Origin of the sequence: Limosilactobacillus reuteri subsp. reuteri (genome assembly GCF_000016825.1) — a bacterium.
GTDB classification, from domain to species: Bacteria; Bacillota; Bacilli; order Lactobacillales; family Lactobacillaceae; genus Limosilactobacillus; species Limosilactobacillus reuteri.
On record NC_009513.1, the window covers coordinates 1,077,501 to 1,192,843 of the forward strand.

At 38.4% G+C, this 115,343-nt stretch carries 113 protein-coding genes, 2 rRNA genes, 4 pseudogenes and 1 other annotated feature (2 of these 120 cut by a window edge); of the genes and pseudogenes, 17 read left to right on the forward strand and 102 right to left on the reverse strand.

The genetic code is table 11. The annotated features are described in order from the left end of the window. The 6 genes from LREU_RS05380 to LREU_RS05405 all read right to left on the reverse strand — a co-directional run. Positions 1-56 (reverse strand): 23S ribosomal RNA (locus tag LREU_RS05380) (it extends 2,866 nt beyond the left edge of the window). A gap of 203 nt (positions 57-259) precedes the next feature. Next, positions 260-1,835: ribosomal RNA gene (locus LREU_RS05385) — 16S ribosomal RNA — on the reverse strand. Together the 16S and 23S rRNA genes form the textbook arrangement of a ribosomal RNA operon. A gap of 432 nt (positions 1,836-2,267) precedes the next feature. Then, positions 2,268-2,756, reverse strand: a complete 489-nt coding sequence (locus tag LREU_RS05390; protein ID WP_003667086.1) for a lipocalin/fatty acid-binding family protein — start codon at positions 2,754-2,756, stop codon at positions 2,268-2,270. Positions 2,757-2,786: 30 nt separating this feature from the next. Beyond that, on the reverse strand, positions 2,787-3,794 hold the full coding sequence (locus LREU_RS05395) for a hypothetical protein (RefSeq protein ID WP_003667085.1): 1,008 nt from the start codon (positions 3,792-3,794) through the stop codon (positions 2,787-2,789). Between the two features lie 186 nt (positions 3,795-3,980). Next, a complete protein-coding gene (locus LREU_RS05400) occupies positions 3,981-4,262 on the reverse strand; it encodes a hypothetical protein (protein WP_003667084.1) in 282 nt (93 codons plus the stop codon). A gap of 114 nt (positions 4,263-4,376) precedes the next feature. Then, positions 4,377-5,213: a histidine phosphatase family protein gene (locus tag LREU_RS05405; protein ID WP_003667083.1), complete on the reverse strand. Its 837-nt coding sequence runs from the start codon at positions 5,211-5,213 to the stop codon at positions 4,377-4,379. 163 nt (positions 5,214-5,376) lie between these two features. On the opposite strand from LREU_RS05405, the gene LREU_RS05410 reads away from it, so the two are divergent. Next, a complete protein-coding gene (locus LREU_RS05410; RefSeq protein ID WP_003673269.1) occupies positions 5,377-6,081 on the forward strand; it encodes a glucosamine-6-phosphate deaminase in 705 nt (234 codons plus the stop codon). Here the strand turns inward: LREU_RS05410 and LREU_RS05415 are convergent. The 3 genes from LREU_RS05415 to LREU_RS05425 form a co-directional block, all read right to left on the reverse strand. Then, complete coding sequence (locus LREU_RS05415; protein WP_011953477.1) at positions 6,078-6,638, reverse strand: Fic/DOC family protein; 561 nt, start codon at positions 6,636-6,638, stop codon at positions 6,078-6,080. The genes LREU_RS05410 and LREU_RS05415 overlap by 4 nt on opposite strands. Position 6,639: 1 nt before the next feature. Next, positions 6,640-7,053, reverse strand: coding sequence for a helix-turn-helix domain-containing protein (locus LREU_RS05420; protein ID WP_003667079.1), 414 nt, complete (start codon positions 7,051-7,053; stop codon positions 6,640-6,642). 109 nt (positions 7,054-7,162) lie between these two features. Then, the gene (locus LREU_RS05425) at positions 7,163-9,421 is read right to left on the reverse strand and encodes a bifunctional metallophosphatase/5'-nucleotidase (RefSeq protein ID WP_003667077.1); all 2,259 of its coding nucleotides are present in this window, start codon (positions 9,419-9,421) and stop codon (positions 7,163-7,165) included. Between the two features lie 205 nt (positions 9,422-9,626). Here LREU_RS05425 and LREU_RS05430 point away from each other — a divergent pair, with 205 nt between their 5' ends. Beyond that, the gene (locus tag LREU_RS05430) at positions 9,627-10,304 is read left to right on the forward strand and encodes a sunset domain-containing protein (protein ID WP_011953478.1); all 678 of its coding nucleotides are present in this window, start codon (positions 9,627-9,629) and stop codon (positions 10,302-10,304) included. 639 nt (positions 10,305-10,943) lie between these two features. Here the strand turns inward: LREU_RS05430 and LREU_RS05435 are convergent. The 13 genes and pseudogenes from LREU_RS05435 to LREU_RS05490 all read right to left on the reverse strand — a co-directional run bounded on the left by LREU_RS05435 (position 10,944) and on the right by LREU_RS05490 (position 27,478). Then, positions 10,944-14,045 carry an AAA family ATPase gene (locus tag LREU_RS05435; protein WP_003667074.1) on the reverse strand — a complete coding sequence of 1,034 codons (3,102 nt, stop codon included), beginning with the start codon at positions 14,043-14,045 and terminating at the stop codon, positions 10,944-10,946. Position 14,046: 1 nt separating this feature from the next. Next, the gene (locus tag LREU_RS05440; protein WP_003667073.1) at positions 14,047-15,165 is read right to left on the reverse strand and encodes an exonuclease SbcCD subunit D; all 1,119 of its coding nucleotides are present in this window, start codon (positions 15,163-15,165) and stop codon (positions 14,047-14,049) included. Between the two features lie 152 nt (positions 15,166-15,317). Beyond that, entirely contained in the window at positions 15,318-15,494 is a 177-nt protein-coding gene (locus LREU_RS10465; RefSeq protein WP_003667071.1) for a hypothetical protein, read from the reverse strand. A gap of 18 nt (positions 15,495-15,512) precedes the next feature. Then, on the reverse strand, positions 15,513-16,289 hold the full coding sequence (locus LREU_RS05445; RefSeq protein ID WP_003667070.1) for a tyrosine-protein phosphatase: 777 nt from the start codon (positions 16,287-16,289) through the stop codon (positions 15,513-15,515). Between the two features lie 96 nt (positions 16,290-16,385). Next, complete coding sequence (locus LREU_RS10535; protein WP_258411342.1) at positions 16,386-16,925, reverse strand: DEAD/DEAH box helicase; 540 nt, start codon at positions 16,923-16,925, stop codon at positions 16,386-16,388. A gap of 9 nt (positions 16,926-16,934) precedes the next feature. Continuing rightward, positions 16,935-19,871: pseudogene (locus LREU_RS05455) on the reverse strand (SNF2-related protein); the annotation flags it as partial. Positions 19,872-19,935: 64 nt separating this feature from the next. After that, on the reverse strand, positions 19,936-21,828 hold the full coding sequence (locus LREU_RS05460) for a hypothetical protein (protein ID WP_003667066.1): 1,893 nt from the start codon (positions 21,826-21,828) through the stop codon (positions 19,936-19,938). A 309-nt stretch (positions 21,829-22,137) separates the two neighbouring features. Beyond that, entirely contained in the window at positions 22,138-22,929 is a 792-nt protein-coding gene (locus LREU_RS05465) for a DUF3800 domain-containing protein (protein WP_003667064.1), read from the reverse strand. A 20-nt stretch (positions 22,930-22,949) separates the two neighbouring features. Then, entirely contained in the window at positions 22,950-23,744 is a 795-nt protein-coding gene (locus LREU_RS05470) for a helix-turn-helix domain-containing protein (protein WP_011953480.1), read from the reverse strand. A gap of 199 nt (positions 23,745-23,943) precedes the next feature. Then, on the reverse strand, positions 23,944-24,201 hold the full coding sequence (locus LREU_RS05475; RefSeq protein WP_003667061.1) for a hypothetical protein: 258 nt from the start codon (positions 24,199-24,201) through the stop codon (positions 23,944-23,946). A gap of 78 nt (positions 24,202-24,279) precedes the next feature. Continuing rightward, a complete protein-coding gene (locus LREU_RS05480) occupies positions 24,280-25,683 on the reverse strand; it encodes an amino acid permease (protein WP_003667060.1) in 1,404 nt (467 codons plus the stop codon). Further along, positions 25,676-26,608, reverse strand: coding sequence for a homocysteine S-methyltransferase (gene mmuM, locus LREU_RS05485; RefSeq protein ID WP_003667059.1), 933 nt, complete (start codon positions 26,606-26,608; stop codon positions 25,676-25,678). The genes LREU_RS05480 and mmuM overlap by 8 nt, the downstream gene beginning before the upstream one ends. Before the next feature lie 51 nt (positions 26,609-26,659). Further along, positions 26,660-26,903 (reverse strand) — a binding site (T-box leader). 149 nt (positions 26,904-27,052) lie between these two features. Then, on the reverse strand, positions 27,053-27,478 hold the full coding sequence (locus LREU_RS05490; protein ID WP_003667058.1) for a protein-export chaperone SecB: 426 nt from the start codon (positions 27,476-27,478) through the stop codon (positions 27,053-27,055). 291 nt (positions 27,479-27,769) lie between these two features. On the opposite strand from LREU_RS05490, the gene LREU_RS05495 reads away from it, so the two are divergent. Further along, positions 27,770-28,738, forward strand: a complete 969-nt coding sequence (locus tag LREU_RS05495) for an IS30 family transposase (protein ID WP_003667057.1) — start codon at positions 27,770-27,772, stop codon at positions 28,736-28,738. Position 28,739: 1 nt separating this feature from the next. On the opposite strand, the gene LREU_RS05500 is transcribed toward LREU_RS05495, so the two are convergent. The 16 genes and pseudogenes from LREU_RS05500 to LREU_RS05580 form a co-directional block, all read right to left on the reverse strand. Beyond that, entirely contained in the window at positions 28,740-29,657 is a 918-nt protein-coding gene (locus LREU_RS05500) for a hypothetical protein (RefSeq protein WP_003667055.1), read from the reverse strand. 88 nt (positions 29,658-29,745) lie between these two features. Continuing rightward, a complete protein-coding gene (gene istB, locus LREU_RS05505; RefSeq protein ID WP_003667054.1) occupies positions 29,746-30,504 on the reverse strand; it encodes an IS21-like element helper ATPase IstB in 759 nt (252 codons plus the stop codon). Between the two features lie 4 nt (positions 30,505-30,508). Beyond that, entirely contained in the window at positions 30,509-31,720 is a 1,212-nt protein-coding gene (gene istA, locus LREU_RS05510) for an IS21 family transposase (protein WP_011953482.1), read from the reverse strand. 176 nt (positions 31,721-31,896) lie between these two features. Further along, the gene (locus LREU_RS05515) at positions 31,897-32,988 is read right to left on the reverse strand and encodes a UvrD-helicase domain-containing protein (RefSeq protein WP_003667051.1); all 1,092 of its coding nucleotides are present in this window, start codon (positions 32,986-32,988) and stop codon (positions 31,897-31,899) included. Next, positions 32,973-34,586 carry an ATP-dependent nuclease gene (locus LREU_RS05520; RefSeq protein WP_003667049.1) on the reverse strand — a complete coding sequence of 538 codons (1,614 nt, stop codon included), beginning with the start codon at positions 34,584-34,586 and terminating at the stop codon, positions 32,973-32,975. Before LREU_RS05520 ends, LREU_RS05515 begins: the two co-directional genes overlap by 16 nt. 1,241 nt (positions 34,587-35,827) lie before the next feature. Then, positions 35,828-37,510, reverse strand: a complete 1,683-nt coding sequence (locus LREU_RS05530) for a KAP family P-loop NTPase fold protein (protein WP_223659261.1) — start codon at positions 37,508-37,510, stop codon at positions 35,828-35,830. A gap of 1,746 nt (positions 37,511-39,256) precedes the next feature. Then, on the reverse strand, positions 39,257-40,840 hold the full coding sequence (locus LREU_RS05535) for a DUF2971 domain-containing protein (RefSeq protein WP_011953483.1): 1,584 nt from the start codon (positions 40,838-40,840) through the stop codon (positions 39,257-39,259). A gap of 99 nt (positions 40,841-40,939) precedes the next feature. After that, on the reverse strand, positions 40,940-41,785 hold the full coding sequence (gene rfbD, locus LREU_RS05540; protein WP_003667041.1) for a dTDP-4-dehydrorhamnose reductase: 846 nt from the start codon (positions 41,783-41,785) through the stop codon (positions 40,940-40,942). 146 nt (positions 41,786-41,931) lie between these two features. After that, positions 41,932-42,927 (reverse strand): annotated as a pseudogene (rfbB, locus tag LREU_RS05545) (dTDP-glucose 4,6-dehydratase); the annotation flags it as partial. Next, entirely contained in the window at positions 42,861-43,046 is a 186-nt protein-coding gene (locus LREU_RS10540; protein ID WP_309299635.1) for a Wzz/FepE/Etk N-terminal domain-containing protein, read from the reverse strand. The pseudogene rfbB and the gene LREU_RS10540, both read right to left, overlap by 67 nt. A gap of 70 nt (positions 43,047-43,116) precedes the next feature. Beyond that, on the reverse strand, positions 43,117-44,118 hold the full coding sequence (locus LREU_RS05555; protein ID WP_003667039.1) for an LCP family protein: 1,002 nt from the start codon (positions 44,116-44,118) through the stop codon (positions 43,117-43,119). Positions 44,119-44,514: 396 nt separating this feature from the next. Next, complete coding sequence (locus LREU_RS05560; protein WP_003667038.1) at positions 44,515-44,913, reverse strand: winged helix-turn-helix transcriptional regulator; 399 nt, start codon at positions 44,911-44,913, stop codon at positions 44,515-44,517. Between the two features lie 105 nt (positions 44,914-45,018). Then, complete coding sequence (locus tag LREU_RS05565; RefSeq protein ID WP_035164375.1) at positions 45,019-45,519, reverse strand: hypothetical protein; 501 nt, start codon at positions 45,517-45,519, stop codon at positions 45,019-45,021. A 158-nt stretch (positions 45,520-45,677) separates the two neighbouring features. Then, positions 45,678-46,852 (reverse strand): annotated as a pseudogene (locus tag LREU_RS05570) (RNA-guided endonuclease TnpB family protein). Next, positions 46,852-47,250 (reverse strand): IS200/IS605 family transposase, encoded by a 399-nt coding sequence (tnpA, locus tag LREU_RS05575; RefSeq protein WP_035167525.1) that lies wholly within the window; start codon positions 47,248-47,250, stop codon positions 46,852-46,854. Before tnpA (LREU_RS05575) ends, LREU_RS05570 begins: the two are co-directional and overlap by 1 nt. A gap of 115 nt (positions 47,251-47,365) precedes the next feature. Beyond that, on the reverse strand, positions 47,366-47,584 hold the full coding sequence (locus tag LREU_RS05580; RefSeq protein WP_223659262.1) for a hypothetical protein: 219 nt from the start codon (positions 47,582-47,584) through the stop codon (positions 47,366-47,368). Positions 47,585-47,800: 216 nt separating this feature from the next. Here LREU_RS05580 and LREU_RS05585 point away from each other — a divergent pair, with 216 nt between their 5' ends. Beyond that, positions 47,801-48,376, forward strand: a complete 576-nt coding sequence (locus tag LREU_RS05585; RefSeq protein ID WP_003667032.1) for a helix-turn-helix domain-containing protein — start codon at positions 47,801-47,803, stop codon at positions 48,374-48,376. Positions 48,377-48,385: 9 nt separating this feature from the next. Then, positions 48,386-48,622, forward strand: coding sequence for a hypothetical protein (locus LREU_RS05590; protein WP_003667031.1), 237 nt, complete (start codon positions 48,386-48,388; stop codon positions 48,620-48,622). A 41-nt stretch (positions 48,623-48,663) separates the two neighbouring features. Here LREU_RS05590 and LREU_RS05595 read toward each other — a convergent pair whose 3' ends face one another. The 4 genes from LREU_RS05595 to LREU_RS05610 form a co-directional block, all read right to left on the reverse strand. After that, on the reverse strand, positions 48,664-49,176 hold the full coding sequence (locus tag LREU_RS05595; protein WP_003667030.1) for a hypothetical protein: 513 nt from the start codon (positions 49,174-49,176) through the stop codon (positions 48,664-48,666). A gap of 46 nt (positions 49,177-49,222) precedes the next feature. Further along, positions 49,223-50,725 (reverse strand): glycerol kinase GlpK, encoded by a 1,503-nt coding sequence (glpK, locus tag LREU_RS05600; protein ID WP_003667028.1) that lies wholly within the window; start codon positions 50,723-50,725, stop codon positions 49,223-49,225. 134 nt (positions 50,726-50,859) lie between these two features. Beyond that, a complete protein-coding gene (locus tag LREU_RS05605; protein WP_003663508.1) occupies positions 50,860-51,045 on the reverse strand; it encodes a 2-hydroxymuconate tautomerase in 186 nt (61 codons plus the stop codon). A gap of 82 nt (positions 51,046-51,127) precedes the next feature. Then, entirely contained in the window at positions 51,128-52,957 is a 1,830-nt protein-coding gene (locus LREU_RS05610) for a cation:proton antiporter domain-containing protein (protein WP_003676754.1), read from the reverse strand. Between the two features lie 138 nt (positions 52,958-53,095). Between LREU_RS05610 and LREU_RS05615 the strand changes: the two genes are divergently transcribed. The 3 genes and pseudogenes from LREU_RS05615 to LREU_RS05625 form a co-directional block, all read left to right on the forward strand. Continuing rightward, complete coding sequence (locus tag LREU_RS05615; protein ID WP_003667025.1) at positions 53,096-54,499, forward strand: C69 family dipeptidase; 1,404 nt, start codon at positions 53,096-53,098, stop codon at positions 54,497-54,499. A gap of 151 nt (positions 54,500-54,650) precedes the next feature. After that, on the forward strand, positions 54,651-55,364 hold the full coding sequence (locus LREU_RS05620) for a helix-turn-helix domain-containing protein (RefSeq protein ID WP_003667023.1): 714 nt from the start codon (positions 54,651-54,653) through the stop codon (positions 55,362-55,364). Beyond that, a pseudogene (locus tag LREU_RS05625) lies at positions 55,349-56,212 on the forward strand (IS3 family transposase); the annotation flags it as partial. The gene LREU_RS05620 and the pseudogene LREU_RS05625, both read left to right, overlap by 16 nt. A 537-nt stretch (positions 56,213-56,749) precedes the next feature. On the opposite strand, the gene LREU_RS05630 reads toward LREU_RS05625, so the two are convergent. The 8 genes from LREU_RS05630 to LREU_RS05665 form a co-directional block, all read right to left on the reverse strand. After that, positions 56,750-58,417, reverse strand: a complete 1,668-nt coding sequence (locus LREU_RS05630; RefSeq protein WP_003667018.1) for an FAD-dependent oxidoreductase — start codon at positions 58,415-58,417, stop codon at positions 56,750-56,752. Positions 58,418-58,430: 13 nt separating this feature from the next. Next, entirely contained in the window at positions 58,431-58,994 is a 564-nt protein-coding gene (gene ahpC / locus LREU_RS05635) for an alkyl hydroperoxide reductase subunit C (protein WP_003667015.1), read from the reverse strand. A 100-nt stretch (positions 58,995-59,094) separates the two neighbouring features. Then, positions 59,095-59,976: an L-serine ammonia-lyase, iron-sulfur-dependent, subunit alpha gene (gene sdaAA / locus LREU_RS05640; protein ID WP_003673283.1), complete on the reverse strand. Its 882-nt coding sequence runs from the start codon at positions 59,974-59,976 to the stop codon at positions 59,095-59,097. 11 nt (positions 59,977-59,987) lie between these two features. Then, positions 59,988-60,650, reverse strand: a complete 663-nt coding sequence (locus LREU_RS05645) for a serine dehydratase beta chain (protein ID WP_003667012.1) — start codon at positions 60,648-60,650, stop codon at positions 59,988-59,990. A 71-nt stretch (positions 60,651-60,721) separates the two neighbouring features. Next, entirely contained in the window at positions 60,722-60,949 is a 228-nt protein-coding gene (locus LREU_RS05650; RefSeq protein ID WP_003667009.1) for a hypothetical protein, read from the reverse strand. Next, the gene (locus LREU_RS05655; protein ID WP_003667008.1) at positions 60,949-61,413 is read right to left on the reverse strand and encodes a hypothetical protein; all 465 of its coding nucleotides are present in this window, start codon (positions 61,411-61,413) and stop codon (positions 60,949-60,951) included. The genes LREU_RS05650 and LREU_RS05655 overlap by 1 nt, the downstream gene beginning before the upstream one ends. A 368-nt stretch (positions 61,414-61,781) precedes the next feature. Continuing rightward, positions 61,782-62,051, reverse strand: coding sequence for a 30S ribosomal protein S14 (gene rpsN, locus LREU_RS05660; RefSeq protein WP_003667006.1), 270 nt, complete (start codon positions 62,049-62,051; stop codon positions 61,782-61,784). 145 nt (positions 62,052-62,196) lie between these two features. Beyond that, positions 62,197-63,075 carry a metallophosphoesterase family protein gene (locus tag LREU_RS05665; RefSeq protein ID WP_003667005.1) on the reverse strand — a complete coding sequence of 293 codons (879 nt, stop codon included), beginning with the start codon at positions 63,073-63,075 and terminating at the stop codon, positions 62,197-62,199. A 118-nt stretch (positions 63,076-63,193) separates the two neighbouring features. Here LREU_RS05665 and LREU_RS05670 point away from each other — a divergent pair, with 118 nt between their 5' ends. The 4 genes from LREU_RS05670 to LREU_RS05685 all read left to right on the forward strand — a co-directional run bounded on the left by LREU_RS05670 (position 63,194) and on the right by LREU_RS05685 (position 67,476). After that, complete coding sequence (locus LREU_RS05670) at positions 63,194-64,429, forward strand: MFS transporter (protein ID WP_003667003.1); 1,236 nt, start codon at positions 63,194-63,196, stop codon at positions 64,427-64,429. A 20-nt stretch (positions 64,430-64,449) separates the two neighbouring features. Continuing rightward, positions 64,450-65,151 (forward strand): bifunctional demethylmenaquinone methyltransferase/2-methoxy-6-polyprenyl-1,4-benzoquinol methylase UbiE, encoded by a 702-nt coding sequence (gene ubiE / locus LREU_RS05675; protein ID WP_003667001.1) that lies wholly within the window; start codon positions 64,450-64,452, stop codon positions 65,149-65,151. 424 nt (positions 65,152-65,575) lie between these two features. Continuing rightward, complete coding sequence (locus LREU_RS05680) at positions 65,576-66,715, forward strand: 5-methyltetrahydropteroyltriglutamate--homocysteine S-methyltransferase (protein WP_003666999.1); 1,140 nt, start codon at positions 65,576-65,578, stop codon at positions 66,713-66,715. 17 nt (positions 66,716-66,732) lie between these two features. After that, a complete protein-coding gene (locus tag LREU_RS05685; RefSeq protein WP_011953487.1) occupies positions 66,733-67,476 on the forward strand; it encodes a cyclase family protein in 744 nt (247 codons plus the stop codon). Between the two features lie 61 nt (positions 67,477-67,537). On the opposite strand, the gene LREU_RS05690 is transcribed toward LREU_RS05685, so the two are convergent. Continuing rightward, a complete protein-coding gene (locus LREU_RS05690; RefSeq protein ID WP_003666995.1) occupies positions 67,538-68,437 on the reverse strand; it encodes a prenyltransferase in 900 nt (299 codons plus the stop codon). An 80-nt stretch (positions 68,438-68,517) separates the two neighbouring features. On the opposite strand from LREU_RS05690, the gene LREU_RS05695 reads away from it, so the two are divergent. After that, positions 68,518-69,498: a polyprenyl synthetase family protein gene (locus tag LREU_RS05695; RefSeq protein WP_003666994.1), complete on the forward strand. Its 981-nt coding sequence runs from the start codon at positions 68,518-68,520 to the stop codon at positions 69,496-69,498. Positions 69,499-69,544: 46 nt separating this feature from the next. Here the strand turns inward: LREU_RS05695 and LREU_RS05700 are convergent, their stop codons facing one another. The 3 genes from LREU_RS05700 to LREU_RS05710 all read right to left on the reverse strand — a co-directional run bounded on the left by LREU_RS05700 (position 69,545) and on the right by LREU_RS05710 (position 74,675). Further along, positions 69,545-71,563 carry a beta-galactosidase gene (locus tag LREU_RS05700; RefSeq protein ID WP_003666991.1) on the reverse strand — a complete coding sequence of 673 codons (2,019 nt, stop codon included), beginning with the start codon at positions 71,561-71,563 and terminating at the stop codon, positions 69,545-69,547. Between the two features lie 9 nt (positions 71,564-71,572). Next, positions 71,573-73,495 (reverse strand): sugar MFS transporter, encoded by a 1,923-nt coding sequence (locus tag LREU_RS05705; RefSeq protein WP_003666989.1) that lies wholly within the window; start codon positions 73,493-73,495, stop codon positions 71,573-71,575. A gap of 160 nt (positions 73,496-73,655) precedes the next feature. Next, the gene (locus LREU_RS05710; RefSeq protein ID WP_011953488.1) at positions 73,656-74,675 is read right to left on the reverse strand and encodes a LacI family DNA-binding transcriptional regulator; all 1,020 of its coding nucleotides are present in this window, start codon (positions 74,673-74,675) and stop codon (positions 73,656-73,658) included. Positions 74,676-74,843: 168 nt separating this feature from the next. On the opposite strand from LREU_RS05710, the gene LREU_RS05715 reads away from it, so the two are divergent. Further along, entirely contained in the window at positions 74,844-75,323 is a 480-nt protein-coding gene (locus LREU_RS05715; RefSeq protein WP_011953489.1) for a hypothetical protein, read from the forward strand. Between the two features lie 83 nt (positions 75,324-75,406). Here LREU_RS05715 and ltrA read toward each other — a convergent pair whose 3' ends face one another. The 3 genes from ltrA to LREU_RS05730 form a co-directional block, all read right to left on the reverse strand. After that, on the reverse strand, positions 75,407-76,789 hold the full coding sequence (gene ltrA, locus LREU_RS05720) for a group II intron reverse transcriptase/maturase (RefSeq protein WP_003666987.1): 1,383 nt from the start codon (positions 76,787-76,789) through the stop codon (positions 75,407-75,409). A 495-nt stretch (positions 76,790-77,284) separates the two neighbouring features. After that, positions 77,285-78,112 (reverse strand): exodeoxyribonuclease III, encoded by an 828-nt coding sequence (locus tag LREU_RS05725; protein ID WP_003666986.1) that lies wholly within the window; start codon positions 78,110-78,112, stop codon positions 77,285-77,287. Between the two features lie 2 nt (positions 78,113-78,114). After that, on the reverse strand, positions 78,115-78,447 hold the full coding sequence (locus tag LREU_RS05730) for a MazG-like family protein (RefSeq protein ID WP_003666985.1): 333 nt from the start codon (positions 78,445-78,447) through the stop codon (positions 78,115-78,117). Between the two features lie 149 nt (positions 78,448-78,596). Between LREU_RS05730 and LREU_RS05735 the strand changes: the two genes are divergently transcribed. After that, entirely contained in the window at positions 78,597-78,821 is a 225-nt protein-coding gene (locus LREU_RS05735) for a hypothetical protein (RefSeq protein ID WP_003666984.1), read from the forward strand. A gap of 462 nt (positions 78,822-79,283) precedes the next feature. Here LREU_RS05735 and tnpA (LREU_RS05740) read toward each other — a convergent pair whose 3' ends face one another. From tnpA (LREU_RS05740) to LREU_RS05860, 28 genes are all read right to left on the reverse strand, one after another. Then, a complete protein-coding gene (tnpA, locus tag LREU_RS05740; protein WP_003664118.1) occupies positions 79,284-79,742 on the reverse strand; it encodes an IS200/IS605 family transposase in 459 nt (152 codons plus the stop codon). A gap of 1,236 nt (positions 79,743-80,978) precedes the next feature. Continuing rightward, positions 80,979-82,178: a peptidoglycan recognition protein family protein gene (locus LREU_RS05745; RefSeq protein WP_003666953.1), complete on the reverse strand. Its 1,200-nt coding sequence runs from the start codon at positions 82,176-82,178 to the stop codon at positions 80,979-80,981. Next, on the reverse strand, positions 82,168-82,539 hold the full coding sequence (locus tag LREU_RS05750; protein WP_003666952.1) for a hypothetical protein: 372 nt from the start codon (positions 82,537-82,539) through the stop codon (positions 82,168-82,170). Before LREU_RS05750 ends, LREU_RS05745 begins: the two co-directional genes overlap by 11 nt. Next, the gene (locus LREU_RS05755; protein WP_003666951.1) at positions 82,536-82,862 is read right to left on the reverse strand and encodes a hypothetical protein; all 327 of its coding nucleotides are present in this window, start codon (positions 82,860-82,862) and stop codon (positions 82,536-82,538) included. Before LREU_RS05755 ends, LREU_RS05750 begins: the two co-directional genes overlap by 4 nt. Positions 82,863-82,876: 14 nt before the next feature. Then, the gene (locus LREU_RS05760; RefSeq protein WP_003666949.1) at positions 82,877-83,965 is read right to left on the reverse strand and encodes a hypothetical protein; all 1,089 of its coding nucleotides are present in this window, start codon (positions 83,963-83,965) and stop codon (positions 82,877-82,879) included. Positions 83,966-84,003: 38 nt separating this feature from the next. Then, complete coding sequence (locus LREU_RS05765; protein WP_011953491.1) at positions 84,004-84,450, reverse strand: hypothetical protein; 447 nt, start codon at positions 84,448-84,450, stop codon at positions 84,004-84,006. A 143-nt stretch (positions 84,451-84,593) separates the two neighbouring features. Next, a complete protein-coding gene (locus LREU_RS10245) occupies positions 84,594-84,713 on the reverse strand; it encodes an XkdX family protein (RefSeq protein ID WP_003666947.1) in 120 nt (39 codons plus the stop codon). Beyond that, positions 84,706-85,110 (reverse strand): hypothetical protein, encoded by a 405-nt coding sequence (locus LREU_RS05770; protein WP_003666945.1) that lies wholly within the window; start codon positions 85,108-85,110, stop codon positions 84,706-84,708. The genes LREU_RS10245 and LREU_RS05770 overlap by 8 nt, the downstream gene beginning before the upstream one ends. A gap of 11 nt (positions 85,111-85,121) precedes the next feature. Then, entirely contained in the window at positions 85,122-86,231 is a 1,110-nt protein-coding gene (locus LREU_RS05775; RefSeq protein ID WP_011953452.1) for a BppU family phage baseplate upper protein, read from the reverse strand. Between the two features lie 2 nt (positions 86,232-86,233). Further along, positions 86,234-87,379, reverse strand: coding sequence for an SGNH/GDSL hydrolase family protein (locus LREU_RS05780; protein WP_003666943.1), 1,146 nt, complete (start codon positions 87,377-87,379; stop codon positions 86,234-86,236). A 12-nt stretch (positions 87,380-87,391) separates the two neighbouring features. Continuing rightward, a complete protein-coding gene (locus LREU_RS05785; RefSeq protein ID WP_003666942.1) occupies positions 87,392-87,661 on the reverse strand; it encodes a hypothetical protein in 270 nt (89 codons plus the stop codon). Positions 87,662-87,703: 42 nt separating this feature from the next. Next, positions 87,704-87,946, reverse strand: coding sequence for a hypothetical protein (locus LREU_RS05790; RefSeq protein WP_003666941.1), 243 nt, complete (start codon positions 87,944-87,946; stop codon positions 87,704-87,706). Beyond that, complete coding sequence (locus tag LREU_RS05795; protein ID WP_003666940.1) at positions 87,939-92,018, reverse strand: hypothetical protein; 4,080 nt, start codon at positions 92,016-92,018, stop codon at positions 87,939-87,941. Before LREU_RS05795 ends, LREU_RS05790 begins: the two co-directional genes overlap by 8 nt. Further along, positions 91,966-93,711, reverse strand: coding sequence for a phage tail protein (locus LREU_RS05800; protein WP_011953492.1), 1,746 nt, complete (start codon positions 93,709-93,711; stop codon positions 91,966-91,968). The genes LREU_RS05795 and LREU_RS05800 overlap by 53 nt, the downstream gene beginning before the upstream one ends. A gap of 13 nt (positions 93,712-93,724) precedes the next feature. Beyond that, complete coding sequence (locus LREU_RS05805) at positions 93,725-94,570, reverse strand: phage tail family protein (protein ID WP_003666938.1); 846 nt, start codon at positions 94,568-94,570, stop codon at positions 93,725-93,727. 14 nt (positions 94,571-94,584) lie between these two features. Continuing rightward, on the reverse strand, positions 94,585-98,424 hold the full coding sequence (locus LREU_RS05810; RefSeq protein ID WP_003666937.1) for a tape measure protein: 3,840 nt from the start codon (positions 98,422-98,424) through the stop codon (positions 94,585-94,587). Further along, the gene (locus tag LREU_RS10635) at positions 98,417-98,551 is read right to left on the reverse strand and encodes a hypothetical protein (protein ID WP_255505072.1); all 135 of its coding nucleotides are present in this window, start codon (positions 98,549-98,551) and stop codon (positions 98,417-98,419) included. The genes LREU_RS05810 and LREU_RS10635 overlap by 8 nt, the downstream gene beginning before the upstream one ends. A gap of 89 nt (positions 98,552-98,640) precedes the next feature. Then, positions 98,641-99,027: a phage tail tube assembly chaperone gene (locus LREU_RS05815; protein WP_011953494.1), complete on the reverse strand. Its 387-nt coding sequence runs from the start codon at positions 99,025-99,027 to the stop codon at positions 98,641-98,643. Positions 99,028-99,088: 61 nt separating this feature from the next. Beyond that, a complete protein-coding gene (locus LREU_RS05820; protein ID WP_003666934.1) occupies positions 99,089-99,799 on the reverse strand; it encodes a phage tail protein in 711 nt (236 codons plus the stop codon). A gap of 4 nt (positions 99,800-99,803) precedes the next feature. Further along, complete coding sequence (locus LREU_RS05825) at positions 99,804-100,187, reverse strand: DUF806 family protein (RefSeq protein WP_003666933.1); 384 nt, start codon at positions 100,185-100,187, stop codon at positions 99,804-99,806. Then, positions 100,184-100,609, reverse strand: coding sequence for an HK97-gp10 family putative phage morphogenesis protein (locus LREU_RS05830; protein ID WP_003666932.1), 426 nt, complete (start codon positions 100,607-100,609; stop codon positions 100,184-100,186). The genes LREU_RS05825 and LREU_RS05830 overlap by 4 nt, the downstream gene beginning before the upstream one ends. Beyond that, positions 100,602-100,952: a phage head closure protein gene (locus LREU_RS05835; RefSeq protein WP_003666931.1), complete on the reverse strand. Its 351-nt coding sequence runs from the start codon at positions 100,950-100,952 to the stop codon at positions 100,602-100,604. The genes LREU_RS05830 and LREU_RS05835 overlap by 8 nt, the downstream gene beginning before the upstream one ends. After that, entirely contained in the window at positions 100,921-101,289 is a 369-nt protein-coding gene (locus LREU_RS05840) for a head-tail connector protein (RefSeq protein WP_003666930.1), read from the reverse strand. The genes LREU_RS05835 and LREU_RS05840 overlap by 32 nt, the downstream gene beginning before the upstream one ends. A gap of 19 nt (positions 101,290-101,308) precedes the next feature. Next, positions 101,309-102,484, reverse strand: a complete 1,176-nt coding sequence (locus tag LREU_RS05845) for a phage major capsid protein (RefSeq protein ID WP_011953496.1) — start codon at positions 102,482-102,484, stop codon at positions 101,309-101,311. Then, on the reverse strand, positions 102,474-103,208 hold the full coding sequence (locus LREU_RS05850) for a head maturation protease, ClpP-related (protein WP_003666928.1): 735 nt from the start codon (positions 103,206-103,208) through the stop codon (positions 102,474-102,476). The genes LREU_RS05845 and LREU_RS05850 overlap by 11 nt, the downstream gene beginning before the upstream one ends. Continuing rightward, positions 103,192-104,382, reverse strand: coding sequence for a phage portal protein (locus LREU_RS05855; RefSeq protein ID WP_003666926.1), 1,191 nt, complete (start codon positions 104,380-104,382; stop codon positions 103,192-103,194). Before LREU_RS05855 ends, LREU_RS05850 begins: the two co-directional genes overlap by 17 nt. 17 nt (positions 104,383-104,399) lie before the next feature. Continuing rightward, positions 104,400-104,588 (reverse strand): DUF1056 family protein, encoded by a 189-nt coding sequence (locus tag LREU_RS10250; RefSeq protein ID WP_225349827.1) that lies wholly within the window; start codon positions 104,586-104,588, stop codon positions 104,400-104,402. Then, the gene (locus LREU_RS05860) at positions 104,569-106,458 is read right to left on the reverse strand and encodes a terminase large subunit (protein WP_003666925.1); all 1,890 of its coding nucleotides are present in this window, start codon (positions 106,456-106,458) and stop codon (positions 104,569-104,571) included. The genes LREU_RS10250 and LREU_RS05860 overlap by 20 nt, the downstream gene beginning before the upstream one ends. A gap of 65 nt (positions 106,459-106,523) precedes the next feature. Between LREU_RS05860 and LREU_RS05865 the strand changes: the two genes are divergently transcribed. Beyond that, positions 106,524-106,697, forward strand: coding sequence for a hypothetical protein (locus LREU_RS05865; protein ID WP_011953498.1), 174 nt, complete (start codon positions 106,524-106,526; stop codon positions 106,695-106,697). After that, complete coding sequence (locus tag LREU_RS05870; RefSeq protein ID WP_003666923.1) at positions 106,694-107,131, forward strand: hypothetical protein; 438 nt, start codon at positions 106,694-106,696, stop codon at positions 107,129-107,131. Before LREU_RS05865 ends, LREU_RS05870 begins: the two co-directional genes overlap by 4 nt. 22 nt (positions 107,132-107,153) lie before the next feature. Here the strand turns inward: LREU_RS05870 and LREU_RS05875 are convergent, their stop codons facing one another. From LREU_RS05875 to LREU_RS05960, 17 genes are all read right to left on the reverse strand, one after another. After that, complete coding sequence (locus LREU_RS05875; protein WP_011953499.1) at positions 107,154-107,627, reverse strand: phage terminase small subunit P27 family; 474 nt, start codon at positions 107,625-107,627, stop codon at positions 107,154-107,156. Between the two features lie 144 nt (positions 107,628-107,771). Next, complete coding sequence (locus tag LREU_RS05880; protein ID WP_003666921.1) at positions 107,772-108,308, reverse strand: HNH endonuclease; 537 nt, start codon at positions 108,306-108,308, stop codon at positions 107,772-107,774. Positions 108,309-108,375: 67 nt separating this feature from the next. Further along, complete coding sequence (locus tag LREU_RS05885; RefSeq protein ID WP_003666920.1) at positions 108,376-108,555, reverse strand: hypothetical protein; 180 nt, start codon at positions 108,553-108,555, stop codon at positions 108,376-108,378. Between the two features lie 659 nt (positions 108,556-109,214). Further along, positions 109,215-109,673 (reverse strand): IS200/IS605 family transposase, encoded by a 459-nt coding sequence (gene tnpA, locus LREU_RS05895; RefSeq protein ID WP_003664118.1) that lies wholly within the window; start codon positions 109,671-109,673, stop codon positions 109,215-109,217. A gap of 272 nt (positions 109,674-109,945) precedes the next feature. Continuing rightward, positions 109,946-110,788: a hypothetical protein gene (locus tag LREU_RS05900; RefSeq protein ID WP_003666918.1), complete on the reverse strand. Its 843-nt coding sequence runs from the start codon at positions 110,786-110,788 to the stop codon at positions 109,946-109,948. Between the two features lie 905 nt (positions 110,789-111,693). Continuing rightward, positions 111,694-112,116 carry a hypothetical protein gene (locus LREU_RS05910; RefSeq protein WP_003666916.1) on the reverse strand — a complete coding sequence of 141 codons (423 nt, stop codon included), beginning with the start codon at positions 112,114-112,116 and terminating at the stop codon, positions 111,694-111,696. Positions 112,117-112,197: 81 nt separating this feature from the next. Next, complete coding sequence (locus LREU_RS10470; RefSeq protein ID WP_003666915.1) at positions 112,198-112,341, reverse strand: hypothetical protein; 144 nt, start codon at positions 112,339-112,341, stop codon at positions 112,198-112,200. Between the two features lie 62 nt (positions 112,342-112,403). Then, positions 112,404-112,715: a hypothetical protein gene (locus tag LREU_RS05915; protein ID WP_003666914.1), complete on the reverse strand. Its 312-nt coding sequence runs from the start codon at positions 112,713-112,715 to the stop codon at positions 112,404-112,406. Beyond that, a complete protein-coding gene (locus LREU_RS05920; protein WP_003666913.1) occupies positions 112,715-112,975 on the reverse strand; it encodes a hypothetical protein in 261 nt (86 codons plus the stop codon). The genes LREU_RS05915 and LREU_RS05920 overlap by 1 nt, the downstream gene beginning before the upstream one ends. 7 nt (positions 112,976-112,982) lie before the next feature. Continuing rightward, complete coding sequence (locus tag LREU_RS05925) at positions 112,983-113,171, reverse strand: hypothetical protein (RefSeq protein WP_003666912.1); 189 nt, start codon at positions 113,169-113,171, stop codon at positions 112,983-112,985. After that, positions 113,171-113,512 (reverse strand): crAss001_48 related protein, encoded by a 342-nt coding sequence (locus tag LREU_RS05930; RefSeq protein WP_003666911.1) that lies wholly within the window; start codon positions 113,510-113,512, stop codon positions 113,171-113,173. Before LREU_RS05930 ends, LREU_RS05925 begins: the two co-directional genes overlap by 1 nt. Next, positions 113,512-113,772 carry a hypothetical protein gene (locus tag LREU_RS05935; RefSeq protein ID WP_003666909.1) on the reverse strand — a complete coding sequence of 87 codons (261 nt, stop codon included), beginning with the start codon at positions 113,770-113,772 and terminating at the stop codon, positions 113,512-113,514. The genes LREU_RS05930 and LREU_RS05935 overlap by 1 nt, the downstream gene beginning before the upstream one ends. Next, positions 113,772-113,966, reverse strand: a complete 195-nt coding sequence (locus LREU_RS05940; RefSeq protein WP_003666908.1) for a hypothetical protein — start codon at positions 113,964-113,966, stop codon at positions 113,772-113,774. The genes LREU_RS05935 and LREU_RS05940 overlap by 1 nt, the downstream gene beginning before the upstream one ends. Positions 113,967-114,009: 43 nt before the next feature. Next, positions 114,010-114,162 (reverse strand): hypothetical protein, encoded by a 153-nt coding sequence (locus tag LREU_RS10475; RefSeq protein WP_003666907.1) that lies wholly within the window; start codon positions 114,160-114,162, stop codon positions 114,010-114,012. A gap of 184 nt (positions 114,163-114,346) precedes the next feature. Beyond that, positions 114,347-114,625 (reverse strand): hypothetical protein, encoded by a 279-nt coding sequence (locus LREU_RS05950; protein ID WP_003666905.1) that lies wholly within the window; start codon positions 114,623-114,625, stop codon positions 114,347-114,349. Between the two features lie 75 nt (positions 114,626-114,700). Beyond that, complete coding sequence (locus tag LREU_RS05955) at positions 114,701-115,072, reverse strand: hypothetical protein (protein ID WP_003666903.1); 372 nt, start codon at positions 115,070-115,072, stop codon at positions 114,701-114,703. Next, positions 115,069-115,343, reverse strand: the 3' portion of a protein-coding gene (locus LREU_RS05960) for a hypothetical protein (RefSeq protein WP_003666901.1). The gene runs 55 nt beyond the window's last position; 275 of the gene's 330 nt are visible here — the last part of the coding sequence; its start codon lies beyond the right edge, outside the window — the gene reads right to left on this strand; the stop codon is at positions 115,069-115,071. The genes LREU_RS05955 and LREU_RS05960 overlap by 4 nt, the downstream gene beginning before the upstream one ends.

The following is a 115,343-nucleotide window of genomic DNA, read 5'->3' on the forward strand; positions in this document are numbered from 1 at the left end:
TCCTTCATCGGCTCCTAGTACCAAGGCATTCACCATGCGCCCTTCATAACTTAACCTAAACAATCAAAGATTGTCTGATTAATTGAGTTAGCGATTATAATTCGTTAATTAAAACTCAAATAACGCGGTGTTCTCGGTTTATTGTTTTGTTAATAAAGAAATTAGATAGTATTTAGTTTTCAAAGTACAAGCTCTGAGGGTAAACCCCTCAAAACTAAACAAAGTTTCTTCGATGTGTAGGTTCCGTTTTATTCCTTAGAAAGGAGGTGATCCAGCCGCAGGTTCTCCTACGGCTACCTTGTTACGACTTCACCCCAGTCATCTGTCCCGCCTTAGGCGGCTCCCTCCATAAAGGTTAGGCCACCGACTTTGGGCGTTACAAACTCCCATGGTGTGACGGGCGGTGTGTACAAGGCCCGGGAACGTATTCACCGCGGCATGCTGATCCGCGATTACTAGCGATTCCGACTTCGTGTAGGCGAGTTGCAGCCTACAGTCCGAACTGAGAACGGCTTTAAGAGATTAGCTTACTCTCGCGAGTTTGCGACTCGTTGTACCGTCCATTGTAGCACGTGTGTAGCCCAGGTCATAAGGGGCATGATGATCTGACGTCGTCCCCACCTTCCTCCGGTTTGTCACCGGCAGTCTCACTAGAGTGCCCAACTTAATGCTGGCAACTAGTAACAAGGGTTGCGCTCGTTGCGGGACTTAACCCAACATCTCACGACACGAGCTGACGACGACCATGCACCACCTGTCATTGCGTCCCCGAAGGGAACGCCTTATCTCTAAGGTTAGCGCAAGATGTCAAGACCTGGTAAGGTTCTTCGCGTAGCTTCGAATTAAACCACATGCTCCACCGCTTGTGCGGGCCCCCGTCAATTCCTTTGAGTTTCAACCTTGCGGTCGTACTCCCCAGGCGGAGTGCTTAATGCGTTAGCTCCGGCACTGAAGGGCGGAAACCCTCCAACACCTAGCACTCATCGTTTACGGCATGGACTACCAGGGTATCTAATCCTGTTCGCTACCCATGCTTTCGAGCCTCAGCGTCAGTTGCAGACCAGACAGCCGCCTTCGCCACTGGTGTTCTTCCATATATCTACGCATTCCACCGCTACACATGGAGTTCCACTGTCCTCTTCTGCACTCAAGTCGCCCGGTTTCCGATGCACTTCTTCGGTTAAGCCGAAGGCTTTCACATCAGACCTAAGCAACCGCCTGCGCTCGCTTTACGCCCAATAAATCCGGATAACGCTTGCCACCTACGTATTACCGCGGCTGCTGGCACGTAGTTAGCCGTGACTTTCTGGTTGGATACCGTCACTGCGTGAACAGTTACTCTCACGCACGTTCTTCTCCAACAACAGAGCTTTACGAGCCGAAACCCTTCTTCACTCACGCGGTGTTGCTCCATCAGGCTTGCGCCCATTGTGGAAGATTCCCTACTGCTGCCTCCCGTAGGAGTATGGACCGTGTCTCAGTTCCATTGTGGCCGATCAGTCTCTCAACTCGGCTATGCATCATCGCCTTGGTAAGCCTTTACCTTACCAACTAGCTAATGCACCGCAGGTCCATCCCAGAGTGATAGCCAAAGCCATCTTTCAAACAAAAGCCATGCGGCTTTTGTTGTTATGCGGTATTATCATCTGTTTCCAAATGTTATCCCCCGCTCCGGGGCAGGTTACCTACGTGTTACTCACCCGTCCGCCACTCACTGGTGATCCATCGTCAATCAGATGCAAGCACCATCAATCAGTTGGGCCAGTGCGTACGACTTGCATGTATTAGGCACACCGCCGGCGTTTATCCTGAGCCAGGATCAAACTCTCATATAAAATATATAAGAACTTGAATAGCTCTCAATTATCTTTGTTATTAAGCGAATTGACTTCGCAAATGTTTTGCTTCAAATCACATCGTGATTGAAGACCCTACACATTTGATTCGTCGAAACTTTGTTCAGTTTTCAAGGGTCTACCTGTTGGCCAATCAAGCAGCCAGTCAACATATTCATTATAACATACATCAGATTAGCTTGTCAAGAAGAAATTTTAATCAATTTTGAATTTCTTTTGATTGATAACTCAATCAGCAACTTTATTAATATATCATATCGTCAATGGGATGTCAACAATATTTTTCAAATTATTATTGAGACTTTGCAGCTAAGTTAAATAAATCTAAGAAGCTACAAGCGATCATCCATCTCCCATCGCTGACAGGAATTTTATTATATCCTATCTCTAAATCCTTTGCAAGCATTTATTTTATTTTTTATGCATATCATTCAAAAATTGTTGAAGGTTTAACTCTTCATTAACTTTTTGGAACGTTTCGGTATTCCAACCATTACTACCTGTAACAATTAATTTATTATTATCAAGCGTTGCAGTAAGGGGATTAGTTACGTCACGATCTTCCAAATTTATAAGGTAGTGTTCTCCTTCTTTACGCCAAGTTAAGCTATCATTTGTATCCGGATTATTCTTATCTGCATAAACATACCGACCTGTTCCGTTTTCATTTAAGACAATAGCTGCACCGTCTTGATCATCTCGATACGATCCAACAACTTTTTCAGTCTTTGTTATTTTAGGCGAATCCTTCTTTACTACTTTATTATCACGAACTGGGTTAAGTTGCTTACTAGCAAACCGTTTATAATTTACCCCTAAAACTCCTAACAAGATTACCAGTAATATAGTAAATATAATTAACCCAATATGGGATCGTTTCTTTTTAGTACTTTTCACCATTATCACCCCATCCCTCCTAGTATTATCTCATCATTTCAGTAAATCTGTCACATCTTTTTTAGCTGATCTTTTCTTTTCTTCAAGTTGAATAAATTCTCGAAGGTATTTAAATGGAAAAGGAATTACTGTTAATTGATGGAATCGTACAAAATTCACCATCATCAGTTGAAGAAACTTCAAGATGTTTTCGGCCTCAATCGTAGCGAAACCACGCTCATTTAATTTAATGTTAGGCTGAAGTTGCCAGATGTGTGATGTCTTTGCAATTGACATATTCATATTTTTACTAATGGTTCCTACATTATAGTAAATAACATCCTGATCGTCGTTATCAACGAAATAATTAATATCGGTTAACCCAGAGAGATACTTTTGAACATGGGATTTTATTTTTGGTTTCACTTTCAAAACTAGTCCATATTGTTCATATAATTCATCCAATAATAAATTAATTGCAATTGGACTTAGTATTTTATTCTTCTTCATAAAATCAAATTCATTTTTTAAGTCATTGATGTTAAATGAATCTAGCTCTCTTTTATTAATGATAGAAATAAGATTTTGGTATTTAGTTCTGTAATTAGGGTAACTTTTACTTAAATCATTCAAAGTCCGTTTAAGTTCCGCTTTTGTTACTGATGAACAATTTTGATGACTAATCATCTCGTTGATATCGCTAAAAAGCTCAGCATTAGGCAAGGTAAAGATATTTTTCCTATTTAAATTGTAGAAAGTATTGGCAGGAGTTTTAATTAGGTACTGAAGATCTGCATCATCGGAATTAACAAATTTTGAGCTTTCTTGTAAATCTAACCGTCTCACCTCGAATTCATCACTATTAATCATTTTAAATAGATAGACTGCTTGGGTACCATAAGCTCCCTTTGCAACTTGATAAAACTCCCATCCCACCATTGAATCTGGTGAATGATACAGACTTAAGCTTCTTTCTTTCAAATCTTTCTTTATTATCAACTCTTTTAATGAATTAATTAACGTACTTCTTAGAGCACCCTTCCTAAAGGTATCAATTGTCAAATGTTGTACTATTGCCTGCTATAGTCTCTCGCATAATTATCTTTAACATCTTCATGAGTTTAGAAATACCGCTTATCATTAATCACCACTAGATTATATCCAAATTTATCTTCAACGGTCGGTCTAATATTGACTTTAACGGTTGGCAAAAGCTGAACCAACGCGGCCTTGATATCTTCTATCCGTTCATCCCTTGCAATCCGATTGTCGATTAAGTTTAACTGATTCGTCGCAAAGAATTCTTCGATATGCTTGTCTAACCAATCCCTGCCATGCTTCGTCTCGATTCTGTCTGCTAGGAGTTATGTAGATAATGACATCGGAGTTCTTACTTTTCATTAGCATGTCCGTTACCCACTGCAGACCACCCGTTGTTTTTCCAGAACCAGTTCGATTTTCAAATAATGCTAAACCTGGAAGCTGCTTTTCAGCAATTTCATTAAACAGCTTAACCGTTAAATTTTCCATTGGCACTATCTCCCTTCTAAAAAAGCAAAAAGGGCTCCTTGCTGATCAAAGAGTCCCCAAATAATAATTCAATAATTGCAATAAATCATATATGTTGCTGAAAGATAATTCATTTTACTTATTTGCTGCTATTTTCTTTCCCTTATTTACATAGTGAAGTGTACCAATCGGACCATCAACGTGAAGTTTGCCATTCTTATAAACAAGTTTGGTTACTGCCGCATTCTGCATTGGCTTTCCATCATATTTTTTAGAAATAGTTGAAAGATATTCATTAATTGACATTCCAGAACTAACAACTAAGACATTGCCGCCACCCTGTTCTTGAGTCGTTTTTGCAATGTGAAGCAATTCGGAATTCATCCGTTTTTGAACCTGAGCTGAACTTTCTGCCCGATCACTTTTAGCCAACTTGGTATTTTGCGAATTGTCCATATCAAGTTTGTGGTAGGCATCTTGGAGCTTATTCCAGTAATCTTTGCCTGTTGCTTGCTGGAACTGCTTGCCATCTTGATAACCATAAACATTAGCAATCTTCTGGTTATCAGCTTCAATACTATCTCCTTCAAAGCTGCCGTATCCGCCTTCACGTAACATTGGTGTGGTCGTAATCTTTGTATTTGGATTGGCAGAATACTTTAATGCTTGCTGTGCAGTAACTTCTTGCCGGGTTAAGTTACCCGTGTAAGCATGCTTAAATTTAATTCCCTTTAATCCATAGCCCAAATCATTAGCAACAGTAATTCCATTTTTGGTTAATGGAAAATCACTCGATCCTTGCACCCGTTGCATCACATTACCAGTAGTTTCCCCGTGACGTGTAAGATAGATTGTCACCTGCTTATCATTAGAGGCTGCATAGGTAGTAGCTGGAACCACCGTCATCGCAGAGCTCCCTAATAGTAAACCTGATAAAACAGCACACATTACTGTTAATTTTTTGAATTTCATTAAACTTTCCCCAATTCTTATCAGATTCTTTCAGCAACACCCTCATTTTACACATTTTTGTGAGCGCGTTCAATAACATTTTTGTCAAATTTTAAGAATAAGCATTTGCAATTGCTCTTTTCTTTTTCCTTAAAAGAATTACAATAGTCGTGAGGTGATGAGGATGAAAATTCTTGTAACGAAAAATAAAGAAGTAGCAAGCCAAAACGCCTTTGAACTTCTCCAAACAGATATTATTAACGGTGCTCAGGTACTTGGCCTTGCAACAGGGAGTTCTCCACTAGGTCTTTATCAAAAGATGACTAGTAGTTCAGCTGATTATTCCAACCTTATTTCTATTAACCTTGATGAATATGTCGGCCTCAAACCAACTGATCCGCAAAGTTACCATTACTTTATGGAGCATCATCTTTTCGCGCAAAAGCCATTTGCCAAAAGTTTTATTCCTGATGGCAGTAATCTGAACGCCACTGAAGTAATTAATCACTATAATAAGATTTTGGCTACTTATCCTATTGATACGCAAATTTTAGGAATTGGCAATAATGGTCATATCGGTTTTAATGAGCCTGGAACCCCTTTTGATAGCCAAACCCATAAAGTAAAGTTAACTCCTGCTACTATCAATGCCAATGCACGCTTCTTTACTTCAAGTAAGGACGTGCCAACGGAAGCCTACACGATGGGAATTGGTTCAATCTTGCAAGCAAAACATATCATCTTACTCGCATTTGGTGAGCAAAAAGCAGACACAATCAACAAAATGGTCAACGGTAAAATCACGACCGCTGTTCCGGCATCAGCTCTCCAACAGCATCCAAACGTAACAGTGATTCTTGATGAACAAGCAGCAAGCAAACTAGCTTAACCAGCACTTTTCTGTAAAGCTATGGTCTTGGCAATAATACCGACATCCGATTGGTTTAATCCGGCAATCATTTCCGCGTTATCTGCCGGGTAATCAATTACCTGACCATGATGAAGGGCAATTAACTGAATGAATAATTTAGTTGACCGGCCATTCCCTTCACGAAACGGATGAATATAATTTAGATCATTTAAGAGAGCAGCATAATCCTCAATGGTAGGCTGCTTTTTCTTATTCAATCGTCCAATTTCATCATTAATATATTTAATTGCATTATCAAAACGACCATATTCCAAAAAATCAAAACCTGCCTTTGAAATATAGTAGTTACGTAACTCACCCGCCCAGTCATAAAGCCAACCAAAAAGGAATTTGTTAATTGTCTGCAAATCTTCAAAGCTTTTAATTTTCGGTTGTTGTTGAAGAAGGGCCACTTCCCTTTCTGCTACACCACGATACTCAATTAACCTTAATTCATCCGCGTTTTTAATTGCAAACTTATTGCGGAGGGTTCCATTATCATATAAAAATTTTGCTTGAAGTTCTTCATCAGTCATCTTAATCACCAAATAATTGCTCAATTTCCATTAAAATTTCATCATCTGGATTTTCAGCACTCTCTTTTAATCGCCTTACATCTGTTGCTGTAGGCTCCCATCCCTCTAAAACATTACTTTCAACAGCAAACCGAACTTGTTGATAAGAAGAAGGTGTTTGGAACTGCACGTGCTGAATCGTTAGTTGATCATCGTCAGTATGCAGGTGAAAATCAAAGTCCTGAATCCGATCTAATAATTCTCCTGGACGCTCTCCTAAAGCATCTGCAAGTGCATTAAGAATCTGAATTGACCAGGTTGCAACGGGACGTTTAAGTGTTTCGTTAACCTGCGCAACGTCAAGGCCACTTTCTTGAGCAACAAATGTGACTGTCATATTATTGGTTTTTAAAATATTGATGATGTTTTCTGCCATATCTCTACTCCATTTTTACTTTATTGTTTCCATTATAGCGAGAAAATAAAATAATGAAAAATAGACTGCTAACTCCCACATAATGAAAGTAACAGTCTATTTTAAGCAATTAAGCATGTTTACGCTTGCGATCAATAATTGTCAATCCGGTTGCTGCCATTAATGAATTTCCGAGAAGAAGTAATGCAAGATCTTCATCGTTACCAGTTTGTGGTAAAGCTGCTTGCTGGTCAGTTGCTTTTTGTTTTTGGCCATTAATTGATGTAGGCGTCAAATTAATTAATTGATTATTAGCAGCTACGGTTTGTTGCTTAGATTGAGCATGTAATGTAACAGTTTCGGCGGGTTGACCAGCTGTTGTTGGCAAGGTTACTGTTGGAGATACCGGTTGGCTCGGAACTTCTTGAAGCTGATTTCCTTCAGTCTGGGAATTAGCATCGTTTTGAGTGTTCTGATTAGTTCCTGTTTGTGACTGTGAATCTGCGTCAGCCTTCGCTAATTGTTCAGCAGTCAAGTAAATCTTACGGTTCATTGTTGGTGCGGTAATTGGTTTACCATCATTAGTCATATCAGTAATATAATCAATAAACGCGTCTGTATCTTGCCCGACAATCCCGACAACTTTGGTACCCTTAAATGCAGAAAAGCCATCTCCGCCACCTGCTAAAAAGTCATTAATAACAACATTGTAAGTCTTATTCATATCAAGCGGTTGATTATGTTGGTCATAAACTTGAACGACCTTATATGGTTGGTTAGGATCGTTTTGGTCAGTATAAGTATAATGAAGTCCAGAAATTTGTAAGTAGTAAGCTTGATCTTCGTCATATTGTTGATTCAAGGCTTCAACTATTTGTGCCCCTGTCATTTCAACTACCCGCAAAATATTACCAAATGGTTGAACCGCTTGGGCACTTCCCCATGTAATGGAACGATCAGGATTAACATGCAGATCTGCACGAACACCGCCTGTATTAGTCATCGCAAAATCAGCTGGTAAGCCCACCTTATGAGCGGCATATAATTGACCATCGACAACTAATTCACCAACGGCATTTTCACGAGTAGGGGTATTATGTAGTCGTCCAAGAATATCGCCTGTGGTAGCAGCTTCCCCTATTTTCTTATTAATAATTGGTGCTACTCTATTGTTAGCATCTTCAACAATTGCTGTAACATTTGCATCTGTTTTGATATTAGGCGCATCCTTTTCTGATAATACAGGAAAGACATGCGAAACGAGACTATTCGGTGCAAAATCATTAGTTGTTGGATCGATGTAACCGATAATATCATCGTAAGCCTTACCTGTGTAAATGGCTTGCACTAATTTTACACTACCAACAGTAGCATTAGCATATTGGTGGGAGTGACCGGCAACATAAAGGTCGACAGAATTATCAGGGTCAATTTGGTAAAGCTTCTTAATGATATCAACAGCATTACCTTTAGTGCTGCCATCTTTATCCGTTGAAACCCCTGTATGGGCAAGAACTACAATTGCATTAACACCCTTTTTACGTAAAATTTGATCATATTTTGCAATTGTTTCAGCCTCGTCTAAAACATCATAATCTTTGTAATTATCGTATAAGGTTAAAATTGGTAGGGAAGTAATTTCAATCCCAATAAAGCCAATCCGAGCAACTTTACCATCACTAGTATGAATTTCTTTAATCAAGTATGGTTGCATTCCAAATGGGATTTGACCATCAGATTTATTTACAACATTGGCAGTAATGATATTAATCCCTGTTTTCACATGAGGATAGGCCATCTCAGCTTCATTATATTGTTTAGTAGGTTCACCACCATTAACAATCCGCATATACTCAGCTAAACCTTCATCAAACTCATGGTTTCCCAAAGTTCCTATTTCAAAATGCATTGCGTCTAAAGCATGCATAGTTGATTCGTCTTGAAGAAGAGCAGAATTTGCTGGAGAAGCCCCAACCATATCTCCGGCTTCTACCCGAATTGAGGTTCCTGTCGGATTAGCGTTCTTAAAACTTTCCTCTGCCGCATCAAGGTTACCAGCTAGGCGTGCAACTGTTCCGGCATTCGAATACGTCTTATCTCCAATCGTAGCTGATCCAGTGGTTTCTAACCCACCATGCAGGTCATTGATTCCTAAAATCTGAACTGGAATGTCATTTTGATATTTGGCTAGGTCAGACCAATCAGTAGTCGTTTGCGGAGTACTTGCTTCATCCTTATTAGTCTGGACCATTGGCGTAACATTGCTATGGGCAGTTTCACCATTAACTGTTGTCCCAGTCATATCCGCATGAACACTATTAGCTTGGAAATATAATCCTAACAATGCTGTCCCTAACAATAAACAATATTTTGAACTATTATTCTTCATAAAAAACTCCTCTATAAATATACAATGGACAATAGCCTAAAAGCTGTTTTAATTTTATCATGACCAAAAGTTAATTTTTATAGTAATTTCGACGCTTATGTAAGGGTATACAACAAGACTAGATTAACTTTTTAAATTGACTTTTATATGATATGATCTTAGAGGGGAAAAACACCTATTAAAGAAAATGGGGGGGAAGTATACTGTGAGAAAACTAGCAACAATCTTTACTAGCTTTTTTGCTGGAATATGTTTATTTATTATTCCAATTAACCAACATTCAGTACTTGCCAGTGATTTACCACTCACCGTTAATATCCCAGACGGTAAGAATGCGCAAGCGACAAGCAAAGGGATTAAGATTGATACTGAAGCAGATGGATCTATCACTTTTTCAGGAAAGACTGAAGCCAATGCAACCATTAAAATTGTAAAGCATGGCGGAAACAACGGTCGCTATACTGTCGAAGCCGATGATAATGGTAATTTTAGTAAGAGTCTAAAACTTGCTACTAGTACCAAGAAGTGTCGTTTCGATATTACTGCCACTAACGGTGATGATGATAAAAGCGCCAAAACAAGTTTTACTGTTACTAATACTACTTACGTAAAACCAGTTGTTGAAAGCGAATCATCTTCAGAAATATCATCTAGCAGCAGTAGCGAGGAAAGTTCAGCAGTTAATACAAGCAGTAGTTCAACTGCACCATCGAATAACGGTGATATGCGAACCGATCAGGCCGGTATGATCGTTGGTAATGCTCGTTCAAAAATCTACCATACGCCTGATCAGCAAGGCTATCATATGAATTCAGCAAATGCGGTATATTTCAACTCAGAAGCAGAAGCGCAAACCGCTGGATACCGCAAATCATTAAGATAAATAATTTCAAAGTCATTATTGCCCTCCCCACAATAATGGCTTTTTTATATTATAAGAAAAAGCTAAGAAGAATTTCCTAGCTTTTAAAATGAAGGCCTACTTGACTGTGGAAGATAATATGGAGTTAAAGAGCATTAAATGCATTTTTTAGGCCTTCACTTAAATATATACGTAAAAAGATAACATTTGCACTTTTTATTTTAAAAAATAAAGATCTCCTATCTGGTGGTACGTAAAAAAAGAGCAGATAAGAGATCTTTACATTAAGATTTGTGGGAGAAGAAAGAGAGCAAGACAGGAATCACCTGTTACTTCATTTTTTGACGCGAACCTAGCCTTTGGAGGTCACGCAAACATCAATAGTCACCAACAGCTTTGCCAAGCAATGATAGACCATTATTGTACTACGCTGTCATCTTGTTATGAAAGCAACTTGACTCATGTCACAGCTCCCATTAAGAAAGTGATTGCAGACGAAGACAGCAACTAATGGGGAAAGGAGTCTATGAACGAACAAGTCTTCATCTCGCAAATCACCTCCCCTATAAATATATATACGCAAAAAACTAATTTTTGCACTTTTTATTTTTAATCTTTTTATCTAATTTCATCATCGCAAATTTAAATACTGTTTTGAACTTATATTTCATGCTGGTATGCGACATAACTACGGCCATTTCTTGATCGAACAATTAACTGATCTGGAATTTGCTCCTCAAGTTCAGTGATATGACTGATAATTCCAATCATCCGGTGGCCTTCAAGTTCTTGAAGGGAATGAAGAGCATCTTCAAGAGCTTGCTGATCAAGGGAACCAAATCCTTCATCGATAAAGAGCGCATCAATCTTAATTCCCCCACTTTGCTCTTGGACAATCTGGCAGAGAGCTAAAGCAAGAGCAAGCGAAGCCATAAAACTTTCACCACCAGAAAGCGTCCGGGCACTTCGCGTTCTGCCAGCATTATCATCATATACATTAACTTCAAGCCCACTCCACTTGGCACCGGCCCCATGACTTTCCGTTGCTAATTCAAACTGGTAGCGACTATTAGTTAACCGGTCTAACTGAATATTGGCTGCTACTAAGACATCTTGAAAATATGCCTGTAATACATACCGTTCTAGGCTAACGTGATTTTCGGTATTCCCAGTCACAACATCTGTTAATGTTTGTAATTCATTAATTTCTTGATCAAGTTTTCCAGTTTTTTCGACTGCCTTAATAATCTTTTGATCCGTTTCTTCTAATTGCTTATACTGAGCAGTTAACTGACCAATTTCTTGCTGATATTGCCGAAGTTGTTCACGCTCAGCATTAAGTTTTGTCTGCGTTGATGTAATATCTGGCATGGGATGACTATTGATGGCCTTAGTCAACCGCTCTTGTTGGGACTGATTATCCTGGACTTGATTCTCAAAGGTCGTTACCTGTTCACGTAAAGATGACAATGTTGCCACTTGTTCACTAGCTTCTTGCCAGAAATTCCATTTAAGTTGGACATCATATTGGGCTAAAAGATTCACAAGATATCGGTGTAAGTTATCCTGTTGCGTCGTTTGGGTGGCAAGTTCTTCTTTAGTCTGGTCGATCCGACTATTTGTCCCTGCTAATTTTTTGGCATTTTCTTGTCGTTGTTGTTGCAATGACTCAAGCTGGTTATTAAAGGCTTTGATCTTTAGTTGATCAGTTTGAATTCGCTTGTCAGCAGCTTCTTTAGTAGGAAATTTTGCTGGTAAAGAAGCTGCTTTTTCTTTCAGAATAGTCTGCTTGGCGATTAAATCCTGTTTGCAGCGGTTCACACTTTCGTCTATTTTATCTAATTCTTCTTGAGAGAACTTGGATTCTTGTTGCAATTCTTCCTCTTCTTGGCGCCATTCTTTAACCTGTTGTTCTATTCTATCGAGGTCAGTCTTCATTTCTGCTAGTTTTTGAGCGTGACTTTCGATTTGTCCCTCCCAATCACTCGGTAATTCATTATCCCCTAACAGTTCAGCTAAATTCGCCTGCCGAGTTTCTACCTGTGTTGTTAAGTTCGCAATTTGGGCAACGCTTTGGCGAACTTGCTCTTTTAACTGGTCAAGCCTACTACGGTTTTGTTGAGCTTTAACGGTTGCCGCTTTAACTTGCGCTTCCGTTACCAATTCACCATCATCTGCTAAGCTTGCCGGATGGGGGTGGTCAAGTGATCCACAAATTGGGCAAGGGGTGGCCGGCTTTAATTTTTGAGCAAGAATGGCAATTTGGTGACGGGCAAAGCGATCATTTAAGTCATCCAACTCACCTTGCGATTTTTGAACGAGTTTTTCAGCATCCCCCTGCTTTTGCTCTAATTTCGCGCAATTTTTCTTTTCAGATAAAAGTTTTGTTTCTAATTGCTTTAAATCTTTTCCAGCAGTCGTTAATTTTTCCTGAAGGCCTTCTTGTTTTGCTATGTAAACTTGAACCTCACCCAAGTTTTCATGCTCTTTTAAATTATTAGTAACAACCGTCAATTGCTGTTGAGCGTCTTGCAACTTCTTCTGGGAAGCAGCTTGCTGTTTTTCCTGCTGCTTTAAGTTTGTTTGTAGTTCATCGACAGCTGATTTTAGCTTATCTCGATCATCGAAGAATGGGAGTTTATTCGTCAAGTCGGCGACCTCAGTTTGAAGCTGATCAATTTCTTCTTGCTGCTTACTCGTTTGTTGTAGGTCGGTTTCAATTGTTTGCTGTTGCTTTTGAAGGTTGCGCAGGTCCTCATGGAGAAATTTATTGTCTAACGTTAATTTTTGGAGACGTTTTTCGCCATCTTTCCACCGTTGATATTCTGTCTGGTGTTCTTGGTACCATTCAAGGACTTTTACTTGCTGCTTTGTTTCTTGGATCTCTCCCGCTTGAGCTTGCAGTGTTTTTCCAACCTTGATAAGTTCAGCTAACTCCTCAATATTCTTCTTCAACTCTTGCTCAGTATGAAGTTGGGCATCAAGCTGATCAACTTTCTTTTGCTGTTGCTGCTCATCATCGCCCAAGTGTTCAAGATTAGCTTTTAGTCGGGATAAGTAATTTTTTGCTTCCGCTAACCATTCTTTAGTTGTTAATTGCGCATCAATCGCGGTTACTGTTTCCTTTAATGATTGAAGTTTTGTTTCTTGAGTCGTCAATGACTTCTTCTGTTCACGCAAATCATTTTTTAGCTGCGTTGCCCACTGCTCATAACGGGACGTATTAAAGAGGTCACGTAGAAGGGCTTCCTTAGTATTGCTATCTGAATCAAGAAACTGCCGAAACTTTCCTTGAGGGAGAAGGACAATCTGCTTAAATTGATCACGGGTCAGATTGAGCAAGTCAGTAATAAACGTGTCTGCCTCCTTGATTTTAGTGATTTTCTGGGGATGATCGCTTTCAAGCGGGTAAATAAGATCAACGGCTTGATTATGTTCAACCAAATTGTCGCGGCGTCCCTTTAAAACCTGTTTAGGACGACGCATAATTTGATATTTAAGGTCTTGGTGTTCAAAGGTAAACTTCACCATTGTTTCTTGATCAGCTGGTGCGAAATCAGAACGCAAAGCAGCAGCCGACCGATCACGATCATTGGTTGTTTGACCAAAAAGCGCATAACACATTGCATCAAAAATCGTGGTTTTCCCTGCACCAGTATTCCCTGCTACCAGAAATAAGGAACGCTCTGTGAACTGCGTAAAGTCAATCACTTGATGCTCATACGGTCCAAAGTAATGTAGTTCAATCGTTAATGGACGCATCCTATTCCTCCCCTTTCATAATTTGAGTCAAAGCCTTTTCTGCCCACTTCTTTTGGCGGTCAGTTAAATTATTTCCCATCGTTTGGGAATAAAAATCCGCAAGCAAATCAAGAGGCGATTCCTGAGCACGCTTTTTACTAAGGTTGAGTTGAACCTGCTTGGCCTGATGTGTCCGGTGGAGGCTGACAATCTTCGGATAATATTCGCGTAACTTGTTTAACACATCGGGGATTCGTTCTTGGTCGGTCAATTCAATGTCATAAAAATCTTCTCGTAATGCTTCTTCAGGTTTTGTAGCCAGTTCAGCAAAACTCCCTTTCAAAAGGTGAATATCATGAACCGGCGATAGCGGAACCCATTCGGCCTTAAAAGGTGCCGTCTCAACAATCCAAACGCCTTTTTCTTGCTTGGCTTCCGATATTGAAAACTTCATTGGTGAACCACTATACTTAACTTTTTCGTCATTTAAAGCATTGCGGTTATGAAGGTGACCAAGAGCAACATAATCAAAGGGAGCTAAAACATCTGTCGTAACTGCACTCAATCCGCCAACCTCAATCAAAGTTTCAGAATCAGCCGTTCGCTTACTTCCAGCCGCAAAGAAATGGGCGACAAGGACATGCCTTTTATCAGGAGCAAAATGCTTTTCCATCTCAGTTGTAATCCGCGCCATCGCATCATTGACATTTTTAATCTTGTCATCATTAAAATAGTTGCGAACTTCTTGAATCCCAAAGAATGGCAATAAGAAAAACTGGGTATCCTTGATTGTGACCGAAGTAAAAGCGTCATTAATGTTAGTGTTTAAGAAAAATGACTGGTAAGCAAACCAATCAGTCCCCGTACTCAAGCGGACCGCTGAATCATGGTTCCCACTGATTGCCAGTAAAGGAAAATGATCAGCCAGGTTTAAGTCTTGCAGCATCTGGTTTAAAAGCTTAACCGCTGCTTCATTGGGCACGGACCGATCATATAAATCCCCGGCAATCACTATCGCATCAACTTGCTGGTCTTTGGCAATTGCTTCAATCTGCTTAAAGGTTGCTAGCTGATCATCAAGCAAGCTAAAATCGTTTAATGTCTTGCCAATATGCCAATCAGCCGTATGTAAAAAACGCATAATTTCCTCCAAAAAGTAGTGTCTCTAATATTATATATACGCAAAGAATCGTTAAATCCACTTAAAATCTTGCATTTTACAGAAGTGAGGCTGGGAGAAAAATTTTCTCTCAGCCTCACCTTTTTTCACGAATAATACGTGGAACTAGCTTCTTAACTAAGTGGTTCAAATTTACCAAATGCCTCATTACTATCAGCGTTTCGGCATGGAAGATAGCCATATTGACCATCTGCGCGGGGCTGACGTAACCAAACATAGCCATTATGACGTGACCAGGCATTATAATTACGGATTCGCCCACCACTCTTTGCTTTCGTTAAAAAAGCCATAGTAAAAACTACAGCTTTTTAAAATAACCCAAATAATTTCTTACGCTGCTGAATCTTCTTAATCTGATGACGACCAATTTCATCCCCGTTAATGATAGCTCGCGCGTTATCTTGGTATTCTTGAGCAACGTCAGCGCCAAATTCACGCGATAATTTGTCAAAGGCCTGCCGCATTTCGTATTTTCGTCCTGGAAGGTCATGAGCATCAGAAGCAAAAATATATCCTTGACCAGCCGCAATCAGATTTTTACTGAATTTTTCGACTTTTTTACCAAATGTACCAACATAGGAACTAGCGGTGATTTGTGACAGGCACCCTTTTTCCAACATTTGATAAAGCAAGTCTGGTTCAGCCATGATCTTGGTATTTCGTTCAGGGTGAACAACCACTGGTGTAATTCCCCGTTGTTGAAGGTTAAAAATCATCTGATTAGTGTAATGAGGGACATCATTGTCTGGAAATTCCAGCATCATATACTTTCCACTCTCATCAGCAAATAGAATATCATCATTATCAAGAGCTTCAATTAGCTGACCATTAATTCGCACTTCTTGTCCAGAAAAGACAGTTAGTGGAATATTATTTTTCTCCAGTTCTTCCTGAAATTCTTTTGTTCGCGCTAAAACATCTTGTTTATGGTTTACATAGTGTCCGTTCATATGGTGAGGGGTCAAAAGTGCATGGGTAACCCCGTTTTCTGTTGCTTCTTTTGCAAGTCGCAATGAAATCTCCATACTTTTCGAACCATCATCAATCCCCGGCAAAAGGTGACAATGCAAATCAACCATTACCATTCTTCTCATCCTTTTTTTCACATATTAATATTTTAAGTATAGCAAGTTATAGCGGGATTTTATAGGGACTTAGGACAAAACTTCACAAAACCTATATTATTTGAGGATGTTGAGAAGGGTCTCCTTGTTGATGACGGCATTTGCTAGCTCATTTCCTGAAAGAATAGAATTAGCAAGAGCTGCTTTTTTCTGTTGCATTTCAACAATCTTCTCTTCAATTGTGTTTTGTGCAATCATTTTATAAATCGTTACGTTATTCTTTTGACCAATACGATGAGCCCGGTCAGTCGCCTGATTTTCAGCTGCAATATTCCACCACGGGTCAAAATGAATGACAACATCAGCACTCGTAAGATTTAACCCCGTTCCTCCTGCTTTCAGAGAAATTAAGAAGACGGCTGGCTGATCATAGGAATTAAATTCATCAACAAATTGTAAACGATCTTCTTTCTTTGTCTTTCCTTCAATCACAAAGTACTTAATTCCTGCATTAGCAAGTTTTTCTTTTAAGATTGCTAATGCCGATGTGAACTGCGAGAAGAGTAAAATTTTATGATTATCTGCCATTTCATCTTTAATTAAATTCATAGTTGCCTTAATTTTTCCCGAAGGACCACTGTACCCCCTATCTAACAATTGAGGACTGCAACATAGTTCACGAAGACGAGTAATTTCTGCCAAGACTGCTAATTTATTCTGCTGAAACTCTTCATCATTCTGTTTTTGAATCTGTCTTATCAATCTTTGAGCCCGTGCCTGATATAGACTTTCTTGTTTACCAACCATGGGCGTTAAAAATACCTGTTCATTTTTCATCGGTAAATCATTAAGGACATCTTTCTTCACACGACGGAGCATGAATGGTTGTACCAAACGTTTTAAGTCGTCCTGAGCTTGCTCATCCTGATTTTTAATAATCGGTCCTTCATACTGTTTGCGGAACTGCTGATAAGAACCGAGAAAGCCAGGCATCAAGTAGTCAAAAATACTCCAAAGTTCGCTTAACCGGTTCTCAATTGGAGTTCCGGTTAAAGCAAAACGCTGCTTAGCATTGATCGCTTTGACTGTTTTAGCGGCAGCAGTTTAGGGATTTTTAATGTATTGGGCCTCATCAATAACTTCAATATTAAAGAGATGCCCTTCATAAAAATCAATATCTCGTTTAGCGGCATCGTAGGAAGTAATAATGATATCCCTTTCTGTACTTTGCGCAAACTGTTTCCGCCGTTCAGCTTTACTACCATCAAGAACAGTTACTTTAAGATCTGGCGCAAACTTTTTAAGCTCGTTTTGCCAATTATAGATAACTGCTGCTGGGGCAACAATTAAATTCTGTCCGTTTCCTTGTTCACTTAATAGAACAGTAATAATCTGCAGGGTCTTGCCTAGTCCCATCTCATCCGCCAGCAGTCCACCAAAATGATACTTCATTAAGGTTATTAGCCACTGGACACCATCATATTGGTAGGGACGCAATGTTGCATGAAGATTTGCCGGCACCTTAAAATCTTTCTGCGGAGTTTTAACATCAGTAACTAGCCGGCGCAATTCTGAAGTAGTACGATAATTCAATGCTTCTTGGTGGGATAAAAGATCATCAAGATAAAGAGCACGATACACCGGCAATTTAAGTTCTTCCGCAGTAAAATCACGTGATGAGATTCCCATTTTGCGCAATGTCTCAACTAATTCAGTTAGCGAAGGTTCATCCATCTTCAAGGTTTTCTTGCCCAATTGATAGTACTGTTTATGCGGCCGGAAATCTCTTAGAATTTGCTTGATTTCTTTAGCGGTTAGTTGATCATCACCAAAATCAAACTTTAAAAGGCCAGAATCAACGGAGATACCGACACTTACCTTAGTAAACGGCTGTTTGTATAACCCATTAAATGCAGGAGTAGCCTTAGTAATTCCTATTTCTTGCAATTCATTGACGCCAGTTGCTAGCAAATTTGTTGCCTCATCAACTAACAGAACTGCTCTAGTCTCGGTTTGATTAAGCTTAGTGAAATATTTAGCTAGTACCTGTTCAACTCTTTGCATCAAAAATTGCGGAAGGTCATCAATTTTCTTAATTTTTTGTGTTTTTCCATCAATTTCAGTTGCCAAGTCACAATAAATTTGTTCGTCATGATAATCCAATAAGAAAACTACTGTTGGTAATGGAGGTAAAAACTTTGATAAATCGCGATCTTGGGGCATCTCGACTGAAAACATCGACTGAATCTTGGGTAACACATAGCGGTAAAACTCAGCCATAGTATCAACACCAAAAACAAGGTCACTGGTTACTGGAAAAACAGGGTCTAACTTATCAGGGGCTATTCCTGTAAAAGCAGTCCAGGTATGGTCATCAAGGTGGTAATAGGCTGCCTGTCCACGAATAAGGTCAGCCGGAAGGTCAACACTAACATCAATGTAACGACTTGGATCGTCATCAGCACCATTTGCTTTAATTGAAACTGCCGCTTTTAATGCACGTTCTTCACGTTTAATAGGCACTTTCCACCGATTATAAAGTGTATTACCAGCCCTTAATATTTGGTCGACTTCATCCATAATAACACCAGCCAGAGGAAGTTCATTTTTCACGGATGCTTCGTAATAACCATCCCTCGTTAAATCAGCCGTCGATGATAGTTTGATGATCAAGTCTAACCATTGTTTACTATCTTTATCAAGGTTTTCGGGGATAATTTGCTGATCAAAGAACTTTCCTAAATGAAGCCGCTCACCACGGGCAATCCCATTTGTTAAGGTTGTCAAGTTTGGAAACTTATACATATGGTCTGGTACACCTGCCCGGAAGTAAAGGTATTGACCACCATCGTAGTATTCACCGATATTAGCAGTAATGATCGTCTGACTATCAGGATCGCGATCAAGAAAATTAGCTAGCATTTGCCGGGCCGCTTCATTAGTATTCTCTTCAATATTATGTTGATCAAGGTACTTTAACAAGTAATAAAGGGCAACCATTTCAGCAATCTGTTGTCCTTCTCTTGTCTTTATAAAGTCTACCTGGACGTCCACAATCATTTCTCGATTAAAAGCAACTAGCACTGAAAAGTAATATTGTTTAAAACGCCCAGCCACTGAATAATTCCACTTAGCTCCAGGAATTGTGAAATAAGCATCTGCAGCTTTAATTAGGATCTCAGAAATGATTTGAACATCGTCAAGATTAGTAAAGACATGTTCAATCAGCCGTAGCGGAAAGACTTCTTTACTTAGAAAACTTTGCGGATCAACTGGTAAACGGTTTGGCGGAAAAGCTGATTGAAAAACCTCCCCTAATGATTTTTGCGGTTCAATATTTGCCGAATCATCATCAATCGCCTCTAAAACCGCAGCCATGTGTTTACAACGATGATTATCCTGCGCATAGGGACAATCGCAGTGAACGTTGGAAAACTTCCCATTATGGTATCTACCAGTTACTTTATAAGCCCGACTTCCTTCGACAATTGCAGAAAAATTATCGTCTTCATCGATTATTAAGTTTTTAACTTTATCGCGATAGTAGTAATCCCTACCCCGTTCATAAATTCGTTGTGCAAATAGATTACGCCAGTTACTCATGTATTGATCCTTTCAAATATTATCTTTTCCTTGATTATATAGACTAGCATGACGAAAAACAAATTTATTCGTACCGTTTAAGTGTTGCCCCAATTCCTGCAAGCCAAATAACAGCGCCAAGGACAATAATCGGAAGTGAAGATTCATCTCCGGTTCGTGGCAAAACATTATTTCTTGTCTTATCCTCAAAAGACTTAGCTAATGAAGGCTGGGTAATCTTATTCTGAGCTGTCTGCCCTTTTATTACTCCGTTTGGTTGGACGGTATTTAGCTTGGTTTGCGGAGTCACCAATATTTCTGGTGCTGAGGTTTGATTATTATCATTAACTTCTATTACCTGGGTAGAAAGATCGTTCACACGCATATTATTTTCTTGGGTACTATCAACCGTTTCTTGTACAGGCGAAGTCACTTTATTAGCGTCTGCCTGTTTTTCTGTCGCGGTAACAGTAACTTGCTCGCTAGTTAAAATCACCGATCCATCAGGAAAAACAATTAAGACATCTTCAGTATGCTTTCCGGGACGTTGAAGGTCGGTCGCAACTTTAGCATCATCTTTCCACACTACCTTTGTTCCCTGAGGCAGCTTATTTTCTTGTTCATCGCCAGGCAAAGTAATAACAGCTTTATTCTGATGATCATCATTTTCAACCGCAATCGCTGTCGTAACTTTAGGAGTAGGAGTTACTCCTGGCTCAACCGTTAGTGGTTCAAGGTTGATTAGCGAACTATACTTTAAGGTATCAGTTTGTGCCGGAAGTTTCTCTTTTGCTGACGCTAACTTTTCTTGTGAATTTGTTTTATTGAGAAGTGCTTGCAAGAGTTTGGTTTGCGCATTGATTGCTTGAGATTGCATCACATTGCGCTTATCTTTGGCCTGAGTAAGTAGTTCTTCTTGAAGTGTCAGATTTTGTTGAGCTTGTGACATTGCACTTTCGGCATCTTTAATTTGTTGAGTAGCAGTAATAAGCGGTTGTGAAATCTCCTCTAACTTTTGAAGTAATTCTTGAGCAGCAATGGATGTTTTTTCTGCCTTTTCTACAGCCGACTGCATTTTATTATGTAATTCGGCTAATCTTTGTTGAATTTTGTTTAGAGCTTCCTCGTGATTTTCAATTAAGTCACTTATTTGGTCAGTTGGATTATCCTCATACCATCCATTAGACATTACTGGAGAATATGACAAACCATAAGAATCGATATTCGCCCACCTAATATCATCTTTTGGTTTATAATATTTCCCGTCTTTTTGGGCTTCCACTACCTTATATAATTCTTCTAGTTCTTCTTTTATTGTTAATCTTGCTTGCTCAAGATTTCTAATATTATCTTCAAATGGTCGACCCATTTTCAGATAATTAATGGTTCTCTCGTTTTCAGCAATAATCTTTTTCAATAAATCAATGTTTCCTTGATAGTCATTCGCAAGGAAATTTTTATACGCTTGATTCTTAGAAGTTAAGTTTCCTTGGTTATAATAAGTAATATAATCAAGCATTGATCTTTCATAAACGCTCAATCCACCACCAGAAAATGCCGTGTATGAAACATCAACTGGTTGCTTCAATAATTCATAATATTCATCATGAGCGTTAGTTAAAACTTGTTGAGCATTTTCTTTCATTTGCTCAAGAGATGATAATTGCTCTTTCGTTTGTTTAACTTGATTCTTATTAGAATCGACATTTTGATCCGCGTCTGCCAAATTTTGATTAGCAATATTAAGATCATTATTTGCGGTTGCTACATCAAAATTGGCTTTATTAACCGCGTCTTGGGCTGCACAGACATTCTGCTGAGCTTGTTGGTTCGCATCAGGCAGCGTTTGTTGAATAGTATTTTTATTATTTTGCACTGTATCAGCTTTGGCGGAATTACTAATGGCCGCCACCCCCGTTGTAACAGCCATCACCGTCGCAGTTGTTGCTAAACTCTTCTTTAATTTTCTTTTCTTCATAAATAAAACCCACTTAATTATATTTAAAATTACAAAAGGCCAGTCAGCGAATAACGTTGATTGGTCTTAATAATCTTTATCATTTTAGCATACTTTATGATGTACACAAAAAGAGATAATATGTTAAATACACATTACCTCTTTTTCTTAGGCGACAACATGAACCCAATCATGAAGTATTAATAAATACTAACGCCCGTATAAATTACCTGTTTTCATTTCACATAATGGGCTGCCGAAGCATTGAAACTAATCTTTAATCCCATTCGTTATTATAATTATAACAAACCTTAAACACAATTGATAGTTTTAATCGATTAAAACTACACCGTATTTTCCAGCACCATTATAAATTAGTCCTCCATCATATCTCTTTCGTCTAATTTTTTGATAAATACTGGGATCACTCTTTTTTTGCCCTATCTTTACATAATGTAACAACAAAGGCCGTGGAATAAAATCAGCAATTTGTAATAGATTATTATTACTCATTTTTTCTACAAAAGAAATGCCGGTTAATTTATTTTGTAGATATAGAGCCGAATACCGATAAGTACCATGGCACATTATTTTATAATATTGCTTACGGACTCTCGAATCTAGTTTTTGATTATTAATTGTTTTTCTACTTTCTAAAATTATATTCCCTGTAGCATTATGATCATATATAAATTTTGTATAATTCTCCATAATAGTTTTCATACCAAGATAATAAGAAGTATAGGTAGATTCTTTAATCCTATAATTTTTATTAAGTGACGTTACATCAATGATCGTTCCCAATACATAACAATACTCATTAATAATATCGCCAATTTGGTTAAAAACTAATTTCATATTTTTCCTTCTAGTTAATAAGGAATATTCTGGGATTTCATTTAAGATTTTTTCATTATTTTTACCGGCTTGCCTAATATCTGTTTCGTGGAGAATTACATTAGGCGTATGGAACAATTCCTTTTTAAAGTTAATTAGCCTATTATTAATCTCCAACTTATCTTCTTGATTGATAATCACTCCAGCAATTCCATATACATTGTGCTGATCGCGATTTTTATTCCATAGTTTTGTTTCATCTAAATATAAAGTATACTCATTCACCGAATTTTACTCCTTTCGATCTAAAGTTCATATTTTTCTAGATCATAATCTTCAATAACTGAAAATAATTTCATAAAATATGTATTGTCTATTTCATTTTCTTTACCCTCTCCATCTAACAACATTGTTACAGCATCACAAATAATTGAGTAAAGCATGTATACCGAGTTTTTCTCAATTTTCTTTAATTTACTTACCAATTCTTTTTCGTCGTCCTCATCACGAAAAGCAAGTAATATGTATAAAAGGCCAAAAGCTGGAGTCGTATAAGCCCAATCTAATCGATGTAATAGTTCCTTTGTTGATTTCAATAATTCATGATCATCCAAACTTAAAATAAAATCATTCATACTATGTGGTAAATATTTTCCATTAACCCCTAATAAATAACTAGCTTCTGAACCTAATGCCTCAGATAATTTTTTCAAAGTTTCAATAGGGATTGGACGAATTCCTAATTCATATTCAGAAATATATTCCCTGGTAACTCCAATTTTCATTCCTAATTCTTTTTGTGTCATATGCTTCTTTTTTCTTTCTACATAAATATTGTTACCAGGATTTCCTTTTTCATTAAAATTAACTCTATCTAATAAGGTAGGAGCCTTAGAATTACTTCTACCAGTTAAATAATTTACAGATACATCAAAATAATTTGCAATTTTTTGAAGTTTTTCTTTATTAAAAGGAATTTTTTCTTGTTCATAAGATGAAATTAAAGCTACGGAAACTTTTATATTTCTTTTTTTTAGTTCCTTACTCAACTGTTGCTGTGTCAAATGCTTCTTTCTTCTTAAGAATTTTAAGCGATTCATAATCATAACTCCTTCTTTTTATGATATATAGAATTTAACACAAACCCTTTCGATTTACTTTAATTTTTAGTAATTGCTGAAAATGGATGAAAATTCAGTTTTTTTTGAAATTTTATAGCAAAAATTTTATACTTTTTACTGCATATACAAAAACGCACCTCTTTCACAAGAAGTGCGTTTTCATTTCTACCTATTTGTATTATTCTTCAAATGCCTTTAGTTGTTTCCAAAACATTGGGAGCAAGAATAACTGGAGGAATAATACACAACCAGTAAGGACACTTGTATAACTAAAGAAGATCAATTCTGAAAATAAGTCGGCTAAGATTACGACCGCGATACAAAGCTGGCCAACCGTTAACCATTCTCGCTTAACTTTATTAGCTGAGAAGATCATTACTAATTGGATTGCTACTAAGACTGCCTGGATCAACTGTAGTAGAAATAGTGAATGCATTTTATATCTCCTAACTAAAAATTATCCTCGTACATTTTACTACACGTTATGAATTTTTTAATTACAGCTTTTTTACATCTATTTAACAACTGTTGAAACCTTTTTCTTCGTAGTATACTTGCGCCACAATGTCTGTAAATAATAAGCAGCATAACAAACAATTACAAACGGAATCGTACAATACAAGGCAATTCGTTGTTGTGGATCAAACCAAATTAAGATGCAAGAAAGGCTGCTAGCAATAAATGCAAACCATGGAACAACCGGATACCATGGCGTGCGATACTTTAACTCACTTAACTGGTGACCAGCTGCTAAAAAGCGCCGACGAAAAATGAGTTCACATAAGGAAATTGCAATCCATACAAAGACAACCGCTAATCCAGAAACAGAAACCAAGACTAAATAGACCGTTCCAGCCGCATAGATGCTGGAAAGCAAAGCTAACACCCCACCAAGCATACTTAAGAGCAATGCGAAAACCGGAATACCGCGCTTATTAGTTTTGGCGATGACAGCCGGAATCGTTCCTTCATTAGCTAATGACCATAACATCCGGGTTGATGCGTATAAACCAGAATTAGCGGCAGAGATAATCGCGGTGAGGACAACAAAATTCATTAAATCGGCAGCATATGGAATTCCAAGTTGGCTAAAAACGTAGACAAATGGGCTTTGCGTTACCCCCGCCTTTTGATAAGGAATCAAAGAAGCCATAACAATCATGCTCCCGACAAAGAAGATCACTAAGCGCCATAAAGTAGTATGAATTGCCTTAGGGAGGGTCTTTTCAGGATGCTTCGTTTCCCCCGCGGTGATGGCGATTAATTCAGTCCCAGAGAAAGCAAAATTAACCGTTAGCATCGTCATAAATAAGCCGCTAAAACCGCCTGGAAATAGCCCATCCTTAGTAAAGTTGTTCAGCAAAGGGGCATGATGATAACCTTGAATCGGGATAAGATCAATTACTGCTAAAGCTCCTAACAAAATAAACGCGCAGATTGCGACTACTTTAATCACCGCAAACCAAAATTCGCTTTCCGCAAATGCTTTGACAGTAAAAATGTTAGATAAGAGGATAATAATGATAAATAACAAGCTCCACCACCAAACCGGAATCTGGGGAAACCAGCGCTTCATAATTAGGCCAGCCGCGGTAAATTCGGAGCCCATCGCAATCGTCCAAGTCAACCAATAAAGGATCGCAACGGTAAATCCAGTAGCAGGCCCAATCAGATTTTTGGCATAAACATGAAAAGCCCCCGTATACGGCATCGCAACACTCAACTCACCTAAACATAGCATGACGGCATAAACGATTAACGCACCAATCAAATAAGCAATAACGGTTCCCAACGGCCCAGCTTGATGAATCGTGTAACCAGAACTGAGAAATAGGCCGGTCCCGATCACCCCACCAAGCGCAATCATCTGGATATGACGAGCACTCATTTCACGAGCTAAATGCGTTTTCTTAGTCATGATAGGCGCCTCCTTTTAAGTACTCATGCAAGGCAGCAATATCTTGTGGCGTAGTAGTACAGCATCCCCCAACGATTATCAATCCAGCCGCGATCCATTGTGGTAAGTAATCAACTAAACCGCGACGCCCATGGGGATAGCTCCACGTTTTTGTTGTCGGATCATAAGTCGCACTCGAATTGGGATAAGCAATAACTGGTTTCTCAGTAACTTGATGGACCGTCTCAATGGCTGCCGTTACCTCTTCTAATGGAATACAATTCACGCCAACTGCAAAAACATTTGTATACTTCGCAACGGTTCGAGCCGCCACTGCTAACGGTGTCCCATCTGGTAAATGCGTGGAATCTTTCAAGGAAAAACTGACATAGCATAGGGTATCGGGAGCTAGTTCTTTGACAAGGTCCAATTCTGCCAACACTTCATCTAAGCGTGGCTGGGTTTCAATCGCGATCACATCAACACCAACCGTTAAAATATCAGTTAATCGTGGCCGATGAAATTGTTGATATTCAATTGTACTGAGGTGATAAGCACCACTATATTCACTCCCGTTAGCAAGATAAGCGCCATAAGGACCAAGCGCGCCCGCAACATAGTTATAAATCCCGGTTTCCTGCTGATATTCATCACGTGCTTCTTTAGCCAAGACGACTGCTCGTTGGATCAATGAATGGGCCTCTTGTTTTGAATAACCATTCTTTATGAATGCCGGAACATTTGCCTGGTAGGTATCAGTAATTGCTAACCGATCACCCGCCTTAAAATATTCCTGATGAACTTTTTTAACTAATGCTGGCTGGTTAGCTAAAACACTCGCCGTCCATAATGAGTTATTGGTATCAGCACCTAATTGTTCCAAAGCCGTTGACATTGCGCCGTCAATTAGTAATGGTTTAGTTAATTCTGCAGTAATCTTTGTCATCTTTATCCCTCCTCGTAAATAAAAAAGCCCCTCAAAAAGAAACTAGTCTTTTCAAGGGACGATCAATACGCGGTACCACCCAAATTCAGGAAAGTTAAAATCCTGCACTCAAACAAACTTATTCATAAGTAATAAATTTGCAGCTTGGGTAACGGTAGCAACGCCGTGATCTGCTAATTATTCACCGATCAATCGCTCACGAACCATCTTCACTAACTCTAGAAATACTGCATTGCACCAGTCACAGCTCTCTGTTAAATCTATCATTAGTTACTCATTCGATCTCAGCGAATTCTCATATAAATTACGATTAGTATAACGAGCGAGGGCAAATTCGTCAAGGGTGTTTTTAATGTGATTTTAATTTATAAATGAATCTGATGTAAGAATAATATCTATACTTTATAGAAAGAATGCTAATCTTGTTTTAAATAGAGAGTAATTCTATAACTGACTTGTAAAATCTATAAACGGTATATTCTGTTCACGAAATTTAGAAAGTGAGGTAATACTACGAATTTGTGGTCTGATATAGGACAGAAGTAGAGAAGCAGCATTTACCTTTAAAAGATCTTCTTCCTCTTCTGTACTCAATCCTTTTTTCCAAATAAACTTTGCCTTCATCGTCTGTCTAATAAAGAACGGCTTATTACTATTCATATTTATTTGATTAAAATTGGAAACTGTTAGAGAGACAATGGAGCTTTTATTAAATTTACTTTCTATTTGAATATCACTATGGTTAGTGCTTATCATCATATTTTGAGAAATATCTAAACTACCTTTATAGTTAGGATTTTCCATAAATATGGACTCTACTAACTCAGGATTTGTAAACTGAATGATACTTTTGTTATTTTGTGAATCCATAATTAAGCAACCTTTTGTTCAATTGTCTTAGTTTCATTGAATGCTGAATTTGTATTTACAGATATTAGATTATGATCTTGCGATGAAGCCATTATCAAACTATTTAACTCATCAATAATATTACTGTCATCTTTATCATCAAAAAAAGCAGAATAAATCTCTTCATCTGATATCCAGTTCTTTGTATCCAGAGCTTCTTCTTTCGTCGTTTGTAAAATTAAGTTAGAAAAAATAAAAAGCCATTTGTGATAGACTTTTGAATATCCCTAATCAAAAGAAAGGCAATCACAAATGACCTATAAACATCTTACCACACGTGAATTAACTCTCATAGCTGATTTTTGGTATCAAGGTACTAAAGCTTATCGGGCTGCTAAATTACTTCAGCGTAGTCAAGAAACCATCTATCGTGTTTATCGTTTCCTCAACGACGGTAAAACCATCGACCAATATCTTCAGACTTATCAGCGACATAAGCGTCGTTGTGGCCGGAAGCAGACCCAACTGCCAACTATCGAAGTTAACTATATCCATGCGCAAATCAAGGCAGGTTGGACTCCTGATACTATTATTGGTCGTCATGAACACCCGATTAGCTGCAGTATGCGCACCCTTTATCGCATGTTTGCCCGCAATCAGTATGGCTTTTCCGTTAAACAGCTACCGATGAAAGGAAAACGCCATCCCAATGGCTATGTGGAACATCGTGGTAAAGCTGGCCAATTAGGACGCAGTATCTATCAACGATATCGTGATTTTCCGCATTACCAACATGAATTTGGGCACTTTGAAGCTGATACAGTTCAAGGTAAAGCTCACCGCGGAGCGATAATGACACTAGTAGAGCGACAATCCAAAGTAATGATTGTCCTTAATATTCATCATAAAACAGACGAAGCAGTGAATTGCCAGCTTGATCAATGGCTCGCTAAACTGCCACGTCACTTTGTTAAATCAATTACTTTTGATAACGGGAAAGAATTTGCTGGATGGCGAGAAATAGCCAATAAGTATGATCTTCACACCTATTTTGCGGAAGTCGGTGCTCCCAATCAACGAGGGTTAAACGAAAATAATAACGGCCTCTTGCGTCGTGATGGTCTTAGTAAAAAGCTAGATTTTCGCGACTTACCAGACGAACTAGTCACTCAGCTAATGCATCGTCGCAACAATATCCCACGAAAATCTCTTAATTATCGTACACCATTAGAAGTATTCTTGAGTCATGTCACAGAAGAACAACTTTCACCTTTTTTCTAATTTAAATTGACATTTCAGGTATGAAATATTTTATACCTTTAACTAATCTATAAAAATTTTCTAAACCAGCTATAGGTTCTCCATTAGCTGAATTATCAAGTGTCTTTTTGCCAAATAAAAAATATGTTGCATCCTTTAAGATCCAATAGTTTGGATTATTTTTCGCCAATCTATTAACCAGCTTTAACGCAGCATAATTGTTATCAATGATTAAAAGCTTTAATTGCTCTAATTGAATAGATGCTCCAACTTCATTAATAAAAAAATTGATACAGTTAATAATATCAGATTTAAATCCCAACAAATAATTAATTAAATCAAGTGATTGTGTAAAGTTAGGAATATATTTTTGATCACGAATAACTTCTAACACGTCACGCTTTGAAATAATGCTTTGGGAAGTCCTAGCCTTTCTCGCAAGAAGTAACAATGTATTTAAAATTCCTACAATATCAGAATTTGTTTGATGTTTGCTTAACCACTTACTAATAATACCACATACATAATTTTCTGAATTTAGAGCAGGTAGAATTTTTATCTTACACCTTCTTACTTTATAGATGTCTTTCTTATCTATCTTTAGCTTATTAATTATTTCGTTATCTGATAATTTACTAATGTTACTTCCAAAGTCATTAACATTAGTAAAAAAGTTTCTAGCTTTATTATCTAATTGCGAAAAATATAGTAAGTACTTATCCTTATTATCAGGTAAGTTAGTGATTACTTCTGAAATTTCTGATAATTTTTCTTTACCGATTTTAACTTGTACAGAAATATTCTGATTTATTATTTCATAATCATTGTCACTCTCGACTTCAATCCCTCTAAAATTATTTTCATCTATAAAGCAAAATATTGAATCTATCAATGTGTAATCCTGATAGGCAAATCCTCGCGATGCATATATACCTTCCACGATCTGGTAACGCCATAATATTTCTCCTTTCTAGAAAATAATATTTTCATTAGAAATTATGTCAACACCGATTTAAAATTGTCAGAAATCACCGGTTTAAATGCTGTTTTGTATGTTGTTCCGTGTAATCTTTCATGCGATATGATTTACCAGAAATTTTAAATATTTCTGAATGATGAACTAATCGATCTAGAATTGCATTGGCAATAGTAGGATTAGAAAAAGTTTGTCCCCATTTAGATAGCGGAATATTAGTAGTAACAATGATTGACTTTTTTTCATATCTCCTTGAAATTAGCTGAAAAAATAGGTTGGACCCTAAATTATCAATTGGTAAATAGCCAATTTCGTCGATTATTAAAAGCTTATAACGAAGATAGTTCTTGAGCATAGGCTCAAGACGATTCTCTTGATAAGCTAATTTCAACCTTTCAATTAGTTCATGACAATTAACAAAATAAGTACTCAAATGGTTTTTACATGCTTCAACTCCTAGTCCAGTAGCTAAATGAGTTTTACCCACCCCGGAACTGCCAATAAATAAAACATTACGTGCATTCTCAACAAATTCCATTGACATTAAATTGATTATTTTTTCTTTATCAACAGAAGGTTGAAAATTAAAATCAAAATCCTTAATTTCCTTTTGGTAAGGGAAGTGTGCTGTGTGAATTGACATACGAGCTGAGCGCTGCTTACGGTAATTTAATTCTTTATCAGTTAATTGTTTAAGAATTTCAGCTAGCGAGAGTTGTTTGTCTCCTTCGAGGTAATTTGGTAAATATTCTCTAATAGCATTTAGTTTCAGTGCTTCTAAGTTATTTTCTAGTTCTGTATAAGCTGTCATTGATTTATCCTCTTAAATTATCAAACATAGTAAGATTACGTTGAACCTGTTTCTCTAATTCTTCTTCGGCAAGATCGTGATATACACCGTTACTGAGTACTTCTTGTAGATCGTCATGGTGATAATTTATTTTCTGATCCGAAAGCAAATGCTTTCGAAGAAGGCGACCATCAAATGATACAAGAAGTAGAGAATCGGTTATATTGACTGTAACTTCTTTTCCGATATACTTAACTGGTACAGAATATTTATTACCCTTGTAAGTGATCATGGATTCATTGGAAACTTTGCGAGTTTGATCCCGATCAATTACTGACAGAAGCAAATTCTTGTCAAAAGGTGATAAATATTCTTTTTCTTTTGTCCATAAAGTGTTTAGCTTCTCCCCAGTTGCTTGACTCAATTCATTATTAAGCTGCACATTTAACTTGTGAATTAGCTGTGCTAAGTCATTTACATTATCAAATTCATAATCATAGACTCTTAATCGTTCAATGGTTCTAGCTAGTGATTCGACTTTACCTTTGGTTTGTGGTCTGAATGGTTTACATGATTTAGGTGTGAAACCAGCAGTGCGTGCAAACTCCAGTAACTTCTCATTCCATACAACCTTAGTAAAGGAACTTCTAGCATGATCAACAGCTGTTTTCATATTGTCGAAGACAATTTCTTTAGGAACTCCATTCATAAATTCAAAAGCTCCAACAAGACTCGAGAATAAGGTATCTTGTTTCCGATCAAAGACAAAATTAAGATACTTTTTCCTGGAATATCCAAGAACATAAAGAAAAATTGAGAACTTAATAGGAGTACCTTTTCGGGTATGTAGAACAAAATCCTCTTTCCAATCAACTTGTGCAGATTGACCTGGCGCAGTCTGAATTCTTACAACTGGAGTTGTTTGTTTTTTTACTTTAATTTGATGGCAATAATCACGCAATATACTTATACCGCCGGTATAACCCATCTCCTTAATGAAATAAAAAATTGAAGTAGCTGAACAAGAATTCTTAACCTTCTCATCAATAATATTTCGATAGGGATCTAATTTACTTTTACGTCGTTTTCTTTTGTTTTCATAACCATCGTCTTTCAAATAATAATATTTTCTAGCTGTCCTTGGATCACAGCCTAATTGACGACCTAATTCAGTAAAATTTGGTTTAATTTTATCCATTTGATATTTTCTCAACTCCTGTCGAATATCTTGTCTCATATAAATTCCTCCAGATTTAATATGAAACAAGTATAAAAAATGTTGGAAAACCGACAATTTTAAATCGGTGTTTTCCAACATTTTATAACCGGTGTGGACAAAATTATATTATATATTCTTGATATCAACATCTATCCTCATAAGTCGATAGTCTACCTCAAGTTTACTTTCATTATTTAAAGATAATCGGGGTTAATTAAATACACATCGCCTAATGATCTAGTTAATGCAACATAAAATTTATTAATACTTTTAAGATCAGTAACTTTTTTCTTCCCTTGAATAAATTCGACTGTGGACTTAGTTAAAATAATACAAACATTTTTATATGTTAGTCCTTTTGATTTTCCCCATGTTATTAATTTATCATCATTCAAAGCAGAAATTACTTTTTTTACTTTATTCTCTGCTACAATGTCCCATACTAAAATTTTATCGCATTGTTTCAATCTCTGTTCTACATCTTCTGCAGGAGTAATCTCTACTTTCCCGCTATTTAACGACTGTGACTCAATTGAAATTCCTAATTTATTCCTAATCCAACTGCAAACATCAGGGGTAACTCGATAACTAGTTTCTAAAGTTTTTACGTCTACGGTAACATATCTTTTCAAGAAACCAGCCTTCTTTCTAAGAAATTCTTCCTCACCGATTGAAACATAATCTTTCTTTGCATATGGTAGCCGTCGACGATTTGTAGTCACAACACATGATTGATATAAATCGCCAACTAAGACTAAATTAAAATTGCATTTTGTCATTTTAATTAACAAATTTAGTTCCGGCTTACAGATATCTTGAAATTCATCAATTACTATAAAGTCAAAATATTTATGCAGTCTCCTCATTCCTTTCTCAAAGCAACTTGTTTCCATAATGGCACTTATTCTCTGTTTAGAATATAATTGATCGGTTTTCTCATTTTGCCAGAAAGATTTTTGATTTTTTCTTGTATACATACTAGGCTCAGTTTTATAATCTATTCCTTTTAATGGAGCTAATCCCTTTTCTAGAATAATTGATTGTTCGAATGGCTTTATGAATTCCTTCCATAAGAAAATGTCGAAAGTTTCAACTTCGAAAAAATCACAATTACTTTTTCCTGCAATTGAATTTTGATCAAGTAATTGTTCTTTCAAGTTCCTTGCATTATCGTTAGTAAAAGTAAGGTATAAAATCCTTTTATTTATTAACTTATCCAACCTATGAGTTATAAAATACGTTTTTCCTGCTCCTGCTTTAGCAAGATAAATTATACTATTAGCCATTTTATCCCCTCTACAATATAATCTGGTATTTTATATTGACTATCTATTCTTGCAAATCTTTCTTGCATTTTAAGTGCTACTTTAGTTTTATGATTTAACATGTAAGAAACATATTTATCATAAGTGTGCCCATTAACTTTATTTTCTACATTAGCTTTAGTACTAAATGGTTCCTCGCATATTAATGTCTTATTTTTTTCGTATTCTGAAACTTCAAATGTATAATTCAGTAGGTTAAGGTCTGTATATACGCGAACATTTTCTCCATTAAATTCTTTTATTTCTTGCAATCGCTCAATTTCACCATCATTATCTGTAAATACTAAGATCTTATTTCCCACTTCTTTGCCAAGTTTTACAAACGGTTGATAGTATCTACCATTCATTGATAGCACTTCAATATCATTTTTTACATTTAACTTTTTTAAGAACATAGGCATTAAAATATATTCTGCTGCTCCTTCAACTAAAATAACTTTTTTAGCAGTTAAAATTCTCAAAAAGTCTAAATCATCTCTCTTATTGAAATACTCTAAAGTGGATTCATCTAAATCTTGAAATTTATAGATACTTTTCCTGTTCTCAAAGTCCTTTAACCACAATAAATTCCTAACAGATAATCTAGATACTATATGAGAATCATGAGTTGTCATAATTATTTGAACATCATCACTATTTTTTTCAATGTTGGCTAGCTGCTCTCTGGTACTAGATGCTGTTAAATGATTTTCTGGTTCCTCAATAACAACCAACTTTGTCTCTATAGATTTATCTAAAGCAATTTTAGTCTTAATTAAGTTTTCTTTACCACTACCTTCTTCTTCAATTGCAACTTGCTTATCATTCTTTATTCCTAGTAAAGATTCAAATCGCAACCCATCCGTATTAACTTCTAAATTATAGCCATTAATTTTTTGATTTATTTCCGAAAAAAGGTCATTATTTTTATCTCGAAATGTAAATTTAGCAAGTAATTGCTCCTTCTTATCCAATGTATAATACATCTGTCTTGCAAACATATTATATGGATCACCATTAAATCGATCATTATCAATAAACACACTCTTCATCGGATCCATTCTAGCCGTATACGTTCCACCACCAAACAGATTATGTTTAACATGATATAAATCATAAGGGATTAACAATTTTTCATCATTATTCTTAGTTTTTTGATAAAGCGTAAACTCATCTTCATAATCGCTGTTAAACTCGTAAGAAAATGATATTCCCATTTTTCCTTCTAGCTTTTTTCCTCCAATTATGGTTTCTCCTTCAAATTTTCTAAGACTTGGTATAAGTTCATCATCACTTTCCGTTTCAAATGTTAAAGCCAGTTGGAATGATGGCAACTCATCTACCGATTGAGTACCTATATCATAATTCTTTTGTATTTCAGCATTAATGAGTTTTGCTAAGTAACTCACTCCGTTATATTCAAAACTTGATCCTTTCAAGATTAGTCTAAGAGCTTGAATCACAGTTGTTTTTCCTACTCCATTATTTCCAACTAAAATATTTTTATTCCTATTAAATGTTATTTTTTGTAATCCCTTAAAGCTTTTAAAATTGTATAAGTACAACTCATTAAGATACAATATTTATCTCTCCCCCTATTTCGTTTACTCTATCAAACTTTAGCCTTCTTAAGTTGATTAAGTTTTCAAAGTTATCTTAATAAACATACGTTCTAATCCTACCATATAAAAAAACGACGTCCAAGCTGTTTTTCGTATTAATATAACCTAGCAAATTCACACTTATAAACATTGTCATCCTTATTTCCAATACTTCTTCAATTCTCTTGCTCCTTAAAATTTTATTTTATATAAATAATTGCAAGCCATGTACTTTTATACTAATTTTAGATTTTCTAACTGTAAAATTTCGGGTTTGTTAACTCCAGCATCTAGAACCAACGTAATATAATGATGTTTAAGACCGTGAACATTGTTATACGATCCAATTACCTCATACATCCCCGAAAAAATCTTCTAGATATCATAATTAAATGGATCAATTTTAGCTCCTGCATGATGATCTACCACATAATCTTCAACCACCACTTTTAATCCTTATACTTATTTCCATTATTCTTCTCACTACTTGAAGAAAATATAGTATCATTTGTGGCACTTTTTTGTTTTTCTTTCTCTCATTCTTCTTGTTTCTCAAGTTCTCCATTGCTTTGACTTTATTATTTTCCTTGGTTCTTCCCAGATTAATTACTGTAACCGTTATTTCTTTATCCTCATTATCAAAATGGTCATATTCCAATTCAAAATGCCGATTTTGATCAGTAATCGTCTTTTCATCATTGTTATCAGCGCCTTTTACACGGGCTTTCAGAGAAGTTAGGCCCTCAACCTTGACATAATAAGAGTCATACTCGTCCTAAGAGTAGATTATGCTTCTTCCTCAGAAATGCGAAACCTATTCCTAAGAGAATAGATAGAATTCCCGTTGTAAAGACCTGCAAGGCATGAAACAAGACTCCGCGTATAAAAAATATGGTTCCAAATATTCCAAGAATAACTTCTTCCATATGTTATGTTATTTGTAAGCAGTCAATACGGACTTCTTACTATTTAATTATTGGCCACCAAATTCAAACTAACTAAAAAGAACCGCCACGAATGACAGTTCTCCCTAGCCCAATTTAACTGGCGATGATTCATATTTGCGTATCAACATTACTTGACATAGGACCAAAGTCTTAAAAGCGCCTTACTATTTCAATAGTTTTAGTACAGACATTTTAAGCTTTTTAAATCAGAACTATATAGCTATTGGCAGCCTAATAACTTAAAATGAATAGTCGATTATTACATTTTTAAGGTTAATCTTCATTTTTAAGGAAATCCTTTCGCTCTTCTAATAATCTAGATAAAACTTTTATGTTATTAGCACTACTTATATTTAGTATAGAATTAACTTCCTTGATAATTTGTTCGCTCATTGCTTTATCTAAACCGTTAATAATAGTTTTCATATTTTCTTCTTTATGCGAATAAAATAACTCTTGGAGTAAAAAAGTTAGAAGGTCATTCATAATTTTTTTGTTATCGATGTTGTCAAACGGATATAAAGTCAGAAATTCTTTAATGAATAAACTACGTTCTTCTTCATCAAGAATAAGTAGATAATTAGTGAGATAGTTAAATGTCTTACGAATATAATTTTTATCAATTGCTATCTGTATTACTTCTTTTAATTCTGCTTTCCATTGTTTATTACTAATTGAGTTTTTCTTAAAACTATTTACTATGTCTTCTATCCTATTTAAAATTGTACTTCTAGAATTCTGAGCTAATGTGAAATAGCTGTAAAAGAAGTTACTATCACTTATAACTTTTTCATCAATTGAAGTATCTGGTACCTCAGAAAAAGCTTTAGCATTTTCATTTGTATTTATAAAAATATAATTAAGCAGTGGATGACATGGTTTATCAAATTCATCAATAAACGAATCAATTTTATTATCTAACAAATCTTCTTTACGTTGATATATAGTTTTATAGGAATTTGGATAAAACATATGAATATAACTAATGATATAGTAATCAATTGTATTTAATAATCTAGGAGACTCTTGTAAATAGGGTAATATCATTGAGTTTAAATATCTTTTAAAGTCTCTTAGTGAAAGTTGTTGTTTTGCTAAATATAAAGCAAATTTTTTTACCTCACCAACTAAATATTCAAGGTTACTTTGATCTAATACATCGCTCAAATAATATTCTGTTAAAGCAGACATAGTCATTACATACTTATCACTTAAACTAGCATAGTCAATAATTGAAACATCTATTTCTTTCTGAACTATTTTATCTAGATATCCTTCTTTTATTCCATTATCTTTTAAAATCTTATTAACCGCACTTTGATCATAGCTAAGGATAAAGATCATATTTTTTATATCAAAATAGTTATAAATCATTCCTAATAAAGAAATCAATGTATCACTATTTAGCCTATCTAAATTATCAATTATAATTACTATCTTTTTACCCGACCTAGTCAAATTAGTACTAAGTATTCTTTTATAATTATTTAGTTCATCAATTCCCATAGTATCAAAAATCTTATAATCATGCTTTGTGATTAATTCTACTATAGCTTTAATTAACTTTAAGTTTCTTATATTATGTGGAAATACTTCATTCGGCATTTGATTAAAAAATGCCTCAAAAAGTTTTGAAGTAGATCCATACATCCAGGGATTAAATTGAAAAAGTAGATATTGTGGACTATTTAATTTATAAATACAATTATTAATTAAAGTAGTCTTTCCATGCCCCCATTCTCCAATTACTCCAATAGTAAATCTACCATTAAAGTTTATGTCCCTAATACTCTTAGCAAGATCATTAACTTGAAAACCTCTATTTAAAAAATCATAGTTTACTGCTTCTTCATCTAAAAGGAAATGTGAAGGTAATTTCTCTTTTTTTAAAATACTTTCGGTCACTTCTTTTATAGTAAAAAGATTTTTTTCATTTTTATATAGTGTCGAATACACCGTTAAAAATACAATCCTAATACCCAAATAAATATAGTCGCATAATAAAATGATAAAATAATAGTAGATAGCCGAATAATATAAAAGAAGAAGAAAACTAAATATTGAAAAATTTAAAATTATATAATCCATTAGATTTACAAATCTATCTTTCAAAAAAGAATACAATCTAAATACAACAATAAACAGAATAAAACATAATATAAAGTAATACTTATAGTCATTCACTTTTTTTATTATTTTATTAGAAAATTGAATAAAAACTAAATAACTTAACAACGTTATGATGAGATTAATAATTATTAATCTGCAAACCGAAAACACCTTCTTTTTCATGAATATCTCCTTTTTTTCTTAAATTATTGAGCTCTCACACCACTGTACGTATGGTTTCATATACGGTGATTTACCGATATTCTCTATTCTTTGTGTGTACTAGCGAACTTCTGTGCATTATTATAATATGTCTAGTTTCCTTAAATTAGTAATTATTATTTTGAATTTCTTCTACAGCTTCTAGATATATTGTCGAATACGTTCTCATAACTATTAGTCTCGTCGTTGAGCAAACGTTGTCATTCTATCAATTAAATAATATTGAAGCTACCTATACATTTTTCTGTTGGATTTCTTCAAATATTCTAGTTACCGAAACTCCTCGATTACATTTGGATAGGTATTCTAACGCTAACGCTTGTTTAATCCGCCGTTGTAACTCTTTAGTAGGTCGCGCATAGGTGTGTTTTATACTTAACAAAAAGCTTAAGAATTTTAAGCATAAGTAACTACAAACTTTACTTTAACTTTTAATTGTCTTTCTAGAAATTAAGTAATGCTTTGTACTACTTAGTCTCGTTACTCCTCGATCCATGTACTTCTAACGCAAATGTTACAGTTATCCATATAACGTGGTAACTAAGCTAGGCCTGTTCAGTTCTTTTTCCAACTAATTTAGATCAATATTCATCAATAACAGTAAAAACAGATTTCCTTGCAGAGCTACTTTTTTATTCCTCACAAAACACCCATGAGCTAGAACTCTACTCGTAAGGCATTTACGAATTAGCCACAATATCCATGGTTCACTAATATAGTGCTAGAGATATTTCATTAGCAAATCATAATTAACATTGTCGAATCAGCTATCAACTACCTTCGCTATCACGTCTTTAACACCACGCTGTGGGCGAAATCCAAAACTACTATCCGAAAAAATAGCTCAAATATGGGCATTAACACTTGAGCTATCACTTGTTGGACTATTTACACTCACTTATATACTTTTGATTTTCCACATCTATCCTCAACAAGTAGTCAGTTTGTGTTTCTATTTTCTACAGTCGCACTAATTCTACTTCTAATATAATTCATGTTGTCGGAAACATATAAGCCGATTCTTCCTAAGCAAGAATATTGCCTCTTGTACCATGTTACTGCTAGTTTTACCAGAATTAGCTTCGAGTAGTATTGTACTTTAGCTTATTTCTTATCCAGCTGGTTCCAACCTATTAGCTACTTTCTATTCATCAGATTCCCTTTCACAGTGGATATCTACGTTCTCAGCTCACGGTTTCGACTACTATGGTTCATAGCAAACTTCCAACGCTTGGCTAATATTCATGCCATGCGGACAAAAATCTCCAAAACTGATAATAGTCTCAGTTTTGGAGATTCACGTTATTCAAGGCTAGACGAATTGATATGGGCACAAATTATTTACAGATGCGTTGGTATAGATACCACTTACTATCTAATATGTGTCTGTGACTCTTCTACCTCAACTTTATTATCACTTATATACCCAATATATGGTGAAATAAAATCTCTAGCTATAGTTGATTTTGGCCCTAAAATTATCTTATCGTATTTTAGTTCTTCCTTAAAGTAGGTATATAGAAAAGGAAATGGAAATGAACCATTTGTTTCTAACTCAATTTCTTTTGGGGAATTAATATGAAATCTTAATTCTTTTTCGTAAGAATATTCAATATTCTTAAATAGGAAAGACATATCTTCAATAGTTTGAAATAAATTATTATCAGAACTAGAAGAAGAGTCTATTTCTTCTTGTAGCTTTTTTAGTTTTTTGTTTACTTTTTTAGCAAGAGCTTCTGAATCTTTTGATGAAGGAACACAAATGGTATTATCTATATTTTCATAATTAAAATAACATACATGAAATAGATTAATTGATTGATTATTAATAATATTTTTTAGATATTCCTTATTATAAACAAGAAATACTCCTGTTGCATTCTCTGCATATAAGTTCCACATAGGTAAACTATCTTTAGCAATAGTTGCACAAGATACGTAATTTTGTGTGTTATGTGTAGATTCTTGGTTTAGAAAATTAAAAACTACTTTCCCTTCTAATGGGTCATTCATTTGATTAATATTTGTTAACCTCATATAAGGAATCTTAGGGTCTTCTTTTTTATTTTTTATAAGATAATGTATTGTGTTCAAACTAGTATAATGCCCGATAATAACTTGCTCAATTTCTTCTTCCTTAACTTTTAATAATTCCCTTATATCCTTTACCAATTCCATTATTCTCGTATGACTATTTAAGATTTTATTTATTCTTTCATTTAATTCTTGATCTAGCTGGAATCTTGATCTAATTCTCTTCAAAATTATTTTACTTACTTCTTCTGAGTCTCTATTAGATTCATTAAACGATACAATTAGTTCCACAAGTGGCTTTATGATATCAGTATCAGCATTAATAATATATTTTACAAAGTTATTTAAAAATGTTTCATCTTGATGAAGACTATTTAGAATTTCTTTAAACGAATTTAGGTCAAAAAAATCAAATAAATTATGTTGATATTTTTTTAGTAATACATTCAAATAATAAATATCATCTTGTTTATCTCTAAATAGTGTTTTATCAATCTCAGGAAATTCTATCTTCGAGTCTTTTTTAGTAATCTTTAATGTCGTTTCATCAAGTGTTATAACAGAATCTATAGAAATAATATCTGAATCTACCACCAAAAGGTCGTTTAAATTTAACAATATCTGCTCCATATCTTCTAAGTCATACTCATTCTGCTTCAGAGTTTTATAAAGATTATCATAAAATTTTATAGAACACCCAAGAGAAATAAACTGACCTTTTTCAAGGTCTAATTCTCCATTTTCCATCCTACTTCTTATTCTATAATCCCCAATATATATAGGTTTTTCTTCTTGATTTACAGGTACATAGCTTACATTATATAAATCATAGTACCCATAGTCATTCCAATTATCATGTTCTAATATAAGAGAATTAGAATTTAATTGTTGACTTCTATCGCTAATAACCTTGATATCCATATGTATAGTCCTTTCTCCTTTAACATGTAGATCATTTATTATACGCTTTCGTAGTAAGTATTTGGAGTTAACCATACCAGTTGACAAAAATCCTCAAAACTATTTTTCAATCTCCCCCATAAACTCACCTAACGCGGTCTGCCAATCGACAATCTCAAAACCAGTATCTTCTGCCTTCTTCAAGCTCATAACTGAATGGCGAGGGCGGTAAGCTTTGGCTGGATATGCTGAAGAATCAACAGGAGCGACTTCAACATCTTTATCCTTTAAGATCTCGGTGGCGAATTCGTACCAGGAACAACTATTCTCGTTAGATAGTTGGTAGGTACCGAATGGCTGATTATGATCGACTAAGTACGTCATAAACTCTGCTAGGGTTCTAGTCCACGTTGGGCGGCCAAATTGATCGTTAACGACGGTGAGCTGATCATGGTCTTTGGCAAGACGAAGCATTGTGTACACAAAATTCTTGCCGTATTTACCAAAGACCCAGGATGTCCGAATGATGTAGTAATTAGCTAAGGTTTCTTGGATTACTTTTTCACCGGCAAGTTTAGCTTTACCATATTCATTTCGTGGATTAGTGGGTGCATCAACTTCATACTCGCCTTCATTGGTCCCATCAAAGACATAATCGGTACTGATGTAAACCATCTTAGCGCCAACTTTTTTAGCGGCCTCGGCAACATTACGCGTACCATCGGCGTTTACTTGCCAATTGAGATCTTTGGCAACATCTTCAGCGTTATCAACGGCGGTATAAGCAGCACAATGATAAATTACTTCCGGCTCAAGCGCGCTAATCTTTTCATTTACAACGACTTGATCAGTAATATCCATTTGGTTCGAATCAAAGGCGTCATATGCAACCCCGCGTTCATCCAATAAATTACGTAATTCGGAACCGAGTTGACCATTAGCACCAGTAATTAAAATTTTTGTCATTTGTTTTCTCCTTAATTAAAGCCAATTAATGATATAATCAGTTTGACAACAGCTCTCAATATTTTTCCATGTCATCCATCTGTTGTCCTTAAAGTAAGAGTCGTGCATCCCTTAAACTTCGGGAATAACACGACTCTTTTTATCTTTTATTGACCGTTTTTCGCATACTTCGCTTCAACTGCGGCTTTTTCATCTTTCCACCAATCTTGGTGTTCCGTATACCAATCAATCGTGTGTTGTAAACCGGTCTTGAAATCAGTAAATTCTGGCTCCCAGCCTAATTCTGTCCGGAGCTTCGTGGCATCAATGGCATAACGCAAATCATGTCTGGGACGATCCTTAACTTGATCATAGGCATCTTTAGGTTGGCCCATTAACTCTAAGATCATTTCCAGAACTTCCTTGTTATTCTTTTCACCATCGGCCCCGATCAGGTAAGTTTCACCGATCTTACCCTTGGTCAAAATATCCCAAACCGCCCGGGAATGATCATTAGTGTGAATCCAGTCACGAACATTCTTGCCGGATCCGTAAAGCTTGGGCCGAATACCGCTCAAGATATTAGTAATCTGGCGTGGAATGAACTTTTCAATGTGTTGGTAAGGACCATAATTATTGGAACAATTGGAAATCGTCGCCCGTAAACCAAATGACCGGACCCAGGCCCGTACTAACAAGTCAGAGCTAGCCTTTGATGAGGAGTAAGGGCTTGATGGCCGGTATGGTGATTCAGGAGTAAACTTTTCTCCTTTTCCTTCACCATGACCGGGTAAGTCTTCCCGCAATGGTAAATCGCCATAGACTTCATCCGTTGAAATATGGTGGTAACGAACGTCATACTTGCGACAAGCATTGATTAAAACTGAAGTACCAACAATATTAGTTTGAATGAACGGGGTGGGATCAATTAAGGAGTTGTCATTGTGACTTTCAGCCGCATAGTGCACAACGGCATCAGCTTGGCTTACCAGCTTATCAACTAAGTCTTTATCACAAATATCCCCAACGACAAGTTCAACTTTATCCTTTGGCAAACCATCAAGATTAGCCGGATTACCAGCATAAGTCAGTTTATCTAAAACCGTAATGTGTTCAACTTCCGGGTGATGGTTAACAACGTAGTGAACAAAGTTGGAGCCAAGATTTCGGTCGTCGCCGTATACTTTGGTACCACGACGAACTGGGCGACGACATACCCGAGCACTCCGGCAAGTAATGTCCAGATAATTAACATCTTAATATGTTTACGACAGAGCATCATTAACCGATGCAAATCAATTGTATTATTCGCTGTTTGTTGTGAACTATTCACGACTTCTACTCCTCATGTATTAATTTTTTAGACTATTTTGTAACAAGTTAGTGATCCGTTGTTGCTCACTGGTTGGCACCACTTCAAAGGCTTGACCGTCTTCATTTTGCCCTCGCCCTTGCGCATGATCTTGAACGATGTGTTCGTTCGTATCACGATAGCTTTGCGCTAACCGCATCATATCATTGAAGGTCAAATCGGTTTGTGAGTTATCAGATACTGACCGTAAGAATGACCGGTTAAGAACCGTCTTATATGAAACGGACTTCTTAAGCAAAGCAGTAATTACTAACCGTTGCCGTTGTTGCCGACCATAGTCACCATCAGGATCGTCATACCGCATCCGACTGAATTGAAGGGCCTTTTTTCCATTCATGTGGTAGGTCTCACCCTTCTCAAAGTGATAGCCTTCATAATCAAACGTCAATGGGGACTTGACATCAACTCCACCGACTTGGTTGATTGCCTTTTCCAAACCACCCATGTTGACTAAGACATAGTAGTCAATTGGGATATTGAAGTGGTCCTGGATCGTATTAATTGATTCCTTGACTCCCCCATAGGTATAAGCAGCATTGATCTTTGCTGGTGAATATTGCGGATAACCCGGTAAGTTAACCTTCATATCCCGAGGAAGACTAACAATCGTGGTCGTCTTCGTCTTTGGATTCAAAGTCATTACCATGATCGTATCCGTCCGACCCTTATAATCCCGACCAAGTGCCCCGGTATCAGTTCCTAACAGGAGGATTGACACGGGTTTCTTTTGATCAAGCACCTTTTGCGCATCCCGCGACTTGGTAGCACCCGCGCTACTATACATATCATCGGTCGTTGATTTTAGGTTGTGCCATGCCATCCCCGCAAAGAACAGGGCGACGAGGACTAATACCCCTACAACTGACCAGAAGATCTTCCATCCCCGGTGACGCCGATGATGTCTGTGGTGGTGATGATGGTGTTGTTCCGGTTGTTGCATACCATCATCATTATTCAAGGGTCGATTATTTTCGTCTGACATAAAAAATTTCTCCCATTTTTGACTAACGCCGTAATTAAAAAAAATCCACTAGTGCAACAAGTTACATTACTGGAAACCTACACTAACAATGGTAAATAACGAGTTACAAACTTTTTTAATATCAGTTGTCAGTCAATCAAATTTATAATTACTTAATACATTATTAAGAATGTAATACCGATAGTCAAGGATGAATTTCATAACTTTTTCACATTTTCGTCAAATCATCAAGTTCCTTCTCTCTTTCCTTGTGATTATATCAGCCTTTTAACGGGCTAATTGCGAATTCTGATCGTTAATTACCTGTTTATTTCATTTTAGTTACAAATTCAAATTTGGTTGTTTTGCCTAACAAAAAAAGTGCCCAGGAAACTTTCCTTAGGCACTCACCGTTCGTTACATATATTCATTAAGCTTCTCATTAAACTCTATCAGCTCTGACATACTGGCATCTTTTTCCGGCTCAACGATCTGCGTGGAAACTCGGTTAGCAGAGTCATCCATTTGTTGTCGCCCCCAGACGCTCATGGTTAGGACCATGTTACGCAAGTCATTACCATCGTCAGTCAATGAATACTTGTTTTCTTCATCGACAACTGGATTAACAATTCGCAAGTTCTGCAAGGACGTTATTTCTTCGTTAAGAGCAACATCTGTCAACTCTGGTAGCAATTGATGTAATTCCTCAATGGCAAATGGCCGAAAGCCTAACCAAAAGATAATCCGTGGTTGCCATCGATCTTCTAAAACATCTAGTGTGTATTTTACGCCACACTCATCTTTCTTTTCAGTCATAAAAATGCTCCATTCTATTACTTAAGCTACTCCTCTTCACCACCTATTATAACAAGCTAATGGACTAATGTTTAATTATTGTGCATTTTTGTGCTGTTTTTTCTCTCAGAACTTATTTATCACCCGTTTTACTTCTTTAACAAGTTCAGCGGGTGTTTCTTCGCCATATACCTTCTTATGAGCCTTATTCAGAATATGTAAAACTGTTCGAATAAAGAGATCAAGTGCCAACTTACGAAGTTTCGTATAAACACAATAATCACCAAAGTAGGTTCGTTCGAAGAGCTCCCTTTTCACCTTCCCCAGGCGATGCATCCAGTATTCAAAGAGGGAAAGCTGGTCATTAGCAACTTCATCAGCGGCACTTACAATTCGCCGAAAAGTGCGCTCAGAAGTAGCAACTTGGACATGGTATTTGTCTCCTGCTCGGCCATTCATAATCATTTCTACCCTCTTATCACTCTCTAACTCACTAGCGTCCTCCATCAGATGAACCATGTAATAAATAACCTGTTCATTTGATGATCCACAAGTTGGCACTAGGCGATGGTGACCAGCAACATACCCCCGTGTTTGACAACCAACCTTAGCAAAATGCACTTCCATTTCATACTCTTGAACTACTCCCACTTAGCTAAACCTACGGTTTAATGCTTGAAGTGGGAGATTCTGGAAACATCGCATACTTACCCTACCGATCCTGAACGAACCTTCAAGCAGAGGTTACGACTATTAACCAAGGCTCGTCCCGAGCCTAACTTTATCTATCGGATAGCTAATCCTTTTTGCAAGATGACTTGTGCAGCGTTAATATCACGATCTAAATGTTTACCACAGTTTGGACAATCCCACTCACGTACCGCTAACCATTCCGATTTATTCAATCCTAACCGATGATTATTCTTCCCACAATTAGCACAAATTTGGCTAGTATATGACGGATTGACCTGAATAAGCTTTTTACCGTACCAGTCACACTTATATTGCAATATATCTACTAATTTTGACCAGCTAGCGTTAGCGATTGCCCTAGCTAAATGGTGATTCTTCATCATTCCCTTAGTATTAAGTTTTTCCAACACAATGATGTCGTACTTTTTGACCAATTTAGTAGTGAATTTTTGTAGCTGATCCAACCGTTGGTTGGCAATCTTTTGCCGATACTTCGCCACCATAATACGAGCTTTCTGATAATTCTTAAAATCGTCTAATTGCCGTGGAACTAACACTTTATTATGATGATCCCAGGCGATTTCCTGCTGGGCCTTTAAGAACCGACGACTACGCAATTTCTCCCAACGATATAACTTTTTACGGTATTTGTCTTCAAAATGATTGATCGGTTCCTTGCATCCATCTGAAAGATTAAGTAATGACTTAAGTCCTAAATCGCCACCAATATATTTACTTGTTTTAGGAAGAGTTTGGTTTTCGCTTTCCACTAAAACAGTAATGTAATATTGACCAGCAACGTTCAGACGAACAGTGACATTCTTAATTTTACCCATTGGCAATCGACCAGCTCTAAAATAGACGATACCGAGTTTTGGTAACTTTATATGATGGCAATCTAAAACTTTAATATTGCCATTAACGTACTTTGAATTGTAGCTCTGAGAATATTTTCTGGATTTAAATCGAGGGAACTTATTTTGACCTTTAAAAAAGCGTTGAAAAGCATCGGCTAAATTGCGATTAGCACTTTGCAAAGCAGTTGATTCTGCTTGTTCAACCAAGGATACTCAACCTTAAGTTGTTTCAACAGATTATTCATCCCAAAGGCATTCACAAATTTAGCTTCCGGATTGTTCTTGCGCCGTTCAATTTGCATATTAAGCATTTGATTCCATATAAAACGAACACAACCGAAGGTTTGCCAGAGCTGATTTCGTTGTGCTGAATTTGGATAGATGCGCATTTTAACGGCTTTTAGAACCATTATTTTCTCCCTTGACTTTCAATATATCGTTTTAAAACTTCTAAAGGCGCTCCACCAGTGCTAATTAAGCAATAGCTTTGTGTCCAAAAGGCTGATTTCCAAAGATACTGCTTGATTTCTGGAAATTGTTTTTTGACCATTCTGGAGCTAGACGATTTGTAAGCATTTAAAAATTTAGCCATTTCCTTATGAGGTGTTGCTCTAAACAAAACATGTACGTGGTCCTGATCATGATTCCATTCTTGCAAATTAATACCGTATGCTTGTCCCACAACTACAAAACGATGTTTAAGATATTCAGATATTTCATCGTTAATTACTTTTCGACGATACTTAACCACCATTACCAAATGGTAATTAAGTAAGTATACTGAATGATGATTTCTATCTAATTCTATTGTTATCACCACATTTTATAGACATATACTAAATATATCATATAACAAAAGAAAAATCACTAACTTGCTTTAAGAGAGCGATTCATCCCCTACTTATAGAAGTATTCTCGCAAATTTATGGATAAATTAGATTCGCCTGTACAAAACGACTAAGAACATCTTTCAACCGTTCCCGAATAAGCAGCTGTTCCCCGTCGATTGTTAAGACAAACATTCGATTTTGATCGTAAGCTGTTAGCAACAAGGTGTTATCCCACTGCACCAGATAGTTTGCCACCTCCCCATCAATTTTTAATTTATCCAGCATGGTCATATCGATTGTTTTACGAACCACAATTATCTCCTCCAAGCAAATCATAAAAAAGTGCAAATTCGTTGTAAAACGGTTCACTTTTAACTTGAATATTAAGATACTGGGATAAATCTACCCTGTCAACGTCTTTTTGGGACACTTTCGCCCTGCTTTATCGTTCGCTAAGACAATGGATTTTTTGATAAGTTAACGGTACTCAAGAGCTCTTGAGAATATTTTTAAAGGATGTTCTCAACAATGAATTACCAAAAAATTTCTGACGGTCTAACTTTTCTGATGAGCGATAAGCGGATCACGATTGTCCATGGAGTATTAAAGAGTCTCGGGATCTCACCGCGCCGGGACGACTATGATGATTTTGTCCAAGATGCTTCGATTATCTTTGCCCAGGCCTACGCTGATTTCTTACAGGAGACAGATGAGGTCGAAAACGAACGGGACTTGATGTGTTTTGCTTACCAACGGATGCGCTGGCGTTTACTGGACCGGTTACGGCGGCAGCAACTTGAAAGTTTCCTCTTTAATTACACCCTCGACAATGAGGAAGATGATCATGACTACGACGAGACAATGGTTGACCATACAGCGACCGCCCCATTTGCTCACCTAGAAAATAGCGACTTTCTTAATTACCTCTACCACCATTGTCCCCGCGTTCAACAACGGTATTTGATTGCCAAACTCAACCACCATTTGAGTGACCGGCAGATTGCGGATGAGTACCAGGTCAGCCGGGCAGCCGTTTCGCAATGGCGGCGAGGAGTGATTACCCGTGCCCACCAGATTCGTGCTAAAATGAAAGGAGAGTTTTGAGGTGAGAATGTGGAAAAACATGAAATTGACCGCCAAGCTAAGTGGCTCCATATTAAGTATGATGGCGAAGATCGCGATGATGAGTGTGTTAATGAGCTTAGCATTTACCAGAACACTGATGAGTCTGAGCTGCAAATGCTGGTATCAAATATTGATTTTGATAATATCAGCCATGATAATACTTTTGCACTGACAAAAGAGGACGCAAAGGTATTGATTGACTACTTGCAAAAGTGGATTAACTAAAAAAACAGGTCTGGATTGCTCCAGGCCTGTTTTTTACTCACTTACTTGATCTTTTCCCGATCAAAACTTTCACCCAACATCTTCCAATAATCCATGATCATCGCAAAGTCAATCGGACCTTGAATCTCGAGGTCAAGTTGGGTAATTTTTTGCAACTCATTACTCAATAAGACCCGGAAGTCAGTTAGTTTAATAATCGTTGAATGGGGCGATGGTGGGACTAAACTAAGGACGTGATCCATGAGGCCTTCAATCAAACCCGAGTAGAAGTCCATTAAGTCCTCACTTGGCAAGGCAGTTGGTTCTAATAAATGCTCTCGCTCTTTGTCAAAAATCTTATACCAGTGCGACATAGAGTTCCAGTACGCATTGTAGAGGCGTTTGCTTTCCTTATCAGCGTATTCTAACTGATAACGACTTAAAACTTTCCACTGTTCTAACAAATCAACATAGAGTGATTCATGAGGGAAAGCCGTGTCTTCCCGGGTTTCCTTAATAAAGTGTGCCAAATCATCAGTCATCTGAACCGGTGTTTTCATTTTCATTTCTCTCATTTTCCTTTTATATTAGTTTGTTGAATGGTGATCGGTGGTTTTTTAGTTAATCTTTGCCATAAAACTGCGCAGCTGCAATGGCCCGTTGCCATCCCCGATACAAGTCAGCTGCCTTTTGCGGATCCATTTGTGGATCAAACTGGTCGCCAATCCGTGATAGCTTCCGTAACTCATCCTGGTCTTCCCAGAAATCAACGGCCAATCCAGCGAGAAAGGCTGCTCCCAGCGCGGTTGTCTCTTCCATTGCTGCCCGCTTGATTGGCGTTTGTAAGATATCGGCCTGGAACTGCATCATGAAGTTGTTCCGTGAAGCGCCCCCGTTAACCGTTAGTGCTGTTAGTGGTAATTGGGTGTCCTTGACCATCGTATCGACAACATCTTTGGTCTGGTAGGCAATGGCTTCCAAAGTTGCACGGATGATATGTCCCCGTTCAGTTCCACGGGTAAGGCCAAACATTGCGCCCCGCACTTCTTGATCCCAGTACGGTGCGCCTAATCCTGTAAAGGCGGGGACGACATAAACGCCGCCAGTTGTCTTGGCATCGACAGCCATTTGTTCGGACTCGCTTGCCTTATCAAACATCTTGAGACCATCCCGCAACCATTGAACGGCAGAACCGGCCACAAAGATACTTCCTTCAAGCGCGTAATGAGTTTGCCCGTCCAGGCCATACGCAATCGTCGTCAACAAGCCGTTATCCGAAAGCGTGGGTTTTAGTCCCGTATTCATGACGATGAAGGCTCCAGTCCCATAGGTGTTCTTGATTGAACCTTTATCATAGGCTGCTTGACCAAAGAGGGCTGCTTGTTGGTCACCTGCAATCCCGGCAATTGGAATCTGCACCCCATAGAAGTGGTAGTCGCCAGTATAACCGTAAATGGCTGAACTTGGCTTTACTACTGGCAAAAGCGACTGGGGAATATCAAGCAGGTCAAGGATATCTTGATCCCAGTCGAGGGTATGGATATTAAAAAGCATCGTCCGGCTGGCATTGGTCACATCCGTTGCGTGGACCCGCCGTCCCGATAAATTCCATAGTAACCAAGTATCGATAGTCCCAAACATCAAGTCTCCCTTTGCTGCTTTTTCCCGGGCACCAGGAACATGGTCAAGGATCCACTTGATCTTAGTGGCCGCGAAATACGAATCAATCACCAAGCCAGTCTTCTGGTGGATCATATCCTTATAACCATCTTTAATCAATTGTTCGGCGATGTCGCTCGTTTGCTTCGATTGCCAGACAATTGCGTTATAAATCGGCTTACCGGTATGGCGATCCCAAATAACCGTCGTCTCCCGTTGGTTAGTAATCCCAATTGCCGCAATCTTATAGGGCTTGATCTGGGACTTAATCATTACATTTGAAATCACTGATTGAACGCTATCCCAAATCTCTAGAGGATCATGTTCAACCCACCCCGGCTGCGGGAAGTATTGGGGAAATTCCTGCTGACTGATCGCAACCTTATTTCCGTCATGGTCAAAGATAATCGCCCGTGAGCTCGTCGTTCCCTGGTCAATCGCCATGATATATTGTTGTTCACTCAATTATATTCATCCTTTCGCTGCTAATTGCGAGCAGTTTCTACCTATATAATGGGAAGAAACTTGATGGATTTTAGATCATACAAAAAAGCCACCGTGCAAAGACTGAACTGCCTCCCCCGATGACTCTCTTGTTGTTACTTGTCGCTAACCATCTTACCAGCTACACTATAGCGGTCTTTGCGCATCTCATTCAACACGATATGCACCCGTTCGGCAGGAACATTGGCATCCTTTGAAATTGCTGCTGTAACATCCTTTACGAGAGCCTTTAACTGCTCATCGGTCCGGCCTTCAATCAAGTCGATATGAACTAATGGCATAATCCGTGCCTCCTTCTAAATTCATTTAAAATCTTACCATAAGAGCGCTTTTCCGGCAATTACATTAGGTCAAAATATTAAATTATTTTCGCCCTTGTAAATTTTCCCGGACTTCCTCAGCTGCTTGGCGGTCACCAGTAAAGAGAATATGATCGCCGTATTCTAGCACTGTATCCCCATGCGGATCAATTGGCTTGCGGTTTCTGAAGATTCGACTAATCGTAATTTTGTTAACAAACGGTAAAGTATGCAATTCGCGTCCACTATACCGGCTGTTTAACAGTGTAGCCTCATATAGTCCCGCCTCGGTATCGGTCAACATCCGCAAGATCAATGGTGATTCAATCAAGGCCCGCAAGACACTGCTTTGGACATTGAAACTATTAAAGATTTCAATTCCTTTTTCACGAAGAGCACTAACATCTTTGGGATCAAGACGGGGATTATTTTGACTAGCAATCACCCGTTTTACCCCATGTTCTTTGGCGATCTGAGCTAACCGCGCGGACTTATGATCATTTAAGAATCCAACAACGATAATGTCACAATCAAAGTAGCCGCCTTGTTCAAGGGACTCCGCGTCAAGTTTAGGCATATATTCTAAATGTTTCACCTGACTATTATAAATCTTGAAGTTATTTTCATTGTCCGTAACCATCCGCACGTCATACCAGTTCTTATATAATTGTTGTGAAATCGGGACAGTTAAAGTATTGGTTCCGATAAAGTTTACCTTTTGTTTGATTAAGTCCGCCTTCTCAAGTTTGTAGGTTGAATTAAATGCAATTGGCGCAATGATACAAACAATAACAGCGGCCAAAGTGAAAGCTGCTGATTGCGCTTGGGTAATTGCATGCAGGTTGCGAGCAACTTCCAAGGTCGGCAAAACCAAGGTAATCGTGGTTGCTACCAAGAAGCTTCCGGCAAACGAGTTACGAAGCTTAAACCGACGCCGATAAATTATCATGGTTGGCAACTTGGCAAGGATAAAGCCGATGACCAAAATCGGGATTAGGGCAAGCGCTTGGTGGTTAGCAAATAAGTTCTTCAAGTCGAGCCGGTCGCCGGTCATGATAAAGAAGAACGGAATCAAAAAACCGTAGCCAATGGAGTTAAGCCGGTCTTCAGTTGTTTCACTTGGCTGAAGAAGTTTCATCACCATTCCTGCCAAGAAAGCACCAAGAATGTTTTCCGCCCCGACTGTCTCGGCAATCGTCACTAGTGCAAAGATCAAGAAGAAGGCAAGGCGAACATCTAGCTGGGTTGTTGATTTTGAAATCTTGTTAAACCAAACATATGGCTGCTTAAACCGACGTAACAGGATAAAAGCCGCTAAGAAAAGTAAAACAATTAGCCATAGCCGACGAGCATTACCCCCATTGATTGAGGCATAAAAAGTCAACGCTAACATCGGGACCACTTCTCCTAAAACCGCCGTTAGCAGGATCGTCTGGCCCACCGGTTTTTGCAAGATATCCTTTTCCTTTAGCGTTGCGATAACCACCCCGAGGGCAACCGTTGAAAAGATAATTGTCGCCAAGAGAACATCCTTGAATAAGCCCAAACGACTAATTACGATTGCAATAATCAGCGCTGCGGCGATAATAAGGCCAAATGCCTGCGAGGCCATAACGACTGGTGACTTACTATCACGCTTTTTCCCGGGCGTTTTGCGGAACAGGTCAAAATTGATCTCCATCCCGGACAAAAACATTAACATAATAACCCCCATCGACGACATCATATTGAGGGTCCAGTTGGGGTTAACGATATTTAAGAAACTTTTTCCCAGAATAATCCCCGTGATAATTTCAGCAATGGCGGTCGGAATTGAAGAAACTTTAAACCGCGCCATAATAATAGGAATAATTAACGCCGCTAACATAACGATTAACAGTGATAATTGTTGCATATTTTCTTTCTCCCTTCCTATTTTATACAGCAATATTATATACTTCTTAACTTGAAATTAAAATATTCTAACTAAATCGACTTAAATCATTGTTCGCGGTACAATTAATATATTACACAAAAGGAGAATTTATTATCTATGGGGAATAAATTAACTGCATGTACAAGTATATTAATTGGAAAGGATGCTAGTATCGACGGCACGATCATGATCGGTCGAAATGAAGATGCTAAGGCTGCCTGGCCCAAGCACATGGTTGTTCACCAGCGTGGCGAAATGCCCAACCACTTCATCTCTAAGGATACCCGTTTAGAGCTTGACTTGCCAGAAGAAAGCGCTCGATACACGGCGACTCCCGAATGGACAGATAAAGATGGTTTATTTGAAGAAGATGGGATTAATGAATACGATGTCGCAATGAGCGCAACCGAAAGTGCTTATTCGAATGCCCTTGTTTTAGGCTATGATCCGCTGGTTGAAAATGGGCTAAACGAAGAAGCAATGATCACCGTGGTGCTACCATATGTCAAAACTGCTCGTGAAGGGGTTCAACGCCTTGGTAACTTGATTGCAAAGTACGGAACTGGCGAAACAAACGGGGTCCTTTTCGCCGATAATGACGAGGCTTGGTACTTCGAAACCGGGGCAGGTCACTACTGGGTTGCGCAACGGATTCCAGATGATTCATACGCGGTGGTCGCCAACCAACTGGCAATTCAAGAGATTGACTTTAATGATTCTGCCAACTTCATGTTCCATCCGGGGATTCAAGAATTCGTTGAGAAGCATGACTTGAACCCTGATCCATCGACTTTTAACTTCCGCAAGATCTTTGGGACGGCTGATCGGTCAGACGCAATCTACTCTGAACCGCGGGTATGGGCTGGTCACCAAATGTTTAGCCCCCGGCAAGCAACGGACGAGACACCAGAATCCACTGAATTGCCATTTATCATGAAGCCGGACCATAAGTTATCGATTTTTGATGCCCAGAACTATCTCAGTAATCACTATGAGGGAACCGAATTCGATCCCCTTGGTCACGGTGAACACGCTCATAAGTACCGGCCAATTAGTTTAGCAAAGACCCAAGAGTCACATATTTTACAGATGAACCGACCGGGCGCTAATATTCACTGGTTAGCAATGGGAGTCGCTGCTGAAAGTACCTATGTGCCATTCTTCAACGGCATTACTGATACGCCAGCCCCTTACAAGCGTGGGAAGCTGCCGGCCCAGCTCAACTCTGCTTACTGGATTTTCAAGCATACCAGTGTGCTAGTTGACAGTCACCTGCACGATTTCCTTCCATTATTACGGGACGTACAAAAGGAACGAAACGCCGCGGCCATTAAGATGATTGCCGAAACTGATCGTCGCCTTCCAAGCCTCAAAGGAGAAGCACGAGCAATTTTCTTAACGCGACAAAGTGACGATTATGCGACCGATACTTTGAACGCATATAAGAAATTAAGCCTTGAGCTAATTACGAAGATGACTGATTATTGTGAATTAAACTTTAATACGGACGAGAATCTGTAAGACAAAAAAGAAGCAGAGGCTGGGAATTAACTATTAATTCTTGGTTCTCTAACAGTAAAATCCGGACTATGATTTTGATTGATGGCTATAATGCCCTCTAAGTATACAGATGAAATAGAAAATTCATCTTATATACTGGAGGGCATTTTTTGTGGGTAGGAATTCAAAATATAGTACAGAAGAAAAGCTATCGATATTAAACGAATTAAGTCATTCTAGTGTTAAAGAGGTTGCTAGAAAGTATTCAGTTAATGACAGTACCATTTCACATTGGCAATTACTTTATAAATACCAAGGGATTGATGGATTGCGATCTACTCACCACAATTGTAGCTATTCAAAGGAATTTAAGCTGGCTTTGGTTCAACAATATCAGGAATCAACAGATTCCCTTGAAGTATTCGCAATCAAACATGGATTAAAATCAAAAAGACAATTATCAAATTGGATTATCCAGTATAATGAATCAAAACTGAAGGCTTATACGTCAAGAAAGCGAGATTCAATTATGCTAGGACGGAAAACTACTTTTGAAGAACGATTATCGATAATTGAGGAACTGATTAAACATGATATCAACTACAATTGGGCAGTAGGTAAGTACCATGTTAGTTACCAACAAGTCTATGGTTGGTATCAAAAATATCGTAAAAGTGGTAATGACCCGCAATCACTTCGCGATCGGCGGGGTAAAGCCAAGCCGAAGGAAGCATGGACAGAAGTTGATCGACTAAAAGCTGAAAATCGCTTACTAAAGACCCAACTTCTTCGTAAAGAAATGGAAGATACCTACTCAAAAAAAGTAATGGAAATACGCAATCGGGAGGCGAACGATTCTTCAAACAACAAGCTATCAAAAAATTGAGTCAAGAACATGACTGGCCAATTAGTGTCTTGTGTCAGATCGCTGGCATAACTAGAGATGCTTACTACAACTGGCTTCATAGAAAGCCAAGTAATTATAAAGTTGAACAATCAGAGCTACTTGAAGCAATTCTAGAATTAGAGGAAAAACATAAGTGGACACTGGGTTACTTAGCGATGACAACGCAACTAGCCTTTGAAAATAAACTAAGCTTCAAGGCGGGACTAAAGCGGGTAACTAATTGTATGAGAAATCATGGAATCAGGGCTAATATCCGGAAGAAGAGACATAATCGTGTTAAGCGTTATGAAGAATATATCAATGATAATTTACTCAATGAACAATTTGATCGTCAGAGTAAAAACGAAGTTTGGGTAACCGATACTACAGAGGTTCTGTACGGGATAGATCAGGTAAAGAAGGCTCACGTGCATGTGGCTTTGGACCTGTATGGACGTTACGCTTTGAGCTACAATATCTCACCCACAGAAACAGCAGTGTCAGCAATTGAGGTATTTAAACGTGCCTTCAAAGTGGAACCGGATGCCCATCCGCTGATCCATACGGATCGCGGATCAGCATATTGTTCAATGGCTTTTAATGACTATTTAGCCGATCAAAACTGTATTCACAGCATGTCACACCCAGGCCATCCTTGGGAGAACTCGCCGATGGAACGCTGGTGGAGTGATTTTAAGCTCATTTGGTTAGCCAAACGTTCGCGGCCTAAAACATTGACGGAATTAGAACAATCAGTAAAGAAAGCTATTAAATATTTCAACACTCAACGAGCTTATACATCCAAAAACGGCTTGAGCGCAGAAAAATTCCGCGCTCAAGCCGCATAAACTATTTTTCTATTTAAACTGTATACTTGACAGGCACTAGTGCCATCGATCAAAATCATAGTCCGGATTTTACTGTTAGAGAACGAAGAATTAATAGTTAATTCCCAGCCTCTTTTTTAGACAATGCATCGAGTATTACTGTAAGTAATTAAGCAAGCATTGCATAAGCGTTAAGTCATTGCAATAAACCCTTGCTCTCTGCATTGTTATAATAATTACCATGTGATAAATTTTATAACTTATCCACATTTATGGGATAACAGGATTTAGATAAATTTCAATACATAAGTTAATGTTTTTTTCCGTTTTTAAGCCCTTTTGCGAATTTTGCTGTCTCTTAATGCTGATAAATGAAGTTTTCCATCCCATTGTTTCAGAAATGTTAAATTTTGATTTTGATTGTCATTAATAGAAAGTTTAAGTATTTACCAGTAATCATTGGCTGGCTTGTATTTATCAATTGATATGAAGGTCCTCTTCTCTATGCAAATAAAAACGAGGATCAAAGAGTTTTACTTCTTCAAATCCTCGTTTATCTTAATTTTGATGATGTTTTTCAACTGCCGTAACTAGTTCTTCCAATGATTGACTTCCAAAAATAACTGGGTCATCATCAATCATCGTCGCTGGAACACTCATGATCTTCTTTTCTTTCCGTAATTCTGGGAAGTGTTGCAGATCAATCATTGTAGCAGTAATTCCCGTGTTGAGAGAAGCCATCCGTTGACAAGCCGCAACAACATCAGGACAGAAATGACAAGTTAAGGAAACGCCAATCCGAATCTTAGTCGGCGCAAGTTTCTTAATTCGTTCTACCATTTCTGGTGCAATTGTTTGTCCAGGACCGGCAACGTTGTAGACACCTAGAACTAAGGAGTTTAATTCGTGACCAGTTGGAATCCCCGCATAATGTAAGCCAGTATCATTACCATCCGCATCAAGCAAGCGCAATTGTGGTAAGTACTTTACGTCCGCTGGCGCCGGTTTAGTCTCCATCTGCAGGTGCTTATCAAGTGAAGCAAATTCTTCAACAAAGCTAACTAACTGATTGCTAAGCTCTGTCCCATTGGTTAACACTTGGAGTTTAATATCCTTAGTCAAACGGGCAAAGATTGGCTGCAATTGTTGGTCAATCTCAGCTGGCAACCAGTTTCCTTCATGCGACGTAGTGTTTTCTTGTTGACTAAGTTCGCTCGTCTGCCCCACAGTCTTAGCAGGCTTTTTATTAGTTTCTGCATGAATTGGGATACCTTGCTTTTCCTTTTGCAAAATAATGTATCGTTCTGCAGCAGTAGAAGCAACCGCCCCATCGGATGCAGCTGTCACGATCTGACGAAGATTTTTATGGATAACATCCCCAGCAGCGTAAACGCCATCGATGTTTGTCTTACCATTTTCATCCGTCATGATATAGCCCCGATCATCCAAATCAAGGATATTAGCTAATGCTTTCGTTGCTGGTTGCGTACCAATATAAATGAACATCCCAAATGTCTGGTCACCATCATCGACATGGTAAACCGTCTCTTCGCCAGTCTTATTATTAACCAAGGTAGCAGTAGTAAGGTAATCATCCCCACTAACTTCCTTTACCTCAGTATTGTATTCCACACTAACTTTAGGATTATCCAAGGCACGCTTAGCCGTCAATACAGGACATGCAAAATGATCGCCACGAACTAAAACAGTAACGTGCTTGGCAAAGCGGCTCAAATAGTCAGCTTCTTCAGCGGCCGCATATCCGCCACCAACGACAAAGACTTGAAGACCGGTAAAAAGTTCGCCATCACAAGTTGAGCAATAAGCAATTCCCCGTCCACGGAATTCATTTTCACCGGGAAAACCAACTTTTTTAGGGTTAGCACCAGTCGCAATAATTACGCTTCGGGCAGTATATTTTTGACCACTCTTGCCAATCAATGTCTTAACTTCACCAGTAAGATCAAACTTTTCAACCGCATCATGTTGAATTTCAACCCCAAAGCTAGCGACCTGGCTTTGCATCTGGTTCATCAATTGGGTACCGTCGACTTTTTCGACAGCTGGATAATTATAAACCACCGAGGTCGTTGTTACCTGACCGCCGACAGTATCTCCTTCTAAAATCAATGTATCCAGGGTTGCACGTCCAGCATATAAACCAGCAGATAATCCCGCTGGTCCAGCACCAACGATGATTAAATCATATAAATGTTGTTCTGCCATTTAGCTCACCAAATTAAAGCTTACCAACTAGATCAAGACTTGGCTTAATTGAATCTTGGCCTGGCTTCCAGTTTGCTGGGCAGACCCGGTCACCATGTTCACGAACAAATTGGGCAGCTTGGAGCGTCCGTAAGATCTCATCAGCACTCCGACCAATTCCCATGTTGTTAATTGTGTAGGATTGGATAATACCATCAGGATCAATGATGAAGACTCCCCGGTATGCTTGACCAGCGTCTTCGTCAAGAACATCGAACATTCGGGCTAACTTACCAGCTGGGTCAGCAAGCATTGAATATTTGATCTTGCCAATCTTGTCAGAAGCCTGAGCCCATGCCTTGTGGACAAATTCGGTATCCTCAGAAACAGAGTAAATCTCGGCATTTGCTTTCTTGAAGTCTTCGTACTTATCTTGCAAAGCTTCCAATTCAGTTGGACAAACAAATGAAAAGTCAGCTGGGTAGAAGAAGAAAACACTCCACTTACCTAAAACATCCTTCTTGGATACTTCGGTTGTTTCACCATCATGATAAGCATTTACCTTAAAATCTTCAATTTCATGTCCTACAAAGTTCATGTATATCCTCTCCTTAAATTAGAATCATTCTTAACTACAACTCTTAGTATAACCTTTTTATGCTAATTTGCAAGCAATTTTAGAACAATTCTAAGAAAGATTAAATTTCCTTGCCGAAGATTTTCGCCTTAATCGCCTGTCCAGTTGGGGTTCCAGCCAGTCCACCAAGACCTGTTTCCCGTAAATCAACTGGCATTGATCGGCCCACCTTATCAAGTGCAGAAATACATTCATCGGCTGGGATCATACTCGTACAACCAGCGAGTGCCATATCGGCTGCAATCAATGCGTTTCCAGCTCCAATCGCATTTCGTTTAACGCAAGGGATTTCTACCAAACCGGCAATCGGGTCACATACCAAGCCTAACAAGTTACTAAGAGCAATTGCCAATGCTTGACTGCTTTGTTCTGGACTACCACCCGCTGCTTCAACAGCCGCCGCGGCAGCCATTGCCGATGCTGAACCAACTTCTTCTTGGCAGCCACCTGTCGCGCCAGCAATTCCCGCATGATTGGCAATAATTAAGCCCAACCCACCAGCAGTAAATAAGAAGCGAATCATCTGATCTTCACTAAGGCCTAATCGTTTTTCTAACATAAAAAGAGCGCCAGGAAGAGTCCCGGATGAACCGGCAGTCGGGGTTGCGCAGATGACTCCCATTGCTGCGTTAACCTCGTTAGTTGCGATCGCATTTTCCACGGCAGCCATCATAACATCACCAGAGAGGGTCTTTCTTTCTGCGCGATATTTTTTCAGCTTAATCGCTTCGCCTCCAGTTAGACCAGTTTTTGACCGAACTCCCAGCTCATTTTCACCTTGTTTAATTGCGGCTCGCATCGTCAGTAAGTTTGATCGCATCCGTTGCCAGACTTCTTTTCGATTGCTACCGGATTCATGACATTCTGCCTCAATCACTAGTTCGGACAATGCTTTTTGCTGAATTTCTGCAGTTCGCACTAAATCTTTAACACTTTGATACATCGCTCTTTCTCCTAAAGACAAATTGCAGCCGGGTACTTCTTTTCAAAATAAGCAATCGTCGCTGGCTGCATCGGTTTCTTAATATCGTAAACATAAATATCACAATCATCTGCCCGTAATACTTGCCGCCGGGTAAATGGTGCTTTTTCTTCCAAATCAGTATTGACCGCCAGTGCATTGGCCATCTGTTTACTATAATCGCGAAAGATAACAATTGGTAAGGGACCCGCTGGTAAAATATCAACACCATCAAGGCTAATAGCCCTAATTTCAATTATCCCGCCACCAATCGAACAACCGGCAACCGTTACCCTCGTCTTGTCACCAGTCATTTGAAGAATGGCTGTGTTAGGATGGTGAATCGGGCTTTCACCCTCTTCTTCAACAAAGCGAAGATCTATTCCTCTTTGGCGAGCAATCATTGGCGCCGATGGAACTCGCGAATCATCTGGCGAAAATCCTAGCAATCCCGCCGCAATTGCATAGTCTGTGCCATGGCCACGATGCGTCTGGGCAAAAGATCCATAATAGTGAACGGTTACTTTAGGTGGAACCATGCCAAAAAGCTTATTTGCGACTCGACCAATCTTGACCGCCCCTGCAGTATGCGAACTAGAAGGACCAATCATTACTGGTCCAATAATGTCAAAAACACTTTTATAGTTATTTTTCATGTTGTTGTTCCCTTAAAAATAAAATAGAGGTTGAAATAAAAACCATGTTTTTCTCAACCTCTTCATTATAATTACTTTTTCTTTTTATGAAAGCCAAGAAATGACCAGAAGCCGCGATGACCACCAGATTTTTTCTTCGGTTTCTTTTCTGCTTTTCGATCTTCTTTGTCAGCTTTTTCAGCGAATGCTTTTTGCTTGGCGAGAATTGCTTCCCGCTTTTGCCGCTCTTTTTCAGCCTCTTTTCGGGCTGCCATTGCCTTTTTAGCCCGTGCTGCCCGTTGCTGAGCAGCTTCTTTCATTAATTGTGCCGCATCTGTTCCATTGTATCAAACATTGTTGCCACCTTAATAGCTGTCTTATTGGCTAAGGCTTGATCAGTATTTGAAGCCACTTCAATATTACGGGCTGCCGTAATCTCACGTTCCCAGTATTGTTGTGTCTTAATAGGTAAACCAGCAAACTCCTGGCTCCGTAAGAACTGACCTGCTCGTGATAACTGCATCTTCAACGAATGCTTATCCGTTTGCTGACCATTTAATGCTTTTCGCGAATTATAAATCGCTTGATCAACAAGGTCGACCATTGCTTGTGGTTCATTATGTCCCTCTTTATGCTCTTGAAGGACATCCTCCCCCATTCTAATGGCTTCATCATAAAGATCCTTAGAACGATCAGTCCCATTAAAGTATTTATATGTTTGCCTTACACGTACTTGATCAGCTACATCTTTACTTAGTTGATCAAAAACTACTTTTTCGTTCATTAGATTTCCACCGCCCGACTTTACTCGTCTATTATTCTTAGTATAGCAGTTATTGATCGCGAACGAAGCTAAAATGTCAATTTTTTTAGAAGATTATCGAAAAATTTACCCGCTCGCCGGTTTGAGCAAAGTGTAATTAAGCTATTATTAGTCTTAATTTTCGTCCATTATTCAAAAAGGAGGCTGAGAAAAAACTTTGTTTTTTCAACAGCCTCTTTAATCTATACGAACATTATTTAAGATATCGTGGAAATTAACCACAAGACTCAAGTCTAAGTCCGAACGATAATCAGCCCGTGCCGTGCTAATCACCGTTCTATCCTTAGCCCACCGCCTTGTCGAGAAGGTTAATTCCCACTCACTCCTTATTACCAACTAGCCTTACGAACACCAGGGATTTGACCCTTGTGTGCTAGTTCACGGAACTTAATCCGTGACATTCCAAACTTACGCATGTAGGCATGTGGTCGGCCATCGTAACGATCACGGTTGTGAAGACGAACCGCACTAGAGTTACGAGGAAGTTTAGATAAACCGATGTAGTCGCCCTTCGCCTTTAATTCTTTGCGCTTTTCAGCGTATTTCTTTACTAAAGCTTCTTGGTGATGTAATTTAGCAATCTTTGACTTTTTTGCCATTAAGTAGTTCTCCTTTTATATTAAAAACTTTATCTACTATACAATTACTATTTAAAATTAAAACATCTGCGAACTCTTTTCATTTTAATATTATCGCTGATACTTACAAAAAATACAAGGATTTTGCATTAGTTTTTGACCTTTCTTAACCATTTAATTTTTTCGCGTATTTACGGTATTCGTCAGCATAATTATATTGATTATTATATTCAGTTAAAAGTTCATCATCATGGGTATAAGCCCGTCCCGTCACCATCATCTTCTTGTAAAGGTCACGGTATGGCAAATCACTCTTATCGGCAATTTGTTTTTCCTGATCGCGACTATATCCAATATGACGGAAGCTAGTTTCAGCTAAACCAATATCGTCTACTTCCAAAATTAGATAGTGGGCCCGCAAATCACGCTGGAGAGGTTGCCAGTGGTTGAATGGCTCGCCGACTGCTCCGGGATTTAAAACCATGCGTTCATCACTCCCATACCGCAAAAGGTCATGGTGAACATGGGCATAAATGGCAATATCAACTGGTTCGCCAGCGACGTTAAACAACTTATCAAAATTTTCACTAGCTTGCGTAGGAAAAAGGACTTGGCCCATATTAAGCCACGGCAGGTTATGGGAGATACCAAAGTTAAGGGGGCCCACGCGTTTCGTCACGTGCATCGGCCAACTTGCAATTTCATCAACCATTCCGTCAGGGGCATGTTCCGCAACATACTGGGCTAACCGTGCAAAGTAAATGTGGGAAGGACGCTCCATATCCATCATCCCGCGAGCACCACGAACAACTAGGTCATCCCAGTTTCCTCGTACAATTACTGTTGGCTTCATTTCTTGCAAAATCTCCCAAATTGGTTTTACACTTGGGCCTGGCATCAGTAAATCACCAATAAACCAATATTCATCAACATGTTGCGCTATGCTATCGCGATACATTGCTTGCAACGCTGTTAGATTTCCATGCGTATCTGAAAAGACTGCAATCCTCTTTTTCACAGATGATTTCCCCTTTCTTATCTTCATTAATATATTAGCAAATTTTCGAAAAGGAATGCTAAATTAATTTGTATTTTCGGAAGGATTCCCCATATTACAAATTATTTTGTTACAATATACTTTTATGAATAAATCATTTTAGGAGATGATAATTAAAATGGATTCGGAAGTCGCAAGAGGAAAATTTCCTCACGGTTGGCACCGAACTTTTTACACCCTCTGGCTCGGCGCGTTCATCACCGGGATGGGCTACTCGATGACGATGCCGTTTATCTCACTTTTTATTGCAGAATTAGGAAACTTTACGCGTTTTCAGCTCAACATTTACTCCGGACTAGCATTTGGGGTGACCTTCATTAGTCAAGCCATTGTTTCACCGTTCTGGGGCAGTCTAGCTGATCGCAAAGGACGAAAACTGATGTGTATGCGTGCATCGGGAGTAATGGCTTGTACAATCTGTGCAATTGGATTTGCCCAAAGTGTCTGGATGATTATTGGCATGCGGTTCCTTCAAGGAGTCTTTTCTGGCTACATTAATAACGCTACTGCTTTAATGGCTGGGGAAACACCGCATAATAAATCAGGCTGGGTAATGTCAGCGATGACTACTGCGGGGGTGGCCGGTAACCTGGTTGGTCCTTTGCTTGGTGGTTTCCTATCAGGATTGTTTGGGTACCGAATCCCATTTTTCATCACCGGAGCACTAATGTTTTGTGTCTTTCTCAGTACATGGTTATTGACGGTAGAACACTTCACCCCAATTAAAAAAGAAGCGATGAAGCCAATGAAAGAGATAATTCATAATTTGGATAATCCACCATTGATCTTCGTTATGTTCTTAACCACCATGATTGTTACTTCTTCTACCATGTCAATTGACCCAATTATCAGTTTATATGTTCGGCAATTGATGGGCGGCCATGGCAATGTTGCCTTTGTCGCCGGGATTGTCGCTGCTACTCCAGGATTAGGTACATTGCTTGCCGCTTCAAAGGTTGGTCACACGATGGACCGGATTGGACCAGAAAAAGTATTACAGATTGGAATTCTCACGGCCTTTATCCTCTTTATCCCCATGACCATTACTAAATCTCCATGGGCCTTGGCATTCTGGCGCTTCTTGCTTGGTTTGGCAAACGCGGCGTTAATGCCTGCTACCCAAACGGTCTTAACCCTTGACGTCCCAACCGAAGCATTTGGCCGGATCTTTAGTTATAATCAATCTTTCCAGGCTGCAGGTGCAGTGTTAGGATCAATTCTTGGCTCATTCATCTCGGGGATTTCTAGTTATGAAATGGTCTTTGTCATTACTGGTTTGACTCTCCTGCTTAACTTTATCTTGGTTATGTTGGTTAGACCAAAGAAGCAGCTTACAGAATAATTTAAAGAAAAGAGAAAATCATGGTTCAAACAAATAAATTATTAAATGAACACGAAGTAAATAACTTATTTTCCCGGGTTGCCCCCCGCTATGACTTATTAAACAATGTGATTAGTCTAGGAACGCAGAAAATATGGCGACACGAAATCTTTAACCAGCTTCAAATTAAGCCTACCGATAACGCCTTAGATGTTTGCTGTGGAACGGGAGACCTCGCAATTGCCCTGGCTAAACGGATCTCTGCTGGACGAGTAACCGGACTTGATTTTAATAAAGAAATGTTGGAAATCGCTAAAGAAAAGACAAAGATGATTGGCAATCTTTTCTTGGTACAAGGGGATGCCATGGCGTTGCCATTTGATGACAATAGCTTTGATATCGTCACCATCGGCTTTGGCTTACGAAACGTTCCAGATGCAGATAAGGCGCTCAGCGAGATTTACCGGGTCCTCAAGCCAGGTGGGCAATTCGTTAGCTTGGAAATGTCGCAGCCGACTAATCCCATTATTAGAGTCGGCTGGAAAGCTTACTTTACGGCCTTTCCATTGATGGCTTCATTAGCTGGTGGACATTACCGCGATTATCAATATTTAAAGCAAACCAGCCAACAATTCGTCTCCGCCCATCAACTTGCACGGATGATGAAGGCAGTCGGATTTAAAGAAGTCCATTACCAACCATTGAACTTTGGCGCAGCTGCATTACATTTTGGCGATAAATAGAAAGGGCGCGAGGTAGAAGTCACTCATGACTATCTCGCTCCCTTTTTAAATTATTAAAAAAGAATATTGACAACATTAAAAAATGATTATAATATACTGACAAGCAATTTAATAACCGCAATGAAAAGATGAGTAATTGATGGTCGCCTTCTCCAGAGAACTGCGGATGATGGGAAGCAGCGTTGGCTAAGTCAGTGAAGATGGTCTTGGAGCGATGAAAGTTGTGAGCTATTTGTAAGCAGCTTACGGGTTGGTGTACGTTATAACACTTGGGTATTCCCTTGGAGTACTTGTAGAGAGTTTGGCTGTGAGGTCAAGCTAAAATAGGGTGGTAACACGCTATCGATGTCTAATCATTACGCGTCCCTAGAACTAACAAGTTAGTTCTAGGGGCTTTTTTTATTTCACGAAAGGAGTCACTATTATGACTGAATTTACTAAGAGAACTACATCACCATTTCGCTTTGATATTGTTGGCAGTTTCTTACGCCCAAAAGAATTAAAGGAAGCTCGCGCTAAATATCAGGCGGGACAAATTACGAAAGCAGAATTAACCGCAATTGAGGATAAAGCTATCATTGACTTAATTAAGAAAGAAGAAGCAGCCGGTTTACACGCCGTTACTGATGGTGAATTCCGTCGTAGCTGGTGGCACCTCGACTTTATTTGGGGATTGGAGGGAATTGAACAGTCAACTTCTAATACAGGATATGAGTTTCACGATGAAACAACAAGAGCGGAAACGGCAAAGTTAGTCGGTAAAGTAAGCGGAAATAATCATCCCTTTGTTGAGCATTTTAAATTTACACGTGACCATGTTAGTACTGGCACGCAGGTTAAACAAACAATCCCTTCGCCTGCTCAAGCCTTCTTTGAATTTTTGCGCCCAGAAAACATTGCTAGTGTCAATAAATATTATCCTTCATTTGATGCTTTTGCGGCAGACCTTGTAACTGCTTATCGCCAAGTAATCGCCGACCTATATGCAGCTGGATGTAGGACACTACAGTTAGATGATTGCACCTGGTCAGCATATGCCGATTTTGCCCAACATCCTGAACATATCAAATCTGCTGGTTTTAATATTCAACAACTTGAGAAATTAGAAGAGACGTCTGTCGAACTAAATAATACTATTATTTCTGACCAACCTCACGATTTAACTATTAATACTCATGATTGTCGCGGCAATTACCATTCAACATGGGCCGCTACTGGCGGTTATGGTCCAGTTGCTGATCCGCTTTTTACCAAGGAAAATGTAACTGCTTTTTATTTAGAATATGACACTGAACGAGCTGGCGGATTCGAGCCACTTGAAAAAGTACCTAATGATAAGTATGTCGTATTAGGACTAGTTACATCTAAATCCGGCCAGCTTGAGGATCGTGAAGTAATAATTAATCGCATTCATGAAGCAGCTAAGTTTCACCCACTCGATAAGCTTTGTTTAAGTCCACAATGCGGTTTCGCTTCAACAGAAGAAGGCAATATCCTGACTGAAAAACAACAATGGGCAAAGATTGCACTAATTAAAGATATTGCTAAAGAAGTTTGGGGTTAAATAAGGAGGAAAAAGATATGGCTCAACAATTATCATCAACACAAGAACTAATCGCTAAACTTAAGCAAAAACACTGGGTAGACCTAACCCATACTTTTGGCCCAGCTAGTCCGCGATTTCCATCATTCAAGCCCGCAAAATTTGAAACAATTTTCACTCATGCAGATGGTTTTTTCGTTAAGGAATATACATTTGCTGGACAATATGGTACACACATTGATCCGCCAGTTCACTTTTACAAGGATGATGATCGCTATGTCGAGGATCTAGAACTCAAAGATCTTGTTTTACCATTAGTCATCATTGATTATCATCAAAAGGCAGCAGCCAACCCAGATGCCAGCCTAACAGTTGCGGATATTAAAGATTGGGAAAAACAAAATGGACCAATTCCAGCAGGATCATTTGTTGCTCTTCGTACTGATTGGGGAAAACGCTGGCCATCACAAGAAAAGTTTGAAAATAAGGATAAAAATGGTCAGAATCATTATCCCGGATGGTCACTAGAAGCCTTAAAGTATATTTATGAGACGCGCCACGCTACTGCAAATGGGCATGAGACTTTTGATACAGACACAGCAACTAAACAGCAAAATGGATTAGTTGGTGAATACTATGTCCTGTCTCATGGTCACTACCAGGTTGAATTATTGGATAATTTGGACCAGGTACCAACAACTGGTGCTGTAATTAATATTTCAGTTGCAAAACCTGAAAAGGCTCCAGGATTTCCCGTTCGCGCATATGCAATTTTCGATTAATATTAGAAAAAGCAGAGTTAAATGAAACCTTTGAATAAATTTCATTTAACTCTGCTTTCTTTTAAATCAGCCCAATTGCAAATGTTACGACTTGAACCAGTGAGCCAATTAATAATATTTTAACTGCACATGGGAATGTCTCTTTCTTAACTTGCTTAGCAAATAACATCCGTGTTTGCTTAACCACAAATGGGATAATCAATAAGGTTAACAAGACTGTCCATGGCGTGAAATGAAGAACCGCGGCGAAAATAATAGCTAAAAATGCTAAAACGTTCTTAATAGCAAATGCATATAGACCATTTTTCTGCCCTATAAAGTGAATAACTGTATGACGGCGATTGTCTTCATCTTCACCCGCATCACAAATATTATTTGCTAATAATAGGTTGGAAATCCACAATTCATCCGGTAAAGCAACGAGAAAGACGACCCCGATATTTGCCCAGGACCATGTAAATTGCTGGCCAACATTAATAAAGACAGAAATAAGGGTAATCATGAACCCCATTGTAAATCCCGAGGCAAATTCACCAACTGGCAACCCTGACAAAGGAAATGGACCAGAAGAGTAAAGAATGCCGATTGCAAAACAAAAGATTCCCATCCATAGTAACGGAAGGCCAACACGAGTAACTAGATAGATTCCGATTAAGCCGGCTACTATACTAAAGGCAAGCAAGAGACCGAGAACTAAACGCGGTGAAATATTTTCCCGCCCAATAATATTTGTATTTTTCTTATAATCAACGGTATCAATGGCATGGTTATAATCATTATAATTATCCATCATATCAACCGCCATATTGAATAATAGCATTGCAATGAAAAACAGAACTGAATTTAGTAGGTTTAGGGAATGATAATAATAGACACTAAGGCAAACCCCGAGGAGCATCGGTAAGATACTGGCAGTTTTGGCCTTAATTTCTACTAATTCCAAAAAAACATTTAACGACATTTAGTAAATTTTCCTTTCATAATTCCTTAGTTGTTCGGTACAATATAGATGGTACACCATAACAAAGGAATTATCGATTAATGAAACAACATTTTTTCCATACCTATCCGGCGATTAATAACGCTCTAGGTAAAGTAAATCAAACAATTAATGACCGGATTACAATTAAAAATACCCAACTACACGATGCCCTACAACAAATGGCCTCAAATGGTGGTAAATACCTTCGCCCAGCATTCTTCCTTTTATTTGCAAATATCAATCATCAAACTGCCGATGAGCAAGAAAAGCTAATTAAAATTGCCTCTTCACTTGAGGTTTTACACATGGCTACTTTGATTCATGATGATATTATTGATGATTCACCTAAGCGTCGTGGAGCTGTCAGTGTCCAAGCCGCTTTTGGTAAAGATACGGCTGTCTATACTGGGGACTTCCTTTTTACTATTTTCTTTGATCTCCTCGTAGAAACGATGACCGGGTCAGCCTACTTGACACGAAATGCCCGGACGATGCGCAAAATTCTTACTGGAGAACTAGGACAAATGGATAATCGCTTTGATCTTGATCAATCATTACTCGATTATTATCGCAATGTAAACGGCAAAACGGCTGCCATTTTTAGTCTTGCCGCTGAAGAAGGAGCTTATTTTGGTCATGCCGATCATCGGACCATCAATTTAGCAAAACGGATTGGCCAAAACATTGGGATTAGCTTCCAGATATTAGATGATATTCTTGATTATTCAGGGGATGAACGCCTTAACAAACCTGTTTTGGAGGATTTAGCAACTGGTGTTTACTCCCTCCCCCTTCTTTTAACCTTACAAAATCATCGTCATGAATTAGAACCGTTACTTGCCAAGAAACGCCAAATGACGATTGAAGATATAGAAAAAGTCCAAAAGATTGTTGTCACTCATGGCGGTGTTGAACAGGCGCAAGAAATTGCTACTAAGTTTACACAAAAAGCGCAAACCGAAATCGATGAATTAGCAGATAAGCATACTCGAAAGATGTTGAAGTTGGTAGCAAATAAGTTATTGACGAGGGTAAATTAAAACAGATAAGACTAAGAAAATTCCAGTTCTCAGTCTTATCTGTTTTTTATTCTTGAACCAAGATCTCAACATCCCACGAATCAAGCATCGTTTCAGGTGAATCGCCAGTCAAAAGGTCTCGATAACCCTTTTGAAATTCTACTGGTAATGGTTGTTTACCCTTTCCCATATTAAGGACAAAGTAAATATCCTGACCTGCTGAATTTTGGCGTTTTGTTATCTCCAGTTCTGTTGGTTCTTTAACTAACGCGGAAAGGTGCACATCATCAACAATATGCATTATGATCTTACGGAGACTAGCATGGTCAAGGCGACTACCAACATACCATGCTTTCCCTTTTGAATAGGTATTCTCGGTTACCGCGGGAGTCCCAGCATAAAATTCACTAGCGTATTCAGCCAGGACATGAGCTCCATTAAGGCGAATTAAATCCGCTATCAAATATCCAGTTAATTCATCCCCGGTCGTCATTGTTAATTTGACATCTTTATTAGGGAGGATTGCATCACTTTCTTCAACCCACAGTCCCATTACATCTTTCAATGGTCCAGGGTAGCCACCAGGATAAATATTGTCGGATTCATTTACCATTCCGGACATAAAACTAGTAATAAAATTACCACCGTTAGCAACATAATCCGTAATCTTCTTGCCTAAGCCACCCTTAACCATGTAAAGGACAGGAGCAACTACGAGATCATACTGTCTAAAATCATCGTCAACGGAAATTACATCAGTCGGAATATTCAGCTCATAAAATTGCCGATAATAATCAAGAATAATTGGTACATATTTTAGGTCCTGGGTAATACCATCGACATACTCAAAAGACCAGAAATTACTCCAGTCAAAGATAAGGGCCACCCGCGCTTTAGTCTGAGAATCTTTAATAACCGGGCCCACTTTTCTTAAATCATGACCTAATTTCGCCACTTCTTTAAATACCCGGGTATCAGTCCGGTTGGCGTGACTAATCACGGCACCATGAAACTTTTCTGATCCGCCCAGTGCCTGCTTCAACTGGAAAAATTGAACAGTATCCGCACCATGTGCAACTGCCTGTAATTCAGTGGCTGCCATCTGTCCCGGACGCTTTAATGGGCTATATGGTTGCCAATTAACTTGTGATGGCGTCGATTCCATCAGCATAAACGGTTGGTGTTTTAGGGAACGCATCAAATCATATAAGAATGCTGGTTGATAAATCGGCGCATCATAAGCCGGATAACTATCATATGATATGATGTCTTGCGCACTAGCCCACTGCTGATAATCAATCATTTTATTGGGCAGACTATGAAAGTTAGTAGTGACTAAAGTCGTTGGGTCATATTTTTCAATGATTTGCTTTTCCATCTTAAATAAATCAAGCATTTGGGCCGATTGAAAACGTAAATAATCAATTGAAAGTCCGGCGACAATTGTTTCCGATCCTTCTGGACCCCATGCATCACCAAGTTCATTAGGCACAACAATCTCATTCCAGTCATGAATTGTATGACTCCACACATTCATATTCCATGCATGATTAAGATTATCCAAGGTTTGATAGCGCGCCTTTAACCATTGCTGAAATTCTGTTTGGCATTCTTCACAATAACAATTGCCACCATATTCATTATTAACATGCCAAGCAACAATATGCGGATTATCGCCATACCTTTTAGCAAGCTGTTCAACAAGATTTTTCGCTAAGCGCCGATAGTTTTTACTGCTTGGGCAAAAGTTATGCCGGGCACCAAATACATGGCGGCGTCCTTGGTAGTCGACCCGCGCAACATCTGGGTATTTCTTAAACATCCAAGCGGGCATCGCGGCTGTTGAAGTTGCAAGGACAATATCAAAATCAGCAACTGTTAATTCTTTGATAATCTTATCAAGCTTAGTAAAATCGTATTTTCCCTCCTGCGGTTCAAGCAAAGCCCATGAAAAAACATTGATCGTGGCGGAATTTATATCTGCCTGTTTAAATACTTTAATATCTTCATCCCACGTTTCTTCTGGCCACTGTTCCGGATTATAGTCGCCACCATATAAGAAACGCGGCAATTCTTTCTTCATCATTATCTCACCCTATTTAAATTCTACTGTTACTACCTTATCGCCATGCTTAATAAGCTTACCGGGAGTAAAACCAGCCGTTGCTTTAATATTATGCGGTTGCGCAAAGAAAGTAATTACCCAATCTTCGTACCCGCTTTGTCTAATCAATTCACGATCAAAATCAAAGAGTAACTGACCCTTTTTAACGATTTGACCGTCATTATAATGGGCATTGAAGCCTTCACCACGCATGTTCACGGTCCCGACGCCAATATGAACAATCATTTCTAACCCCTTGTCAGAAGTAATGCCAAACGCATGCCGGGTGCCAAACGTAAAATTAATCTTACCGTCAAATGGGGCGTACAACTTATCACTTGTTGGCTTAATTGCAAAGCCCTTGCCGGGGAACGGTTGACCATCACGATCGACAACTTCTTTCATGGCGACTAATTCTCCATCTGTTGGGGCATAAATCGTTTCTTCTTTAAGACCAGTCGATGATGTCGACGCTTCACTTGTCAGTTCTCCTTGTGCTAATTTATCCTTTAATTCTTCAACTACTTCCGCATGAACTTCTTCACTCAATTTCACCTTAAAAAGGAAGACAAAAATTGATAAAACAGCTAATACCAGCGGGATATAAAAGGCCATACTATCAAAAGTCCGAATATCATGACCTGTCATGTCAGCAGCAGTTGCGCTCCCCGTCATTCCGGCCGCAATTGCGATATAACCGACAAGTCCATTTGAGATCGCCCCTGTTAATTTATCAATCATTGGTCGCACAGCAAGGACAACCGCCTCATTTCGTTGACCAGACTTTAATTGGCCATATTCAATTGCATCCGTTAATGTTAAAACTGTTACCAATTGGGCAAAATTAATGTTAAACAAGACCAATCCAAAGTCCATCATTAAAACATTAGAGCGGGCAAAAATAAAGATTAAATATGCTAAACTCATGCAGACTTGGCCACCAATGAATAACCATTTCCGTGGAATAAATTTATTCAAAATAGGATAAAGGGGACTAGTACAGAAACCGATAATCGTAGCGATGACCCCAACAATCCAGAATTCACCAGGTTTACCAATAACAAACTTGTAAAGGTAGAAAAGGACACCATTAGTTACAACATAGGCACATGAATAAAGTAAATATGCCAAACTTGGCCATAAGATTTGGTCATTGTGAAAAATTGCTGAAAAAACTTCCCGAATGGTTGTCTTATCCTGGGCAGACTTACGGATCACATTGTAATTTTCTTTCGTCCCAACACAAACAACCAAGGCACAGATAACAGCCAATGCCGAAATGATGGCAGCAAAGGCAAACCAACCAGCTGGCCCCTGCCGATGATGACCTGTAGCTAAATAAGTAAAAGTCGTTACAATCGGGACCACGATAATCGTTAATCCATTCCAGCCAAGTGTTCCCGCAAAGGCACCAAGAGCGGTATAAACGCCCCGCTCTTCAGAATCTTCGCTTAAAGCGGGCACCATTCCCCAATACGAAACGTCAGAAAATGAGTAGAAAATATCAAACGTAACGAAAATAATAACAAATAAAATGGCAAAAAGAACCCAGTTATATTTTGCTAAACCAAAGATTCCGGTAAACAGGATTAACAGCAAAATCGCGCTAACGATATTTCCCATTAAAATCCATGGCTTAAATTTTCCCCACCGGGTCTTCGTATTATCAACAATATTTCCTAATAGCGGATCAATTAATAATTCCAAAATCCGGACAGAAACAATCAAACCAGTAATCAACCCAATTAGTTTATTAGCAACCGTTTTACTTAGTCCTGCAAACATTCCGCTTGTGACAAAGATAATAAAGTAAGTACTCATTACCCCATAAAATGCGGAGTGCCCGAGGTTACCAAAGCAAAACGAAGCGCGAGAAATAAGCTGCTTTCCCGTTAGCTTATGGCTATGTGTCATATTTACAACCTCCAAACTACAACATTCTGTAATCGCTTACAAATATATTATAATTCTTTAGGTAATTTTAGTAAATATTTATTTAAAAAGTAAATCCGTTACTATGAAAGGATATAAAAAAATAGCTAATCCGTGAATCGCTGATACGAATACTGATTAGCTACTTATTTTCTTTAGGAAAGCTTTTACGAAAAACAATATTGGTATTTACTGTCAGATGAACGTGCGGGCGCTGGGGATGAGTTATTAAATCTTGGAGAAGGTTAATTGCCATCCGGCTAAGCGTCTCTTGGTTGATATTGTAGGACGTTAACGGCGGTGAAACATACTTAGCAACGTCACTGTTATTGATGCTAATCACGACAGTATCACGTGGCACAATTACCCCTGCTTCATTAAAAGCCTGGAGAACACCAACACTTAGCGTATCAGAGGCAATAATAAATGCTTCCGGTAAATTATCACCGCTTTGTTCAAGAACCCGTTTACCAAGTTGATAACCGTTTTTTACATTAAATGGGCCATCCACATATAATGGCGCTTCTTTTATCCCTTGCATCCCTGTAAATTCACGAAAGGCGATTTCACGGGCATCAGCTTGTTGGATGTTATTGAGATTAAGGCCTTTTCCGCCAATGAAACCGATTCGTTCATAGCCTGCTTTGGTAAGACGATGAAGAGCATCCTGAATCGTTAATTCAAGGTTAGGCTGGACAGAATCAAATAATTGCGGCATCGGATTTATATCAACAAAAACGCCATGCGGTAAGTATTGATGAAGTTCGATAAGCTGGTCTTGCGTTACCCGGTCCGCCCCCACGCCAATAAATCCTTGGAACGAATCAGCCGCCGCAATTAAATCTTTGATATTACTAAAGATTTCAACTTGCGCCCCAGCTTCATCGACTTCTTTAATAATTGCATTTCGCAAAAACGTAAAATATTCATCTTGCAGTTGTTCTTTACCACTTACCCGATACAATAGAGCAAGATTAGGACGGATTGGTTGCTGCTGAGAGTTTTTCTTGTGGTTGTTCCAATAGCCAAGCTCGTTAGCCACCGTCATGATCTTATTGCGGGTGCTTGGACTGATCGATAAATTTTGGTCATTATTCAAAAGGCGCGAAACCGTTGCTGGTGAATATCCTGATTTTTCCGCAATTTCTTTAATTGTCGCCATCATTTTCACCTCTTTTAGTAATGGGTTTAGTAAATATTATACACTAGTTTGAAGATAGGAAGGATAATTCAATCTACTAATCTTATTCTTAATTATTTTCCCTTGTTTATTTCCCTTAAAATGATCATAATTAAGAGGACGAGATTTATTGATGAGGAGATTTACATTATGAATAAAGTTTCTAAGGGCCTTGTACTCGCTCTTGCCGGTATTACTGTTGGAACTAGTACTGGACTTAGCACTACCTTTTTTCAATCAACCAGTGTTGCCTATGCTGCTGAGATGACAAAGGAAAAAAATGATTTAGCTAATCGTTATATTGCTGATTATTTAGGCAATTGTCAACAATATGAACAGAATGACAAAACATTCAAAGGCTTTTCTTCAATCAAGGATATTACCTATTCGCGGGACAACAAGATTAAAATTGATGTTAATAATGATATCTATCAATTATCTAAAGCCCGGCGTTCACTTTTGATTCAAGATTTGCAAAATGGTGTGTATGGCACATTAGCAGACAACGACCTTAAGAAGTTATCTGAAAAAGATATTCAAAAGGGCTGCCCAACTACTGTTTACTTGAATGGAAAAGTAATTGGCCACACTGCCAAGAATGATAACCATCATATTATTTGGAATAAATAATCGAGTAGGAGATAATTGATTAGTTCAATTATCGACCTCTCACACCACCGTACGTACGGTTCCGTATACGGCGGTTCGACAACTTAATCACTTTGAATTGACTGGAGCGTCTTGGACATATTCATAAGTCCGAGTTGTTCCAGTTTTCTATTTGTTAGAGAATAGCTCAAGGTCTTACTGTGTGCAGTTCGCCAGTAGCCCTTGCGGGTACTAGCGAAGACGTATGCATCACGCTGGGACAGCCCCAGCTTCTGTAAGTTAGTTACCTTAGTTTTAAGCTTCTTCCATTGCTTCCAGATATACTGTCTTATTCGGGCCCTCAACCACTTGTCAAGGCGTTGAATAAAGTCAGTTAGTTTCCCAATTGAGTAGTACTGAAGCCATCCACGCATTTTTCGCTGAATTTCTTCAAACATTCTTGTCAGAGATATTCCACGATTACGTTTAGTTAATAACCTCAATGCTTTCTTTACTCGTTGTTGCGATTGTTTTGCTGGACGGGCGTAGGCTCCATTGTGGTCTACACCCAACGAAAAGCCAAGAAACTTTAACCGTAGCGGGCTACCGACTTTGGTTTTATCTGGGTTCACTTTAACTTTCAATCGCTTTTCAAGAAACTGGGTAATGCTTCGCATTACTCGTTCTCCGGCTCGTTGACTTTTAACATAAATGTTACAATCATCCGCATAGCGCACAAAGTGGTGACCACGTCTAGTCAACTCTTTATCCAACTCATTTAGATAGATATTCGCCAGTATTGGTGACAATGGCCCTCCTTGTGGGGTTCCTTTTTCACTCTTAGCGAAAAGCCCATGGTCTAAGACTCCGCTAGTTAGAAACTTACGAATGAGCCTTAGTGTCCATGGGTCATCAATATATTGTTGAAGATACTTAATCATCAAGTCATGATTAACATTATCAAAATAGGCTTTTAGGTCTAAGTCGACAACTCTTCGATAACCTTGATTATAAAGATCTACTACTTTTGCAATAGCGTCGTGAGCCCCACGGTGAGGGCGGAAGCCAAAACTATTATCAGAGAAAACACGCTCAAAGATAGGTGTAAGAATTTGGGCCACAGCTTGTTGAACCATTCGGTCCACCACTGTTGGTATTCCGAGTTTTCTTACTCCACCATTAGGCTTCGGAATTTCTACCCGTTTGACTGGTGCTGGTTTATACTTGCCCTCACGCAAACTAGCAATCAATTCCGTCTTATTTTCTCTGAGATATGGCAGAAGGTCATTGACTGTCATATCGTCAATGCCTGCTGCCCCTTTATTTCTCTTAACTCGCAAATAAGCCTGATTAAGGTTATTGCGGTCCAAGACTAAGTCTTGGATAGTGACACTCATACCTTTACCTTCACCATAATCGGTACTACGCGCCCTTGTGTACTTTCGGTTTTCCAAACCTATCCTCGACAAGCGGTCAGCTTGTTGTTCTGTTTTCTGCGATTGTCGCACCTGATTACACCTCCGATATAAGTTACAAGTTATTGTCGTTCAGTCCTTCATCTGATTACTCAGACTACTATGACCTCGGCTGACTTCTGGCTTACTCAACGCTACATCACTGCACCGCTTGTTTCTGTGGAAATTAAACTTATTCCTCTTGTCGGAAACGTGTAGGCCAGATCTCCCCGGGTAAGGATATTAACTTTCGTACCATGTCACCGGTAGCTTTACTGAAAGTAACTTCGAGTAGTGTTGGACTTTAACTTGTCATGCAGTCTTATCCAGTTAGTTCCAGCCTTATAGCTACTTCTTGTTCATCGGTGCAGTACTTTGCCTTAGACTTCCTTCAGATTCCACCTCACAGTGGACACCCTTGTCCTCAGCTCATGGTTCCGACTACTACGGCCCATAGCGGACTCTCACCGCCTAGCTAATACCCATGCCGGGCGCACACAAAATAAGAGATTTGGGACAAAGTTGGTGTTCCAAATCTCTTATTTTCATTTAAAGATCGATTTCTAGAATAATTGGCGTATGATCGCGGCGTTCTCCACTATCGATCATCCCCGCTTCTGTAATCTTATCAGCGAGCCGGTCACTGACTAACCAGTAATCAATCCGCCAGCCAGAGTTATTTTGTTTACTAGTAATTACCCGTTGTGCCCACCAGGAATAAACTCCCTTTTCGTCGGGGTGAAGGTGCCGGAAACTATCAGTAAAGCCAGCAGCTAATAGTTTTGAGAAATGCGTACGTTCTTCATCGGTAAAGCCGGCTGAATGATGGTTGGTTGCTGGATGAGCTAAATCAATCTCTTCATGAGCCACATTAAAATCACCACTAGCAATTACCGGTTTTTGTTGGTCAAGTTCATGCAGGTAGTCCCGGTAACAATCATCCCACGTTTGCCGCTCATCTAACCTTTTAAGCCCATTGCCGGAATTTGGCGTATATACTTCTGTAACATAAAAGTCCGGAAATTCAAGGGTAATGATTCTTCCTTCATCATCCATTGGTTCTGGCGCATTAATTTTAGGATAAGTTACTTTCGGCTCATATTGGGCTAAATAGAGGTACATGGTCCCAGCATACCCTTTCCGTGCTGGTTCAACGGAACTTCGCCATGCCACTTCATAATTGGGGAATAATTCTTGTAAAACCGTCAAATGCTTCTTAGTTGGCCCATTCTTTGACAGCTTGGTCTCTTGAATGGCAATGACATCTGGCTTCATCACTGCAATCTTTTTTAATACTTCCCGCGTTTCCCCTGCCCGTACAGAGGTTCCAGTTAGTGCTGCATTAATTGAATCAATGTTCCACGAAATAAATTTCACAGCTATTTCTCCTTTTTATTTCTTAATTTAAGGTCGCTTTCTTTGATGAATACCCCATCGGCAGTTGTCTTACCCGTTTGCTTTGCAATTTCTTGATAAGCTGCGGTAAGCGCTTGTTGATGGTCAACGCCCACTAATTTACAAAAGATTAGCAGTGCAATCTGTAAGTCACCGATGCTGTCGATAAGCTTAGTCTGATTTTCCTTATTATACGCACTAGAAAGTTCGCCAAGCTCTTCTGCCATCTTCATAAATTCGACACGTGGATCCGCGTGGTCAATCCCGCGTTCATGCGCCCACTCATCAATTTTTTGAAACAGATCCTCGTAATTCATCACATGTCACCTCATCAAGTGATAATTCTAGTCTTAACTATAAAATAAAAGAACTAGCTACGCAATAAGAAAATTTCACGCAAGCCTTCTTAACAGTATTTATCAATCACCGCTGTTATAATTATTGCTAGGGAAAGGAAGTGAAACAAATGGACTTAACCAAGTATCGAATCGACCCTGCTAAGTTTGCTTTAGCTTGCGTGCAAAGTTCACCTGATCTTACCACTGAAGATAAATTAAGGGTTTACAAGGAAGCATACGAAGAAGCGCTTACTTTCTATCACCAAATTCAAACAGCCGTTATTAATAAAGGTCGTTCAAAAGAAGATCGCAGCCTTAAGGAAATGGGAGACTTTTTCGATTTAAAGAACTAAATCAATCACCGAACTCACTACCTATCAAAATCTCCCATCCCAATTGATGAAAAATGTTTTTTAAAATTAATTTACTTTGACTACTCACTGCAATCATGATTGTGGTGAGTTTTTTAATTTAAAACAAAAATAAAGGTGCCCTATTTGGACACCTTCAATACCGGTCTTGGGACGCTTAAGGCGCTCTTTATTCATCTACTTAGTATCAGTGATGAACAAGCTTAATTCTAACATAAAAAAATTCCAGTGAATACCATGACGATAGTGAGTAACCATACATACTGAGATAACTTTATGATGCATATTAGCGAGATAAATCATAACCACCCGTCAAACGGGTGGTTTGCACATCGGCTATAAGCCGATAATAAAAGCCGGCGTCTCAAGGCGCTGGCTTTCGCTTTGCTCAAGCCAAAATGCTCTGACTACTTTGCCACCGCTTTAAGCGGTGTTTATACTACCTCACTTACCCTTAAAAGGGTCCGAATATTCCACACTTGTTAGCTTATCCATTGCTATATCATGTTTCTCTTGATCTCGGATATACTTCTTTATCGTGGATTCATTTAATCCAACTGTACTCACATAGTAGCCTTCAGCCCAAAAATGTCGGTTCCCATATTTGTATTTTAAGTTTGCATGTCGATCAAACATCATTAATGCACTTTTCCCTTTTAAGTATCCCATAAACTGCGAGACACTTAGTTTCGGCGGAATACTTACTAACAAGTGCACATGATCTGGCATCATATGACCTTCAATTATTTCTACTCCCTTATATTTGCACAACAAACGAATATAATCTCTCAGGTCTCTTCGGTATTGATTGAAGATCGCTTTACGTCTATACTTTGGTATGAATACGATGTGATACTTACATAACCACTTCGTATGGGCTAAGCTATTTAATTTATTAGCCATATTTATATAACCTCTTTTCCCTTATTGACTTTGGCTTGAACACCTACATCTTAAGGCAAAAGAGGCCTTTTTTATATAATTTTTATCGCCCACCCGCATAGCAGGTGGTTTTTTGTTTCGTGCACTCGCTCTGCTCGCGCACTCAACTAGGTCTAAAGACATTAACAAAAAAGGATGCCGATTAAGGCATCCTGTTTACCGGTACGGATTAAGTAACGAACTGAATCCACTTTGCATGCCGGTACTTCTCATCTGATATATATATTATAACATAAATAAATTATGGTACAATACTATTGCGTGTCGGGAGTAACGACCCAAACTTACACGCAAAAGGGGTGAATTCCCCTATGAAGTTTGTACTTCTCATTCTGATCGTGCCGAACGGGCTCGTTAAGCAACTGTTACACTTTGTAAAGGTTGCAATCAAAAAGGCTCTCAAACGCCTAATCGAGGAACTACTTGGTTAAACTCCATTTAATTCCAAAAGGAGGTGGGCGAGATGTTATTTCAGCGGTGGCGTTTATTTGCTATCGCTGTTTTTATTATACTTAAAAACTGAGCAGCAATTGCAGTTCAAAGCTTTTCTCTACAAATAAATTTTAAAACAAAAAAAACCCTTGATACACAAGGGTTCCGCACTACTAGTTGTCGCGACGACGTTCAGCGATACGAGTAGCCTTACCAGTACGTTCACGGATTTGCTAAGCTGTTTCATCTGCTATTCATGAAGTATTCACAGACTATTCAATTAGTTAATTTAAATAGGTAGAAACTCATTAATTAGTCATGAAGTATTCATAAACTACTCACAAAAAAACTACCAACTACCTACCAGATAATTAACGGCATCTCTTAATGAGGTGTCGTTTTATTTTACGCGTTTATATTTATTTTCATTATAACTCCAATATAATTTTCGCGCTAATTCTATATTAAATTTAAAACAAAAAAGGATGCCGATTAAGGCATCCTGCTTACCGGTACGGTTTAAGTAATCAACTGAAACCATTTTGCACACTGGCATAGTAATATTGATTGTGCCTAATAAGCACATAAAAAAGCTAATCAAAAAGACTATTAAGCAACTATTTGCATGGTTGCGTGTCTAGCCCTTGTGGCTAGGCAAATAGTTATTTCAGCGGCGACATTTTATTTGTCATCGCTGTTTTTATTATACGTCAAAAAGCCCTAGTGATAATTACAATTTCTCTAACTACCACTAGGGCTTGAATATTATTGTCGTTGCGAGTAAACAACTGAATTAAGTTGAGAAGCATTTACCCCGTTGGCAATATCAGAAGCAAATTGATTATAACCAATACCCCAACTTGCAAGGTAACCATATGGATCAACATGTGATCCACCAATATTTTCAGTTACCCAGTTGTGGGTCTTAACACCAGGAGTTCCTGCACCACCAGCATCAAGAGTTAGCGGAATGCCATATTGCTTAGCATAGTACCGAGCAACATTGATGTAAGCAGTGTAGTCCTTAATGAATTGATCACGATTATAAGTCCGACCAAGCTCAATTTGTACTGGACTATAAGGGTTAGCGTTCAAAGCACCCCAAGAAACATAACCCGGTTCACCAACCTCAAAGACTTGACCACCGTCGCCGACAACAAATTGGGTATAAGCTGATTCCCAATTATTGTGAAGGTAGTTAGCGTTAGCAGCCGCACCAGACTCAGCACCTACATCGTGCATGATGATGTAATCGTTGATTGCAGTTTGGCTACTACCTTGCCAATCAGCTAGGTCATAGGTGTGGTTGATTTGTGATGGAGTGAAACCAGTATTCTGTACTTCTGAAAGAATCCCATTCTGGTCCGCATGGTAGGTAACGCCATTAACCGTTACATTAGTATTCGTTACTTTGAGATAGGTTGATGGGTCAAAGTAATACTTGTTCTCTTGCCAGTTAACAAGTCCGCTCATTAGACGGCCATCTTTGCCAACCATGTACCAGTCACCCCATTGTGACTTTACGTACTCCTGCTTATTGGCTTTTAGATAAGTGCCGGGTTCAAAGTAATAATAGTTTCCCATCCATTGTTGAACTCCAGAAAGAACCTGACCATTATCACCAATCATGTACCAATCACCCCACTGGGATTGCACATAGTCACGCTTAGTATGGAGGGTTCCATCTTGATTAAAGAACCAATAAGAACCTTGCCATTGTTGAACTCCAGTTAGCATCTTACCATCTTGGGTTAAATACCAGCTTGTTCCAGGATTAGCCTTAGGAAGTTGCCGATAGGAACGACCCTTTTGCACTTTCCCGTTGCTCTCGTAATAAGTATAGGTGCCATTCTGCTTTTGCCAACCGGTATTAGCAGAAGCAACACTTGCTGAACCTAATAAAAAAGCACTAGCCATTGTTGCTAGTGCCAAGTTCTTAACTTTCTTGAATGATTTATTTTTCATTAGGATTATCCTCCTTGTTAGATTGATTAGGAATAAAACTCTTACCACTAAAGATAGTCTTGTCTGTGTTCAACTTAATGGAACTGTTAGAAATAGTTGTCTTTACACCATCAACTCCAGTTTCAACAGTACTGGTGGTGACTTCGCCGTTGCCTTCCACAAAACCGCATAAACCAAGAATGGTTAAAAGCGTGTTGATAATCGCCGCTACTTGATCCCAGTGACCATATGTAAAGCCAAAAGCCATCATGACTTGTTGAATGAGCACAATTAACAGCGTAATAAAAGACGCTACAACTGTTTTGTTAATTGTGCCGTCTGGATTAAGGAACTTCTTTTTAATTACTGTTTTGAGTTTCATTTATAATTCCCTCTTTCCAAATTTGTAATTCTTCGTTCATGATCCTTTAATTGCTCATCATGACGAATAAATTTCTTATCTCCTTGCTCCAATCGTTCATTGGCTTTAGCATATTGACGATTAGAAACCTCCATATTTCGATTCAACTTACTTAGTTCATCATAAATTGGGCCGAGAATATTTTGTTCGATATTATCAATTGCCGTCTTTGAGCGTTTGCCCAGCCAACGGAAGCCAGCAATAATAAAGCCGATGATTGTTAGAATTGCCACCCAATCCTCTAACGAATACCCCAGAAAATAGCGAACTGTTACCCAGTGCATTTACTCACCTCCAACTATTGAGCGGCGCTACTTGCCGACGTCTCAGAGGTACTTGCTGAACTTGCATTAGTAGCTGGGGCCGATGATGCTGGTGTACTATCTGGTGTCGTAGTTGATGAGCTTGCTGGAGTAGATGGCGAATCAGCTGATGAAGCCGGCGTATCCGGCTTAGCTTCTTGTAAAGCTTTAACTTGTGATGTTAAATCAGTTACTTGTGATGTTAAGTTAGCAACCTGCGTTTGCAAGTCTTTATTTACTGCCGACTTTTGCAACGCATCTAATGCAGTTGCGTTGTCTTGCGCTTGTTGGCGCAACTGATTAAAGGACGCAATCGTAACATACTTACTAGGGTCTGCGTCTTTCCCCGCTTGTCCCTCAGCAATCACACCTGTATCGGTGCCACCAATCATCCAGTGTTTAGTCTTAGGGTCAATTGTTGGCGTTAATCCATTGTTACCATCAAGCCCCTTGCTACCAACACCGGGAATACCTTGGAGTCCTTGCTCGCCTTGAACGCCTTGTGGTAGTTGCAAATTCAAAGTATAGGTATTAGGATCGCTTTGTAATGGTACTAAAGTAGCTGATGGTTGAGCGTCTGGTGACAGCTTGGTTACCGAGCCAATCACAATCTTCGGGGTCTTTCCAGGATCACCCTTGGCACCTTTAGTCAAAGTTCCCACTTTTTGCATAACCGCATTCCAAAAGGCATTAATTGTCATTGATGGAATGTTAGTTACATCTGATACCTTCATTGAGTTTTCTTCAATCGTAAATTGAGCAAATCCTTTTGAGGGATAGACAGCATCTTTCTGCGTGTCGTTGCTCATCGCCCACAATTCAACAATATAGTTGCCAGGGGTTAATTGTTTAACGTCTTCTGTTTTAAGAATGACATTCTTATCTTGAATATACCCGGTAGCCGTAGCAGCGAAGTCCTTAGGGTGTTCTAAGTCATTGTTTAAGGTACTAGCAATCTTGAACGTTAATGTCCGATTACTAAAATCAGGTACTTTATCATCATCAAGCGCAGTAAAAGTCATTACTGCATCCGTATCACCGAACTTCCAATCTTTCCAATTATCAGCAATTGTTAGTGTGCGCATATGTTTCTCCTTTCTATTTTGTGCAAAATAAAAACGCCCTATCGGACGTTCTCCTTCTTTATTCTTTCCCATTGAATGGAAAAATATTCTCGTGACAAATCAACAAGATCATCAATCTCTTTTGCTGGCAGAGATCTATTCGATTCCAGGTTTTCAATAACTTTCTCAATCTGATTATTAATGTCTGTTACTAGATAATCATGATCATCATATAAGTGCATTCGTATTTGGGCTTGCAGTGCATATAACTCGCTCGAAGTCTGATTTGCTTTTTTAATCGCTGCTTTTGCATCCTCAGTTATGTTGTCAAAAACTCGATCATTGCTGTTTGACTTTATTGCTTCACTGAAACGCCCTACTAAACCATCGGTTGCATTGTAGACTTGATGAGTCTGAAAACACGCTTTGACAAACTTGCTAATAAGATCACGAGTTTCATTGTTCCACTCTAATGTAACTTCATTTGTCTTTTCGAGATTTAACATTTTTGTAGTCTCCCTTTGCGTTCTATTGCTTAAATGTGCAATTAAAATATTCGTCATAGATGCAATAAGACCTGCTACCAGACCTGTTCCAATTACGTTCCACATAATTAATCCACCTTTTAATTGATGAATTAATTATACAATTACTCTGCATACTTTTTGCCAGTAAATTCTTTATATTGTTCCTTTGTAATTGCCCCGTCTTTAACTGCCCAGCGAATATCAGCATACTGTTGAGCTAGCATTTTGATTATCTCAATCATTTTTATCACTCTTTTCTAACTGATTGACTTTTTGCGTCAATTGGAAGACTTGTTGTGTTAAAGCATTGATTAATTTAGCTGATCCGTCTGGTTCACTTGCTGGAACGTTGTATAGCTTTCGGTATTCATCATTACTAATGCCATGCCAGGTATTATTTGCTGGATCATAAGTAGGCTCATTCAATCCATCTGGTGGTACAGTAGGCGTTGCATTGGCAATCACTGTTCCGGGCTTAATCTTGGCTAAACCAGTTAGGTGATAGCTATCGTCATATTCATAAACTGTTTGCGGCTTATTGATGGATTCATTATCCGCCAATTCATATGCTTCTAAGTTAATGTTGTCTTTACGTCCCACAAAGAGGTTATTCTTGTTATATACATAGATTGTTGCCATATTGCTCACCCCTATCTGTCAAATGCAATAATTACAAGACTAAGTCGTTCAATTTCGTGGCGCTTGCCTTTAAGACTGATATTGAGCTTCTTACTATCAATATCAAGACGTGGTAAAGCATACCCTTCAAAGTGATACATCTGTGCAATTGCCACATCAGCGTTATCAACGGTCCATGGAAGATAGATTTGTGATTCATTAAAGTCTTGGTCATTGTCGACCTTAACATCACCACGTCCTAGAATTAGGTTCACATTCTGCATAATATGGAACTTAGAGAGAGCAAAGTCATTTCCGTTGTTAGCACGTGACAGACAACCACCTAAGGTATAATCACGAGTCCAAGCGGAATCGGTTCTCAATACATTAGCTAACCGTCCAGTAATCGAATTAAGCTGGCTAGTTAAACCATTGAACTTGTTATCAGTATAGTTGAATAGCGCTTGGCGAGCTGGTCCTTGCAAGTTGTCAATCTCAGTAACTCCGTGGAACTTGTTCTCACCAGTAAAATTATTGTTCCCACCAAAAGTTGCCACTTGGTTAGCCGAGATTGCAGCTAATAATGCTTGAACTGCTGAACGGGCAACATCTGCTGCTCCCTCTGTTCCTGAAAGCATTGCTTTAAGCTGATTAACCCAGTTAGCAACTTCTTGTTCAACTCCAGCCATGCTTTGACTTACATATCCATTGAATATTTTAGAATCTCCATAGGTCATATAGTCAGCACCAGCTAGCGTAGTAAAGGCAACATTAATCGTTGAAATAACTTGATTGTTACTGTCCTTAATACGGAAATAGGCTTGCTGATAATCACCAAGTGCTTGATAGAACGCTCCCGGAATTGTAAAGTCAAGCGTACCAACAGATGGATCAATTACTTTGTAAGTGGCACCAGAAATTTTTAACCGCCCATCATGGTCAACACCCACAAGGTCAATCGACTTGCCTTGCATATTCATTGGCAGGTGATTAGGACCTTGTACAATAACAAATGGCACAACTCGCCCGTTATCGCCTTGATGACCATTCATTGCTGGCATTTTAACCGTAGTATCGGCTGAAACTGTGGTATCAAGGATAATCCGATTATTGCGGTCTTTAGCTTCAATTAAATCAGCCATTATCATTCTCCTTTCAATATCTTATTAATATAACCAATTAACGTGTTTAATTTGTTTTCAATCAGATACCAGTTGTAATTAACGGTATCTTTGTAATGAGCATCAGTCGCCAAACTGTCAACACGTAGCAATCGCAATAGGCTAGTTTTAGCACCCGTTTCAGGGTCACATAACCAGTTGCTATTACATAAGCTAATCAGCTCGTTAACTTCTCGCTCTAAGTTGAAGAAACTTAATAATACATAGTTGCGAAGCGGACGAGTAAGCGCATTGTCGGGAGCGATTAACGTTGCCTGAACCTGCTTACTATCCGTTCCCATAAGGTTGTGCATTTGGCTATAAAGTTCATTAATCTTGTTGAGCGTCCGGTTAATCCCGTTACTCACATTGGTACCAATCCCAAATAAATCTGCTAAACGGTCAAGCCTCAACTCATCAACTGTTTTAACAACTGGTGGTTGAGGCTTATTTTCTGGCTTATCAGTTTTAGGTGGATTATCGTGAGGAGGGTCAATATGTGGTGGTGGACTCGGTTGAACTGTTCCACCTGCCATTTGCTTAAACTTCTCTGCTAGCCGTTGAGCAATAGCTCGCATCGTTGCTTTCGTTGGGTGTACTCCTGTATTACCGTCACCCAGTGTTTGATTAGCATTTTCGTAGGTAATTAATGGATCTGGGCGCCAGTCGTAATATTCAAGCCCTTCTTGTTTGGCAACGTCAATTAACATGTCGTCTAACTGATTCTGGTTCCAGAAAGCATTGTTGACATCATAAAGGGTCTTGCTTCCTTGTCGAAAGTCCTCAGTCGGCAATTCCAACAAGATTTTAATGTTAGGGTTCTTACGCTTTAACGCCTCAAACCCATTAACCGCATTCTGCTTAACAGTTGCTAAGGCTTCGGGCCAGCTGAAGTTATTAACTCCATAACTTACTAGCGCATAGTCGAACCCTGATACGTCAGTCTTATTGACCATCGCCGTAAAGCCATTTGAACTATTGTCATACTTAGTTCCGCCAATCGCTACATTGGCTACCTGCCAGCCTAAGTGTTGACCAATCAATTCAGGGATCCGTTGATTGGCTGAAACATTTTCTTTTCCGTCCCAACCAGCAAAAATTGAATCGCCAAACGCAACTAGTTTGGTCATGTTACCACCTCGTTATTGATTGTTCGGTTCAGTATTTTGGTTTTCCTTTTTGATAGCTGTATCAGCGGCGAGCTTCTGCTTAGCAATGGTAATTAAGTCCTTCATTGATAATTGCATAAAGTCCTTGCTTTCTGGTAAATCATCTGGTTTAACCCGAATTGAAGCATTGACAAATTCAGTACTATCAGCACTTTCATTATGCAAACCAACTTGCGCATAAAGACACTTGCCAGTATTAGTATCAAATTGGTAGTTAAATGAGCTTAATTGTGTTTCATTCATGGTATTTTCCTCCTAAATTTTTGTACTAAAAAGGCCCACAGCTTACTTATTAGCTTGTGGGTCTTGTTTTGTTTCCGGTTCAGTAGTTTGTGTTTGACTATCTGTTTTCTTGTCGTCTTCCTTAGACAACTTGGTTTTCAAGTCTTCAATTTGTTTCCTTAATTGGTCATTTTCATTTGATAGTTCAACTGCTTGTGCTTTGAAACTTGCTCGATCGATTTCGGCATTAGAAAGACGTGCTGCTAATTCTCGGGCGGTTTGTACTAATAAATCATTGTTATTCATGTTGTAATTTCTCCTTTAATTCTTTAATTTCTTCTTTTTGTGTTTGCACTTGTTTATCAATTTCTTGGAATGCGGCGATGAGGTATGATAATTCAACACTCGGCTCACGATATTTTCCGGTTTGGTCGATGAATTCTCTTGGGACCGAGTAATGCGATACATCGTTAACATCATCAATAATGAAACTAGCTTGTGGGTCGTAGACACCCTTAGCTACATTCCGCTTATACTCATAAAGGTATTGATCATCTTGACGGATCTTATCTAGCGCTAGACTAGTATCAAGCTTTTTGATATTCGTCTTCTTTGATAGGGTCGAATAAGTGAGCCATCCTTGTGCTCGGCAATAATCGTTGAAGTAAACATACTTCATGAAGCGAGCACCAGAATTAACATGGAAGTTCTCGCCGTTGTTATCACCGGTATTAAATTCAACAGTATTAGAATTATCAAGACGGGTAAAGCCAGTATAAGTTCCATTATTAGTATTATTTTGGAAAAATAACGTTGGCTTAATATTTACTCCGCCATCAACTACTTGCATATGCATATTACCTTTAGCAGCAAAGTTAATTTCCTGATTATTCAGACTAATAGCGGGTACCATTGAATACCATAGTTGGCTAGCTGTTGTCCCACCCGAGTTAAAGTGGTCAAAAGCATTGATATATAAATGACGATCGGCACTAGAAGTATCATACCCAATGCTATATTGAGGAACTTCTTTACCATATGAGCTATCCATGAAGTCTATACCATCAAAATTAAATCGAGTTGTAGGGTTATTAACCGCATTCTCTTCTGTCTGAACATAAAAATGGTCATCATCAGATGATAATCTTACATGTCCGTTACTCAACGATATCTTGTCGGTATTAAGTGTTCCAGTATTAATCTTATCGGCACTCAAACTAGCAATTGCCGCACTCGGAATAAAAGCACGACCGGAAAATACGACTGACGAAGCATCAAGGTATAGCTTATTTGACTGAATTAACGTATTACCAGCCGTTAAATTAATCTGACTGAGCAGGTCACCGCTCTTGACCCGCAGGTTGATGTCGTCACGAAGCTGGGTGATCTCACTCTCGGTTGCACCCTGCGACCATGCGGACCATTTACTTCCGTCGTACTGGCGGCTGTAATGAATGTTGTCCCGGTCAGACACGGCGTACTGGACGATTCGACTGTCATAGCCGGGTTCAACCTGCACGTACCACCAATAGTCACCCGGTGGCAGATTAGATCCGCCTTTGACGAAAATCTTCTGCTGTAACACGGCGGTGTTGAGGTCAATGCTGTCAGTACTCTTCCACGTCGCCTCGTCTTTCAAAGCGTTGAAGTCGCTGGCACTAACCTTTGACTGGATCACGTTCGACAGTTGCGTAATCTGTGATGAGGTGTCGTTCTTGAAGTTCGTCACATTCGATTGCAGTCCGTCAATTGAAGCGGTGAGTGATTGTACCTGTGTCACAGTGGCGTTGTACTTCGCATCGAGGTTCGTGATGCTCTCATTGATCGTACCCGCTGTCTGAGTGATCAGTGATTGTACTGTACTAGTTGTAGCATAGCCTTTTCCATCAACAATGTTATTCACATCTGTACTAGTTACTTTTGACTTTATTTGGTCCGCCATGACATCTAAACGAGAACTAATTTGTTGAGCTGTGCCCTTGATATTATCAACATCAGTTTGCTTTGCCATAAGACTGATGAGCTTACTGTTTTCATCAATGGCAGTTGTGTTTTTGCTAATTGCAGTAATGGTATCATCGGGATTAGCTAACCATGTACCAATATAATTTCCAACAACAGCAAAGGGTAAAGCTACATAAATATTTCCCTTGTTACCAACGCAGCCCCATAAATAAAAGTCAGGGTGATTAATATTTCTATGACCAGAAAATTTATAAGCTTGCCATTCGGTAGTGAGACTTTGATCTGTATAACCTCCACCGCCCCATAATTCAGTATGCATTTTATCTCCAGCATTATCTGCTTTGGCATAAACTACCCATGTTACTAGATCATCGTTATATGGACCATCTAAAAAAGTAGTAAGTTGTCCGCCGTCTACACCAGCGCCTCCAAGAATAGCAATTCTACCATCAAGATATTTGTCCGATGTAACAGTAACTGAATAGCCTTTATTCCATCCGTCAAATGTGTCTGAATGGTGGAGAAGATTACGAGTACCAATCTTCATTCCATTAACTTTATCCCTCAATGTCTGATATTCAGCGGATGAAACTTTTTGGCTGATTTGATCAGCCATTGTCTTTTGTTCGGCGCTGACTTGGTTAACAGTTCCTTTAACACTATCAACTTCGGACTTATCGGCTTTATTTAGCAGCATATCCTTAGTTTGCTGTTGTTCAGTGCTTAACGCTGTTTGCTTAGATTTTAAGTCGCCTGTAATACCAGAATACTTACTATCTAAGTTGTTAAGTGTCACATTAAGACTAGCCAATTGATTATCTTGACCAGTTAAAGTGTCATGCAACCCCTTAGCGTCAAGCTGAATGTTTTGGATATTCTTTTGTGCATCGCTAAGTAATAATTGCAGATTGTCTGCTTTCTGCGTGACCTTATCAATATTACCCTTTTCGTCAGTCAATTCACTCGTATGTTCAGCAGCAGTCTGCTCTACCTTGCTTAAACGTCCATCCTGATCCTTGAACGTTTGCTCATACTTGCTGGCAGTTAACAGCAGATTAGATATGTTTTTCTCTGCATCTGTCATTGACGCTTGTAACTTATCAGCAGAGGTTAACAATGAGGCAATGTTACCTTGATTGTCCTTGATGTTCTGGCGTAAGCCTTTGATATCAGCTTGAATCTGATTGACATTTCCCTGTGCAGAAGCAAAATCAGCCTCAAACTGTCCTTGTTTCTGCTTAATCAGAGTGATGTCATGGCCTTGTTCAGCAGCACTTTTAGCATAAGTGTCAAGGTCAGTTCCAACCTCATTTAATTGCTTTTCGACTTTATCCATCGAGTCACTTGTCGATTTAAGTTCGGCTTGAACTGCTTGAACGGCGGATTCATTGGCGGATTTTGCTTGATTGACACCAGCCTGTACCTCAGCAATAGTTGATTCGATTTGCGCAACATCACTAGCCGCATTAGCTTTCAATTGCTGAATTTCCGCCGTAGCACTATCCATTGCGGACTTTGCTTCAACCACCGCTGAACTCTGTGCAACGATCGCATCACTATTGACCTTACTTGCAGCAATAGCGGACTCAGCAAATTTCACAGCCTTATCGGCTTGTTGTCGAGCTTTTTCAAGTCCTGGTAATTGATTTTTTATTTCATCTGCAACGGTATGGTCTAACAGCTCGCTGACCTCAGCTTGCTGTTTCGGTTTTAGTAATTCCCACATTCGTTCTGCATCTGGCCGACGAAAGATAATTCCTTTAGGCGAAATAACTGTATTAAAGTCATTTCCCATTGTGGAATAACCAAAACCTTTACCACCGCCAAGAACTGTATCTTGACCAATGCCAACCCAACCTTTGCTATCAGTATTTACGTCAACATTGGTGTAGGTATTCCGCTCTTTACGGGTAATTGGTTGCTTATTTAGTTTCTCAGTTAGATCAATATTTAGTCCATTAATATAACCGTCAGTATCCCCAACTGTTATTGAATTATCGCCATCCTGATCAATCATTTTGTAAAAGCTAATATTTTTTACATCATCTTTATCTAAGCTAGCAAATCCCTTAACAGTGTTAACCAGTCCAACATAGTAGCCACCTTGACGTAAGTTAGAATAGATACTTTGAATTTCGTTAATGTTACCTACATCTTCAATGTTTATAAATACATAGCTTCCTTCTACAAATCCTTGATTAGATAGATTTTGTAAAAGATTTAATACGTCACTTGCTCCTGAGTAATTAACTAGAGCATGAATTTTAGCATTAGCTTTTTCCGCCAATCCAACCAACTTTTCAGTATCAATCTGATTGGCCCTGATTAATACAACTGAACTTTTATTAAGGTCATTACTATTAGCTGTTGTTAGTATCTTGATCGGTATTTGGCTTTTCAATGTTTTCTCCAAATGTTCTCACCTCCTGTCTCGTCCAAGTCTGCTTTGACCATCCTGGATTGATTATCTGTGTAGGACGATTAGCAGCATTATTGAATGATTGTTCATAATCAAGAATAGATTTTTCAACACTATTCAAAGTAATTGTAGTATTATTTGATGATCTTCTATGCGAATACCAAGTAAAACCAACAATTGGTAACTTAGACTTATAGTTTCGTTGTTTGATTTCAAAATGAACAATATCGCCAGGGATAGGTCGTTCATTATTCATCATCGTGCAAGTAATAGACATATCTGGGTTAGGATGAAATTGTTTCAGTGCATAATCTCTCATCTGATCTTTATCTTGAATGGAATCATTAGTAATATCATCAGGAGCAAAGAATAATCCCCAACGATCAATGCTTTCCTGGTCCTTTACAATAAATGGCTGGAAATAGTACTGAGTTGTATCTGTTTCAGTAGTTGTGGTTGCATCAGTTCCGTCATCCTCATCAGATGCACCTTGTGAGACAACTGCTGCCATTTGGTCGTTTCTCGCGTACCATGAAGGTGGGTAGTAGCTAACAGGTTCAATCTTGCAGCTTTCTCCAGGTTCAGGTTCATAAATCATTGTATTTGCGTCTAGCATTAAACAAATATGATGGGTACCACCATGGGGACCATAAAACCCAACATCCCCTGTTTGTGGTGTTGATACTTGGTGAAAACTAGGTTCCATTGCAATAGTTTGAGCAGGAACTCTAATTCCAAAGTCTTGATAAACTTGACTTACAAAAGATGAACAGTCCATTCCCGACCATGGATTTCCGCCACGGGTTCCACCAGCTCCACCATATACATAAGGAACGCCTAAATACTTTTTTGCATCATTGATAACTGCTTGTGCACCTTTACCACTTGTAATTGTTCCGTTAGGTAATCCTGTATCCGTAGTCGATGTATCTTGTTGTGTATAAGTGGCTCCTACACATCGTGCTTCATTAATAATTGAATTAGAATCAATGTCAATTTGAATGTCAGAAACATTATTCAAGTAGTCTAGACGATGGCCACGATCTTTATAGAACTCATCATGCGAATAAACGGTAATATGTTTGGCCATCGGGAAAATTACTGCGTCAGTCCAGGTTTCAGTTATTTTAGAAATTCCTGTTTTAAGAGAAACGGCATCAAGTGCTACAGGTTGGGGATCAAATTGACCTTTGATTTCCCAAGTGAAATTTAGCCAGTTATTACCATTTGTATTGTTGGCATCACCAATGTAGTACTTCATTATTTGCTCGGGTCCGATTGGCGTTAAACTAGTATTTTCATCATCTTTATTATCTTGATTTGTTTGATTAGGAGCATTGCTATCAGGTGATGCTTTGTGACCTATATCGCCCCAATCGGTATTACCATCAACACTCTTTGATCGAGATAATTCAGTATAGATTTGAGAACAAGTAACTTGAATTGCCGAAGACCCTTGACTAGGCGCATCACTTACCTGTTTAATAACAAAAATCTCACCATGATCATATACCCAAGACTGATTAGTTAGCATACTGTATGCTTCTGATCCGTCATCATAAGCAGTAAAGGTAAGGGTATAGTCACCATTAACCGCGTAAGTCCACTCTACTTGATCGAACAATACCGCTTTTAGTGCTGCACGCTTACCATGAATATCTTCAATGATTAACTTATCGCCATTCATAAGCATCACCAACCTAATACAAATAAATAAACGGAAAGCTAAATGTTATATCAACACTTGAGCATTCCGTTATTTGAAAGTTATTATTACCACGTTCAAGGGTAATCGTGCCAAAATCTGTATCATTGTTAATATTGTTATTATCAACATAACAATTAACACCATCATAAGTAATTACTCCTGATTGAGATTTGGTAATTTCTAATGACGAATTATTTGTTGTATTTGTTATCTTACACTTACTACCTGAGAATCTTATCAGAACTTTCATATCATGGTGTTGGTAATAAGGATCAATAGCAACATCGCTAGGATTATAAACTGTGAAATTCATTGAATTAAAGTGGTAATCTCCTGGGTTATTTCCTAAGTAGTTCATTCCATACCCAGTTCCATCTCCATTAAAATCCTTCACCGTATCAGAGCGAAAAATACTGAACCAATATCCAGACGGATTTTCAAAGGGGATTGTAAAAGTGGCTACGTTTGCTCCAGGACTAATCGGTGCAACATCAGCGGTCATCGGATAGGCGAAATACACTTTAGCCATATTAATAGAATGGCGAATCCTTATCAATTGTCGACTACCAAAAAGTAAATTATAGAGCTTATGCTTAGCTAACTGTAAATCCTCATAGTCCATAAAGTTTAATGAGAACTTTTCATTCATTGTTCGTTTGTCATACGCCTCTGATATAAATTGTTGACCATCAACTGCAGCTAATTGTTGGTAGTTATTAACTACTTGTGGGCTAGAACCTGAATCATCCATTCCTAGGTATGATAATCCAGTGATTTTATCAGTTAGTTTTATTTCGGGCTGGTTACCAACCTTAACGTAAATTTCTGGTTCACTCACTTATTACCATCTCCTTAAAACGAATTTAATTTCATTGACAGTCTTTGTGCTTGCAAAATATCTTGACGCTTGGGGTCGAATTTACCCTGACTATGAATTGCAGCAACTTGTTGAGTTCCTAAATTGATTAATGATTGTATGTCCTTATGTAACTGATCTAATTTCGATTCTAACGACCTGAAATTATCTTTATCGATAGATTGGTCGTCTCGTGTTGTCTGAACGCTAGGTTCTTCACCTCTAAAACGTGCAATAACCTCACCAAGTAATTGATAAGCACGAGACCTTTTATTAATATCTGTCGGAATAACATATTCTGGCTTATTCTGTTCCGCAATCCGAATGAATTGTTCAGTATCAATTCGACCACCATTCGCATATCCATGACCTTGGCCAAGAAAAGAAAGACTATCTCCATAACGTTTACGAGCATAGTTCAGTCCCGCAAGCAAGTTATCAAATCCATTCCAAATATTTCCATGGCCCGGAAGTTTATTAGCAGCGAATGTTCCTGGCTTAACTTGCATTAATCCCATCGCATGACCGTCAGCTAAACCATCAGTTCCACCCATTGCTTTAGGGTTACCGCCAGATTCCGTCTGAATTTGACGAAGTACCTTACCTACAAGACTGCCTGATAAATGCAACATTGCTAATGCCTTTACTACGTATGGCCGCCAACGTTCCACACCAGAACCACCAGGATCAGCTAATTCTTCAAATTGTTTCTTAATCCATTTTCCTGCTTGTTTAGCAATGTAAATGGGTACATTAACAACCAAATCACTAGCATACTTAATTGGTGTTGAAATGTGCACGAAGCGCTTAAATACCTCATTTAGCGCTTCTATTGGGTGTTCAATAACCTTATCAATAAACTCTCCGGCATTATCAAGCTTATCAGTAAGTCCGCTAAAAAAGTCACCTACTCCATTAGCATAACGAGGCAAGTTAAAAGCTTTTGCCAACTGGTGAGAAGCTTCTCCGTTAAGAATAGAAATTCCTTTTGGTAAGAATGCTAAGAAATTACGCTTATTAGGAAACATTCCAATTTGACCATTAGGAAGACGATACATTTCACGAAAGTGTTCACCCGGACCATCATTTACTAGTGCAAGTGAAGACCTTTTAGTGCCATCAGGATTTCCAGCAGTCCCAGTCGCATAGCTCGGAACTGAGATTGACCAGTCACCACTAATTTTGCTAGCACCAATTTTATCAAGGATCCAGTTCAAACCATTCTTAATATCATTCATTAAGGTATTAAATGGTTTTAGAACACCATTAGCTAAATCAGCCATTGCTCGCATGGCGTTCTTCTTACCAGTTGCAATTGCATCCCCAATCTGAGACATATGATCTTGCCACGATTTAAGCATCCGTCCTAGGCTACCACCAGTAAGGTCATTCAAACGATCGTACATATCCTTAAAAATTTGATGATTATTTTTTCGCATATCTTTAGCTGTTTGACTGGTATCTTGTCCTAACCGATCCCAGTGGCCACTCACTAAGTCATGCCAAGATCTTGTATGATCTTGAATAACCCGATACATAGATTGGAATGTTTTAGGGTGCTGCCGATACATATTTCGAACAATTCTAGAAGTTGAATTATTTAAATTGTTATACCAACGATTAATATTATTCACACCTGAACGAGCGCTTGTTTCTATGTTCTTCCAACCACGTGATGCCGACTTTCGAACATTATTCCAATACTGTTGATTTTGTTTTTCATCTTGGCGTTGTTCACGTTGTCGATTACGCCAATAAGACTTCCAATTCTTGGCCAAACTATTAGTAAAGTTATGCCAGTTCTTTTCTGCCTGCTTATTAGCCTTAGCTTGCTCACGATTGGATTGTTCCTGGCTCTTGCTGATCTGTTTGAATGTATTTTTGAAAAAACTTCCTACTTTTTTCAATCCACTCTTTGCAAACTTAGCAATCCCATTAATAAATTTTCTGAATTGTTTATTAGTGTCATATAAATGCTTTAATTCAATTATTAATGCAGCAATAGCAGAAATAACTAAAATAATTACATTACTTTTCATAGCAAGATTAAGCATTTTTTGATTTAGGGCGGCAATCTTTGCAGCACTAGACAATCCTTTGTAAACAGCAATTCCTTTTCCCAAAGTCATATAAAAAGCTGTTACTAATCTTGCAGTCTTAGTAAATGCAAAAGAGGCAATCATTGTTTTAGAAAAAACTTTAACTGCTGTTTGATGCTTACTCATAAAAGCAATAGTTTTAGATAATAAACTTAACACTCCGGCTAATGCTTTACTTATACTATTAGCATAACGTTGCATAGATTTATCAGACGTAACTTGAACTAAAGCATCTTTAGCAGATTTACTCATCTTAAAGGACGACTTTTGAACATCCCCTGATAGTTTTGAAAAGCGCGATTTAAGATACATGGACATTCCCATGTAACTTGTCATCGCTTCAGATTGTCCAGTCTTATATTTCTTTCCCAAATAGTCCATGGCCTTGACAAAATCATCAGCAGTTAATTTGCCTTGCTGGGAAAGTTCTTGTAACTGTTTCATCGATTTTCCAGTTGCTTTTTGAATTGCTTCTCCAAACATCGGAAAACGATTGATCATAACATTCATATCTTCCTGACTCGCTTTACCACCAGCAACAATCTTTGCATACTGCTCACCTGCTTCTGCAATCTGAGCATTCGTCATATGCATGGTTGAACCTAAACGCACAAAGTCATTAGTCCACTGTTTAGCATGTTTAACATTGCTATCCACATGGTAAAAACTTTGAGCCATTTTATTGATTGTTTCTGCAGAGTATATTGAGTGCTGAGAAAGATCATTAATAAAATTAATTAGTTGTCTGCCATCCTGGGGTGCCTCGGTTGTCAAAGACTTCCATACAGTACGCATTGTATCTTGTTCTTTATTATATTCGCGACCCGCTTCAATTAAGCCATGCATATTGCTTGTCATAGCCATAATCGCATTAGATGCAAGATTAGATACAAAAACACCTGCGAATGATGTTTTTAATGTTTCCCTTAACGATTTAGTTTCACGATTTGTTAATTCTTCTGCATTTTTTATGCCAAGAATTTTGTTTCTAGCAGATGCAAAGAAACCAGATCCTAAAGTGTCTTTACGAATTAGTGAAGCATGCAAGTCGTCAGTTCTAGTTTTCAATTCAGAAATTTGCGATTTTGTTTTTCCAATTGACGCACTAGTTTCATCTAACCTCACTTTTTGTTTTCTGTATGCTTCACTATTCTTTCCTTGTGTTTTAGCAAGCTGATCTAACTCTTTCTTTTGAAGGTCGTACTGCTTAGAAAGAGTTTTTAATCCAATACTTAAGCCCTTAATTTCAACGTCATTTGCTTTAAGCTCTTTACCATTCGCACGCAAATTATTTGCATATGCTCGTGAAGACTCCTGGGCTCTTCGAAAACTAGTTTGTAATTCAGCTAAACCCGAAGTTTGATACTTTAATGTACTATTAGCCCGATTAACTTGTACCTCATACGAAGCTAATTGTTTACTAGCTTGAGAGATATCTTTATCTAATTTCAGCCATGTTTCTAATTGATCCTTATTAGATAAGTTCAAGCCTTCCTGACGACTTTTTAATTCAGAAATCTTAGCCTTTTGAAGTTCAATTACTTCATTTAATCCAGAAATACGCGCTTTAGCAGCTTCAGCATATTGGCCAGAATTTTTTAACGCAGTTTCATTAGCTTTCCAAGCATTCGTGGCCGCACTAATTGAACTCCGGAACGCAGATAAACTTTTAGTCGCAGCAATTGTATCAACTGATATCCGCGTCGCCATTTCATTTTCAACTTTCAATTTATCCACCTCCCATTAACATTGCTAACTTCTTATGGGCATCCCCCGTATTCATTGGTCGATCTTCCCTAGATTTAGCACTCAGTATTTTCAGCAGTTCTTCATATTCTTGGCAGTCAACTTGTGATGGTGCCATTCCGCCTTGAAACATTAGCTGCTTTTTTAGATAGTTACGATCTTCAATTTCCTGTTTCAGTGAATCTATTGATCGGAGGATTTCTCCCCTTATCCTTTTGGGCCCTTTTTCTTATTATTAACCGTCTTTTGATATGTATCTTCTGGTACACCTTTAATACGATTGCAGACATAACTTACATAACTCCCAAGTTGCTGATAATCGACACGGTCTTTGATCATATCAACTTGTTTATCACTCAGTTTTAAGACATCTTGAAGAAAGACAAAGATCTTTTTATTAACTTCTCGTTCTTTCTTTAGGGTAGCAATCATGGCTTCACTACTGTCTAGATTTTTCTCTGATTTACTAAGTTCAGCATCCAAAGAAAGTAATGTAATCATCATTTCATCTGCTTTATCGACCGCTCCTACTGTTGCATGAATATTAATTGGTTTGCCAAGGCCGATTTGCTTTGTATTAATTTTAACCGTCATATTTACCTCCATTCAGCCGCCCATTTCTGTACTGTTTATTTCAACGGCGACTTATCTTCACTTAAACAGTTGGCTTATTTACATCAGACTGATTTGTATTTGCAAAACTACCAGTTCCAGTTGCTTGAATATAGCTTGCCATTGGATTATCTCCAGAATAGCCACCGAACACTTCTTTCAACATTGTTTCAAAGCCTTGCCATGCTGAATCGCCAGTATTATAGGCTTTGAAAGATTGTTGAGAGCCTTCTTTGTTTAAGAAGACATTATTAGGGATTGGGTTCAGACTCTGATAGGTAAACGCAACATTGCTATCAGTTTCATTCTTGTTATTTGTTCCATGATTACGCGTAGGAAGCGTCATTTCACCATTTGCAAAGGCGTCAAAGAACCAATTCCCGTCAAAGTCATGGGATGCAATAAGAAGCGCAACATGCGGTTTCTTATTAGAAAGAACACGACCACCGTTAATATCCGTATAACCTACCATTTTACTTCCATCTTCATATGGCATATCCAACATAGTTAATGCAACTTGTGGTGTTGGCACCCCGTGATTAATTCGCTTAACTTTATTGTTAGCATATTGTTGTTGCCCTGCTTCTTCTAGGCCGGTGATATTAGCAGTAGTAGCACCATCGCCATCACCGTCCCAAAGAGCAATTCCTTTTGGCCCTAATCCGCCTTTTTCGGGATCAGTAATTAAAACACCTTTGTCATCTGTAATTCCAGCCATAACAAAGTCGATCCCTTTAATAGACATTCCTGCCATTTTCTCACACTCCTTTTATTACTAAATCTTTGGCAAAATAAAAGACCTTGGTACTTTGACCAGTATCAGGATCTTTCACATGCGCTTTTGATTGTTCAACCGTCCATTTGTCATGAACGAATTTCTTTGCTAATTCTATTTCCAAGTTTGTTACATCTTCTCCGCTCAATGCTTTTCGATAAAAAAGCTGCACCTCAACGCCAATTGTCCATCCCTTAAAGGTGGCATTTGCATAATAAGTAGGCTCATTAAGCCATTCAGTTATTAAACAAATTGTTTTGGCTTGATTTCCGATAATTTCTTTAGGAATCGATTCTCGATATACTTCATCAATTAACGAAAATTTATTCTTTATCAATAACTCTGCTTGTTGTGAAGGAGATTTCATTTTTGCTGACCTCGATAGACTTTTGCTTGAGCCTCGAATACCTCATCTTTGGCATCACGCCTCGTATTATCAATAAAGTGGTCTCCACGCATCTTTACTGTTCCATCGTTTAAGAATCTAGCAATACGTGCATGATTAATGCCGCTATCTTTTGGCCCTTCAAACCCAACCAGAGAATTTCCGTTATCCACATCCCCCATATCTTTATTTTCAAAGATAATCGAATCAGCTAAGTGTTTAACCTTCCCTGTCTTCCGTCCCGGCTGGTAGTGCTTCTCTTGCGTTACTTCCTTCAACTTTGAAACAAGGACTTCTGCACCAGCGGCAGTCATCTTTTTCTTAGTTTCATGATCAGGAACAGCAATTTTTTCTGCTTTTCTTCCAAATTCTTCTAGCGAAGCTGCAAAGTCCACTTTAACCAACCTTCTTTCCAGTATCCTTTAGTGTAATTAAGTCATATCTTATTGGTGAATGGCTTTCATCACGGGAGATCGTAACAATATTATAGATAGTATTATCATCATCTATTTGAGCTTGAAGATCATCTTCAACATGATATTGGGAACGAACAGCAATCACAATCGTTCCTTCAAGTTTAGTACCAAGTAATTGATACTGTTGAGTTTGGCTTCGCTGGTAAAAAGCACAATGTAACTGCTGTCGAGTGATAAAACTTTCGTGTGATCCTTCAATTGACTCATCACTAATGGTTTCTGTCTTGCCAAATTTAACTTTATGATTCAGCCGGCTGATCGGAAGTTTCATTCTTGTCACTCTCCTCATCGTACGAATTCCTTAATCCTCGTAATTGACCAATGATACTATTAACTGTTAAATCAATGGGATAAGTTTGAGTATCAGATAAGGCTAAACGATTTTGATAATAAGTTCCTGCTAATGACATAACAGCAATATCAACTAACGACACTACTCGCGAATCATCATAAAAGCCATTAACATCTTCACCAATCGCATTATGGATAAATGACGTTGCCGCTTTGACGTATGAATTTAGTAATTGGTCATCGCTATCGTCATCAAGATAGAGCATTTCACGTACTCGTGGTACCAGCTTATCGAGGCTGGGTGTTTCATCACTCATGATGATCACTCACTTTCAATTAGGCAGTCTTACCAGAAGCTTCTGGAGTGGTTGCTTGCTGGTTGGCAACAGCCTTGAATGAAGCAGTAGCCCAAGCACCATCATCAATTACTTCAACGTCAAACCGGTCAATAACCCGCACTTTGTAAAGATCATGTTCAAATGCGCCAGCACCAATATTGGTTGAAAGCAATGACATATGCTCACGATCATAAAGCGTAATTCCTTGCTTCAAGTCACCAAAGTAAAGCGGGTGAGTGCCAGCCGCTACGTCAGGTAACCATTTGTCAGCAACTACGGTGATAGTCTTACCATCTAAACGGTACACATCTGGTTGGGTTACGTCACGTTGAAGCATATAACGTCCTTGAGCGTCCTTAACCTTAGAAAGGACATTATAACCGGATTGATTAGTAACGAAACTTGAACTGGACATAATCGCCGGATCTAACGTGTTATTTTCTAGATCTTTGATATCATCAAAGCTTGCGATAGTAGGCTTCTTAGCTGGCTTACCCATTGCTTCGATAATCTTAGCATTACGAGTAACAGTTACCTTCTTTGCTACCCAGTTTGACAACCAAGCAAGGATGTTTTCGACAGTATCCTTTAAAAGACTGTTAGTAACAGTTTGAATTGCTGCGTATCGATGAATAGCATACTTAATAAGTGTTAATTCTGGATCGTCCATATCTGGAATAGTAGCTGTTTCATCATCTAAATCGGTCATTGGTGTAATGTCACTTAGTTTTTCATATGTCCGTGTACCGGTAGTTGTAGTAACAGATTCAACATTTACCAAGTTTTGTAACGTGGCAAATTGACGAACGAGTTGATGAATAGCGTATTGAATATCGTCCGGAATAGTTAGGCCACCATTACCCGTGCCAGTCTTACCAGAAGTAACCATGTCCTTGAATTCACGAACAAATTGGTCTTTAATATCCATTTCTTTTTTGTTTAAAGGCTTCTTGTCTTCAGACTTCATAGCCTTAACTTTTTGAGCGCGTGCTTCGTCAAGCTGATCCTTAATAGCATCTCGTTGAATTTTAGCGTTATCACGTTGTTCCTTTAATTCAGCAAACTTGTCTTTAGTGAAATTGTCATCAAGAACAGCAGCATTTAACTTGTTGTTTAAATCAGATACTTCTTGACCCTTGGCAATCCAAGCATCATTTAATTCATTAATTCCCATTAATTTCATCTCCTAGTAAAATTGCCAACTTCTGATCTTTAAGACTAGGAGTTGGCTTTTCTTTGTTATTTATCGGTGTTTCCACTTCGTTTTTAGACTTGGCATCTCGTGCTTTAGCCAGAACAGTTTTGATTTTTGCGATAGCAGTAGAATTAAGAATGGGTTGGTTGCTAACAGCATTAACCACTTGGGGAGTTTTAGAACCAGCCGAAATATTATCAGCAAAGCCCTTGTCAACTGCATCTTGAGCAGTCATCCAAGTTTCATTAGCCATTAACTGTAAGATATCGTCACGATCCATTCCCGTCTTAGCTTCATAAGCGTTAACAATAGACTGGTCCATAACATCTAACATCTTAGAATCATGCGCAAAGTCATCCGCATTCCCCATAGAAATAGTAGAGGCTTTATGAATCATCATTTGACTGGTAGGACTCATGTTGATTTCATCCCCTGCCATCGCAATAACAGAAGCAGCAGAAGCAGCTAATCCTTGAATATTAACTACTACCTTACCTGAATAAGCTTTAAGCATGGTATAGATTTCGGAAGCAGCAAAGACGCTACCCCCACCGCTAGCAATATCAACTTCAATATCCTCATCGCTATTATTAAGTACATCTTCTACTTGATTAGGGCTAACACAATCATATCCAAGCCAATCATAGATATCGGCATCATCATTGCTGACAATAACGCCCTTAACGTTAATCTTGGTCATCATTATCACCTCCTTCCGTTGATTGCTTATCATCAGAAGAAACCATTTGAACGGGCTGAACTTGTACCTTTGGTTGTTCTTTTTCAGGCATATCATCTGGTAGGTATCCGACTTGTTGCAATAACCAAGCTGCTTGATTAGCACCAAGTGTCCCGTTCTTCTGTAAGTTAGCAATTGTAGAAGCGTACTCATCGCCTAATGGGTCAATTGCAGACCGCAAATCCAAAGTGATATTAGCATTAAGCTTATTATTAAGTTCTCCCGTAATTGCTTTAGCATATCGAGAAAGTGACTTAACATAGGCATTACCCATCATTTGAATTGATGATTGCTGATCACCTTGACCATTAATAATACTGTCAGAGACACCATAAACTTTAGCGATTTGAGCGCCAGTCCAATTAACTTGATTAAGTAACTGGGCAACATTGCTTTTAACTTCTAGCGGCGTATATTCTTCCAAGTCATCGAGAACGATCGGCCCATTCTTGGAGTCAGACGTTTGCTTCATAAATTTCCTTGAACGAGAAGCCTTGTCCTTATCACTGAGCAATCCTCCGTGTTTAATCGATAAAATACCCGGAGCAAGAATAGAACGTCCCAGAGCGCTTAATGTGAGCTTGTTAGACTGATCTTTAATTTGAAGTTCATTTGCTAATGCAGATAAAGGACTAATCCCAGTCTTACCGCCATTCTGCGATAGCAAACGAACGTGGATTAAATCGGACTGCGGAACTGCTTCCATAACTCCTATTTCTGGTTCATCAAAATTAATGTTGTAGATTAATCCAGAACCATCTTCTAATAAAAAAGGAGTAACTTGAGACGGTCTCAAATACTCCCATGTCATATCGGTTCCGTTTTGATTGCGCCAACGATAAGCGAAGCATTCCCCACCTAACAGCAATTGAGCAAACATCGATTGCCAAAACGAATGTGCGTTACTCGTTTGTGTTGGGGTGTTAAGAATTCCTTGTGCCCGAGGCGCGTCTGCTTTAAGTTTTCCATTTGCTAAATCAGCGCTTAACTGAAAAACAATTGAATAAATGTCAGAGTTCTTCAAAGCAGTCCGAGCGTCTACATACTTATCTGAATTATCAGGATTTAAGAAGTGCAAAATATCAGTATCATCTGTAACCGATAATCCCGGACTAACCTTTTGATTAAATAGCGGCAATAGCTTTCACCTCCTTTCTATTGAAGGCTAGCTATCTTCTCCGATAGATAACCAATAATGACCAAGCTAACCGCAATACTAAAAATGCCTGCTGTAAAGCTCAGCAGAAAAGATCCCCAGATAGCGAATGTAACCGCACTGAGGAAACAAATTACGTCAAAATAACGCCAAATAAATTTAAAAATATTAGTTATCAAGTAAACCACTGTCCTTATTTTCAAACCATGCTTTAACCTGCTCTGCCGTCATTCGATCGACTTGCTGGCTCTTATCATTAGCAATCCCAAAGTCTTCAAAGTGATACATACCTTGATAGAGTGCGTCAATGATTGCATCGACCACATCAATCTTTAGTGTGGCCTTGGCCTTATCGACCTGAATACCGATCTTATCCTCGTAAATCTCGGCATTAATCAGAGCCTTTTCCATGATCTTGTCGTCTAATCGGCTAACATTGCCTTCAACAAAGATCTTTTGTAAAAATTTTGTGGGGTCCTTTAACTCGCTAGTCCGCTGTCGAATTGATTCCAACGGAAAATCAGTATTTAAATCCATCTGTTTGATCGCCGTCGTAGCACCCCAAGCATCGTAGCCGAAGAAGATAACCTTAAGATGGTTTTCATCAACATAATTTAATAGCCAATTGTAAACTTGTTCGTCATTGATTAATCCTTGTGGGTGACTTGTAACTGTACAGTACCCTTCATCTGCTAATTGACGATAATTAATCCCATCTTGTTTTTCTTTAGCCTCGATTGACCCTGCTTTATTCCAAGGGATAAAACTATGTTGCTCAACGTGCCACTTTTGCTTACCTTTTTCATCTTGATAGGGATAAACAAATGCAATGGCTGTATTATCACTAAACATCGAATAGTCAAACCCGATATATACTTCTCGACCACGAATATCGAAGCGCGGAATAATCGCTCTTTCAATATCATCAAGTTTCAAGAAGCTATCTGCTGACTGCTGCATCCAAATATTCATTGATTTATTTTGGAAGCCTAACATATTACCAGTTAGCATATTGTTATCTCTTTCAGTTTGCAGATCTAAAACAAACCGATCACGTTTTCCTGGCATATCCATCAACGGGTTAGATTTAGACCAGGTTTCCGGCTTAAATACTTCATTTTCATCATCTTGACACCAGTTCAAGACAAGATAAGCGTCCCCTTGGCGCAAATAATCAGCTTCCATTAGATTTTGAACTCGTTTTTCATCATTATGGAATGGTACTGATGGATTATCATAAGCAGTTGAAATTTGAATAAATTGTTTATTAGTAACATCCAGTTGTCCGGAAGTAATCTTCGAGATTTTACTATTATCTCCTACTTCAGGATCAGCAAATTCATCACCGATTGCAGTTTTGAAATGGAAAGAATCATATTGACCCGACTTGTAAGTTACCGCTAATAATCGACTTCCAGTTTTACTCATCACAATTTGATCCGACTGTGACGAAAGTGTCTTAGGATTAATTCCTAACTCTAAAACTAATTGACCAAATGGTGGAACTTCCATGAGGTACAAAAGCATCTGCTTGATATACCCCATCAGTTTACTAGTTTGTTTATAGTTAATAGAACTAACTAAGAAATCTTGACCTGCTTCATTAATTGCCTCAATCAAAAAGCTATAGATGGTTACAATTGACATTAGGTATGTTTTACCGTTATGCCGGGCAACAGATAAAATTGCTCGAGTGAATCGTTTATCTCCTTTACTATCACGCCAACCTACTAGCATGGCCAAAACAAATTGCTGCCACCCCATTAATTTAACTGGTTTACGAGTTTTAATTTCTGGACAAACTGAAGCAAATTTCAAAATATTTTGAACTTCGCTTGTATCGTAATGATAAGGGAAATCTTTAGCGTTTTGACGCTGCAAGTCTCGTAAATGTCTAAAACATGCTAACTTAATTTGATACCCAGTAATGTATTTACCATCCAAAACATCAAAACAATATTTAGTACCAGCGTCCTGATATTTCTCTTTTATATTGCTAAAGTCAGTAGCCTGGTATGCACCAAGGACATCATGAGTTTGGGTTAAATCAATTTTCATTTTCTCACTTCCTTTTTACTACTATGCAGAGTATAATAAATATAGAAATAAATGAGGTGTTATTAATGCCAACTAAACAGACCCAATATAATAAAAAATGGGTAGATACCCACAAGCAACGAGCAAAGTATTTAAGCGATCGCTCTAGATCTCGTTCATTTATTCGTAATCAAGCAACTTTAGAAGACATCGAAGAATTCACTAAGCTCTTAGCAAAACGGAAAGAAGAATTACAATGACCTATGATATTAAAGCAATCAAGAAAAATGCAGAACATTTAGGAAATGCTTATTTCGATGATAAAGATAAGCTTCTTTTAATCAACCACTCTACACTGTTAAAGCATAATCAATATGAAGTCATCAAATACGAGGACATTATGTATTGCTATGTGGATGAAAGTGATGGTGTACAAACAACTAATCACTCATTAGGATATGCTACGCTGGGCGCAATGGTTGGTGGCTTTTTTGGTGCAATGGTTGGTGCTGCTGCCGGGAAACAACAACGGAAGGTTATTACTGGAATACAAGTTCAAGTAATGACGACTGATCAAAAGGAACACTATATTGATTGTGTAAAGCTTCCAGATGCCAAGTTAAATGATATTCATTATTCTACTGGGCAAGCCGTTGGAAGTAAGGTTGAAGAAATCATTCAAAATAATTTGTAGCAAAAAAGCAGTAATCCAACGACTACTGCTTTTTATTGTTACTGAAAAATTCTTGAATACTCTTAGCGGTCGATCCTTCTTCTTTCTTACTTTGAACAGTTTTAAATAGTTCTGCTCGTGATTTCGGCGAAAGTCCTAATTGAATGCCAATTGTATTAAGCATTTGAGTAGCATCTTTTAACCTGCCAACTGCAGGATTCTTTTTCCAACCAACAAAATCCTTGCCAATTACTTTTCCCGTTTGAACATCCTGCAAAGAACGATATATTTTTTGCTGTGCTCCTTCTTTTTGTAAGTTATCATAAGCATTTCGATATTCTTGGTATTGAACGCAATATTGTTCAACAAGCATCGAGTCAATTCGTTGAACTCTATTAGTTGCCTCTAAAAAGGGCACTACTTTTCGCCAACATGTCTTTGCAATTGGTGTTAAATATTTAGGTGGACTATATGATAAATGACCGTTATTTTGCTGATAGAATGCGTGTTTTACCATCATCTTTCACCTCTTTTGCTACGATTTTGTATCCTAATAAATTGCTTTTGACCCCCCTAAGTAAAAATTTGAAAATTACTGTGCATCACAAGGAAATTGTTCTGTGTGCTGCTCTCCTCACCTGACCGTACCGGGGGGGATGTTTTATTTTTGGTGCATCAATAGAACGATTTTAGAAATTTCTGATATTTCTGGAACATTTTTCATTTCCATTCCTTGACCAGTTCCATAATATCCTTGCTCCCATTTTGTTTTTAAGCGGTGGCATTTATTACAGATGGTAGCTAAGTTGCTACTACTAGCCATCAGCTTATGATCAAACGCAATAGGAATGATATGATCAACTGTTTTACTATTTGATGTAAGCTTACCGATAGCCTTGCAATACTGGCATAGGTAATGGTCATGGTTTAATACTGATTGTCTTAAATCAACCCACTGCTTACTTCGATAGAACCTGTACTGTTCACTTCTATTATCATTACGATTACGAGTAACAGTGTTGTAATGATGGTTATATTGTTTCTCTTTATGCTGATACTGTTCACTATGTTTACGTGCCCATCGCTGTCTATTGGCAAGGTACTCTGCTTCATGTTCAAAGTGCTTAGGGCAATAATGATTAGGGAACTGAACCATTGCATGACAGTTAGGTTGTCTACATCTTCTATACCTTGGCATTGGTAGCATCCCCTTTCTAGTCTTATGTATGAAAGCAAAATAAAAGACGGTAGCTATTGCTATCGCCTTAATTGTTATTCAACTTATCATCAATCATCTTACGTAATTCTTTGAGGTCGTCCTCATTAGCAATCTCTCTTACAAACTTCTTAGCATGTGAGCGATAAAGATAGACACGCTGTTTATCTTTATTCTTCTCGTTCCACTTCTTGTTAGCTTTGCGCCGTGCCTCACTTAATTCTGCCATCTGTATCACCTACTTTACTAACCAAGTAGCAATACAAATTAGGATAGCAAGCACTGATAGAACGATTGAGATATTATCTTTTGTTTCTCTTTTCATAACAGACACGATTAGAACATGATATAATTTATATACACCTAAACAAGGGCTTTGTTGGAACCCTTGCTGGTGTTAGATTACTTAAATAAGAACGTCAAGATTGATATTATAAAGCTTGCAATGCTGAGATAAAATTTAATATCTTCTCGGCGTTCTTTTTGTAATCTCTTACGTCTATCTGTTCTAATCATCATCCCTCCCTTCACTTATTATAATACACCTATATAGGTACAATATCAAGTGAATTGAGAAATATTCTTATTTATTTTTGTGTACTTTAAAAGCCGGCAAGCTTTGACCTGTCGGCTTTTTCTTTTGTATTTTATTCATGTGTCGTTCGGCTCTGCACAGCATTTGATATTCCTGCCTGCTAGCAACTAAGCCAAACCGTTTAGTCTGAAACATTTTTCCTCCAAAATCATAACCACCCGTCAAACGGGTGGTTTGCACATCGGCTATAAGCCGATAATAAAAGCCGGCGTCTCAAGGCGCTGGCTTTCGCTTTGCTCAAGCCAAAATGCTCTGACTACTTTGCCACCGCTTTAAGCGGTGTTTATACTACCTCACTTACCCTTAAAAGGGTCCGAATATTCCACACTTGTTAGCTTATCCATTGCTATATCATGTTTCTCTTGATCTCGGATATACTTCTTTATCGTGGATTCATTTAATCCAACTGTACTCACATAGTAGCCTTCAGCCCAAAAATGTCGGTTCCCATATTTGTATTTTAAGTTTGCATGTCGATCAAACATCATTAATGCACTTTTCCCTTTTAAGTATCCCATAAACTGCGAGACACTTAGTTTCGGCGGAATACTTACTAACAAGTGCACATGATCTGGCATCATATGACCTTCAATTATTTCTACTCCCTTATATTTGCACAACAAACGAATATAATCTCTCAGGTCTCTTCGGTATTGATTGAAGATCGCTTTACGTCTATACTTTGGTATGAATACGATGTGATACTTACATAACCACTTCGTATGGGCTAAGCTATTTAATTTATTAGCCATATTTATATAACCTCTTTTCCCTTATTGACTTTGGCTTGAACACCTACATCTTAAGGCAAAAGAGGCCTTTTTTATATAATTTTTATCGCCCACCCGCATAGCAGGTGGTTTTTTGTTTCGTGCACTCGCTCTGCTCGCGCACTCAACTAGGTCTAAAGACATTAATAAAAAAAGTCAGTGTTGAACTGACTTAGAGTTATTTAATAATGTTAAGTGTCAATACCGATCCAACTAGAATTATCCAAGTGTAAAATAACATTGTTCCTAAAATTTTAAGAAAGTTTTCCATTCTCATTTATTTCTCCTAAACTTGTTATACCAATTATTTCGTCAAACTCTTTATCTAATTTCCTACAAATGGAACTATCAACATCAATCATTTTATCTGTGTTAATAGCCGTTACACGCTTAACGTGGCTTCCTCGTACAAAATAATACTGACTTTTGCCAAAACTAGAATCTGTTTGAGCGTTATTTATGTTCTTCGATATAAAAAATCCTACTTCATTAGCCGGAGTTGTAAATTTAACAAGTAATTCATCATATATGTAATTTCCTATTTTATCTTTATCAGTGCCCATAAACTTAGGAACAATCGCAACACTTCTTCTTGGAAATAATCCATGACTTGACCAATAATCTTTTCTAACTCTTGCATTATCATTAGAGTGATACTTTAATATTATGGAATAATCATAAACTACATTATTAGAAATATTTTCGATACTAATAAATCTGTAATTCTCAGCTGACCTACTTCCAAGAATTTCATTTATATTAACTGCCGTTCGACCATTGCCCCAAAACAACACTCTTGTTTTCAACACCGGCTTAGGTGTATATGTAAGCGAAAATCTAGGCCTTGATTCTTCGATATGAACAGCTCTTGTAATGTTTTCTTGTCTCCCTTGTTGCCATATAACAGCAACAAAAGCAAGAATTGTTCCAATACTTCCAGCCCAATCAGCGACAGACCCCACATCAGTTGTTGCCCACTTTACAAATGAATCAAACCCATGCAAAGCAAAATAAACAACACTTATAATAACTAGGACAGCAAATAGTGTATAAATTACTTGCTGGTATTTTTTACATAACCTTTTTATTTTATTCATATATATCACCCAATTAAATATAATACAAAAGCCTAGCTATAATAGCTAGACTTCGTTTGGGTGATATATCTAGTTTAACGTCATTGCGGACAATGCTGATGGACGGAATCGAACCGTACCATTAGGGTGTTTAGCCCTACCTTTATCAGCATAATACAGAGAATGATATCGACTAGATCGTTTTTTATTACTTAAGAATTAAGCAATCTCTGCATTACATCACGGCTTAGAAAAAAAAATACTATGCAATTACGAAAGAGGAGCTTTCATCTCCTATCATAGTTAAATTTGCCGTGATAAAGCCGAGAGGTGGATTCAAACCACACTTTTGTCACACGAGACCTTGTGTGCCCATCTTGGATCTCAGCAAGCAGTGCGACTCGTAAAGCACTGCAATTGCGAATATTGGGAACTGCCCCCACAAGTATTGGACTACTCCAGGATACTTGGCATCTAATTTGCATATTCGCATAAAGGACTGACACTCTATTAAGGTTTTATTTTGAGAAATTCGCACACACTCGTATTATAAACACTCCACCTAAGAATCAATCATCACTGTAGTATTAGAAAACATATAGAAGGTGAGTGCCAGTCTTAAACATAAATCATGATTTACTGGGTATCAACGTTTCCATAGCTAATACCCTACGTGGATTATGGTCATCTGCCACCATCGCGTCGGCTTGGTTACCGGATTCCACACTTCCTACGCTTAACAAGAGATCCCTATTGTGAGTATAGTAATGAGTCTTGAAAATACGTAGAGCAGTTAAAGGCTTGCTCGGGCACGTTATTTGAAAAGTAAAGTCGTTTTCGTAATCATTCGACAATACCATAATAAGGCTGTTTTTCTTGAAAATCACGCCAAAGTACCGCCATTTTACCGCCAAAACACCGCCACTTTACTTTTCAACTAAAACATTAGTAGGAATTATCCTCGCTGCTTCCCACAATGCTTCTTTCTGCATACGGTTAAAAGTACGCTCAGAGATATTCAGTTTCATTCTTACCTCTGTTATTGAGCGATGATGATGAACAAAGCGATTATCCAGTATAAGCGCATATAATTCATGCTCGTCTCCCTTTGAAGCAATGTACTTGAGAACTAGTTCACGTCTCCTCCATTCGTTTTGTGCATTTGTCCAATCGATCATACGACGGTCAGGATCATATGTCTTTGCTTTAGGCTGTCCGTCAAAATCAGGCGATCCTAGCGTAATCTTCTTTTTTTCGGCTTCATCTCTCCAATACCAATATTTAGACAACCATTCACGAGCCATGTCGCACGATTCATCACGTTTATACTTTTCAAATATGCTATTCACTTGCCCTACTCCCCTTGTGATATAATTATTTTGTTATACATATATCTCAAGGGCGCTCTCACAGTAGAGCGTCTTTTTTCATTAAACAGCTCCAAACATTAGTAAGACAAACAATCCAAAGACTGCATATCCAATCATGTGCTTATCAAAGCCACATAAAATTTCCGTGATAATAATTGCTGTAAAACATACCAGAGGAATGTATTTCAATAAATCCTTAATCATTCTTTTCCTCCCGCTTTAATTTATTTTCTTCTCGCCGTTGACGCTTCTTGCGTCGGCGGTTTTTACTTTTGCTCTTTGACTTTGCCATGCTTGATCACCTTTCTTGGCAACAACGCAGCTCGTGGATGAGCCATCACATATTTCTGCGCATCATCTAATTGCTCAAAGACTTTGATAATCTCTAAAACACCGTAATCATCTACTAGTTGATCTTTGACAACGTAAACTGTGCCAAAATCACTTTGGCGCTTGAACTCACCATTAGTGATTGCTTTAATCGCTGATACCTGCGCTTCGTTAAAAAGCATCCGGTTGTTTGCTCTAATGCCACTCCCTGACTCAGAGTAGACAACTTCGCCATCATATCTAATCATTAGTCGCACCTCTCATAAGTTTTACGAAATTTTTCATCACTCATTGTTTTCCAATCAGTGAATGTATAATCAAATACGGTAATCTTCCCAAGATTAACAATCCACCAACCACGTTTTAGCGGTAAACAATTATTATCTTTCCGAAAAGTAAAGGTTTCACCAAAGCCATCATCGGTAATACAATATTTCTTCATCATTTCATCTGACCCATCGAACTGTTCAGCCTTAATTGGAACTATCTTTTTATATTTGTGTAGCATTAAGCGATCACCTTTCTTCCACAATAATTTGCGCCTTCTTATAGTGATTTGGCGCCAACATAGTAATTTCATAGAATGCTTCTGGATCAACAGGATCTCCAAAATCACGCTTAGAAGCAGCACGCCAAGCTTCATCCTTTGAATGAGCAACAATGACTTTAGATGAGTTGTCATCATCAACTAGATAAAAGTGCATTACAAACGCTCCTTAATCTCATCAATCCGTTGCAAAAGTACATCAGCATACACTTGCATAGCGTTGTACTGAATAATCATTAAGCGCTGCTCTTTATCGCTTAATCGGTTGTACTCGTCTGTGTGCATGAACTCATCTAGTCGATTCATTCTGCCTGCAACTTCCGCATTCTCTTTTGAAAGTTTATTAGCTAATTCAATGTTAGTGGCAGTTTGTTTATCAGTAATTTCAAAACTAAATGATTGAACATTGTCTCTGTTGCTTCTGCATACATTAATAATTTGGAAGTTGTCCCATTTTACTTTTTTGATAAAATCATTGAATATTTCTTCTTTTGTCATTATTTTTCCTCCTCGTTCAGTGGTCGACCACACATAGGGCAACAATTAATAGTTAAATTCCAGCCGCCAAACACATAGCCATCGTCATCTCCAATGACAATATTGTTATCTGTCATGTCTTTGTTCGATGCATCATATTTGATAGTTAAGTTGCCATTAGAGACCTTAGGATCTATTGAGACACACAATCCCGGTATGTTGACAATATTCTTTTTGTGATGGCAATACGGGCAATTCTTTTGCTTTTCAGTTAATTTCATTAGTTGCCTCCAGATATGACCTCTTCAACGTTCATATTCTTAATGTCTAGTTCTTGAACATCATATTCATCTATCCACGATTCAGATATTACTTCCATCTCATTAAACCAAGCTAGTTCTTTAGCTCTTTCCTCATTAGCAGCCTTAACAATATAGCTATCAAAAAAAGCGTTAACTCTATACAGCTTTATCATTCTTTATAAACACACTCCATTTCGTCTTGCTCTTCATACCGCCTTATAAATCAATTAAGTTGGCAACTACAAAAGCAATAATCATCAATCCAATAATCAGACTAAATATTGTTTCAAGGCTAACCTTGCAGATAATTATTGTGATAATAATTGCCGTTACACAGACAATCCCCACACATAACGGTAATTGCTTCATTACTTCCACCTCTTTCGATTCGTCACACTATGGTGTTTCTTTGATTTTGATAGCTCATTTATCGATATTCCACAGGAACAAATCGCATTAGCAATTATGTTTAGTGCTTTGTATCGCTTTCTTTGATAAGGCGGCAGGCTCATTAATTTTGCTTTCATGATTTGTCGCTTACGAGTACGCTTGCTCATTCAATCCCCGCCTCTTTCAGTTTTTGATCTACCATGATTTCAATACGCTTATATCCGCTGTCTATTTGCTTGGCTAGTTCTCGCAATGAATGAATAGGTCTTCCAGCGTCAACTTTCTTTTCGTAGAACTTGATAGCTTGGCCATACGTGTTGAACCACCACTTTTGTCCCGATGGAGTACCGTTCTTTCGCATTTTGCCATCTTTCTGAACAATGTTGAGCGCTTCGCCGTCACTGACGATGGCAAACTTATTATCTAAATCAATCGTTATCATTTTTCTTCTCCGCTAACATTTTCAATGCTTCTAAGTTAGTTCTTGTGCTTGTTGATAATACTTTTACTTCTGTGCTCATTGCGCTACCTCCTCACAGTCATTTAGTTCTTCTAACGTACTCCAGGGCCATGAGCCATTTGGGCTATCGGCTTCTGAAACGTATTTAAAAGGCTGGTGATTTATAGCTAAGTAGGGCATACGCTTATGAATCCAGCCCCCGTCATTTAAATTTCGTTCGTACCAAGAGTGATCTTTCATTACGATTACAAGATCAACTGCTAACTCTTGTTTGGCGTCTTCTGGATCATGATTGAGCTGAGAAAAATGAAAACTAAATTCTTCCCAATTCATTGCAAGCTTGCCATCTGCTGACCCAATCCATGCAATCTCCTCTTCTGGAGCAAAAATTAAATCATTAATCTGCTTAATTAAGCTATTGTTTTTCATGCTGTCTTTGCCTCCTTGTAATTCCAATTGGTGCAGGCTTTGTCACGTATTAAACAACACTGATGGCACCATTCTTTAGCCTGTTGTTTCTTTTTATCCCCGACAGGCTTTCTAAGTAGCCATTTAAATTGTTCTTTATTCCAAGGTACTTGATACTCGCAATTATGCTCATCAAGCATTTGCAGATAATAAACTGCTATTTGTAGCTTAGTTTTGATAAAACGCAGGTTAGCAGCTTCTTGTGTTACACCGTTATATTCACTATCAGTTA

Bases quoted from the DNA above. Each gene is read 5' to 3' on its own strand.
- LREU_RS05920 (WP_003666913.1), bottom strand. From the start codon at position 112,975: ATGCTACACAAATATAAAAAGATAGTTCCAATTAAGGCTGAACAGTTC.
- LREU_RS05440 (WP_003667073.1), bottom strand. From the start codon at position 15,165: ATGCGTTTTTTACATACGGCTGATTGGCATATTGGCAAGACATTAAAC.
- LREU_RS05610 (WP_003676754.1), bottom strand. From the start codon at position 52,957: ATGCAACAATTATCACTGTTAATCGTTATGTTAGCGGCGTTAATTATT.
- LREU_RS05785 (WP_003666942.1), bottom strand. From the start codon at position 87,661: ATGAATGAAACACAATTAAGCTCATTTAACTACCAATTTGATACTAAT.
- LREU_RS05420 (WP_003667079.1), bottom strand. From the start codon at position 7,053: ATGGCAGAAAACATCATCAATATTTTAAAAACCAATAATATGACAGTC.
- LREU_RS05940 (WP_003666908.1), bottom strand. From the start codon at position 113,966: ATGATAAAGCTGTATAGAGTTAACGCTTTTTTTGATAGCTATATTGTT.
- LREU_RS05775 (WP_011953452.1), bottom strand. From the start codon at position 86,231: ATGGCTGATTTAATTGAAGCTAAAGACCGCAATAATCGGATTATCCTT.
- tnpA (WP_003664118.1), bottom strand. From the start codon at position 109,673: ATGGCTAATAAATTAAATAGCTTAGCCCATACGAAGTGGTTATGTAAG.
- rpsN (WP_003667006.1), bottom strand. From the start codon at position 62,051: ATGGCAAAAAAGTCAAAGATTGCTAAATTACATCACCAAGAAGCTTTA.
- LREU_RS05475 (WP_003667061.1), bottom strand. From the start codon at position 24,201: ATGCATTCACTATTTCTACTACAGTTGATCCAGGCAGTCTTAGTAGCA.
- ahpC (WP_003667015.1), bottom strand. From the start codon at position 58,994: ATGAACTTTGTAGGACATGAAATTGAAGATTTTAAGGTAAATGCTTAT.
- LREU_RS05765 (WP_011953491.1), bottom strand. From the start codon at position 84,450: ATGTTAAATCTCGAAAAGACAAATGAAGTTACATTAGAGTGGAACAAT.
- LREU_RS05515 (WP_003667051.1), bottom strand. From the start codon at position 32,988: ATGGCTAATAGTATAATTTATCTTGCTAAAGCAGGAGCAGGAAAAACG.
- LREU_RS05925 (WP_003666912.1), bottom strand. From the start codon at position 113,171: ATGCACTTTTATCTAGTTGATGATGACAACTCATCTAAAGTCATTGTT.
- LREU_RS05685 (WP_011953487.1), top strand. From the start codon at position 66,733: ATGGCTCAACAATTATCATCAACACAAGAACTAATCGCTAAACTTAAG.
- LREU_RS05630 (WP_003667018.1), bottom strand. From the start codon at position 58,417: ATGGCAGAACAACATTTATATGATTTAATCATCGTTGGTGCTGGACCA.
- LREU_RS05950 (WP_003666905.1), bottom strand. From the start codon at position 114,625: ATGATAACGATTGATTTAGATAATAAGTTTGCCATCGTCAGTGACGGC.
- LREU_RS05555 (WP_003667039.1), bottom strand. From the start codon at position 44,118: ATGTCAGACGAAAATAATCGACCCTTGAATAATGATGATGGTATGCAA.
- LREU_RS05650 (WP_003667009.1), bottom strand. From the start codon at position 60,949: ATGAAAGAAGCTGCTCAGCAACGGGCAGCACGGGCTAAAAAGGCAATG.
- LREU_RS05715 (WP_011953489.1), top strand. From the start codon at position 74,844: ATGAATAAAGTTTCTAAGGGCCTTGTACTCGCTCTTGCCGGTATTACT.
- LREU_RS05880 (WP_003666921.1), bottom strand. From the start codon at position 108,308: ATGCCAAGGTATAGAAGATGTAGACAACCTAACTGTCATGCAATGGTT.
- LREU_RS05390 (WP_003667086.1), bottom strand. From the start codon at position 2,756: ATGGTGAAAAGTACTAAAAAGAAACGATCCCATATTGGGTTAATTATA.
- LREU_RS05585 (WP_003667032.1), top strand. From the start codon at position 47,801: ATGAATTACCAAAAAATTTCTGACGGTCTAACTTTTCTGATGAGCGAT.
- LREU_RS05705 (WP_003666989.1), bottom strand. From the start codon at position 73,495: ATGACACATAGCCATAAGCTAACGGGAAAGCAGCTTATTTCTCGCGCT.
- LREU_RS05780 (WP_003666943.1), bottom strand. From the start codon at position 87,379: ATGACCAAACTAGTTGCGTTTGGCGATTCAATTTTTGCTGGTTGGGAC.
- LREU_RS05730 (WP_003666985.1), bottom strand. From the start codon at position 78,447: ATGAATTACGAGGATCTGTTTCAAAAAATTGATGAGTGGGCGCATGAA.
- LREU_RS05745 (WP_003666953.1), bottom strand. From the start codon at position 82,178: ATGAAAAATAAATCATTCAAGAAAGTTAAGAACTTGGCACTAGCAACA.
- LREU_RS05445 (WP_003667070.1), bottom strand. From the start codon at position 16,289: ATGGTAATGGTTGATTTGCATTGTCACCTTTTGCCGGGGATTGATGAT.
- LREU_RS05840 (WP_003666930.1), bottom strand. From the start codon at position 101,289: ATGAGTGATGAAACACCCAGCCTCGATAAGCTGGTACCACGAGTACGT.
- LREU_RS05850 (WP_003666928.1), bottom strand. From the start codon at position 103,208: ATGATGACCAAGATTAACGTTAAGGGCGTTATTGTCAGCAATGATGAT.
- LREU_RS05930 (WP_003666911.1), bottom strand. From the start codon at position 113,512: ATGACAAAAGAAGAAATATTCAATGATTTTATCAAAAAAGTAAAATGG.
- LREU_RS05845 (WP_011953496.1), bottom strand. From the start codon at position 102,484: ATGGGAATTAATGAATTAAATGATGCTTGGATTGCCAAGGGTCAAGAA.
- LREU_RS05425 (WP_003667077.1), bottom strand. From the start codon at position 9,421: ATGAAGAATAATAGTTCAAAATATTGTTTATTGTTAGGGACAGCATTG.
- LREU_RS05900 (WP_003666918.1), bottom strand. From the start codon at position 110,788: ATGAATAAAATAAAAAGGTTATGTAAAAAATACCAGCAAGTAATTTAT.
- istB (WP_003667054.1), bottom strand. From the start codon at position 30,504: ATGACAGCTTATACAGAACTAGAAAATAACTTAGAAGCACTGAAACTA.
- LREU_RS05400 (WP_003667084.1), bottom strand. From the start codon at position 4,262: ATGGAAAATTTAACGGTTAAGCTGTTTAATGAAATTGCTGAAAAGCAG.
- LREU_RS10475 (WP_003666907.1), bottom strand. From the start codon at position 114,162: ATGAAGCAATTACCGTTATGTGTGGGGATTGTCTGTGTAACGGCAATT.
- LREU_RS05800 (WP_011953492.1), bottom strand. From the start codon at position 93,711: ATGAATGGCGATAAGTTAATCATTGAAGATATTCATGGTAAGCGTGCA.
- LREU_RS05615 (WP_003667025.1), top strand. From the start codon at position 53,096: ATGGGGAATAAATTAACTGCATGTACAAGTATATTAATTGGAAAGGAT.
- LREU_RS05790 (WP_003666941.1), bottom strand. From the start codon at position 87,946: ATGAATAACAATGATTTATTAGTACAAACCGCCCGAGAATTAGCAGCA.
- LREU_RS05820 (WP_003666934.1), bottom strand. From the start codon at position 99,799: ATGGCAGGAATGTCTATTAAAGGGATCGACTTTGTTATGGCTGGAATT.
- LREU_RS05670 (WP_003667003.1), top strand. From the start codon at position 63,194: ATGATAATTAAAATGGATTCGGAAGTCGCAAGAGGAAAATTTCCTCAC.
- LREU_RS05490 (WP_003667058.1), bottom strand. From the start codon at position 27,478: ATGGATTCACAAAATAACAAAAGTATCATTCAGTTTACAAATCCTGAG.
- LREU_RS05695 (WP_003666994.1), top strand. From the start codon at position 68,518: ATGAAACAACATTTTTTCCATACCTATCCGGCGATTAATAACGCTCTA.
- LREU_RS05860 (WP_003666925.1), bottom strand. From the start codon at position 106,458: ATGAAAATTGATTTAACCCAAACTCATGATGTCCTTGGTGCATACCAG.
- LREU_RS05865 (WP_011953498.1), top strand. From the start codon at position 106,524: ATGCCAACTAAACAGACCCAATATAATAAAAAATGGGTAGATACCCAC.
- LREU_RS05735 (WP_003666984.1), top strand. From the start codon at position 78,597: ATGGACTTAACCAAGTATCGAATCGACCCTGCTAAGTTTGCTTTAGCT.
- rfbD (WP_003667041.1), bottom strand. From the start codon at position 41,785: ATGACAAAAATTTTAATTACTGGTGCTAATGGTCAACTCGGTTCCGAA.
- istA (WP_011953482.1), bottom strand. From the start codon at position 31,720: ATGAGACAAGATATTCGACAGGAGTTGAGAAAATATCAAATGGATAAA.
- tnpA (WP_003664118.1), bottom strand. From the start codon at position 79,742: ATGGCTAATAAATTAAATAGCTTAGCCCATACGAAGTGGTTATGTAAG.
- LREU_RS05870 (WP_003666923.1), top strand. From the start codon at position 106,694: ATGACCTATGATATTAAAGCAATCAAGAAAAATGCAGAACATTTAGGA.
- ubiE (WP_003667001.1), top strand. From the start codon at position 64,450: ATGGTTCAAACAAATAAATTATTAAATGAACACGAAGTAAATAACTTA.
- LREU_RS05645 (WP_003667012.1), bottom strand. From the start codon at position 60,650: ATGAAAAATAACTATAAAAGTGTTTTTGACATTATTGGACCAGTAATG.
- LREU_RS05915 (WP_003666914.1), bottom strand. From the start codon at position 112,715: ATGATTAGATATGATGGCGAAGTTGTCTACTCTGAGTCAGGGAGTGGC.
- LREU_RS05680 (WP_003666999.1), top strand. From the start codon at position 65,576: ATGACTGAATTTACTAAGAGAACTACATCACCATTTCGCTTTGATATT.
- LREU_RS05690 (WP_003666995.1), bottom strand. From the start codon at position 68,437: ATGTCGTTAAATGTTTTTTTGGAATTAGTAGAAATTAAGGCCAAAACT.
- LREU_RS05405 (WP_003667083.1), bottom strand. From the start codon at position 5,213: ATGAAATTCAAAAAATTAACAGTAATGTGTGCTGTTTTATCAGGTTTA.
- LREU_RS05815 (WP_011953494.1), bottom strand. From the start codon at position 99,027: ATGACGGTTAAAATTAATACAAAGCAAATCGGCCTTGGCAAACCAATT.
- LREU_RS05560 (WP_003667038.1), bottom strand. From the start codon at position 44,913: ATGACTGAAAAGAAAGATGAGTGTGGCGTAAAATACACACTAGATGTT.
- LREU_RS10465 (WP_003667071.1), bottom strand. From the start codon at position 15,494: ATGGCTTTTTTAACGAAAGCAAAGAGTGGTGGGCGAATCCGTAATTAT.
- LREU_RS10470 (WP_003666915.1), bottom strand. From the start codon at position 112,341: ATGATTAAGGATTTATTGAAATACATTCCTCTGGTATGTTTTACAGCA.
- LREU_RS05885 (WP_003666920.1), bottom strand. From the start codon at position 108,555: ATGGCAGAATTAAGTGAGGCACGGCGCAAAGCTAACAAGAAGTGGAAC.
- LREU_RS05825 (WP_003666933.1), bottom strand. From the start codon at position 100,187: ATGAAATCTCCTTCACAACAAGCAGAGTTATTGATAAAGAATAAATTT.
- LREU_RS05595 (WP_003667030.1), bottom strand. From the start codon at position 49,176: ATGAGAGAAATGAAAATGAAAACACCGGTTCAGATGACTGATGATTTG.
- LREU_RS05565 (WP_035164375.1), bottom strand. From the start codon at position 45,519: ATGGAAGTGCATTTTGCTAAGGTTGGTTGTCAAACACGGGGGTATGTT.
- sdaAA (WP_003673283.1), bottom strand. From the start codon at position 59,976: ATGTATCAAAGTGTTAAAGATTTAGTGCGAACTGCAGAAATTCAGCAA.
- LREU_RS05435 (WP_003667074.1), bottom strand. From the start codon at position 14,045: ATGCGTCCATTAACGATTGAACTACATTACTTTGGACCGTATGAGCAT.
- LREU_RS05480 (WP_003667060.1), bottom strand. From the start codon at position 25,683: ATGACTAAGAAAACGCATTTAGCTCGTGAAATGAGTGCTCGTCATATC.
- LREU_RS05655 (WP_003667008.1), bottom strand. From the start codon at position 61,413: ATGAACGAAAAAGTAGTTTTTGATCAACTAAGTAAAGATGTAGCTGAT.
- LREU_RS05605 (WP_003663508.1), bottom strand. From the start codon at position 51,045: ATGCCATTAGTTCATATCGACTTGATTGAAGGCCGGACCGATGAGCAG.
- LREU_RS05410 (WP_003673269.1), top strand. From the start codon at position 5,377: ATGAAAATTCTTGTAACGAAAAATAAAGAAGTAGCAAGCCAAAACGCC.
- LREU_RS05470 (WP_011953480.1), bottom strand. From the start codon at position 23,744: ATGAATCGCTTAAAATTCTTAAGAAGAAAGAAGCATTTGACACAGCAA.
- LREU_RS05955 (WP_003666903.1), bottom strand. From the start codon at position 115,072: ATGAAAAACAATAGCTTAATTAAGCAGATTAATGATTTAATTTTTGCT.
- LREU_RS05770 (WP_003666945.1), bottom strand. From the start codon at position 85,110: ATGGCAACAATCTATGTATATAACAAGAATAACCTCTTTGTGGGACGT.
- LREU_RS10540 (WP_309299635.1), bottom strand. From the start codon at position 43,046: ATGATGCTCTGTCGTAAACATATTAAGATGTTAATTATCTGGACATTA.
- LREU_RS05710 (WP_011953488.1), bottom strand. From the start codon at position 74,675: ATGGCGACAATTAAAGAAATTGCGGAAAAATCAGGATATTCACCAGCA.
- LREU_RS05750 (WP_003666952.1), bottom strand. From the start codon at position 82,539: ATGAAACTCAAAACAGTAATTAAAAAGAAGTTCCTTAATCCAGACGGC.
- LREU_RS05760 (WP_003666949.1), bottom strand. From the start codon at position 83,965: ATGCGCACACTAACAATTGCTGATAATTGGAAAGATTGGAAGTTCGGT.
- LREU_RS05755 (WP_003666951.1), bottom strand. From the start codon at position 82,862: ATGCACTGGGTAACAGTTCGCTATTTTCTGGGGTATTCGTTAGAGGAT.
- mmuM (WP_003667059.1), bottom strand. From the start codon at position 26,608: ATGACAAAGATTACTGCAGAATTAACTAAACCATTACTAATTGACGGC.
- LREU_RS05665 (WP_003667005.1), bottom strand. From the start codon at position 63,075: ATGAAGATAAGAAAGGGGAAATCATCTGTGAAAAAGAGGATTGCAGTC.
- LREU_RS05495 (WP_003667057.1), top strand. From the start codon at position 27,770: ATGACCTATAAACATCTTACCACACGTGAATTAACTCTCATAGCTGAT.
- LREU_RS05415 (WP_011953477.1), bottom strand. From the start codon at position 6,638: ATGACTGATGAAGAACTTCAAGCAAAATTTTTATATGATAATGGAACC.
- LREU_RS05700 (WP_003666991.1), bottom strand. From the start codon at position 71,563: ATGATGAAGAAAGAATTGCCGCGTTTCTTATATGGTGGCGACTATAAT.
- LREU_RS05460 (WP_003667066.1), bottom strand. From the start codon at position 21,828: ATGAAGAAAAGAAAATTAAAGAAGAGTTTAGCAACAACTGCGACGGTG.
- LREU_RS05935 (WP_003666909.1), bottom strand. From the start codon at position 113,772: ATGAAATTAACTGAAAAGCAAAAGAATTGCCCGTATTGCCATCACAAA.
- LREU_RS05835 (WP_003666931.1), bottom strand. From the start codon at position 100,952: ATGAAACTTCCGATCAGCCGGCTGAATCATAAAGTTAAATTTGGCAAG.
- LREU_RS10245 (WP_003666947.1), bottom strand. From the start codon at position 84,713: ATGATTGAGATAATCAAAATGCTAGCTCAACAGTATGCTGATATTCGC.
- LREU_RS05875 (WP_011953499.1), bottom strand. From the start codon at position 107,627: ATGGTAAAACACGCATTCTATCAGCAAAATAACGGTCATTTATCATAT.
- LREU_RS05535 (WP_011953483.1), bottom strand. From the start codon at position 40,840: ATGGATATCAAGGTTATTAGCGATAGAAGTCAACAATTAAATTCTAAT.
- LREU_RS10635 (WP_255505072.1), bottom strand. From the start codon at position 98,551: ATGGCACCATCACAAGTTGACTGCCAAGAATATGAAGAACTGCTGAAA.